The sequence below is a fragment of the Myxococcales bacterium genome, from assembly GCA_016720545.1.
Taxonomy (GTDB): domain Bacteria; phylum Myxococcota_A; class Polyangia; order Polyangiales; family Polyangiaceae; genus JAAFHV01.
Map to the genome: position 1 here is coordinate 1 of JADKKK010000010.1, position 113,676 is coordinate 113,676.

The 113,676-nt window shown below is 71.4% G+C and carries 96 protein-coding genes, 2 tRNA genes and 3 pseudogenes (1 of these 101 only partly in view); 65 read left to right on the plus strand and 36 right to left on the minus strand.

Features of this window, described 5'->3' with window-relative positions; all coding sequences use genetic code 11:
- Window positions 1–500: 500 nt before the first annotated feature.
- A complete protein-coding gene (locus IPQ09_18715; protein ID MBL0196216.1) occupies window positions 501–770 on the plus strand; it encodes a hypothetical protein in 270 nt (89 codons plus the stop codon).
- Between the two features lie 605 nt (window positions 771–1,375).
- Here the strand turns inward: IPQ09_18715 and IPQ09_18720 are convergent.
- The gene (locus IPQ09_18720) at window positions 1,376–1,633 is read right to left on the minus strand and encodes a hypothetical protein (GenBank protein ID MBL0196217.1); all 258 of its coding nucleotides are present in this window, start codon (window positions 1,631–1,633) and stop codon (window positions 1,376–1,378) included.
- A gap of 1,974 nt (window positions 1,634–3,607) precedes the next feature.
- Window positions 3,608–3,997: a hypothetical protein gene (locus IPQ09_18725; protein MBL0196218.1), complete on the minus strand. Its 390-nt coding sequence runs from the start codon at window positions 3,995–3,997 to the stop codon at window positions 3,608–3,610.
- 535 nt (window positions 3,998–4,532) lie between these two features.
- Here IPQ09_18725 and IPQ09_18730 point away from each other — a divergent pair.
- From IPQ09_18730 to IPQ09_18740, 3 genes are all read left to right on the plus strand, one after another.
- A complete protein-coding gene (locus tag IPQ09_18730) occupies window positions 4,533–4,724 on the plus strand; it encodes a hypothetical protein (protein ID MBL0196219.1) in 192 nt (63 codons plus the stop codon).
- Window positions 4,725–4,991: 267 nt separating this feature from the next.
- Complete coding sequence (locus IPQ09_18735) at window positions 4,992–5,267, plus strand: hypothetical protein (GenBank protein MBL0196220.1); 276 nt, start codon at window positions 4,992–4,994, stop codon at window positions 5,265–5,267.
- A 1,550-nt stretch (window positions 5,268–6,817) separates the two neighbouring features.
- A complete protein-coding gene (locus tag IPQ09_18740) occupies window positions 6,818–7,675 on the plus strand; it encodes a hypothetical protein (protein ID MBL0196221.1) in 858 nt (285 codons plus the stop codon).
- Between the two features lie 42 nt (window positions 7,676–7,717).
- On the opposite strand, the pseudogene IPQ09_18745 reads toward IPQ09_18740, so the two are convergent.
- The 5 genes and pseudogenes from IPQ09_18745 to IPQ09_18765 form a co-directional block, all read right to left on the minus strand.
- Window positions 7,718–8,390 (minus strand): annotated as a pseudogene (locus tag IPQ09_18745) (carbonic anhydrase).
- Between the two features lie 76 nt (window positions 8,391–8,466).
- Window positions 8,467–8,847, minus strand: coding sequence for a hypothetical protein (locus tag IPQ09_18750; GenBank protein MBL0196222.1), 381 nt, complete (start codon window positions 8,845–8,847; stop codon window positions 8,467–8,469).
- 177 nt (window positions 8,848–9,024) lie between these two features.
- Window positions 9,025–9,168, minus strand: a complete 144-nt coding sequence (locus tag IPQ09_18755; protein MBL0196223.1) for a hypothetical protein — start codon at window positions 9,166–9,168, stop codon at window positions 9,025–9,027.
- Between the two features lie 18 nt (window positions 9,169–9,186).
- A pseudogene (locus IPQ09_18760) lies at window positions 9,187–11,202 on the minus strand (FAD-dependent oxidoreductase).
- Window positions 11,203–11,439: 237 nt separating this feature from the next.
- Window positions 11,440–11,513, minus strand: a tRNA-Arg gene (locus IPQ09_18765).
- A 446-nt stretch (window positions 11,514–11,959) separates the two neighbouring features.
- Between IPQ09_18765 and IPQ09_18770 the strand changes: the two genes are divergently transcribed.
- From IPQ09_18770 to IPQ09_18805, 8 genes are all read left to right on the plus strand, one after another.
- A complete protein-coding gene (locus tag IPQ09_18770) occupies window positions 11,960–12,397 on the plus strand; it encodes a hypothetical protein (protein ID MBL0196224.1) in 438 nt (145 codons plus the stop codon).
- Window positions 12,394–13,188 carry a UTP--glucose-1-phosphate uridylyltransferase gene (locus tag IPQ09_18775; protein MBL0196225.1) on the plus strand — a complete coding sequence of 265 codons (795 nt, stop codon included), beginning with the start codon at window positions 12,394–12,396 and terminating at the stop codon, window positions 13,186–13,188. Before IPQ09_18770 ends, IPQ09_18775 begins: the two co-directional genes overlap by 4 nt.
- 142 nt (window positions 13,189–13,330) lie before the next feature.
- Complete coding sequence (locus IPQ09_18780; GenBank protein MBL0196226.1) at window positions 13,331–13,681, plus strand: hypothetical protein; 351 nt, start codon at window positions 13,331–13,333, stop codon at window positions 13,679–13,681.
- Window positions 13,682–13,715: 34 nt separating this feature from the next.
- Window positions 13,716–16,310 (plus strand): S49 family peptidase, encoded by a 2,595-nt coding sequence (locus IPQ09_18785; GenBank protein MBL0196227.1) that lies wholly within the window; start codon window positions 13,716–13,718, stop codon window positions 16,308–16,310.
- 198 nt (window positions 16,311–16,508) lie between these two features.
- Complete coding sequence (locus tag IPQ09_18790) at window positions 16,509–16,730, plus strand: helix-turn-helix transcriptional regulator (protein MBL0196228.1); 222 nt, start codon at window positions 16,509–16,511, stop codon at window positions 16,728–16,730.
- Between the two features lie 228 nt (window positions 16,731–16,958).
- Window positions 16,959–17,195, plus strand: a complete 237-nt coding sequence (locus IPQ09_18795) for a hypothetical protein (protein ID MBL0196229.1) — start codon at window positions 16,959–16,961, stop codon at window positions 17,193–17,195.
- Window positions 17,192–17,767, plus strand: coding sequence for a sterol desaturase family protein (locus tag IPQ09_18800; protein MBL0196230.1), 576 nt, complete (start codon window positions 17,192–17,194; stop codon window positions 17,765–17,767). The genes IPQ09_18795 and IPQ09_18800 overlap by 4 nt, the downstream gene beginning before the upstream one ends.
- An 88-nt stretch (window positions 17,768–17,855) precedes the next feature.
- Complete coding sequence (locus tag IPQ09_18805) at window positions 17,856–19,748, plus strand: CRTAC1 family protein (protein ID MBL0196231.1); 1,893 nt, start codon at window positions 17,856–17,858, stop codon at window positions 19,746–19,748.
- On the opposite strand, the gene IPQ09_18810 is transcribed toward IPQ09_18805, so the two are convergent.
- Both IPQ09_18810 and IPQ09_18815 read right to left on the minus strand, forming a co-directional pair.
- The gene (locus tag IPQ09_18810) at window positions 19,741–20,274 is read right to left on the minus strand and encodes a hypothetical protein (GenBank protein MBL0196232.1); all 534 of its coding nucleotides are present in this window, start codon (window positions 20,272–20,274) and stop codon (window positions 19,741–19,743) included. The genes IPQ09_18805 and IPQ09_18810 overlap by 8 nt on opposite strands.
- A gap of 91 nt (window positions 20,275–20,365) precedes the next feature.
- Complete coding sequence (locus IPQ09_18815) at window positions 20,366–22,156, minus strand: sulfatase-like hydrolase/transferase (protein ID MBL0196233.1); 1,791 nt, start codon at window positions 22,154–22,156, stop codon at window positions 20,366–20,368.
- Window positions 22,157–22,213: 57 nt separating this feature from the next.
- Here IPQ09_18815 and IPQ09_18820 point away from each other — a divergent pair, with 57 nt between their 5' ends.
- From IPQ09_18820 to IPQ09_18895, 16 genes are all read left to right on the plus strand, one after another.
- A complete protein-coding gene (locus tag IPQ09_18820) occupies window positions 22,214–22,666 on the plus strand; it encodes an acyl-CoA thioesterase (protein ID MBL0196234.1) in 453 nt (150 codons plus the stop codon).
- 150 nt (window positions 22,667–22,816) lie between these two features.
- On the plus strand, window positions 22,817–24,388 hold the full coding sequence (locus IPQ09_18825) for a helix-turn-helix domain-containing protein (protein ID MBL0196235.1): 1,572 nt from the start codon (window positions 22,817–22,819) through the stop codon (window positions 24,386–24,388).
- Window positions 24,389–24,458: 70 nt separating this feature from the next.
- The gene (locus IPQ09_18830) at window positions 24,459–25,976 is read left to right on the plus strand and encodes a hypothetical protein (GenBank protein ID MBL0196236.1); all 1,518 of its coding nucleotides are present in this window, start codon (window positions 24,459–24,461) and stop codon (window positions 25,974–25,976) included.
- Window positions 25,977–26,445: 469 nt separating this feature from the next.
- On the plus strand, window positions 26,446–27,582 hold the full coding sequence (locus tag IPQ09_18835) for an SGNH/GDSL hydrolase family protein (protein ID MBL0196237.1): 1,137 nt from the start codon (window positions 26,446–26,448) through the stop codon (window positions 27,580–27,582).
- A complete protein-coding gene (locus IPQ09_18840) occupies window positions 27,566–29,443 on the plus strand; it encodes an HAD family hydrolase (GenBank protein MBL0196238.1) in 1,878 nt (625 codons plus the stop codon). Before IPQ09_18835 ends, IPQ09_18840 begins: the two co-directional genes overlap by 17 nt.
- On the plus strand, window positions 29,440–29,688 hold the full coding sequence (locus tag IPQ09_18845) for an acyl carrier protein (protein MBL0196239.1): 249 nt from the start codon (window positions 29,440–29,442) through the stop codon (window positions 29,686–29,688). Before IPQ09_18840 ends, IPQ09_18845 begins: the two co-directional genes overlap by 4 nt.
- Before the next feature lie 14 nt (window positions 29,689–29,702).
- Complete coding sequence (locus IPQ09_18850; GenBank protein ID MBL0196240.1) at window positions 29,703–30,131, plus strand: MaoC family dehydratase N-terminal domain-containing protein; 429 nt, start codon at window positions 29,703–29,705, stop codon at window positions 30,129–30,131.
- Between the two features lie 127 nt (window positions 30,132–30,258).
- Window positions 30,259–30,990, plus strand: coding sequence for an SDR family oxidoreductase (locus IPQ09_18855; GenBank protein ID MBL0196241.1), 732 nt, complete (start codon window positions 30,259–30,261; stop codon window positions 30,988–30,990).
- A complete protein-coding gene (locus IPQ09_18860; protein ID MBL0196242.1) occupies window positions 30,980–32,452 on the plus strand; it encodes an MBOAT family protein in 1,473 nt (490 codons plus the stop codon). Before IPQ09_18855 ends, IPQ09_18860 begins: the two co-directional genes overlap by 11 nt.
- A gap of 7 nt (window positions 32,453–32,459) precedes the next feature.
- Window positions 32,460–33,368: a class I SAM-dependent methyltransferase gene (locus tag IPQ09_18865; protein ID MBL0196243.1), complete on the plus strand. Its 909-nt coding sequence runs from the start codon at window positions 32,460–32,462 to the stop codon at window positions 33,366–33,368.
- A 586-nt stretch (window positions 33,369–33,954) separates the two neighbouring features.
- Complete coding sequence (locus IPQ09_18870; protein ID MBL0196244.1) at window positions 33,955–35,013, plus strand: c-type cytochrome; 1,059 nt, start codon at window positions 33,955–33,957, stop codon at window positions 35,011–35,013.
- Window positions 35,014–35,071: 58 nt separating this feature from the next.
- Window positions 35,072–36,451 (plus strand): tryptophanase, encoded by a 1,380-nt coding sequence (locus IPQ09_18875; protein ID MBL0196245.1) that lies wholly within the window; start codon window positions 35,072–35,074, stop codon window positions 36,449–36,451.
- 339 nt (window positions 36,452–36,790) lie between these two features.
- On the plus strand, window positions 36,791–37,831 hold the full coding sequence (locus IPQ09_18880) for a hypothetical protein (protein ID MBL0196246.1): 1,041 nt from the start codon (window positions 36,791–36,793) through the stop codon (window positions 37,829–37,831).
- A gap of 1 nt (window position 37,832) precedes the next feature.
- A complete protein-coding gene (locus IPQ09_18885; protein MBL0196247.1) occupies window positions 37,833–38,654 on the plus strand; it encodes a DUF1566 domain-containing protein in 822 nt (273 codons plus the stop codon).
- A complete protein-coding gene (locus tag IPQ09_18890; GenBank protein MBL0196248.1) occupies window positions 38,651–39,163 on the plus strand; it encodes a DUF1566 domain-containing protein in 513 nt (170 codons plus the stop codon). The genes IPQ09_18885 and IPQ09_18890 overlap by 4 nt, the downstream gene beginning before the upstream one ends.
- A 28-nt stretch (window positions 39,164–39,191) precedes the next feature.
- Window positions 39,192–40,457: a protein kinase gene (locus IPQ09_18895; protein ID MBL0196249.1), complete on the plus strand. Its 1,266-nt coding sequence runs from the start codon at window positions 39,192–39,194 to the stop codon at window positions 40,455–40,457.
- A 126-nt stretch (window positions 40,458–40,583) separates the two neighbouring features.
- Here IPQ09_18895 and IPQ09_18900 read toward each other — a convergent pair whose 3' ends face one another.
- Both IPQ09_18900 and IPQ09_18905 read right to left on the minus strand, forming a co-directional pair.
- Window positions 40,584–41,258 (minus strand): TlpA family protein disulfide reductase, encoded by a 675-nt coding sequence (locus IPQ09_18900; protein MBL0196250.1) that lies wholly within the window; start codon window positions 41,256–41,258, stop codon window positions 40,584–40,586.
- Between the two features lie 114 nt (window positions 41,259–41,372).
- Complete coding sequence (locus IPQ09_18905) at window positions 41,373–42,950, minus strand: radical SAM protein (GenBank protein ID MBL0196251.1); 1,578 nt, start codon at window positions 42,948–42,950, stop codon at window positions 41,373–41,375.
- Between the two features lie 1,328 nt (window positions 42,951–44,278).
- Between IPQ09_18905 and IPQ09_18910 the strand changes: the two genes are divergently transcribed.
- The gene (locus IPQ09_18910) at window positions 44,279–45,565 is read left to right on the plus strand and encodes a thrombospondin type 3 repeat-containing protein (GenBank protein MBL0196252.1); all 1,287 of its coding nucleotides are present in this window, start codon (window positions 44,279–44,281) and stop codon (window positions 45,563–45,565) included.
- Window positions 45,566–45,705: 140 nt separating this feature from the next.
- Complete coding sequence (locus IPQ09_18915; GenBank protein ID MBL0196253.1) at window positions 45,706–46,437, plus strand: FHA domain-containing protein; 732 nt, start codon at window positions 45,706–45,708, stop codon at window positions 46,435–46,437.
- A gap of 58 nt (window positions 46,438–46,495) precedes the next feature.
- Here the strand turns inward: IPQ09_18915 and IPQ09_18920 are convergent, their stop codons facing one another.
- Entirely contained in the window at window positions 46,496–47,227 is a 732-nt protein-coding gene (locus IPQ09_18920; GenBank protein MBL0196254.1) for a response regulator transcription factor, read from the minus strand.
- Window positions 47,228–47,444: 217 nt separating this feature from the next.
- On the opposite strand from IPQ09_18920, the gene IPQ09_18925 reads away from it, so the two are divergent.
- Window positions 47,445–48,434: a thioredoxin domain-containing protein gene (locus IPQ09_18925; protein ID MBL0196255.1), complete on the plus strand. Its 990-nt coding sequence runs from the start codon at window positions 47,445–47,447 to the stop codon at window positions 48,432–48,434.
- A 45-nt stretch (window positions 48,435–48,479) separates the two neighbouring features.
- Window positions 48,480–49,226, plus strand: a complete 747-nt coding sequence (locus IPQ09_18930; GenBank protein ID MBL0196256.1) for a 3'-5' exonuclease — start codon at window positions 48,480–48,482, stop codon at window positions 49,224–49,226.
- A 33-nt stretch (window positions 49,227–49,259) separates the two neighbouring features.
- On the opposite strand, the gene IPQ09_18935 is transcribed toward IPQ09_18930, so the two are convergent.
- From IPQ09_18935 to IPQ09_18950, 4 genes are all read right to left on the minus strand, one after another.
- Complete coding sequence (locus tag IPQ09_18935; protein MBL0196257.1) at window positions 49,260–50,018, minus strand: hypothetical protein; 759 nt, start codon at window positions 50,016–50,018, stop codon at window positions 49,260–49,262.
- An 89-nt stretch (window positions 50,019–50,107) separates the two neighbouring features.
- Window positions 50,108–51,328: a mannose-6-phosphate isomerase, class I gene (gene manA, locus IPQ09_18940; GenBank protein ID MBL0196258.1), complete on the minus strand. Its 1,221-nt coding sequence runs from the start codon at window positions 51,326–51,328 to the stop codon at window positions 50,108–50,110.
- 8 nt (window positions 51,329–51,336) lie between these two features.
- Window positions 51,337–52,263, minus strand: a complete 927-nt coding sequence (locus tag IPQ09_18945) for a DUF481 domain-containing protein (protein ID MBL0196259.1) — start codon at window positions 52,261–52,263, stop codon at window positions 51,337–51,339.
- A 53-nt stretch (window positions 52,264–52,316) separates the two neighbouring features.
- A complete protein-coding gene (locus tag IPQ09_18950) occupies window positions 52,317–54,218 on the minus strand; it encodes an OmpA family protein (protein MBL0196260.1) in 1,902 nt (633 codons plus the stop codon).
- 156 nt (window positions 54,219–54,374) lie between these two features.
- Between IPQ09_18950 and IPQ09_18955 the strand changes: the two genes are divergently transcribed.
- Complete coding sequence (locus IPQ09_18955) at window positions 54,375–56,360, plus strand: ABC-F family ATP-binding cassette domain-containing protein (protein MBL0196261.1); 1,986 nt, start codon at window positions 54,375–54,377, stop codon at window positions 56,358–56,360.
- A 10-nt stretch (window positions 56,361–56,370) separates the two neighbouring features.
- Here IPQ09_18955 and IPQ09_18960 read toward each other — a convergent pair whose 3' ends face one another.
- Together IPQ09_18960 and IPQ09_18965 are read right to left on the minus strand one after the other, a co-directional pair.
- The gene (locus IPQ09_18960) at window positions 56,371–59,853 is read right to left on the minus strand and encodes an AgmX/PglI C-terminal domain-containing protein (GenBank protein MBL0196262.1); all 3,483 of its coding nucleotides are present in this window, start codon (window positions 59,851–59,853) and stop codon (window positions 56,371–56,373) included.
- Window positions 59,854–59,988: 135 nt separating this feature from the next.
- Window positions 59,989–60,534: a hypothetical protein gene (locus IPQ09_18965; GenBank protein ID MBL0196263.1), complete on the minus strand. Its 546-nt coding sequence runs from the start codon at window positions 60,532–60,534 to the stop codon at window positions 59,989–59,991.
- A gap of 268 nt (window positions 60,535–60,802) precedes the next feature.
- On the opposite strand from IPQ09_18965, the gene IPQ09_18970 reads away from it, so the two are divergent.
- The gene (locus IPQ09_18970) at window positions 60,803–61,945 is read left to right on the plus strand and encodes a hypothetical protein (GenBank protein ID MBL0196264.1); all 1,143 of its coding nucleotides are present in this window, start codon (window positions 60,803–60,805) and stop codon (window positions 61,943–61,945) included.
- Window positions 61,942–63,093, plus strand: coding sequence for a hypothetical protein (locus IPQ09_18975; protein MBL0196265.1), 1,152 nt, complete (start codon window positions 61,942–61,944; stop codon window positions 63,091–63,093). Before IPQ09_18970 ends, IPQ09_18975 begins: the two co-directional genes overlap by 4 nt.
- A 7-nt stretch (window positions 63,094–63,100) precedes the next feature.
- Here the strand turns inward: IPQ09_18975 and IPQ09_18980 are convergent, their stop codons facing one another.
- The gene (locus tag IPQ09_18980) at window positions 63,101–64,252 is read right to left on the minus strand and encodes a hypothetical protein (GenBank protein ID MBL0196266.1); all 1,152 of its coding nucleotides are present in this window, start codon (window positions 64,250–64,252) and stop codon (window positions 63,101–63,103) included.
- A 192-nt stretch (window positions 64,253–64,444) separates the two neighbouring features.
- Between IPQ09_18980 and IPQ09_18985 the strand changes: the two genes are divergently transcribed.
- Window positions 64,445–65,137: a hypothetical protein gene (locus tag IPQ09_18985; protein ID MBL0196267.1), complete on the plus strand. Its 693-nt coding sequence runs from the start codon at window positions 64,445–64,447 to the stop codon at window positions 65,135–65,137.
- Window positions 65,138–65,227: 90 nt separating this feature from the next.
- Here IPQ09_18985 and IPQ09_18990 read toward each other — a convergent pair whose 3' ends face one another.
- The gene (locus tag IPQ09_18990) at window positions 65,228–65,506 is read right to left on the minus strand and encodes a hypothetical protein (GenBank protein ID MBL0196268.1); all 279 of its coding nucleotides are present in this window, start codon (window positions 65,504–65,506) and stop codon (window positions 65,228–65,230) included.
- A 36-nt stretch (window positions 65,507–65,542) separates the two neighbouring features.
- The gene (locus IPQ09_18995; protein ID MBL0196269.1) at window positions 65,543–66,037 is read right to left on the minus strand and encodes a hypothetical protein; all 495 of its coding nucleotides are present in this window, start codon (window positions 66,035–66,037) and stop codon (window positions 65,543–65,545) included.
- A 204-nt stretch (window positions 66,038–66,241) separates the two neighbouring features.
- Here IPQ09_18995 and IPQ09_19000 point away from each other — a divergent pair, with 204 nt between their 5' ends.
- The 4 genes from IPQ09_19000 (at window position 66,242) to IPQ09_19015 (ending at window position 69,992) form a co-directional block, all read left to right on the plus strand.
- On the plus strand, window positions 66,242–67,063 hold the full coding sequence (locus IPQ09_19000; GenBank protein MBL0196270.1) for a Spy/CpxP family protein refolding chaperone: 822 nt from the start codon (window positions 66,242–66,244) through the stop codon (window positions 67,061–67,063).
- Window positions 67,023–68,507: a cytochrome P450 gene (locus IPQ09_19005; protein MBL0196271.1), complete on the plus strand. Its 1,485-nt coding sequence runs from the start codon at window positions 67,023–67,025 to the stop codon at window positions 68,505–68,507. The genes IPQ09_19000 and IPQ09_19005 overlap by 41 nt, the downstream gene beginning before the upstream one ends.
- Before the next feature lie 244 nt (window positions 68,508–68,751).
- On the plus strand, window positions 68,752–69,441 hold the full coding sequence (locus IPQ09_19010) for a hypothetical protein (GenBank protein ID MBL0196272.1): 690 nt from the start codon (window positions 68,752–68,754) through the stop codon (window positions 69,439–69,441).
- Window positions 69,442–69,446: 5 nt separating this feature from the next.
- Entirely contained in the window at window positions 69,447–69,992 is a 546-nt protein-coding gene (locus tag IPQ09_19015; protein ID MBL0196273.1) for an SRPBCC family protein, read from the plus strand.
- Between the two features lie 66 nt (window positions 69,993–70,058).
- Here the strand turns inward: IPQ09_19015 and IPQ09_19020 are convergent, their stop codons facing one another.
- A complete protein-coding gene (locus IPQ09_19020; protein ID MBL0196274.1) occupies window positions 70,059–70,886 on the minus strand; it encodes a cyanophycinase in 828 nt (275 codons plus the stop codon).
- Window positions 70,887–70,890: 4 nt separating this feature from the next.
- On the minus strand, window positions 70,891–72,078 hold the full coding sequence (locus IPQ09_19025; protein MBL0196275.1) for a beta-aspartyl-peptidase: 1,188 nt from the start codon (window positions 72,076–72,078) through the stop codon (window positions 70,891–70,893).
- A gap of 114 nt (window positions 72,079–72,192) precedes the next feature.
- Here IPQ09_19025 and IPQ09_19030 point away from each other — a divergent pair, with 114 nt between their 5' ends.
- The 6 genes from IPQ09_19030 to IPQ09_19055 all read left to right on the plus strand — a co-directional run bounded on the left by IPQ09_19030 (window position 72,193) and on the right by IPQ09_19055 (window position 81,201).
- Window positions 72,193–74,016 carry an acyl-CoA dehydrogenase gene (locus IPQ09_19030; protein MBL0196276.1) on the plus strand — a complete coding sequence of 608 codons (1,824 nt, stop codon included), beginning with the start codon at window positions 72,193–72,195 and terminating at the stop codon, window positions 74,014–74,016.
- 56 nt (window positions 74,017–74,072) lie between these two features.
- Entirely contained in the window at window positions 74,073–76,511 is a 2,439-nt protein-coding gene (locus IPQ09_19035; GenBank protein ID MBL0196277.1) for a U32 family peptidase, read from the plus strand.
- A 65-nt stretch (window positions 76,512–76,576) separates the two neighbouring features.
- Window positions 76,577–77,320, plus strand: coding sequence for a hypothetical protein (locus tag IPQ09_19040; protein ID MBL0196278.1), 744 nt, complete (start codon window positions 76,577–76,579; stop codon window positions 77,318–77,320).
- Between the two features lie 58 nt (window positions 77,321–77,378).
- Entirely contained in the window at window positions 77,379–79,025 is a 1,647-nt protein-coding gene (locus IPQ09_19045) for a benzoate-CoA ligase family protein (protein ID MBL0196279.1), read from the plus strand.
- A complete protein-coding gene (locus tag IPQ09_19050; GenBank protein ID MBL0196280.1) occupies window positions 79,022–79,795 on the plus strand; it encodes a creatininase family protein in 774 nt (257 codons plus the stop codon). Before IPQ09_19045 ends, IPQ09_19050 begins: the two co-directional genes overlap by 4 nt.
- 59 nt (window positions 79,796–79,854) lie before the next feature.
- Complete coding sequence (locus tag IPQ09_19055) at window positions 79,855–81,201, plus strand: TolC family protein (GenBank protein MBL0196281.1); 1,347 nt, start codon at window positions 79,855–79,857, stop codon at window positions 81,199–81,201.
- A 57-nt stretch (window positions 81,202–81,258) separates the two neighbouring features.
- Here IPQ09_19055 and IPQ09_19060 read toward each other — a convergent pair whose 3' ends face one another.
- Together IPQ09_19060 and IPQ09_19065 are read right to left on the minus strand one after the other, a co-directional pair.
- On the minus strand, window positions 81,259–82,293 hold the full coding sequence (locus tag IPQ09_19060) for a hypothetical protein (protein MBL0196282.1): 1,035 nt from the start codon (window positions 82,291–82,293) through the stop codon (window positions 81,259–81,261).
- A 222-nt stretch (window positions 82,294–82,515) separates the two neighbouring features.
- Window positions 82,516–83,865, minus strand: coding sequence for a thioredoxin family protein (locus IPQ09_19065; GenBank protein ID MBL0196283.1), 1,350 nt, complete (start codon window positions 83,863–83,865; stop codon window positions 82,516–82,518).
- 116 nt (window positions 83,866–83,981) lie between these two features.
- On the opposite strand from IPQ09_19065, the gene IPQ09_19070 reads away from it, so the two are divergent.
- Window positions 83,982–85,226, plus strand: coding sequence for a tetratricopeptide repeat protein (locus tag IPQ09_19070; protein MBL0196284.1), 1,245 nt, complete (start codon window positions 83,982–83,984; stop codon window positions 85,224–85,226).
- Window positions 85,223–86,425 carry a HupE/UreJ family protein gene (locus tag IPQ09_19075; GenBank protein MBL0196285.1) on the plus strand — a complete coding sequence of 401 codons (1,203 nt, stop codon included), beginning with the start codon at window positions 85,223–85,225 and terminating at the stop codon, window positions 86,423–86,425. Before IPQ09_19070 ends, IPQ09_19075 begins: the two co-directional genes overlap by 4 nt.
- Before the next feature lie 34 nt (window positions 86,426–86,459).
- Here the strand turns inward: IPQ09_19075 and IPQ09_19080 are convergent, their stop codons facing one another.
- A complete protein-coding gene (locus IPQ09_19080; protein ID MBL0196286.1) occupies window positions 86,460–87,164 on the minus strand; it encodes a hypothetical protein in 705 nt (234 codons plus the stop codon).
- A 204-nt stretch (window positions 87,165–87,368) separates the two neighbouring features.
- Between IPQ09_19080 and IPQ09_19085 the strand changes: the two genes are divergently transcribed.
- From IPQ09_19085 to IPQ09_19095, 3 genes are read left to right on the plus strand one after another with little or no spacing between them, the layout of a single operon-like run.
- Window positions 87,369–88,985 carry a DUF4331 domain-containing protein gene (locus IPQ09_19085; protein MBL0196287.1) on the plus strand — a complete coding sequence of 539 codons (1,617 nt, stop codon included), beginning with the start codon at window positions 87,369–87,371 and terminating at the stop codon, window positions 88,983–88,985.
- 1 nt (window position 88,986) lies between these two features.
- Window positions 88,987–89,313, plus strand: a complete 327-nt coding sequence (locus IPQ09_19090; protein MBL0196288.1) for a hypothetical protein — start codon at window positions 88,987–88,989, stop codon at window positions 89,311–89,313.
- A gap of 38 nt (window positions 89,314–89,351) precedes the next feature.
- Window positions 89,352–90,893, plus strand: coding sequence for a glycoside hydrolase family 88 protein (locus IPQ09_19095; protein ID MBL0196289.1), 1,542 nt, complete (start codon window positions 89,352–89,354; stop codon window positions 90,891–90,893).
- A 69-nt stretch (window positions 90,894–90,962) separates the two neighbouring features.
- On the opposite strand, the gene IPQ09_19100 is transcribed toward IPQ09_19095, so the two are convergent.
- Window positions 90,963–91,310, minus strand: a complete 348-nt coding sequence (locus tag IPQ09_19100) for a hypothetical protein (GenBank protein MBL0196290.1) — start codon at window positions 91,308–91,310, stop codon at window positions 90,963–90,965.
- 174 nt (window positions 91,311–91,484) lie between these two features.
- Between IPQ09_19100 and IPQ09_19105 the strand changes: the two genes are divergently transcribed.
- Complete coding sequence (locus IPQ09_19105; GenBank protein ID MBL0196291.1) at window positions 91,485–92,168, plus strand: tetratricopeptide repeat protein; 684 nt, start codon at window positions 91,485–91,487, stop codon at window positions 92,166–92,168.
- 18 nt (window positions 92,169–92,186) lie between these two features.
- Here IPQ09_19105 and IPQ09_19110 read toward each other — a convergent pair whose 3' ends face one another.
- Window positions 92,187–92,531: a hypothetical protein gene (locus IPQ09_19110; protein ID MBL0196292.1), complete on the minus strand. Its 345-nt coding sequence runs from the start codon at window positions 92,529–92,531 to the stop codon at window positions 92,187–92,189.
- Window positions 92,532–92,650: 119 nt separating this feature from the next.
- On the opposite strand from IPQ09_19110, the gene IPQ09_19115 reads away from it, so the two are divergent.
- The 4 genes from IPQ09_19115 (at window position 92,651) to IPQ09_19130 (ending at window position 96,927) form a co-directional block, all read left to right on the plus strand.
- Entirely contained in the window at window positions 92,651–94,600 is a 1,950-nt protein-coding gene (locus IPQ09_19115) for a CRTAC1 family protein (GenBank protein MBL0196293.1), read from the plus strand.
- 115 nt (window positions 94,601–94,715) lie between these two features.
- Window positions 94,716–95,969 (plus strand): aspartate kinase, encoded by a 1,254-nt coding sequence (locus IPQ09_19120; protein MBL0196294.1) that lies wholly within the window; start codon window positions 94,716–94,718, stop codon window positions 95,967–95,969.
- A gap of 95 nt (window positions 95,970–96,064) precedes the next feature.
- Complete coding sequence (locus IPQ09_19125) at window positions 96,065–96,409, plus strand: hypothetical protein (GenBank protein ID MBL0196295.1); 345 nt, start codon at window positions 96,065–96,067, stop codon at window positions 96,407–96,409.
- Window positions 96,410–96,480: 71 nt separating this feature from the next.
- Window positions 96,481–96,927, plus strand: coding sequence for a hypothetical protein (locus IPQ09_19130; protein ID MBL0196296.1), 447 nt, complete (start codon window positions 96,481–96,483; stop codon window positions 96,925–96,927).
- 299 nt (window positions 96,928–97,226) lie between these two features.
- On the opposite strand, the gene IPQ09_19135 is transcribed toward IPQ09_19130, so the two are convergent.
- The 7 genes and pseudogenes from IPQ09_19135 to IPQ09_19165 form a co-directional block, all read right to left on the minus strand.
- The gene (locus IPQ09_19135; GenBank protein ID MBL0196297.1) at window positions 97,227–97,874 is read right to left on the minus strand and encodes an outer membrane beta-barrel protein; all 648 of its coding nucleotides are present in this window, start codon (window positions 97,872–97,874) and stop codon (window positions 97,227–97,229) included.
- Window positions 97,871–99,859, minus strand: a complete 1,989-nt coding sequence (locus IPQ09_19140) for a thioredoxin domain-containing protein (protein MBL0196298.1) — start codon at window positions 99,857–99,859, stop codon at window positions 97,871–97,873. Before IPQ09_19140 ends, IPQ09_19135 begins: the two co-directional genes overlap by 4 nt.
- Before the next feature lie 71 nt (window positions 99,860–99,930).
- Window positions 99,931–101,760, minus strand: a pseudogene (locus IPQ09_19145) (thioredoxin domain-containing protein).
- Window positions 101,761–102,047: 287 nt separating this feature from the next.
- Window positions 102,048–102,563, minus strand: coding sequence for a hypothetical protein (locus IPQ09_19150; protein ID MBL0196299.1), 516 nt, complete (start codon window positions 102,561–102,563; stop codon window positions 102,048–102,050).
- A 62-nt stretch (window positions 102,564–102,625) separates the two neighbouring features.
- Entirely contained in the window at window positions 102,626–102,916 is a 291-nt protein-coding gene (locus IPQ09_19155; protein ID MBL0196300.1) for a hypothetical protein, read from the minus strand.
- Between the two features lie 90 nt (window positions 102,917–103,006).
- A complete protein-coding gene (locus IPQ09_19160; protein MBL0196301.1) occupies window positions 103,007–104,161 on the minus strand; it encodes a hypothetical protein in 1,155 nt (384 codons plus the stop codon).
- A gap of 107 nt (window positions 104,162–104,268) precedes the next feature.
- Window positions 104,269–104,790: a phosphatase PAP2 family protein gene (locus tag IPQ09_19165; GenBank protein MBL0196302.1), complete on the minus strand. Its 522-nt coding sequence runs from the start codon at window positions 104,788–104,790 to the stop codon at window positions 104,269–104,271.
- Window positions 104,791–104,946: 156 nt separating this feature from the next.
- Here IPQ09_19165 and IPQ09_19170 point away from each other — a divergent pair, with 156 nt between their 5' ends.
- The 8 genes from IPQ09_19170 (at window position 104,947) to IPQ09_19205 (ending at window position 112,713) form a co-directional block, all read left to right on the plus strand.
- Complete coding sequence (locus tag IPQ09_19170) at window positions 104,947–106,032, plus strand: prephenate dehydrogenase/arogenate dehydrogenase family protein (GenBank protein MBL0196303.1); 1,086 nt, start codon at window positions 104,947–104,949, stop codon at window positions 106,030–106,032.
- Window positions 106,033–106,097: 65 nt separating this feature from the next.
- Entirely contained in the window at window positions 106,098–106,562 is a 465-nt protein-coding gene (locus tag IPQ09_19175) for a flagellar biosynthetic protein FliO (GenBank protein MBL0196304.1), read from the plus strand.
- Window positions 106,559–107,350, plus strand: coding sequence for an EscR/YscR/HrcR family type III secretion system export apparatus protein (locus IPQ09_19180; protein MBL0196305.1), 792 nt, complete (start codon window positions 106,559–106,561; stop codon window positions 107,348–107,350). The genes IPQ09_19175 and IPQ09_19180 overlap by 4 nt, the downstream gene beginning before the upstream one ends.
- A gap of 102 nt (window positions 107,351–107,452) precedes the next feature.
- Window positions 107,453–107,525, plus strand: a tRNA-Ala gene (locus IPQ09_19185).
- 81 nt (window positions 107,526–107,606) lie between these two features.
- Window positions 107,607–109,199, plus strand: a complete 1,593-nt coding sequence (locus IPQ09_19190; GenBank protein MBL0196306.1) for a hypothetical protein — start codon at window positions 107,607–107,609, stop codon at window positions 109,197–109,199.
- Between the two features lie 153 nt (window positions 109,200–109,352).
- Complete coding sequence (locus tag IPQ09_19195) at window positions 109,353–109,748, plus strand: MAPEG family protein (protein MBL0196307.1); 396 nt, start codon at window positions 109,353–109,355, stop codon at window positions 109,746–109,748.
- Window positions 109,745–111,511, plus strand: coding sequence for an alkaline phosphatase family protein (locus tag IPQ09_19200; GenBank protein MBL0196308.1), 1,767 nt, complete (start codon window positions 109,745–109,747; stop codon window positions 111,509–111,511). The genes IPQ09_19195 and IPQ09_19200 overlap by 4 nt, the downstream gene beginning before the upstream one ends.
- A gap of 47 nt (window positions 111,512–111,558) precedes the next feature.
- Complete coding sequence (locus IPQ09_19205) at window positions 111,559–112,713, plus strand: serine/threonine protein kinase (GenBank protein ID MBL0196309.1); 1,155 nt, start codon at window positions 111,559–111,561, stop codon at window positions 112,711–112,713.
- Window positions 112,714–112,814: 101 nt separating this feature from the next.
- Here IPQ09_19205 and IPQ09_19210 read toward each other — a convergent pair whose 3' ends face one another.
- Window positions 112,815–113,069 (minus strand): hypothetical protein, encoded by a 255-nt coding sequence (locus IPQ09_19210; GenBank protein ID MBL0196310.1) that lies wholly within the window; start codon window positions 113,067–113,069, stop codon window positions 112,815–112,817.
- Window positions 113,070–113,300: 231 nt separating this feature from the next.
- Between IPQ09_19210 and IPQ09_19215 the strand changes: the two genes are divergently transcribed.
- Window positions 113,301–113,676, plus strand: the 5' portion of a protein-coding gene (locus IPQ09_19215) for a hypothetical protein (GenBank protein ID MBL0196311.1). 317 nt of this gene lie beyond the right edge of the window; the window shows 376 of its 693 coding nt (coding positions 1–376); the start codon lies at window positions 113,301–113,303; its stop codon lies beyond the right edge, outside the window.

Genomic DNA, 113,676 nt, shown 5'->3' on the forward strand with positions numbered 1-113,676 from the left:
GAGGAGCACGGCCGGTCGGTCCCAAGTTCCGTGGTGCGAAGCGGGGGGCTCCAGCGGTATCATGTGAGCGTGTTCGTCGTCTGGCTTTCGGTGGCCGGTAGTCGCGACCAACGTTAAGATCTGCCCAGATCTCCTGCGAACTGCATAATTCGCCAGCGGCATGTCTGAGGCTGTCGGCGGCGACCCCGTTCCCTGCGGTCTGCATGGGGTTTAACCCTCGCCACGGGGCCTCGCTTCCCTTCGCGGGCCGCCCGCGGTATCGCCTCTCTCCGCCATGACCGACCGCGTCCCCACTCGATCACTTTGAGCACCTTCGGCCCCGACCAGCCCTGCTTCGGCTGCGGCCCGCGACACCCGATGGGGTTTCACCTCGAGCCCTACCGGGAGGGCGACGTCGTCTGCGTCGACTGCCCGCCGCCGGAGCGGCGGTTCCAAGGGCCGCCCGGGCTCATGCATGGTGGCCTGGTAGTGGCCGTACGCTCGCCGACGAAACCCGGCGCGTGGGTCGTCCTCGGCCTCGGGAGCGCTTCGGCTTCACGGCCGCCATCGAGGCTCGCCTGCTGCGACCCGTTCGTATCGGCGCGCCCGTCCATGGCCGCGGGCAAATCCTGTCGGACACCCACCGCGTCGTGAAGATGAGCATCACCCTCGCGCAGGAGGGCGCGGAGGTGTTCCGCGGGACCCTCACCTTCGCGCTCCTCGATCGGGCGTCCGCGGAGAAGCTCCTCGGGGGGCCGCTCCCCGACACCTGGGTGCGATTCGCGCGCTGAGCGTGCGGCTCACCGGCCCGCCGAGTACGCCTCGAACACCTTTCCCAGGCCACGACGAACGCGCTTCGACCACCACGACACGTCATTTTCGAGAGCAGCACCGCGACGGCGATCTCCGGCCTCTCGGCGGGCGCGAAGCCCGCGAACCGGGGAGATTATGCGCGTCGGGTGCCCGCCCCACCGAGGGTGCCGGTCTTTGCCCGCGACGTTGACGTTCAGCAGCACGGAGCGCGCTCCCCCCGAGCCTCGCGGAACGCCTTCGCGGCCGTCCCCGCCGCGTGGTCACCACCAACATCTGGGTCATCGCCCCCGCGGTCTCGGGGCTGCCATCGCGCGGCCGACGGACTTACGCGCGATTGGCGCGCCGCTGTCGTGCACGAAGAGCTTCACCTTCTCGCCGCTGATTCGCCCTCGTCACGTAGCGCCCAGAGCGCGCCGGAGAGGAAGGCATCGCGCTCAGAAGCCGGCCGACGCCCTCGCGAAACCGAACCGATCGTCCAGGATCGTCGCCTCGCCGAACGCCGCATCGACGTCCTTGAGCACCTTCCGCGCCGAAGCCGAGCGCGCCCGCCGTCTTGCGGAGGGCTCGAGGGGCGACAGTTGCTTCAGCGTGAGGCGCGCTGAGGCGCGATGCGGGGCCCGAGGGCCTCCGAGAAGGGGACACACCCGAGGTCGCGGGGGCTGTCGTCGAGGTCCGCCTCGGTGATGCCGTGCTCGGCGTCCGTGTAGCACTGCCGGGTGGTGAGCGAGACGCGGTGCCGGTCAAGGATTTTTCCGGTCGTGACGACAAAGAATACACTCGCGCTGGATGTGTGCGCCTCGCGGACCCAGTCGCCGGGCCCGCGGGACGCCCACGCGAGCACGGCCGGTGCGAACGTCGGAGATGGCGATCGCGCCGCCGGGCGCACGCGACTCGTCCAGCTTTAAGCGCAGCGTCTTCGCCTGAAGCGTCGGGTCGACCGTGGTCTTGCCGGTCAGGCTGCCGAGCCCCGCGTGCACCATGGCAGAGCAGGCGCCCTCGGAGCCGTGGGCGCGGCGAGCCGCGCTGATCTTGCCGTGTGCGTCCGCAGCAGGTGGGTGAGAGGCCGGGGTGGCGGCGTGCGCGACCAGGGCGACCGCGTGCGGGGCCGGGCCAGCCGCCTGGTACGTGGCTGCCAACGGCACCAGTGACGCGAGCGCGAGGACGCGAGCAAGGCTTTAACATGAAGTCCGCTAGCCCACAAGGTCGGGCCCGGGCCAACCTCGGCCCGTCGCGCCGGCGACCGCAGGCGCCCCGCGTCCCAGCCGCGCGTCGCCGCGCGAGCTTGGCCATATCCCACTTTGAGGTCAGCACCGCCTGGCCTTCGCGAGCGCGCGCGCGCCTCGGAAGCGTGCCGCAAAGGCTCGCGGGCGCGTACGTGGTCGCCTGCGCAGTCTCGGCCTGCGCGTCGCGGTTCGAGGTGGAGACCACGCGCTGTACGTCGCAGCCTCGGCCTCGGCTTCGGCCTCCACCGCCCCTACCGCCCCGCCGCCGCCGCCCGGCGACACGGGCGTAGACGAGCGCCCCGAACGACGCGGGCAAAGGGAGCAGCGACGCCGCAGGCGACGCCCCGATTATCGCCGCGGCCGACGCAGCCTCCACGCGCAAGCGCGTCTTCGTAGCTGGACCACCTGCAAGGGCAACGATCATCGACCTGGGCGGCGTGACCGGGGCGCGGGCGCCGACGTCCTCTGTGGCAAGGTGGCCGTCGCGACGAAACCTCATCGGCCGGTTCGACGCTGAATCTCCGACATGGACGAAAACGCGGCCGCGCGCCTCGCCGACCCTGGCCCGTTCTACGACGTGACGCGCCGGACGCTCGTCTTCGACAAGAACCCGGCGCTCGGTCCGCAACCTGTCGCCATCCCCGGCGGACCGTGGCGCTGGGGGTCTTGTGCACCGTGTGGACGGGGAACCGGCGGCCGGGGTGAAGCTCGGCGACTGCGAGTGGTGGATGGGCGGCGGCTCGATGTTTTAATGAAACGCCCCCTTACGAACACCCCCCACAAGCTTCGCCAGCGCGGAGACCGTCTCGTGCGACTCCTCGCGCCGCCTGTACCCCTTCGAGCGGTAGCTAACGTTGAAGCGGCGCGTCAGGCAAGCCCGCGTGTTCGGAGAAACCGCGCCATGCGCTGCCAGCCTCGTCCTTCGTGACCTTCGCGTCCGAGCAGTACAAGCTCTCGAGCGGGAGCCGATCTTCAGCCAGTCGCCGAGCGGAAAAGCGCCGGGAGACCCAGGCAGGATCAAGGTGCCGCGGCTTCTTCAGGCGCTTGATCGACGAGGGCAGCGGACCGAGCGCCGGGTTGTCCGATAGGGCCGGGAAATCGAAGCGCGCCGAGCTCGCCGATCGACAGCGGCCGCGAAACCGAGAAGCTGGGCGAGGCTCTGGACGTACATCGTGTCCAGCGACCGCGGGCGACGCATCGACTCCGGGAGGCTCGGTAGGCCGGTGCGCGCGTCGCGGAGACGTGCTTCCAGCGCAGCCCGAGGTCTCCGATGCCCAGGTCGGCAGCTTCTTCAACTGCGGGCGATTACGCAGAGGAGAGCACCTCGAGGCTCTTCGGGAGCGCGCCCTCGAGATCGACGCGAGGAGCTCTTTTCCCGTGAATCCGAAACCGGCTTCAGCGCGCCGAGACGCCGAGCCCCTCCGGCAGCGCGGTGAACGCGCCGGTCAGCGTGAGCTTGTGAAACCGCGGGCCGCGCGACCGAGGGGAGCGTGGTGCCCGTCTCGACGCTGAGCGTGAAATGGGTGAGGCCCAGCGGCAGCGCGTCGTCCGCGATCTTGGTGAGCGCCTCGGACTGAATCAGGAGAGGACCCTCAGCTTCGCCAGGAGGCCCGCGAGGAACGGGACCTTCCGGGCTTGTCCAGCCACAACGTGAGGCTCGAAGGCTCGGTCAAGCCCGCGATCGACGCCGACCGGTGCGTCATGGTTCCGTCGGAGGATCTCGAGGCTCCCCGGGCTTCTTCGCGCGCCAGACGCTCTTCGGCCCGTGGGCGAGGCTCGAGCCACTCGAGCCGGAGCTTCCGGAGGTTGGGAAACAAGTCGAAGCGCAGGTCCTCGAGCGCCCGCAGCTTCCGCAAAGATTGGGTGGGGCGGATGCCCTCGATCCGCGGCATCTTGGCGAGATCCGACGCCTCCTCGAACGGGCTCTGCGAGAGCGCGAAACCGCGGAGACAGGGCATGCGGAACAGGACCTCGGGGATCATGCGTCATCCGCGTGCCGCCCGTCACGTGGAGCGATCGCAGCGCGGTGAGCCGCGCGATGCCGTCGGGGATGGTGGTGATGGGAGCGCCGATGCCAGGCGACTCGAGCAGAGGCGGCCCGAAAGACCGCGTCGGGGAGCGCGGTCGCCTTGCCGTCGGAGACGTTGCGGCTCTTGCCGTCGTTGGCAAACGAGGTCTCGATCCCGGGCTTCGGAGGCTTCTTCGCCTTCGCCGGTCTCTTGGGCAGGGCCGGAGATCGACCTCCTTCCGAAGCGCGCGAAAGCGCGCGACGCAGTCGCAGCGCTGCTTCAGGCTCGCCGCGCGGACCTTCGCGCTCCGCTTCGCGGAGGTTTTCCTCCATCTCCACGTGACGCTTCCTCCAGAGAGTCGCTCACCGGGTGGGGATCACTCCTTCGGTCACGCTCACTCCGAAGACGTGTCCGCGGGCACGACGAGCGGCTCCGCGCAGCTGTCGAAACAGGGCCTGCAGCGGAGCTGATCTAATCCACAGAAACGCGACCGCGCCGCGCCGCGAGTATGTCGAGCGCAGAGGGGCGCGCCGCCGCTCTTCGCGACGCGAGGAGCGGCCAGGTAGGCTGGAACCAGTGCTCGCGGGCGTGCGACTGGGCCTGGCAGAGGCCAAGCGCCATCACGGAAGACGAAGGACACGAGGTCGCCGCGGCCTTCGCCATCTTCGTGGGCGATGTCGAGAAGTCCTCGGTGACCTGACGGTACGCCTTCCCCCCTTCGCCGCGGCGGATGTTGTCTCAATGATGGCGTAGAACATTCGTGAAAGCGCGCTCTGCCGCTATCTGCTCGCGGGGATCGAAAGTGTGAACGTCGTCGAGAAGCCAGTGCCGCCCATCTCCGCGAGGATATCGGACGGCAAGCGCTCCACAAAGCTCGCGCGCCGCGGCTCGGGGAGAGTTCGGCCTCCCCGCCGCGCCTAGCGCGACGACGTGGCCAGGAGAGCGCCGTGTGGTCTATGAGCCATGCGTGCACTCCGCCCCTGGCCCTTCCGCCGCGCCCTCAGGAGAACGGCGGGAGCCCATCACCCGCGACGGCCTGACGTGCGCGTGGTCTGCTCAGCGCAAGCGCGGCCACCGGCACTCGACCGACGACGTGCTCACCGCGGCGTACGCGCTCGAGCCGGCGGCGCGCCCGACGACGCGACCACGCTCGACCTCGAGAGCCGGCATCGGGACCGTCGGCCTGCTCGTGCTCTGGGGCCCCGGCGACGCGCGCCTCGTCGGCGTGGAAGCCAGGAGGTGAGCTTCCGCTCTTTCGCCCGAGAACCTGCGCCTGGGCCGCGAGGCGCACGTGAGCCCAGTCCACGGCGATCTCCGGACCACGACGCTCGGGCAGCTTCCCCTCGTGACGGGGAGCCCGCCGTACTTCGACGTCAAGCCGGCGTGGTGCCGAGCGACTCGCAGAAGCCCACGCGCGCTTCGAGCTCCCGCGGCGCCGTGGCCGACTACGCGCTCGCGGCGCGGCGCGCGTCACACCGACGGGCGCTTCGTCTTCTGCTTCCCCCACCCGTGCGGAGGCTCGGGCGCTGGGGGCGTGCGCGCCGCTGGGCTCGCGATCGTCACACGCGACGTGGTCCCGCGCGCCAGCCTGTCGCCCCTGTTCTCTCTTCGCGTGCAGGATCGCGAGCCCAGCCGGCGCCGACGAGTCGACCCAGTGGAAGAGCCGCCGTTCCTGGTGCGGGGATGCGGGCGGCGGTCTCAGCGAGGCGATGCGCAGGGTCCGTGCCCGCTTTCGGTGGCCGGATCGTCGCGATAGGAGAACGAACCGTTCTCCGTTGAGCATCAATATCAACAGGCCCGCCCCTCGCATCACTGCGCCATGCCCACCCTTCGAAAGTGGCTCCCGTCTTCGCCATCGCGGCGAGCGCCGCAGGCGCGTTCGTCACCGCCGCCGGTCCCGTGGAGGCCGCGCCCAACAAGGACCTCAAGCAGCTCATGAAGCAGCTCGGTCAGCGACCGCCGCGGGCGACACGGCGCTCGACGCGCTGTCTCGCGAGACCCAGGACGCCTGGGTGGGGGTCGTGCTCCGCTACGAGGACGGCCTCGGCCGGTTTGGCCACACATCTTCCTACGTGACCTGCCTCGCGTCGGCCGCGGCGGACGACGAGCGCTTCGGGCTCGCGGAGGGCGCGCTGGGCGCCCCTCGAGCGACGCTCGAGAAGTGCGCCGGCGAGCTGCGGCGTGCTCTCGGCGCAGCTTCGGCTGAAGTCTCGCGGGGCTGCTCGGCGATTCCGCGGCTCGCCGGCGCGGAGCACTTTCTCTCGCAGCTCCGGGTCGACGCCCAGCGGCGTATGCCCGCCGCGCTCGAGGCCCTCGCGTCCGACCTCGCGACGGACGGCATCTTCGGCTGGGGTCGCCTCTACGACACGGTCGCCGGGAAGCTCTCGTTCCAGCCCGACCCTCCCCGACGGCACCCACGAGGTCGTCCCCATGGCCGCGCGCCGCTCGCGCATGCCGGTGCCGGATCGCGCCGTGCGCAGGCCGCGTTCACCGCGGGGAACCGCGCGTGGGAGAGGCGGTCTCCGACGTCACGGCAGCGGCGCTCAACCGCATCAGCGGCACGCGCCTCGCGCTCTACCGACGCCGCGGCGTCGAGCACTTCCACGACGCCGCGCTCCACGACGCGGGCATCTCTCGCCGCACGCTCGACGCGATGAACGAGGCGGTGGTGGGCGGGCGCCCGCTCGCGCGCGCCCGGGGTCTGCTCCTCAAGGCCCGCGCCATGGGCCTCCCCGCGATCGCCTGGTACGACCTCGAGGCGCCGCTGCCGTTGCCAGAGACCGAGCGCATCCCTTGGGAGCGCGGCAGAGACCTCGTGCGCCGCGCCTTCGCGGGCTCGTACCCCGCCCTCGCCGCCCACGTCGACGAGGCCCTCGCCAGCGCTGGATCGAGGCCGAGCCGCGCGCCGGCAAGCGCCCCGGCGCCTACTGCACCGGCAGCGATCTCACGGGCGAGTCGCGGGTGTTCATGACCTACCAGGGCGCGCTCGGCGACGTCTCCACGCTGGCGCACGAGCTTGGCCACTCGTTCCACCATCACGTGCTCGCGGGCACGCTCGCGATGCTCGCGCGGCAGTACCCGATGACCCTCGCCGAGACCGCCTCCACCTTCGCCGAGAGCGTCCTCTCCGCCGGCCTGCTGGCCGAGCCAGGCATCTCCGCGGCTGCGCGTGCGCAGCTGCTCGGGGAGGTCGCGGGCGACGCCGCGGCGTTCCTGCTCGACGTGCCCGCCCGCTTTCTCTTCGAGAGCCGCTTCTACGAGCTGCGCTCGCAGGGGGAGGTGCCCGCGAGCCGCCTGTCGTCGCTCATGGTCGAGGCGCAGCGCGAGGTGTTCGACGAGGCGCTCCAGGTGGGCGCCGAGGATCCCCTCTTCTGGGCCTCGAAGCTGCACTTCTTCATCCCGGACTTGTCGTTTTATAACTTCCCGTATACATTCGGCTATTTGCTGTCGCGCGGGCTCTACGCGCGCTTCCTCGAGGAGGGCCTGACTTCCTCCTCGCTACGAGGCGTTCCTCCGCGCCACCGGCGGCGCGCTCGCGCACGAGGTGGCCCGCGCGCGTCGATCGGCGAGGACCTCGAGTCGCCCGAGTTCTGGGCGCGCGATCGCCACGCTGGAGGCTCCGATCGCGGAGCTCGAGGCCGCGCTCCGTGAGGGTGATGGGCGCGCCGCCACCTGACCGGGCCGCCGCGACGGTCAAATCCGAGTGGATGGGCGCGATTGAGCGGCCGCCGTGCTGGCCGGGCCGACCAGCTCCTCCGTGAGCGCGAAGAACTGCTCGGCGTCGGTGTCGTAGGCGAACACGTCGCCGGTCTCGATCTTGTAGACCCAGCCGTGCAGGCCGAGATCCCCTTTGGCGAGGCGCGCGGCGACCGCAGGCATCGTGCGAAGGTTCTCGATTTGCACGAGCACGTTCTCCTCGATCGCCGCAGTGAGGAGGGGCTCGCCCTCGAGGTCGGCGTAGCACTTGGTGACGATCTGGCGGGTCTCCTCGGCGTAGTCGAGCCACGCGCGCATGGCGGGCAGCTCGGCGGTGCTCGAGGGGTCGAGGAGCGCGCCGATCGCCCCGCAGTGGGAGTGCCCGCACACGATGATGTCCTCGACCTCCAGGACCGCGACGGCGTACTCGACCGTCGCGGCCTCGCCGTTCAGCGGGGCGCCGCTCGGGGGAACGATGTTGCCCGCGTTGCGCAAGATGAAGAGCTCGCCGGGGTGCGTCCCGGTCAGCAGGTTCGGGTTCACTCGGGAGTCCGAGCACGTGATGAACAGCGTGTCCGGTGCTGCCCCTCGCGAGCCGCTCGAACATCGCTCGCTCGGAGCGGAACACGTTCTTCTGGAAGTGGTGGATGCCTCGGACGAGCTTCTGCATGATCCTCCTGCTGCGCGGCCGCCAGGCTACCACCCCCCGATCCGCGAGCTTGGCCCTTCGTCGCCGCCTCGTCGGGCTACTCGCTCGAGCTCACGGCGTCGCGGAGCAGCGCGTCCTTTTTCCGCTCGAGGTCGGCCACCATGCGCTCGTAGGCCTCTTGCGAGAGCACTGTCTCGCGCGCGGCCATCTCGTCGAGGAATTTGTCGGAGATCCGGTCGATGCGCGCGCGGGTCTCCTGCATGCGGTGGGCCCACTCCTCCTCCATCACCTCGAGCGGCACGGCGTCGGGCAGGGCGAGCTCGGCGCGAATGCGCATGAGGAGCGAGTGCTCCTGGGAGCGAGCAGCGGCCGTCCACGTTGGCCATCGCCACGGCGGCGCGGAACGTCGGCTCCCGGCCTCGTCGGAGCGCAGAGCGGCGAGCGAGGCCGGCAGATCGACGCGCTCGTCCGGGCGCACGCGGACGTTAGGCTGGCTCCCGATGCCGGAGGCAGGTGCCGTTCGTCGTGGTCGACGTCTCCGTCGACTTGTGCGACGGCCAGAGAACGCGGAGGCTGGCGCGAAGTTCTACGGGGTCCATGGCCGGAGTCTAGCCACGGCAGAGCTTGAGCGCCCGCGCGGAAAACGCGCTTCCGATCAGCGACCGCCGGCCACGTAGCGTGGGCTCCCGGCGACGAACGTGCGGAGGGTCCCGCGGTGGAGCCCCGGCGCGAGCCCCATGGCGTTCGCGCTGGCGGGCGTGCCGTACAGGGTCGCTCTCCGGAGCTCGGCGTCGTACACCGGCGGCTCGGCCGCGTCTCAGAGCGCCGCGCCGACCCGCGCGCCCTCCAGGATGGCGCGCCGCGCGTCGAGCTCCCCCGCGAGCTTCGCGCCGCCGATGACGTGCACGTTCGCCCGCCCGATGCGCTCGCCCTCGGAGGCAGAGCCCGCGAGCTCGCGCGCGGACTCTTGGCCCGCGCAGAGCACCACGTGATCCACGTCGAGCACCTGCGGCACGCCGCCGACCTTCACGTGGAGGCCGCGATCGTCGATCGCGACGTACTCGACGTCGGCCAGCATGTGCACGCCGTAGGCCTTCAGGAGCAGGCGGTGGGCCCAGCCGGTGGTCTTGCCAGGGCCAGCCCCCATCTTCTTGTCGCCGGCCCGCCGCTGGAGCAGCCACACCTCGCGCGGCGCCTCGTGCGGCGCGGCCTTCGCGAGGCCGCCGACCGCCTCTCCGCTGAGGTCGATCCCCACTGCGTGGCGTAGTGCGTGACCGAGGCGCGCCCTCCTCGAGGAGGGTAGGCGCACACGTCGACGCCCACGCCGCCGGCGCCGATCACGGCCACGCGCCGCCCCGCCTCGACCTTGCCCGAGAGAGATCGGGGTAGCTCACGACCCAGGGTGCTTCACGCCGTCGAGCCGCGGAACGCGCGGCACGACGCCCGTGGCCACGACGACCTCGTCGTAGCCCCCGAGCTCGGCGCGCGTCGCGCGCGTGCCGGTGCGCACCTCCACGCCGGTCTTCCTGAGCTCGGTCTCGAAGTAGCGAATCGTCTCGGAGAACTCCTCCTTGCCAGGCACGCGCGCGGCGAGCCGGAACTGGCCGCCGATGGAGCCCTCCGCCTCGAAGAGCGTGACCGCGTGGCCTCGCTTCCCGGCTCCGTGGCGACCGAGCCCGGCCATGCCCGCGCCCACGACCGCGATTTTCTTCGGGTTCTTGGCGCGCAGGTGAACGAAGCTCCGTCTCGTAGCCGCCGCGCCGTTCACGAGGCAGGTGGCGCGCTTGCCTTGGAAGGTGAGGTCGAGGCAGCCCCTGGTTGCGCGATGCGTGTTGATGGCCTCGGGCTCGCCCGCCGCCGCCTTGTTCACGAAGTCAGCGTCGGCGAGCAGCGGCCGAGCCATCGAGACGAGATCGGCGTCGCCCGCCGCCAGGAGGTCCTCGGCGTCCTCCGGGGTGTTGATGCGGTTCGACGCGATGACCGGGATGTCGAGCTCGGCGCGCATCTTCGCGGTGAGCGCGCGGAACGCCGCGCGAGGCACCTGCGTGGCGATGGTGGGGATCCGCGCCTCGTGCCAGCCGATACCCGTGTTGCAGGACGTCGGCGCCCGCCGCCAGAGACCGCCTTGGCGATGGTGACGATGTCGGGCCACGCGTTGCCGCCCGGCACCAGATCGAGGAGCGACATGCGGTACACGATGAGAAAGTCGGGGCCCGTGGCCTCGCGCACGGCCCGCACGACCTCGACCGGGGAGGCGCATGCGGTTCTCCACCGGGCCGCCGTACTCGTCGGTGCGCTCGTTGACGCGCGGGCAGGAGAACTGGCTCAGCAGATGCCCCTCGGAGCCCATGATCTCGACGCCGTCGTACCCCGCGAGCTTGGCGAGGCGCGCGCACCGCGCGTAGTCACGCACGGTGGCTTTGATCTCGAAGCGCATCATCGCCCGCGGCTTGAACGGCGAGATGGGCGACTTCTTCGCCGACGACGACACGACGAACGGGTGGTAGCCGTACCGCCCCGCGTGAGGATCTGCACAGCGATCTTGCCGCCGTGCGCGTGCGCGGCGCTCGTCTGCGGTGGAAGTACACGTCGGCGCGGCGGTTCAGCGTGCCGCCGAACGGCAAGAGCCACCCCCTGGCGGTTCGGGGGAGATACCGCCGGTGATGATGAGCCCGACGCCGCCGCGCGCCCGCTCTTCAAAGTAAGCGGCGAGCTTCCCGTAGTTGAAGAACCGGTCCTCGAGGCCGGTGTGCATCGAGCCCATCACGACGCGGTTCTTGAGCGTCAGAGGGCCAAGATCGATGGGCGAGAGCAGGGTGGGGTACGCGGTCATGGCGCGCGCACCCTAGCAGGTCCTGCAGGTCGCTCGCCCCCCGGCCGGCGAGGCAAGGCGAGCGAGCAGACCCCTGGGAACTGCGGCAACGGGCTGTTCATCACCAGGGCGTGTGCGGGTGCGGAGTCGGGCCGGACGCAGTGTTGCGACGGGACGACGAGCCCCACGTGTCAGTGCCGCGCGGGCGGCCTGTAGGTGGTCGCGAAGGGCCTCGCGCGGAATCCCATGAAGAAGCGGCACGCCCGGTAAGATTCGAACTTACGACATTCGGCTTCGAAGGCCGACGCTCTATCCAGCTGAGCTACGGGCGCAAGCGGTTACGTTCCGACGGGTTACAGCGGCGCGCGCGCGGCGTCAATCGTGCGCTGCGAGCCCAGCCGAAGCGGGTCCACGCGAGCGACCCCGTTTGGTCAAGGTGGATGACTACTTGCCCCGCCCGATCTGTCGGACGGCGCGGTCGCCACACACGCGGGCATCGCCACAAGGGCAAACGCGCCCGCGACCGTGAAGCGGAGCCACGACGCCGCGCGATGCGGGGCGATCGCGTTGTGGTGCGTGCGGTGCGTGCGGTGCGTGCGGTGCGTGATGCCCATCTCCCTGCTCCGTCCCTGATTCTACGCCCCTACGAGTGAACACCTTCCCGGGCCGTCGCGCCAACCCTGAGTCACATTTGTCGCCTCTTCTCGCACCTCTTCTCGCACCTCTTCTCGCACCTCTTTTCTCACCTCCGCCGCGAAAATGGCGCGACACTGCGCCCATGACCGCAGCCGCTCTCGTGTCCGATCTCGCGTCTGACCTCGCGGGGCTCGACCCGCAGCTCAGGGCCCGCCTCGACGCGGCGGGCTTCCGCGACGCCCGCCTCGTCGAGCTCGCCGCCGGCCTCGCCGACAAGGCCGCGCTCTTCGCGAAGAACCGCCTGACCGGCGACGTGACCCCGCCGCGCGACACGGAGCTCCTCTCGCTCCCCGAGCCCGGCAGCGCCGAAGCGGAGCGGCTGGGCGCCCTCGGGCGAGCGGCGATCGACCGAGGCGAGCTCGCGTTCTGCGTCCTCGCCGGCGGCATGGCGACCCGCATGGGCGGCGTCGTGAAGGCGCTCGTCGAGGCCTTCGACGGCCGCACGTTCCTCGACCTGCGGCTCGCGGAGAACGCGAGCGCCGGCGCGAAGGCCAAGGCGCCGATCCCCTTTGGCTCATGACGAGCGAGGCCACCGACGGCGGCATTCGCGAGGCGCTCCGCGCGCGCAGCGCCCCCGACCACGTCCACCAGTTCACCCAGGACCTAGGCCTGCGCCTCGCGCCCGAGGGTGGCCTGTTTCGCGAGGACGACGGCGATCCCAGCGCGTACGCGACCGGCCACGGCGATCTCGTCGACGCGCTCCGGCGCACGCCGCTGCTGGGCCAGTTCCTCGCGCGCGGCGGCGAGGGCCCGAAGACCGTGTGGATCGCGAACCTCGACAACCTCGGCGCGTCGATCGATCCGGTCGTGCTCGGGCGCTTCCTCGAGTCGAAGAAGCAGGTGATGGTGGAGGTCTGCAAGAAGGCCCCCGGCGATCGCGGCGGCGTCCCCGTGCACGCGCACGGAAAACTGCAGGTGGTCGAGGAGTTCCGCCTGCCGGCGGGCTTCGACGGCGCGTCGGTGCCCGTCTTCAACACGAACACGTTCCTCGTGTCGGCCGAGGCCCTCGCGACCGCGAACATCCCTTGGACGTACTTCGCGGTCGAGAAGAAGGTGCAGGGGCGCGTCGCCATTCAGTTCGAGAGGCTCCTGCAGGAGCTCACCTCCGCCCTCGACGCGGGCTACGTGGTCGTGCCGCGCGACGGGGCTGCCTCGCGCTTTCTGCCCGTGAAGGATCACGACGAGCTCGCGCGCCGCCGCCCGAAATCCAGGAAGTCGCGCGCGCTCGGGGTATGTTGTAACCACGGTGGCAGGTGCACGCCGCTGCGACCCGCCACGAAAGCGCAAGGAATGACGTGCAGTTCGAGATAACCCACGAGTTCGACATCCTCTCGATGCGCTCGAGCTCGCGTTCCTCTCGCCCGACCTCGGGGCGAAGCTCTCGGCCCGCCTGCCGCACATCGAGGCCCTCACGCAGCTCACGCACAAGGTCGACGTCGATCGCCTCGAGCGCGTGTGGTCGTTCCGCGCCAACGTGAAGATCCCCGCGTTCGCCCAGAAGTACGTCACCCCCGAGATGTGCGCGTGGGAAGAGACCACCGTGTACGACATTCGCCGGCACGCCGCCTCGTGGCGCGTGAAGGCGAACGTGAAGCCCGAGTGGCAGAAGTACTTCGCGTCGAGCGGCAGCTACCTCCTCGAGCCGCTGGAGACCGGGCGCACGCGCCGCACCGTGCGAGGCACGCTCGACCTCAACGTGTCGCTCGCCCGGGGCGTCGCCGAGAAGCTCGTCTACTCCGAGCTCGTGAAGAAGACCTTCGAGGCCGAGGCGGCGGCGCTGCGCGAGCTGGCCACGCTCGGCTGAATCGCCCGCACGCCGCACGCCGGCAAGGAGTCTCGTGAAGCGCCCAACCCCGCAGTCTCGCACCGCACGCACGTCTGGCAGGTCTGGCAGGTCTGGCAGGTCACGCCTCGTGGCCTCGGGCGCGGGGGCGCTGCTCGCGCTCGTCGCGTCGGCCGGCCTCGCGCGGGCCGAGCCGTTCCCCGCGAGAGGCGAGCGCGTGTTCTCCCCGGGCCGCAGCGCCGCGAGCGAGGACTCCGGCGAGGCCCTGGTGCTGAACCCCGCGAACCTGGGGTTCCTCACCGGGAAAGAGCTCCGCTGGACCGGCGTGCGCTGCACCGACACGCAGCGCGTCGCGTGTGGCCACTCGTTCGATCTCTCCACGCCCGTCATGTGGGGCCTCGGGGCGGGTTTCCGTGTAGACTACATCTCTCCGCCGAGCACCGCGGGTGGGCCCTATTTCGGCCAAGACTACGTGTGGCTCACGTGGGGCCTCGGCTACAGCGTGTCGCGCTCGCTCTCGTTCGGCGCCACCCTCCAGACCTCGTTCTCGCCCAACCGCAGCGTGGGTGGCATCGTCGCGCTGAGCGCCGGAGTCTCGTACCGACCCAGCCCTCGCCTCGCCTTCGGCCTCGTCGCGCACGACTTCAACGGGCCGGCGAGCTTCCCCCTGCAGACCGGCGCGTCGCGCGCGCTGTTGCCGGTGCTCGATCGCCAGTACGTGGCCGCCGCTTCCTTCCGCCCCACGGGCACGCGCGCGTTCGAGGTCGGCGCCGAGGTGCGCTACTACGACGGCGCCGATCAGGCGCGACCCCGCGCGGTGCTCGGGATCGACATCCCCGGCGTCGGCCGCGCCCGCGGCGACGTGGAGGTGGGCAACCTGAGCCAGAGCGATCCGGCCTACCTCGCGACGCTCGGCCTCGAGCTCAACCTGCGCGGCGCGTCGCTCGGCGGCGGCGCGATCGTGGGCAACGCCCTCGGCAGGACCACCGACACTGGCCAGTACCTCACCGCCGGGCTCGCCGATTTTGGCAGCCCCGCGAGCATCCCGCGGAGCGGCCACGCCGTGACGCTGCGCCTCGAGGCGACCCCCGGCACCCGCAGCCACGTGCGCCTGCTCCGGCGCCTGTGGCGGCTCTCCGAGCGGTCGGACATCGAGGCCGTCACGCTGCTCCTCCGGGACGAGCCCGCGACGTCGTTCGCCCACGCCGAAGAGCTCGCCGACGCGTTCCGCCTCCTCCGCGCGCGCGGCAAGAAGGTCGTGTGCAGCTTCGAGACGGCGGGGCCGAAGGGCCTCTTCGCGTGCGCGAGCGCCGACCGCGTCGTGCTGAACCCGGCGGGCGGCGTGCGCTACTCCGGGCTCAAGAGCACGCACATCTACCTCGCGGGGCTCCTCGACAAGATCGGCGTGAAGGCCGAGTTCGTCCGCATCGGCGCGCACAAGTCCGCCCCCGAGCAGCTCATGAACCGCTCGGCGAGCGACGTGGCGCGCGCCGACCAGGGAGGACCTGCTCCGCAACAACGAGGCCGTGTTCGTCCGCAACATGTCGCTCTACAGGCACATGCCGGAGGCGCAGATCCGCGAGGTCACGCGCAAGGGGCCGTTCGTCGCCGTCGAGGCGCGCGACGCGAAGCTCGTCGACACGCTCGCCTTCGACGACGAGCTCGACCGGGTCACGCAGGACGTCGTCGGCCGCAAGGTCAACGTCGAGAAATACGTCGAAGAGGCGGTCGCGCCGCTCCGCTTCGGCCAGCGAAACAAGGTCGGCCTGCTGTACGTCGACGGCGACATGATCGACGGCCGCTCGAGCACGGTGCCGCTGCTCGGCATGAAGCTCTGCGGCAGCTACACCATCGCCGAGAGCGCCAAGCGCCTCCGCGAGGACTCGAGCGTGCGCGCCGTGGTGCTGCGCGTCGAGACGCCCGGCGGCTCTTCGCTCGCGGCCGACGTCATGTGGCGAGAGCTGCGGCTCCTCGCGCAGAAGAAGCCGCTCATCGTGTCGATGGGTTCCATCGCGGCGAGCGGTGGGTACTACGTCGCGGCGGCCGGCACGAAGATCTACGCGTTGCCGCTCACGGTGACCGGGAGCATCGGCATCTTCTACGGCAAGGCCGACGTGAGCGGCCTGCTCGCCAAGCTCGGCGTGAACGTCGAGGTGCGAAAGACCACGCCGCGCGCCGACGCCGAGTCGTTCTTCCGCGGCTTCACCCCGACGAGCGCACCGAGCTCGAGCGCAAAGTGGGGCAGTTCTACGACGTGTTCGTCGACCGCGTCTCGCAGGGTCGCAAGCTCACGCGCGAGCAGGTGGACGCCGTCGGGCAAGGGCGCGTGTGGGCGGGGCAGCAGGCGCTCGACAAGAAGCTCGTCGACGAGATGGGGGGCCTCCGCCACGCGCTCGAGCACGCGCGCAAGGCCGCGAACCTCCCGGAGGACGCGCCGATCCAAGAGGAGCCGCCCGTCACCAAGTCGCTCCTCGAGACGGCGCTCGAGCTCGCCGGCTACGCCCGAGGCCCGATGGTGATCGACGGCCTCCCGGTGCAGGTCAAAGACGTGGTGCGGGCCGTGGCGCCCATGGCCGTGTACGCCGACAGCGTGCCGCTCGCGCGCATGGAGTGGGAGACCCTCGGCGAGAACGGCGTCGACGACGACTGAGCGCGGCCTCGCGCCGACCCTCCCGCGCCCTCCAGCCCCGCCCAGGACGCCCAATTTGGGAGCCCGACGAGGACCGTGCACGAGCGCCCTTGACGAAAGCGTGAACGTCATTTACTAAATGACCATGGTTTACGAAATGCCGAGCACCCGCGAGCGCGTCGCCACGGCGACAACCAGCGGCGCATCCTCGACGCGGCCATGGGCATGGTCGAGCGCGAGGGCTTCGCGGGGCTCTCTATCCACAAGCTCGCGGCCGCGGTCGACTACACGCCGGGCGCGCTGTACCGCTACTTCGGCTCGAAGGACGCGCTCTACGCGCAGCTCGTGCTGCAGGCCCTGGCGGACGCCCGCGCTCACCTCGAGCGCGGCCGGGGCGCCTCTCCCCGGGACGCGTCGCCGCTCGCCGTGGTCTTCGCTTAGCGCGCTCCTACCGTGAGTTCGCGCGGGCCACCCCCGAGCGCTTTGGCCTGCTCGCCACCACCCTCGCCGATCCGCGGGTCCTCGTGGAGGACGACGGCGCCGCCGAGCCGATCATGGCGAGCATGATGGCGACGTTCCAGGGCGTGAGCGTCGCGCTCGCGGCGGCGAGCGAGGCGGGCGAAGCTCGCCGCGGGCGATCACGTCGAGCGCACGCTCTGCCTGTTCGGCTTGGCGCAGGGCGTCCTGCAGATGGAGAAGCAGGCGAGCCGGGCGGCCGGCGCGATCGACACCGAGCGGCTCTTGCTCTCGGGCGTGCGCGCGCTGCTCGTGGGGTGGGGCGCTTCGCCCGACGCGGCCGACGCGGCCAGCTCCCTCGACGTGCTCGACCTGAAAGAGCATCTTCCGCCGGACGCGCGGCCCTCGAAGGCACGAAGAACAGCGAACACTGGGGAGTCACGACGATGAGCGAGCTTGGCAAGTCGGTGGTGTGGGCCTTCGTCGCGGCGCTCTCGGGGGCGCTCACGTGGACCTTCCTCGAGTACGTCATCCACCGCTGGCTCGGGCACGACAAGCGGTTCCGCAAGAACCCGTTCGCGGTCGAGCACATCCGCCACCACAGCCAGGGCGACTACTTCGCCCCCACGTGGAAGAAGCTGTGCGCTGGCGCCGCGGCGGGCTCGGTGGTCGCCGTCCCCGCGGTGGCGATCGCGGGCTCCGCGATTGGCCTCGCGTACACAGTGGGGCTGCTCGCCTTCTACGGGGCGTACGAGGTGCTCCATAGGCTCGAGCACGTGACCGGCGGCGTGGGGCCCTACGCGCGCTGGGCGCGTCGGCACCACTTCACGCACCACTTCGTCGACGCGCGCTTCAACCACGGCGTCACCACCTCGCTCTGGGATCACGTGTTCGGCACCTACAAGGCTCCGTCGACCATTCGCGTCCCTCAACGCCTGTGCATGCGGTGGCTGAAGGACGCGAGCGGCCAGGTGCGAGCCGACTGGGCCGACACGTTCACCCTCGACGCGCCCCGGGCCTGACCGCCCCGGGCGTGACCGCCCCCCGCGAGCGGCTGTGAGCGCAATTGAGACGTGCATGTCGCGCGGATCCCGGTCACACCTGGCGTCGATGTCTCTCCTTCGCCACACGTCAGGTCCCCGCTTCCTCGTCGCGGCGGCGCTCCCGCTGCTGCCGCTCGTCCTCGCCCTGCCGGCGGCGTGCAGCGCCACGGCGACGCCCGGGGGCGGCGGCGGCACAGCGGACGACGGCGGATCCGCGGTCGTGGCGCCCGGGACCGAGTGCACGGCGCGTGAGCTCGTCGCGCCCGCGCAGAACTACCTGAAGGACATCTCGGAGAAGAGCGGCATCCAGAAGGGCAACTTCGTGCCCAGCCCGGCGACGCCCATCCCCATCAACGACCACAGCCGCCTCGCTTTGGTCGACGTCGACGGAGACGGCTGGGACGACGCGGTCATGCACTCGCTCTTCCCGAACCCCCAGAAGGGCATCCCGTTCGAACACCTGGTCTTTCGCAACAAGCACGACGGCACCTTCGAGGACATCTCCGAGGCGTCGGGTCTACGCGGAGTGCAGGCGGGCTTCCTCGTGTTCGCTGACGTCGACAACGACGGAGACCAAGACTGCTTCGCGGGCCTCGACATCGACCTCCCCGGGCAGACGAGCGTGGTGCTGTTGAACGACGGAAGAGGGCACTTCACGCCCAAAGCCGGGAGCGGCGTCGAGCGCGTCAAGTACGTCGCGAACGCGGTGTTCGCCGACTTCGACAACGACGGGAAGGTCGACCTCTTCCTGGGCAATGGCCACACGAGCTACGCGGCGAAGAACGCGTTCCTGCTCGGGAAGGGCGACGGGACCTTCACCGACGTGACCGGCGAGCGCCTGCCCGGCGTGCCGGCACAACCGACGGACGGGCTCGTGGCCTGCGACTACGACGACGACGGCGATCTCGACGTCTTCGTGTCGACCTACGGGGTGAGCGTCCGGAACGGGTGGAATCAGCTCTGGGAGAACGACGGCAAGGGCGCGTTCACCGACGTCGCGTCGGAGCGCGGGTTCGCCGCGCTGGCGACTGGCAACTACTTCAATCCGCGCACTGGCAACGGGAAGGACGCGCAGCCCGTCACGCCCGACAAGATCGTGGGGAGCAACGGGTTCGGTGTCGACTGCGCCGACATCACGGGCGATGGGCTGCCGGACGTGTGGCTCACGACCATCAGCCACGCCGACGGGGCCGACGAGAGCCGGCTCTGGAGTGATCCGAGCCAGCTCCTCGTCAACAAAGGGAGAGACGCCGGCTTCGCCTTGGCCAACGAGTTTCTCTCCCGTGGGCTCCCCTACAACGAGGGCGACATCGACGCAGCGATCGTCGACTTCGACAACGACGGTCGGCTCGATCTCTCGGTCACCCGCACCGACAAGTACGAGGCGAGCTTCTTCGATCCGCAGCAAAAGGGCTATTTGGGGCTCTTTCATCAGGGCGCGGACGGCGCGTTCACGAGCCTCGGCCTCACGTCGGGAGTGAACGACACGGCCCCCGGCGGCAAGCGCGGCAAGGCCGGCCAGAACCTCGCCTGGGCCGACATCGACCACGACGGCGATGCCGATCTGCTCTTCGGCGCGCGCGATCAGGGCGGCGGGCGGGCGAACCTCCTCTTCGAGAACACCCTCGGCCAGGACAACACGTGGCTCGCGCTCCAGGTGCGTGGTGACGGCGCAAAGGTGCACGGCGACGCGTTCGGCACGAAGGTCACGGTCCGGGTGGGAGATCGCGTGATCGTGCGCGAGAAGAAGTCGAGCCGCGGCACGTACGACAGCATCGACGGGAGCACGCTGCTCTTCGGCCTCGGCGGGCTTCCCGCGTGCGCGGCCGGGCGCAACGCTGCCACCCTCGAGATCCGCTGGCCGGACGGCACGGTCGACAAATACGGCCGCGAGGCGTTCTCCCTGCGCAGCTACCTGCGGGCCACCTACGGCCAGAAGAAGCTCGAGCCGATCAAGTAGGCGCCGACGTGGCGGCGCGGCGCGCCCTCCGCCGCCCTAGCGCGCCGCCCGCGGCGGCGAACGGAGTGGCCAGGGCGAGCGGCGCCAAGAAGCCCGACACGCCCACGACGCCGAACGTGAGCCCGCCGATGACGATCCCCAATGCGACGCCGGCGATCGCGGCCTCGCGAGGGCCGAGGCCCTTGCCGAAACGGCCCACGAGGAAGCCTCCGGCCACGGCGGCGATGGCGAGCGCGAGCCCGTGCGGGATGGCGAGCATCAGCCCGACGCGCAGGCGATCCTGGGCAGACGCGTTCGCCAGGGAGCGCGCCGCCTCTTCGGCGCTGCCGACGTGGCCCACCGCGCGGAGGATGAGCGCGTCGGAGAGCTTCTGGGCGACCGCCATGAGCGGGAGCCACGCGCCGAAGATGCCGACCGTGCCGAAGCCGACCCAGTGCCACGGCGGGCGATCCTCCTCGTCGGCGTCCGACGGCTCGGGCGCGGACTTCAGCACGGGGAGGCGGCGCTTGTTGTCTGTGCTCGGCACGCTCCATGTGTATAGCAGGCGTGCAGCAGGCGCGCGCGCTGGGAGGAGACGAGCGCGCGCTCCAGCTTCGAGCGCCGCGCCGTGCGACAGCTCAGCGGTTCGGCGCGCCGTTCGGCTGCCGTTCGAAGTAGCGCTTGGAGGCCTCGCGGAGACGTGTGCATTCTGCATTCACTACGGGCGCGCTCGCGTTCTCGTTCGCGAGGAGGGGCATGCACGCGTAGTCGCCGTCCCACGCTTGCGCGATGAGCGCGTGCGAGTCGCCGAGCATGCCCCAGGTGTTGAGCGGGCACCGGTAACCCGCCGAGCAGTTCGAGATGGGGAGCGCGCGCGGCGCCGTGGGGGCTGGCCGGAGCAGGCTCGAGCCGAGGAGCTCCTTGCGGTGCCCCTCCAGCACGACGCTGTCGTACACGCCGTAGAGATCGAGCAGCGTGGGCAGCAGATCGAGGTGCGACGTGGGCGCGGCCGCGTGCGCGCGTAGATCGCGCGCCTGCACCTCGGAGAGCGCGCCGTTGCCCCACGCGACGAACCCGGGCACGTGGATCTGCTCGTCGAACAGGTTCTGTCCGTGGTGGATGGCGCGGTGCTCGCCGAACGCCTCGCCGTGGTCGCTCGTGAAGAGCACGACCCATGGGCGCGCGCCCTGGGCCGCGATGAACGCGTGGATCGCGCGCGCTACCTCGCGGTCCTGCGCCCGAATGGCGTTCTGGTAGGTGCGGTGGAGCTCGGGCAGCTGGCTCCACGACACCACCGCGCTGTAGGGGTGGAAGGGCGCGTCGGCTGGATCCATGTAGTAGGGCACGTGCGTGCCGCCGAGGTGCAGCGTGAGGAGCTGCGGCGTAGGGAACGTGGAAAGATCCGCGATCATGCGGTCGACGAGGCGGCGGTCGACCCCCTCCGCGTAGATGTCGGTGCTGTCCTCGATTTTTCGGCCGAAGAGGTCCTCGACGTCAAGGTGGCGATCGGTCGCCTCCAGCGCGTTGGCCCGCTCGAAGATCGTGGACCACTGCGCCGAGTAGTAGACGACGTGGGGGCGCTCGTTGCCCGCGCGGACTTGCCGCGCGAAGTCGAACAGCGTGGGCGCCGCCGCGAGCTCTTGCGCCGTGCCGAGCTGGGTGCGTCCGGTGAACACGGCGCCCACGCTGATGGCGGTGTAGCTCGCGAGCGACCGCAGCGTGCCGAGCGCGACGCGGTCGGGGAGGAGCGCGTTCACCTGGGGTGCCACCGGGCAGTCGTCGACGTGGGCGGAGCAGAAGTCGGTGGCGCGCACGCTCTCGCCGAAGACGAAGAGCACGCTGGGCAGCGCGCGCGCCTTCGTGGGCAGGAGCGGCAGCGTGATCGACGCGTGGCCCGACGCGCGCGCGGTGGGGACGAGCCCGCGGAGAGCGTCCACCATTCGCAGCTCCGGCGTGGCCGCGCGGAGGCCCACGAAGGGCAGCGCGAGCAGCGGCACGAGCGCGAGGCCGGCGCGCCGGAGCGACGTGGTGCGCGGCGACGCGAGCGCGAGCAGCGCGTATTCGACGAGCGCGCCGAACGTGACGAGCGCCGCGAACATCGGCGCGAGCTGCCAGAGCACGGGGCGCACGTCGGAGGCGGCGGCCACCGCGCTCTCGACGAGCTGGCGGTCGAGCGGCGCATTGTAGAAGCGCACCGCGGTCGCCTGGACCGCGTAGACGAGCGCGTACGCGATCGCCGCCGCCCACCTTCGGGCGCGCGAGGTGGCGAGCTCCAGCACGGCGAGGCCGAGGGCGACCGACGCGAGCACACAGAGCGTGTGCACCACCGGGGAGCGCGCCGACGGGGCGAGCCTGTCGAGCACGGCGAACTGCGCGCACCACGCCGCGGCCGAGAGGGCTCGAACGGTCCTGCGAGGTGGCCAGCGCATGCGGCCTTCATCGCAGATTTTCCGGCAATGGCAACGCCGTGTGGTACTCCGCCGAACATGGCAAGCCTGCAAGCGAGCCGCCACGGCATCGATCCGGCGCGCGCGGCCTCGGTCCACACGTTCCGCGTGCGTTTCTGCGAGACCGACCTCATGGGCATCGTCCACCACGCGAGCTACCTCGCCTATCTGGAGGAGGGGCGGGTCGAGTGGCTGCGCAAGCGGGGCGTCACGTACGCCGACTGGGCCGCGAGGGGCGTGCACCTGCCGGTGGTCGAGGTGCGGACGCGCTACCGGTCGCCCGCGCGCTTCGACGATCGGCTCGCCGTCGAGACGCGCGTCGAGACGATCGAGCCCTATTCGGTGACCTTCGGCTACAAGGTTCGTCGGGATGACACGGTGCTCGTCACCGCGACGACCAAGCTCGCGTGCGTCGACGGGCGCCACCGCCTCGCGCGGCTCAGCCCCGCGATGCGGGACGTGCTGCTGTCCGGCGAGCTGCCCCCGCCCTGAGCCGTCGACCGAGGAGCGCTGCGGCCCGCGCCGCGCCGGGAGCCGTCGTCCAGGTCGGCGCAAGCTCTTGATATTTCGTGATCCGCCGCCCCAGCGACGGCGGCGGCAAGGGGGCGCCGCCGCTCCCAACCCGTGCTAGTGCAGGGCCGCATGGAGCCCGACGAGTCCATCACCGTGGAGTTCGCCGAGGAGGAGGAGGCCCCGGCCAACCTCCGCGGCGCGCGCCGACTCTTCGTCGTCGGCGGCGGGCGCGGGGGAGTGGGCAAGAGCCTGGTCGCCGAGAACCTCGGCGTGTACTTTGCCCAGCTCGGCAAGTCGGTCGTCTTGGTCGACGCCGATCCCACGGGCCCGAACCTCCACGCCCACTTCGGTATCCCCGCCGCGCGCCACCCCCACGACCTCGAGGAAGACGGCAACGCCGCCCTCAAGAAGGCGCTCGTCAGCACGGTCGTGCCCGGCCTCCAGCTGCTCCCGGCGCCGGTTGACGCGCTGGCGCCGCCGCCCCCTCTCCGCGGCGGTCGGAAGGTGCGTTGGCTGTCGCGCCTCCGCGCGATCCCGGCGGACGTCCTGGTCGTCGACGTCGGCCCCGGCGCGAGCCCGTTCGCGATCGACATGATGCTCTCGGCCGACGTGCCCATCTGCGTCACCGTGCCCGAGCCCCCGGCGATCGAGACGACCTACCGCTTCCTCCGAGCGGCCTACCGCCGGGCCCTCCGCCGCGCGCTGTCGCGCGATCGCTTCCGCATGAACATGCTCGAGCGCGCCCTCGCGGACTTCGGGTTCCTCCCCAGGCCTCTCGAGCTCGTGCGCGCCCTCGAGAAGATGGACCGTGGCCTGGCGCAGCTCGCGTGGGTCGAGGCGAACCGCCTGCGCTTTCAGCTCGTCGTGAACCAGACCCGCGTCCGCACCGATCTCGAGCTCGGCCCGTGGATGAGCGAGCTCGCGCGCCAGCACCTCGGGGTGTGGCTCGACGAGCTCGGCAGCATCGAGCACGACGACACGGTGTGGGTGGCGGTGCGCCGTCGGAGGCCGCTGCTCACCGACGTGCCCACCTCCAAGGCCGCGCGCAACATCGAGCGCATCGCGCGCCGCGTGGTCGCGCTCACCGCCCGCACCGAGGTCTTCACCGCGCCGCCGCCCATCCCCGACGCGAGCCCCACGCTCTACGCCGCGCTCGGCACCTCGCGCTCCGCCAGCGACGAGGAGATTCGCCGTGCCTGCAAGCGCAAGCGCGAGATGTACGCGACCGACGGCCTCTGCACCTCGTCGCTGCTCGGCGAGGCCGAGCTCTTGCGCGAGCAGGCCCGCCTCGAGGAGGCGTACGACACCCTCCTCGATCCCGTGCGCCGCCGCGCGTACGATCTCTCGGCGTACCCCGAGCGCGCCGACGCGACGCCCGAGGTGCTCCCGCGCCCCGCGCTGGACGCCGAGCAGCTCCAACTCAAGGACGAGCTGCTCCGCGAAATAGGCCCCGAGAGCGAGTTCTCCGGCGCGCTCCTCCGCAAGGTGCGCGAGTCGCAGGGCGTAGAGCTCGTAGACATCGCCGCGCATACCAAGATCACGAGAGGCCACCTCGAGGCGATTGAGGAGGAGCGCTTCGGCGATCTCCCCGCCATCGTCTACGTGCGGGGCTTCGTCACCGAGCTCGCGAAGTTCCTGCGGCTCGACGCCGTGCAGGTGCAGAAGACCTACCTGCGCCGCATGCGCGAGAACGCCCCGTGAGCCTGCCAGTGAGCCCCGGAGGGGCGAACGGAGGTCGATGGCGTGCGCGAGCCGAAGGCGAGGTGTCGCCATGAACGCCCGTCGGAGCGGCGAGGTCGACGCGCCCCCCACGCCCGCGCCTACCTCGCGACCGCGCGGCGCGCCGTTCCCCCATCCCGAGCTCGTCTTCGGCCTCGCGCTCTTCGTCCTCGCCCTCGCGCCGCGGGCCCTCGCCACCCACGCGTACGCGGGCGAGCCGGTGTGGGACGGCCACTACTACGAGTTTGGCGCGCGCCGCATCGCCGCGGGCCTCGGGTACTCCGACGACCTCACGATCGGCGGCCAGAGCGTGTGGCATCCATGGTGCCACTACCCGGTGGGCTACAGCGCGTTTCTCGGCCTGGCGTACTGGCTCTTCGGCGCGAAGCTCGCCGTCGCCAATGCCACCAACGTGGTGGTCGGAGCCCTCGTGCCGGTGGCCACCTGGCGCCTCGCAGTCACGTGCCTCTCCCGCGGCCGCGCGCGCGCTGCGGGGATCGTCACGGCGCTCCACCCGGGCCTGATTCTGTACTCCGCGCTCACGATGAGCGAGCCGCTCGCCTCGGTCCTCACGCTCGCCGCGTTCACCTTCGCGGCAGCAGACGGCCAAGGATCGCTCGCTGTCCGGCGTGGCCCGCGCGCACCCACTCGAGGGCTCGCGATCGCCGGCGTGCTCCTGGGCCTCTCCACGCTCGTGCGCCCCACCGCGCTTTTATGCGCGCCGTTCCTCTTGCTCGTCGCGTGGCCGAGGGCGGCGCGAGGTGAAGGTGGGGCGCGTGGCGGCTCGCTCCTCGCCCGAGCGCGGACGCACGGCGCGAAGCTCACGGGCGCCGCGGCGCTCGTCGCTATCACCACGCTCCTGCCCGTGCTCCCGTGGACGGCGCGCAACTGCCGCGTGATGGACGGCTGCGCGCTCGTCAGCACCAACGCCGGCTGGAACATGGCCATCGGCGCTTTCCCGCGCGCGACCGGCCGCTTCGAGACCCTCCGCTCCGCCGACGGCTGCCGCGAGGTCACAGGCCAGGTCCAGCAGGACCGCTGCTGGCTCGCCTACGGCCTCGGGTGGGTGCGCCGCGAGCCCGGGCGATGGCTCGCGCTCGTGCCGAGGAAGCTCGGGTACACGTTCGACCACGAGTCGTTCCAGGTCGAGTATCTGCACGAGGCCCGCCCCAGCGCCTGGCCCGATCAGAAGCGCTCGGACGCTCGAAACTTGTTGTCGAACTTCCACCGCGTGCTCCTCGTGTGTGCGGCGTTCGCGGCCGTCGCCTTCGCGCCGCGGCGGCGTGGACAGGTGGCGCTGCTGGCGGGGTTGTGCCTGCTCGGCTACGCCGCATCGCAGGCCGCCACGCCAACGCTCTGGCCATTCGCGGTCGCCGCGAGTCTTCTCCCGTTCGTACCCGTGCCAGGGCGCCCTGAGGCGCGCCCTGGGCTCCTCCTCGCCGCCTCGTTGCTCCTCACCACGGCGCTCGCGCACGCCGCCTTCTTCGGTGAGGACCGCTACCACGTGGTGGCCTCGCCGGCCCTCGTGCTGCTCGCGTGCGCGGCCTTCCGCAGGCCGGCCCGCGCCTGAGCTCGCGGCGGGGTGAGTGCGGGGGGGGAGGCCACCTGGGGGGCCACCTGGGTGTCACCTCGCCCCGGCCGGCTCCACTCCGGAGCGTCTGAGACGGCGCCCTTCCCGCGCTAACACTCCTGCGAGACTTCATTCTCGCAGTGGTGGTAGTTGGCCGCGGGAGCGGACGAGCCGGAGTATGTGCCGTATGTGCCGTGGGAATACGCCATTGGCAAGAACGAACTCTACAACGAGTGGCTCGGTCGGGGCATGTGCCGCTGGCTGTCCGTGAAGTGTCTCGAGCTCGAGCGCGACGGGCGCAACTTCGTTGGCGCCATCCACGTGGCCGGGGGCCGGCGCCCCAGCGGCCACCCGCAACCGCGGTCGCCGCGAGGGCCCCGCGAAGCGGTCCTGTTGGCACCCCGTGCCCCACCTTCCCGCCGGAAAAGTTTCCTTGAATTGCTGCGGCGCTCGGCTAGGTTCGCGCCGGATGCAGAAGTCGCTGGACGAAATACCGTCGCCCGACGCCTCCCAGAGTCCCGCATCGGCGGACGCCAGCGCGCCCGCGGCGGAGACCTCAGGCCTCGCGCCGGCCGTCACGGCGCGCACGATCATGGCGGAAACCGTGCGGTTCGGGGCCTGTTTTGGCATCGTGTTCCTGGTCATGACCGTGATCCTCGAGGTCTGTCTGCGGGTCTTCGTTGTACATCCGTTCAGCCTCGGCTACGTCGCGACGCACCCCACCCGGAACTACCAGCTCGTCCCCGGCTACCGCGGCACGACCTACGACAAGGTCCTCGAGATCAACTCGTACGGCATGCGCGACGAGGAGCGCGCTCCGAACCCGAGCGCGTTCCGCGTCGCCGTTTTCGGTGACTCGCTCACCTTCGGCCAGGGGGTCGAGGAGCCGAAGCTCTATTCGAAGCAGCTGCAAGGCCTCCTCGCGAGCGACAGCGCGACGCCCGTGCAAGTCTTCAATTTCGCCGTGCCCGGCTACGCCACGGCGCTCGGGGTCGACCGCTGGCGAGAGATTCAGCCGCAGTTCCGGCCCGACCTCGTCATCTTTCAGTTTTCCATCGCCAACGAGTGTCTCCCGACTTCGAAAGACTCTGCGAAGGCGGCGGCGAACGCGCGACCGATCGTGAGGAAGACCAAGGACACCCTGCGTCTTCTCTACACGTACGACTACCTGGCGGCCCGCTTCTACGGCGCCCTCCAGCCCGCTCCCGTCATGGACCCGCGAGCGGTGGAGAAGCGCTACGCGGACGACAGCCCCGGCTGGCTCCAATGTCGCGAGCTCTTTACCGAAATCGCCTCGTTTGCGCGCTCGAGCCGCACCCGCGTCGTGCTGGCGCTCGTTTCGCAGACGGCGCTCGGCCCCTTGGTCGATGAGCCCCCTGTCACCCCGAAACTGACGGCCGCCTTGGACGAGGCGGGGCTGAAGTTCCACGTGATGACGGACGACGTCCTCCGCCCCTATGCCGGCAACGAAGGAGCGCTCAACGTGCGTTTCGACGACCCTCACTTCAGCGAACTTCGACACACCCTAGTCGCGAAACGCCTCCACGATTATCTCAAGGCGACCGGCTCGGTATCACGTGAGGCGATCCATGGCAGCGCCCCTTGACGTACTTCGTGCCCAGCTCGCCGAGAAGGACCCCGCGTTCTGGGAAGGGCTCGCTCGGTGTACGCGGGACACCCACGCCTACACGGAGCTCCTGACGCTCTCGACCATGCGCAAGCGCGGCGTCCGCGCGTTCGGCGCGGCGTCTGGCGCGCCACTTCGCGTCGCGCTGATTGGGGCCAACGCGCTCCAGGCGTTGGGCGACCTCGTCGAGCAAATGCTGCTGGCTGCCGGCTTCGCGGCGAGCGTATTTCTCGGGGAGTACGACAGCTACGAGTTCGAGATCCGCGACGCCGACAGCGCCCTCAACCAGTTCCAGCCGCAGGTCGTGCTCATCCTCCCCTCGGAGCGCCGCTGCCGGTACTCCGGCCCAGTCACCGACCCCCTGGGCGTCGTTCAGCCCTTCGCGGCGGCGTGGGCCGACGATCTCCTCGGCCTCTGTCGTACTCTCCACGACCGCACCGGCGCCGAGATCTTGCTCGCGAACCTCGCCCTGCCCGGGGGCTTCTCCCTCGGCGCCTACCGGGCGAAGGCGCCGGGCTCCGACTGGAGCTTTCGGAAGCTCACGAACCTCGCGCTCGGCTTCGCAGCGCCCGCCTACGTCCACATCTGCGACGTCGAGTTCTTGTGCGCTCGGCGCGGCCTCCTCGCGTCGCGTGACGACCGGGCGTGGTTTCAGAGCAAGCAGCCCGGCTCTCCGGAGCTGCTGGTCGACCTCGCCAAAGAGGTGGCGCACCTCGTCACCTCGCTCCGCCGCGCGCCCGCGAAGGTCCTCGTCCTCGACCTCGACAACACCCTCTGGGGAGGGATCATCGGCGACGACGGGATCGAGGGCATCGAGATCGGCACGACCTCGCCCCGGGGCGAGGCCTTCCGCGCCTTCCAGGAGTACATCCTCTCCCTGAAAGACCGCGGTGTACTCCTCGCGGTGTGCAGCAAGAACGAAGACGCCGCGGCCCGGGGCCCGTTCGAGAAGCACCCCGAGATGCTCCTGCGTCTCAAGGACATCGTCGCCTTCTACGCGAACTGGCAGCCCAAGTCCGAGAACATCAAGGCGATCGCGACCGAGCTCGGGCTGGGCCTCGACAGCTTCGTGTTCGTGGACGACAACCCCGCGGAGGTCGAGATCGTTCGACAGTTCGTCCCCGCGGTCACCACCATTCTCCTCGGCGCCGACCCGGCGGACTACAGGCGACAGCTGGAGGACTCGCGCCTCTTCGAGCCCCTGCAGCTCACGGGCGAAGACGCCCGCCGCACGGACCAGTACCGCGTGGAGTCGGAACGACGAGCGCTTCAGTCGGACGCGACCGACATGCCGACGTATCTCGCCTCGCTCGAAATGAACGCGGTCATCTCACCGTTCACTGCGGTCGACATCCCTCGAGTCTCGCAGCTCACCAACAAGAGCAATCAGTTCAATCTCACCACGGTGAGGCGCACCGAGTCCGAGATACGGGCGCTCATGGAGAGCCCCGCCCACCGCTGCTTCACTGTGCGGCTGTCCGACCGCTTCGGAGACCACGGGCTCGTGGTCGTCGCGATCGGTCGTGTCGACCTGACCACGACGCCGACCTCGTTTCACATCGATACGTGGCTCATGAGCTGCAGAGTGCTGAAGCGGCAAGTCGAGGAGGTGACGCTCAACGAGCTCTTCCGCCTCGCGACGGAGGCGGGGTGCGAAGAGGTCGTTGGCGTCTATCGTCCGACGGCGAAGAACGCCATGGTCGCCGAGCTCCTACCCAACTTCCAATTCGCGGAGACCTCTGCGTCCGCCGACGAGCGCCGGTACCGCCGCTCCGCCACCTCGTACGTTCCCACGGAAACGAAGATTCACGCCACGCGCCCAAGCAGGGAGAACTCATGACCACGAAGAACGACATCATCGCCGGAATGCAGGAAATCATCAACGACCTGTTCCTCGATCCGGTCACGATCACCGCCGCGACCAGCGCGCGCGACGTCGCTGAATGGGACTCGGTCATGCACATCTCGATCGTCGCGGCTGCAGAGATGAAGTTCTCCGTTCGCTTTCAGATGGGCGACGTCGAGGCCACGAACAACGTCGGCGAGTTCGCGGATCTCATTCTCAAGCGAATGAGCGGCAAGTGACGCGAGCGACGTCGATGGCGTCGGCTCGTGAGTGGACCTTCGACGAGCTCACCGTCGGCCAGGTGGTCGACGCCTCCTATGAGATTACCCCCGACGTCTACTCCCGGTTTCTGGAAGCCTTCGGCGACTACAGCCCCATTCACACCGACGGGGAGGTCGCGCGCAGCCGGGGCTTCCTCGATCGCGTGATGCACGGCGCGATCCTGAACGGATTCGTCTCTCACTTCGTCGGCATGGTCATGCCGGGCGCCCGGTCCCTGTTGCTCTCGACGGACCTCCGGTACGCGGCGCCGTGCTACCTCGGCGACCGACTTCGGCTCCGCGCGACGCTCGAACAGAAGGTCGACACCATGGACGTCGTCGCCGTGCGCGTCGTCTTCGACAACGAAACTCAGAACACCGTCGCCGCACGCGGGCGGGTGCAAGTGAAGGTCGCGCGATGAACCGCCACCTGAGCCCCGAAGGGGCGAACGAGCGGCCCCGAGCCGAAGCCGAGGCGGCGCATGTACCGGCAGTGAGCCCCGCAGCGGCGAACGAAGGTCTACGCCGCCCGACCGAAGCGAGGAAGGCATGAAGACGGCCGTCGTCACGGGAGGGACGCGCGGGCTCGGCCGCGCGCTGTGCCTTTCGCTCGGTCGACGCGGCTATCACTTCGTGGCGGTCTACCATCGTGACGAGGCGGCGGCCGCCTCTCTGCGCGAAGAGGCCGGCTCTCTAGGGCTCGCGGGCAGTGTGATCCGCGGCGACCTCGCCTCGGCGCAGCTCGGCGCCGAGATCGCGGCCCTCCCCGAGGTGATCGACACGAAGAAGCTCGTGCTCGTCAACAACGCCTGCGCGCCGTTCGCTCCGCAGCCGTTCCACCTCATCACCGACGCGACGCTCGACAACCTCGTGGACACGGCCGTTCGCGGCCCCTTCCGCCTGACCCGTGGCCTCCTGCGGCCGCTCGTCCGCACGGGCGGGGTGGTCGTCAACGTGCTCTCCAGCGTCGTCGGCGCCGAGCCCGGGAACGGATTCTCCGCGTACGCGACGGCGAAATTTGGTCTCTTGGGCTTCACCCGCGCTCTGGCGGCAGAGCAGGGGCGGCGCGGACTCAAGGTGTTCTCCGTCTCGCCCGACTTCATGGATACCTCACTCACTGCGGGGTGGGATCGGGGGCTCGCCGAGAAGCTCCGCGGCGCGGCCGGCGACGACGCGCTCCCCGAGGCCGTCGCCCGTCGAATGGCGGACTTGATCGAAGACCCCGCGGTGAAGGGCTGCGGCGAAGACTACGCGATGCACGGAACGCGCCATGCTGTTTAACTCGTTTCACTTCGTCTTCAAGTTCTTCCCCTTAGTCACGCTCGCGTTCTTTCTGACACCGCATCGGTTCCGCTGGGCGCTGCTGCTCGCGGCGAGCACCTATTTCTACGTGGTGTTTGTCCCGAAATACCTCCTGATCCTCGGCGCGCTGATCCTGGTCGACTACATCTCCGCGATCCTCATCGCGCGGCAGGAGGGCCCGTGGCGCCGGAGATGGCTCATCCTGAGCCTCCTCTCCAATATCGGGATCCTCGGGCTCTTCAAGTACTTCAACTTCTTTAACGAGAACGTGGCTGCGGTCGCGCACCTCCTTGGGTGGAATTACGGCATCAAGAACCTCACGTGGTTCTTGCCGCTGGGGCTCTCGTTCCACACCTTCCAGTCGATGGCGTACACGATCGAGGTCTATCGGCGCCGCCAGGAGCCGGAGAAACACCTCGGTATCTACGCCCTCTACGTGATGTTTTATCCGCAGGTCGTCGCGGGGCCGATCGAGCGGCCGCAGCACATGCTCCCGCAGTTCCACGAGGAGAAGAAGTTCGACTTCGAGCGGGTCACGAGCGGTCTCCAGCTCATGGTCTGGGGAATGTTCAAGAAGGCCTTCGTGGCCGACACGCTCGCCATCATCGTCGACCAGGTGTACCTGAAGCCGCACGCCCACGAGGGCTGGTCGTTGCCGTACATGGTCTCGACCTACGCCTTCTGCTTCCAGGTCTATTGCGACTTCTCAGGCTACAGTGACGTGGCGCGGGGCGCGGGGCGAGTGATGGGTTACGAGATGGTTGAGAATTTCCGCTATCCCTTCATCGCGCAGTCCGTGGCGGAGTTCTGGCAGCGCTGGCACGTGTCGCTGTCGACCTGGTTCCGCGACTACATGTACCTCCCGCTCGTGTATTCGACGCGCGACGGCAAGGGCGCGATCCGCGTCAACATGACGTACTTCTATATTCTGCTCGTCTTCATGACGAGCGGGTTCTGGCACGGCGCGGCGTGGCATTACGGGCTCTGGGGCCTCTCCCACGGCGCCATCATCGCGACGGGCTCTCTCCTGAAGCCGATTCGGGCCAGGACCCATAAGCGACTCAATCTCGACCGATATCGTACGCTTCACGGTCTCTACAAGGTCTTCGTGACCTTCCACATCATCTGGTTCACGTTCGTCTTGGTGCGCGCGGACTCCGTGCCCGACGCCGTGATCATCATGCGCAACATCATCGTCTCTCCGCTCAACCTCCGCCGTGGGTGGTCGGAGTACTGCCTGGAGAATACCTTCCAGCTCGGCGCGCTGGGGGTTCTGATCGTGGTCGTCGTCGAGAAGCTCCAGCGCACCGACGCCTGGGCGAAGCTCGAGCGAATGAAGCTCGGCTTCTCGTTCAAGCAGGTCTTCTACGCCGCGCTCGTGGTCCTGATCATCATCGCGGCGCCCATGCTGGATCGCGCCTTCATCTACTTTCAGTTTTGAGGACACCATGGTCGAAGAGTTTCTCGCGCAGATTTTCCGACGCCGGCCCACTCAGGAGAAGAAGCTGAAGGCGTTCTTCGAGCGCGAGCCCGAAGCGCTCCGCGAGCTCGACGCTTTCCTCGTGGCCTACCGCCCGATCTGGGAGGGGCCGAAAGTGGGTGGGCTCGACGGCCTCGCCGACGCCTACTCGCAGGTCGTCGGGGAAATCATGATGTGCCGCGTCGAGTTCCTTCGTACGGGGCGTTATCCGCTCGCGAGCCAGACGGAGGCGTTCGAGAGCGTGTACGCGGACGACGGCAGAATGTTGTCCTACATGCTCGGGCTCGGGGTCTCGCAGTACCTCTGGCAGGCGCACTATCGGCTCCTGTCGTTCTTCAAGGAGTGCGTCGCGGCGCAGTCTCCGAGCGCGCGCACCCTGGAGGTGGGGTCGGGGCACGGCATCCTGATTAACCACGTCGCGAGCCGCGCCTCAGCCGACGCGGTCATCGACGTGGTGGACATCAGCGCCTCGTCGATCGCGCTGTCGAAGGCGCTCCTCACGGCGACGAACCCGGAGGTCGCCCGCCGCATTCGCTTCGTCGAGAGCGACATCGCTCGGTACGAGGCCCCGAACCCGTACGACTTCATCGTGCTCGGCGAGGTCCTCGAGCACGTGGAGGCGCCGTCCGGAATCCTCCAGGCGCTGCACCGGGTCCTCGCGGACGACGGCTCGCTCTACATCACCACCTGCGCGAACTGCCCCGCGGTGGATCACGTCTATCTGTTTCGAAACGTCGAAGAGATTCGCGAGCTCATCCGAGGCTCTGGCTTCACCATCGCGCAAGAGGTGGTGGCTCCGACGGAGGACAAGCCGCTCGAGTACCATGAGCGGCTCAAGCTCGACATCCTCTACGGGGCGCTCCTGCGGAAGGCCTAGTCCCCTGGAGTCGTGGTTCGTATCAGAAGTCCGGTCTTCGGTGTCATTCCGAGGAGCGAGGGGGGGAGCGAGGGGGTGCCCCGTTTTCGGCGGCGGCGGGCCCGTCCTCAACTCGGACGTCGTTCCGCGCGGTGCAGGCGGCGCTTGCGCTCAGGGGACAGTGGTTTCGGGTGTGACCGCGCGAGAACGCCGACCTCGAACATGAGTATCCTCCCACCGCCGCCGAAAACGGGACACCCCCTCGCTCCCTTGTGGCGAAAGGCCGAGCCGCGCGACTTCTGGAAGGGATCACGCTTCCAGGGGACTAGCAGCCCGTTGATTTACTCCCGTCGGCCCGTCGCCGCCGCATCCCGACCGCCGTCGTTGCGATCCTGCGGTGCGTGCTCACCTAGAAACGCCCACCTGGAACACGCTCCGCGCGCTCCTCAAATCGCGCCTTGGCGGGCCGGGCGCGGACGACGCCGGGCCTCGGTCCGTAAATCAACAGGCTGCTTGACCGTCGGCAAATGTCTTTGGCCCGCGGTCGCCTCGAGGTTGACATTTGTCATGTGACGGAGGGGCCCGAAGCCCCATACACGGCGGGTCCATGCCACGACGCTCCTCACTCGGCGCCTCGATTGTCGCGTCGCTCGCCCTCGCCGCCCTCGCGCTGCTGACGAGCGACTGCGCCCAAGAGGCGCCGACGGCCGAGAAGGGCAACGAGCACTACACGAAGTACTGTGCGCTGTGCCACGGCGCCGTCGGCGAAGGGTATCGTGCCGACGACGCGCCTGCCCTCCGCAACACGACGTTCCTCACGCTGAGCACGGACGCGTTCCTCGAGCACGCCGTGCTGCGAGGCAGGCCAGGCACCACGATGAGCCCGTGGGCCAAAGACCGCGGTGGACCGCTCGACGAGACGGCCGCGCGCTCGATCGTGCTCTACTTGCGCGGGCTCGCGCCCCACGCCCCGGTCGACACCTCGGGGCTCGTCGTGCGCGGCGATCCCGCGGCGGGCGCGCCCATATACGCGGCCCGGTGCGCCGACTGCCACGGGGCGCGGGGTGAGCTCGGTCGCTACGTGAACCTGGCCAATCCCGAGCTGTTGGCGAGCGCCAGCGACGGGTTCCTGCTCCGGTCCATCGAAGAGGGGCGGCCCGGCACACCCATGCCCGCCTTCGCTGGCACGCTGTCGCCCAAGGAGATCGCCGACGTCGTCGCGCTCGTGCGGTCGTGGCAGCGCCCGCCGGACGGCCCGCTGCCTTCCCCTCCACGCCCAGGGCAGCTCGCCGATGTGGTTTTGAATGCCACCGGTGAGAACGCAAGCTTTCCCGGGGTCGCGCGCTTCGTGCCGGCCGACACCGTGAAGGCCGCGCTCGACCAGCGCCGGCGCCTCGTGCTCCTCGACGCGCGCCCCCCCTACGACTACGCCCGCGCACACGTCAGCGGGGCCGTGAGCACTCCCTTCTACGAGGCGGCCGACTACGCGTCTCAGCTCCCTCGAAATGCCCCGATCGTGGCTTATTGCGGGTGCCCGCACGCCGAGTCGGGACAGGCCGTCGACACGCTGAAGGGCCTCGGCTACTCGACGGTGTACGTGCTCGACGAGGGCTTCACCGTGTGGCGCGAACGAGGGTATCCGGTGCGCGGCGGGGCCAAGCCTTGAACGACCACGACACCGCCGTCGAGCGACGAGGGCACGTCGCCCGCGTGGAGGATTGCCTGTGAAGACCATCATCGAACCCTTTCGCATCAAGTCGGTCGAGCCCATTCGCATGAGCACGCGGGAGGAGCGAGAGGCCGCCCTTCAGGAGGCGGGGTACAACCTCTTCGCGCTGCGCTCGCGAGACGTGATGATCGATCTCCTCACCGACTCGGGCACGGGGGCGATGAGCGCCGAGCAGTGGGCGGCGCTCCAGCGTGGCGACGAGAGCTACGCTGGCTCGCCTTCGTTCACCAGGTTCGAGTCGGCGGTGAAGACGCTCTTCCCCTTCAAGCACGTGATCCCTACGCACCAGGGCCGCGCCGCCGAGAAGATCCTCTTCTCGGTGATAGGCGGGCCGGGGAAAGTGTTCCCGAACAATACCCACTTCGACACCACGCGCGCGAACATCGAGCACACGGGTGCGCGCGCGCTCGACCTCGTCATCGCCGAGGGGCGCGTCCCGTCGCTCGAGCACCCCTTCAAAGGGAACATGGATCTCGGCGCGCTCGACGCGGCGATCCGCGTGCACGGCGCAGAGAACATCCCCGCGGTGCTGGTCACCATCACCAACAACTCGGGGGGCGGGCAGCCGGTGAGCCTCGAGAACCTGCGCGGTGTGCGCGCCGTGTGCGATCGCTACCGGCTTCCGCTCGTTCTCGACGGGTGCCGCTTCGCGGAGAATGCCTGGTTCATCCGCGAGCGCGAGCCCGCGTGCGCGCACATGAGCGTGCCCGACATCGTGCGCGAGGTGGCGGCGCTCGCGGACGGCATGACGATGTCGGCGAAGAAGGACGGCCTCGCGAACATCGGCGGGTGGCTCGCGATGAACGACGACGAGCTCGCGCGTAAGTGCCGCAACGTGCTAATCCTCACCGAGGGATTCCCCACCTACGGGGGGCTCGCGGGCCGCGATCTCGAGGCGATCGCGCAGGGGCTCGCCGAGGTCGTCGACCACGACTACCTGCGCTACAGAGCCCGCTCCACGGCCTACCTCGGCGACGCGCTCCGCGCGGCCGGCGTGCCCATCGTCGTGCCGACCGGCGGCCACGCGGTGTACATCGACGCGCGCGGCATGCTGCCGCACATCCCGCCGTTGGCCTACCCGGGGCAGGCGCTGGCGGTCGCGCTCTACCGAGAGGGTGGCGTACGCGGCTGCGAGATCGGCACGGTGATGTTCGGGCGTCAGGCTGACGGCAGCGAGCGGGCCGCTGCGATGGACCTCGTCCGCCTCGCGATCCCCCGCCGCACGTACACGCAGAGCCACATCGACTACGTGGCCGAGGTGGCGCGCGAGGTGGCCACGCGGCGCGAGTCGTTGACGGGCTACCGCATCGTCGAGGAGCCGCCGCAGCTCCGGCACTTCACCTCCCGCTTCGCGCCCGTCGCCTCCTCTCACTAGAGCGCCGAACCGCTCGATTCGGGCGGCTTCTTCGCTCGGCGTTTCGACGAGTTACGTCGCCGTGCTTCGTGGCTTCTCCTCGGCTGACAGCAGCAGGACTCGTCGTCGCGCTCGCGGGGCTCGCAGCTCGGCGAAAATCCTCGCTCATCGAGCGGTTCGGCGCTCTAGCGGCCCAGCCAGCGAGCCAGGTCTCGGTTCAGTGGGTGTCGCGGCCCAGCACCCGTCTGCGAGGCCCCTCGGGAGAGCCCGCAAACTTGACACAGGCGCCCACGTGGGACGATCCTGCGGAGGGCGGCTCGCTCAGCGGCGGTGTCGGCCCCTTAGGAAGAGAGAGACTCCGTGCGGTCCCGTGGAAAGTTTGGGTCCTGCCTGCTCGCGGCGGCCATGATGGCCTCGTCGGGGGGCGCGCTCGCGCAGACCGCGCCGTCGGCGGCCGATCTGCAGTCGGCGCGCGCCGCGTTTCGGCAGGGCATGGAGCTGCGCGCGGCGGGGAAGACGGCGGAGGCGCTGCGGCCGCTGCGCACGGCCCACGACCTCGCGCACACCCCGATCACCGCGCTCGAGCTCGGTCGCACGCTCGTCACGCTCGGCCGTGTGGTCGAGGGTACCGAGGTCCTGCTCGAGGTGCAGCGCCTGCCGAAGGCCTACGACGAGTCGGCGAGAGCCGCGGCCGCGCGGGTCGAGGCGGAGAAGCTCGCCACCGAGAGCGCCGCCCGCGTCGCGACGTTGCGGGTCGTGCTCGAGGGGGCGTCCGCCGACGCTCAGGTCCAGATCGACGGAGAGGCCGTGAAGCTGGTCGCGCTCTCGGTTGGGAGAAAGCTCGATCCTGGGCCCCACACCGTGGTGGCCGCGAACCCGCGGGCTCCGGGGGCGACCGCGAAGGTCGATCTGAAGCCAGGCGAGACGCAAGACACCACCCTCCGCCTCGAGCCCACACCCAAGGCGCCGCCCGTCGTCGTCGTTCCGCCGCCGCCCGCCGTGGTCGTTCCGCCGCCGCCCGCCGTGGTCGTTCCGCCGCCACCACCCCCCAGCACCACTTGGCGGACCGTGGCGATCGCGGGGTTTGGGGTGGCGGGGGTCGGGGCGCTCGTCGGCGCCATCACCGGAGGCGTCGCGATGGGCGCCGCGAGCGCCGCCAAGACCGCCTGCGCGGGCACCCAGTGCCCAAGCGACACCTTCAGCCGCATCGAGTCCGGTCGCGGCGCCGCGACCGTCTCGACCGTCGCCTTTGCGGTCGGCGGCGCGGGGCTCGGCGTCGGGGTGCTCGGCTTGCTCATGAAGCCCGCGGGGCACGAAGCGCACCACGCGGCGGGCGCGGGGGCCGTGCGCGTCGAACCCTGGCTCTCCGTGGCCTCCGCTGGCGTTCGAGGGACCTTCTGACATGCGTCATCCTGCCCAGTATCGCTCGTGGTTGCGCTCGTGGCTGCGGCGGCCACGCGTCGCTCCGGGCGGCCGCAACGCCCTCGCGCTGGGCTTCGGCGCGGTGGTCGCGTGCTCGGCCTGCGCGGCGCTCGTCGGCTTGGACAAGGACTACACCGACTGCGGCTCGTCGCCGTGCGCGGACGCGGCGCCCTCTACGCCGCCTCCCGACGTCGCGCCGCCTGTCGACGCGGGCGACGCGGGCGACGCCGGGAGCGACGGGCCGGACGCCGCGCTCGACGCAGGGGAGACGGGCCCGGCCTGCCCGGGGTTCGCGGACGCCGCGTCCACCATGGTCGATAACTCCATGATCCAGTTCACTATTCCTGGGCCAAGCACCTTCCCTCTGGGCGCCGACCGGTACGACGCGAGCGCCGGCGCCGACGGCGGCATGGCGTACGACTCGGTGTCGGGGCTCACGTGGGAGCGGTTCCCCGAGGCCACGCCGGGGACGGGCCAATTCACGTTCGACGAGGCGCGGGCCTACTGCACGACGCTCCGCCTCGGCGGCCACTCCGACTGGCGACTCCCCACGCGCGGTGAGCTGATGAGCCTGACCGACTACCGTTACGTCCAGCCAGCGCTGGACCGGGCCACGTTCCCGCAGGTCTTCGATGAGTTCGGGGGATCGATCCAGCGGGGGTATTTCTGGACGGGCACGCTGGTGGCCGACACCCCGACTCACGCGTGGGCCGTCGGCGCCGATGATGGCTACTTCAACATCGCCGACCGCAACTGCCCCAAGGAGGCGTTCAGTTGCCCGCACGTCCGGTGCGTCCGATGACCTGCGCGCGCACGCTCACCTCTCGGGCCAGGCGTCTCGCGTTCGGGCTGTTCGCGTTGGGGCTGTGTCTCGGCTCGATCACACTCTCCGCCCCTCTGCGCGCGGACGCGCCGCCGGGCCGCTACCAGCTCCGCGCCTGCGGGACGGTCGTGTTCGACACGAAGACCAAGCTTGAGTGGCAGCGCGGAGAGAATGCGCCAGCGGACGTGGCGAACGCGTTTGGCGTCTGCGGCACCCTGCCGCTCGACCGTGGCGGCTGGCGCGTGCCGACCATGCTCGAGCTGTCGTCGATCCAAGACCTCGCGACCTCCTCGCCCGCGATCGATCGGCGCGCCTTCCCCGACACGTCGAGCGCGAACTTCGCGACGGCGTCGCAGCCCGTCCCGGGAACGAACCCGCCCTCATACTGGGTCCTGAGCTTCAAGACCGGAGTGCCCGACGTAGCCATATCCACCACGCCCGGCGCGAGCGTGAGCTCCCGCTGCGTGCGGAGCCTGCGGACGCCGTGACTCGGCACTTCCGCTGGGAGGGCCGCCCGTGGCGCTCGAGGTAGGTCAGCTCGTGACCCCGTCGCTGCGCATCGTGCAGCGCCTTGGGGCCGGCGGAATGGGCAGCGTCTGGATCGCCGACCACCTGACGCTCCACACCCAGGTGGTCGTGAAGATCATGTCGGTCGAGCTCGCGAACAAGCCCGAGGCGGTCGCACGATTCAAGGCCGAGGCGAGCGCGGCGGCCAAGGTGAAGAGCCCCCACGTGGTCCAGATGCTCGACCACGGCATCGCCGAGGACGGCTCGCCGTACATCGTGATGGAGCTGCTCGAGGGCGCCGACCTTCGCTCGTTCTTCCGCGCGGGGAGCCTGAACCGCAAGCAGATCGTGAGCGTGGTGATCCAGGTGGCCAAGGCTCTCGGGAAGGCCCACGAGAGCGGCGTCATTCACCGCGACATCAAGCCCGGCAACATCTTCCTCTGCACCGGCGACGGCGACCATTTTGTCAAGATTCTTGACTTTGGCATCGCGAAGTTGAACTTCCCCGGCGACGACGGCGGGCACACCCAGACCGGCATGATGATCGGCTCACCGCCCTTCATGAGCCCCGAGCAGCTGCGCGGCGACAAGGCGCTCGACCACCGCGCAGATCTCTGGTCGCTCGCGGTGGTGCTGTTCCAAGGGCTCACCAAGAAGCGACCCTTTGAGGGCGACAGCGTGGCGGAGCTCGCGGTGGCCATCCACACCCCACCTCCGCCGCGAGCGTCCGCCCTCGACCCGACGCTGCCTCCCGCGCTCGACGAGTGGTTCGCGAAGGCGTTCGCGCAGCAGCCCAAGGACCGCTTCCAGTCGGCGCGCGAGCTCGCCGAGGCCCTCGAAGAGGCGATGTCCGGCGTGCCCACGGGCTCCGCGATGGGGCCGGTCGCGTCGGTCGATGGAGTGCGCGTCGTCACGAGCGCCGCCCCTGGGCGACGCTGGCCCGCGCTGCTCGCCGGCAGCGTGGTGCTGGCCGCGCTCGGCGCCTTCGGCGTGGTGAAGCTGGGGCCCCGCGGGGGCGCCACGGCTTCGTCGAGCGCTCCCCGCCCGGCCACGGCGCCGCTGGCCCTGCCGAGCGCGGTGACTCCGGCCGCATCAACGGTCGTCGCGGCGCCGACGACGAGCCCCGTGCCGAGCGGGAGCGCGGCGCCGTCCGGCAGCGCCAAGGCGGCGCCCAAGGTCGTGCCCAGCGCCACTCCCGCCCCCACGGGCGTTTCGAAGGGCCGCGACGCGGGCAAGGCCGTCGCGCCGCCGCCGGGCGACTTCGACATCAAGTGAGGGGCGTCCTCCGCGCGCTCTCAGGCCCCGCTCAGCCCCGCTCAGCTCAGCCCCGCTCAGCCCCGCTCAGCCCCGCTCAGCCCCGCTCAGCCCCGCTCAGCCCCGCTCAGCCCCGCTCAGCCCCGCTCAGCCCCCCGTGAGCGACTCGCAGGTGCGCGCGCCCTCGCCGCGGGGCTTGCCGTCCTCGATCTCGATCGGGCAGTAGCCGCCCACTCGGATCTGGTCGATGAGCTGCACGATCGCCGAGGAGCTCCAGTCGCGCGCCCCGTCGAAGCGGGCGCGGACCACGCCGCGCTTGTCGATGATCCACGTCTCGGGGAAGAGGTGCGTGCCGTACTTCTTGCCGACCACGGCCGCCTCCGGGTCGAACAGGACCGGGAAGGGAGGCTCCTCGCGCAGCACCGCCTTCAGCGTGTCGCGCACCGCCTCCGGCCCCTCGTCGGTCGACACGGTGACCACGACGACGTCGCCCTTCTGTCGCACGATCCGCGCGAGATCGGCGATCTCCGGCATTTCCTGGAGGCAAGGTCCGCAGGTCTTTGTCCAGAAGTTGAGGACGACCACTTTCCCCCGAAAGCTCTCGAGCGAGACCGAATTGCCCGCCATGTCTTTCAACACGAAGTTCGGGGCGAGGCGGTTCGCGTTCGCGTAGGTGGGCGCGAGCATGCAGGTGGGCGTGCAGCGCCGGCGCGTCTCGCCCTCGCGCGCGACCGAGACGAAGCTGTAGACGCCGACGGCGGCCAGCGCGACGAACGCGAGCTGCGCGATGGGAGCGAGTGGCGAGGTTGCGGGGGCCGCCATGGAGGACTCGCTAAGTAGCAGGGCGACGGCGAAGTTCAAACCATCGCGGCGCGCACGCCGAGGTCGCGACGCGTCCGTGCAAGGCCGCCGTGCGGTCGCCCCCGTGGCGACGGCTCACACCGCCGCGACCGCGAGGCTCCGCCGGCGCTTCCCGCCAGGGCCGAGGCGGGTCTCGAGCTCGGCGAACGCGCGCTTGTAAGCGTGAAAAGCCCCACCCGCGCGCACGGCCTCGAGCATCGCGAGCCCCTCGGCCTCCCCGCCCTGCGCGAGCACGTACTCCACCCAGGCCCACTTGGCGCTTGTCGAGCGCACGTCGGCGCGACCGCGGAGGCCCCGCGTGAGCCGGTCGAGCCGCTGCTTCACGACGCCGATACCCGCGAACGGCTCGCCGTCCAGGGGCGTGTTTCGCTTGGCGCAGAACGGCGCAATGCCTAGGGATATTGGGACGATACGCGAGAGCTCGGTCGTGAACGCCACGCACTCGTCGATGTCCTCGTCGGTCTCGCTGGGCAGGCCGATCATGAGGTAGAGCTTCAGGCGATCCATCCCGTGCTTGCGCGCCCTCTCCGCGGCGGCCACGAGGTGCTTCACCTTGGCCTTGCGCTCCAGCGTCGCGCGGAGCCGCTCGCTCGGGCCGTCCATGGCGGTGGTCAGGGTCTTGTATCCTGCACGCTTCAACGCGCCGACGAAGTCGTCGGAGAGGCGATCGGGGCGGAGCGACGAGAGCCCCACCTCGCGGCCCTGGTCGGCCAGCGTGTTCACGATCTGGACGATGCGCGGGTGGTCGCTGACCGCCGCGCCGACGAGCCCGACGCGCTTGGCGTCTTCGGGGATGAGCTCGAGGATGCGTTCCATCGACGCCATGCGCATGCCGCCGTTCGTGGAGCGCCGCATCACGCAGTACTTGCACATGCGGGAGCAGCCCCGCTCGGTCTCGAGCAGAAACATGTCGGCGAGCACGGTGTGCGGTGTGCGAATGGCCGCCCACGCGGGGATGAGGGCGTCGTCGACCTTGGCCACCGTTGGCAGGATCGCCCCGTGGTGATCGGGCACGTACACATGCGGGATCTTCGCGAGGGCAGCGAGCCGCGCGGAGCGCCCGGGCGTGCTCTCGAGCACCCGCAGCACCTCCACCACGAGCTCCTCCGCTTCGCCCACGATGACGGCGTCGGCGAAGGCCGCGAGCGGCAGCGGGTTCGAGAACGTGAGCGGGCCGCCCATGAGCACGAACGGGTGCGCGTCGTCGCGGTCGCGGCGCAGCGCGGGGAGCCCCGCGGCGTCGAGCAGGCTTATCACGCCGGCGATCTCGAGCTCGTACGCGACGCTGAAGGCGACGACGGGGAAGTCGGCGAGGAAGCGCCGGCTCTCGTAGCTGACCGGGCGACCCTGCTCGGCGGGCGCGCTCTCGGCCTCGTCGTCCAGGAAGACGCGCTCGCACCCGAGGCCCGGCGCCTCCATGATGGCGCGGTAGATGCGCTGATAGCCGAGCGAGCTCATTCCCGCCGCGTAGGGCGACGGGTAGGCCAGGCCGACGGTGAACGGGGCCTGCTTGTCCAGGCGCCCGATCTCGTCGGCGAGCCGTCGCCGGATGCGCTCGCGGAGGACTTCAGGGGAAGGCACGTGGCGCTCTTCTGACGGATTTCGCGGCGAACGGCAAGGCGGGCGCCCGGGTCCCTCCGTCGGTGCGCTCATCGCCAGGCATCGCCCGCACGCTAGCCCTTACTCATTGGCACCCCTCGATCGAATGGCGGCGTGCGCGGAGGCCGAGTCGGCGCTATCATCGCGGCGCTCTTTCTGGGCGCCTCCGCGCCGCGCTAGAGCGGTCCCCGAGCCAACGAGAGCGAGAAACAATAATGAAGCGCTGGTCCTACCTTCTCCTACCCCTCCTCACCGGCGCCACCTACGTCGCCGCTTGCTCCGACGGCGGGACGCCTGGGACCACGGAAGACGGCGGGACCACGCCCGTGGTCGATGGCTCCACGCCCCCCCCCACCGACGGCGCGAAGCCCGATCCCGACGGCGGGAAACCCGACGGTTCGCCCCCCGGCTCGGGCGCCTCGTGTCTGCAGACGAAGACGGGCACGAAGGGCGTGGTCCTGAAGGGCACCGTGCTCCTCCCGGAGACCATCGCCGAGGCGGGTGAGGTGTTCTACGACGCCGACAAGATCCTCTGCGCGGGGCCGGACTGCTCGACCACGGCGGGCTACGCGGCGGCGTCGGTCATCACCTGCACGAACGCGGTCATCTCCCCCGGCCTCATCAACGCGCACGACCACATCTCGTTCGCGAACAACCCGCCGAAGGGCCACGGCACCGAGCGCTTCGAGCACCGCCACGACTGGCGAAAGGGCATCCGCGGCCACAAGAAGATCTCGGTGGCTGGGAGCGCCTCCACGGACATCGTCCGCTTCGCGGAGCTCCGCTTCATCATGAGCGGCGCCACGTCGACCGCGGGCGCGGGCGGCGCGGCGAACCTCATGCGCAACCTCGACAGCAGCGCCGCGCAGCTCGAGGGGCTCGGCACCAAGCTCGTCGACTCCGACACGTTCCCCCTGAAAGACAGCGATCCGCCGAGCACGCTCGTCACCGCGTGCGCCTCGTACCCCACGACGCGCCGCACGACCGCGAGCATCGACGCGCTCGACGGCTACCTTCCGCACATCTCCGAGGGCATCGACGACGCGGCGCACGCCGAGATGACCTGCCAGAGCGACGCGACCACGCCCCACAACCTGCTCCAGAAGCAGACCGGCGTGGTGCACGGCATCGCCGTGACCCCCGCTCAGGTCGCGAAGCACCGCGACGCGCAGACCGCGCTCGTGTGGTCGCCGCGCTCGAACGTGGACCTCTACGGCGACACCGCCGCCGTCGCGATGTACGACAACCTCGGTGTGCAGATCGCGCTCGGCACCGACTGGGTCGCCTCGGGCTCGATGAACATGTCGCGCGAGCTGCGCTGCGCCGACGAGCTCAACCAAAAGTACTTCAACAAGCACTTCACCGACAAAGCGCTCTGGAAGATGGTCACCCAGAACGCGGCGTTCGCGACGGGTATCTACAAGGTCGCGGGCATGCTGAAGGCGGGCTACGTGTCCGACATCAGCATCTTCGACGCGTCGAAGAGCAAGGGCTACCGCGCGGTCATCGACGCGGGCGTCGAGGACACCCTGCTGGTCATTCGTGGCGGCAAGCCCCTCTACGGCAACGCCGCGGTGCTCGATCTCGCCGCGGTGGGCGGCGGCACGTGCGAGGCCCTCGACGTGTGCGGCGTCCCGAAGAAGGCCTGCGTCGAGCTCGACACCAACAAGGGCACCACCCTGGCGAAGATCCGCACCGCCGGCGAGGCGATCTACCCGCTGTTCTTCTGCAAAGACAAGGTCCCCACCAACGAGCCCTCCTGCGTGCCGTACCGCGCCTCCTACACCGCGGGCATCACCGCCACCGACAAGGACGGCGACGGCGTGCCGGACGCGACCGACAACTGCCCGAGCGTCTTCAACCCGCCGCGGCCCATGTCGGGCGCGACCCAGGCCGACGCCGACAACGACAACATCGGCGACGCCTGCGACAAGTGCCCGCTCACGACCGGCGAGAGCTGCACGCCCCCGTCCGCGGACGACATCGACGGCGACGGCACCCCGAACGGCGTCGACCCGTGCCCGGAGCTCGCCAACGCGACCGACTGCAGGCCGCCGCCGCCCCCCTCCACGCTGGTGACCGCCACGGAGCTGCGCGATCCCGCGGCGGCCGGGCACCCCGCGATCGGAACGCAGGTCCGCGTCGAGAGCTTGTACGTCACGGCGCTCCGCACGGCCGACAACGACAAGGGCTTCTACGTCCAAATCAACTCCACCGCGCCCATGAGCGGCTTCTTCGTCAGCACGGGCACGGTCCTGCCGACCGTGGCGATTGGCAATCAGGTCACGATTGAGGGCAAGTACGCCGAGACCTTCGGCGTCACCACGGTCACGAACCCCATCATCACGGTGGTCACGCCGTCGACCACGCTCCCGTTCTCGCCCGTGGTGGTGACCTCGGCCGACTACGCGGTCGACGCGACCGCGGAGCCCTACGAGGGCATGCTCTGCCAAATCAACGCCGCGCAGGTCTCCATCACCAACCCCGACGCGCCGAACGACTACGGCGAGACCCAGCTCGACGGCGTGCTCCGCATGGATGACGCGTGCTACCCGGCGCTCGACAACGTCTTCGCGGTGGGCACGGCCTTCCCGAAGGTCGTGGGCATCTGCGGGTATTCGTTCTCGCAGCGCAAGATCTGGCCGCGCTCGGGAGCCGACCTGCTCTGAGCGTGCGCTCCTGATCGGGTGAAGGAGGCCGGTGGTCCCGCGAGGGCTCACCGGCCTCTCGCTTTCGATGTTCGCGACGGCAGCCGGGCGCCATCGAGCGGCTTCCTTTGGGGGGGCGGTCTCTCTATGCTGCACCCAGAATGCGACAACGGCCCGTGTACCTCCTGGCGCCTCCGGGAGACGACCTCATCGCCATGCAGCGCTCGATCGCGAGCCTCAACCTCGCGTGCGTCCCCATCCGAGAGGGTCAGCCCGTCCCCCCGAACCAGGCGGCGGCGATCGTCGTGCACGTGCTCGTGTACGATCCGCTGGACGGCATCCGGAAGGCCTGGGCCGCCGGTGTGCCCGCCGTGCTCGCCTCCAGCGTCATGAACCTCGGCGGCTCGATCGGCGCGACGTGGGACGAGTCCACCCAGCAGCGCGCGCTCTTCTGCCGCGCCGACGCCTACGTGTGGCGTGACGAGAAGCTGAACGAGGCGCTCTACCAGGTCATCAACGAGGCGCGCGCCGCTCGCGCGCAGGGCCCGCTGCGCCTCACGTACCTCGGTCGCTCCGGGGCCGACAGCTCCGTGGGCGACGGCCCGCGCATCGGCTCGGTGATCCAGCTCCCCACCGAGGGCGGCATCCTCATCGGCCGCGGGCCGCAGGCGAACGTCGATCTCGTCGCGCGCGCGATCGCCCGCCAGCACGTCCGCATCGAGCGCCCCGATCGTCGCGCGTTCGTCATCGATCTCCACTCGGCGAACGGCACGTGGATCCACCGCGCGGGTCAGGTTCAGCAGGTCAACCCCGGCTCGCCCACGCCGCTCATCCGCGGCGACGAGCTCATCCTCGCGGGCTTCTTCCGCTTCCGGCTCGACGGCGCGCCCTGAGGTCGTCTGCGTCGCGGTCTCGCCGAGGTCGTCGCGCCGCTCGTGACTCGGCCGCCGCTCAGCGATATGCGTCGAGCGAGCGGCGCAGCATCCCCAGCACCCGCGCACCCAGCTCGGCGCCGCGGAAGGGGCGCGCGAGGTAGTCGTCACACCCACACGCGTACGCCTGGACGATCTCGCGCGGGCACCGCTTGGACGACACGAAGAGCACCGGCAGGCGGCCAGGTCGATCGGCGCGGAGCTTCTGCGCGAGAGCGCGCGCGCCCTCGCCCGGCAGCGCGAAGTTCACCACCGCCGCGTGGAGCGGGCCGCGCTCGGCGAGGGCCTCTGAGCCGCTGGCGAAGGGCACCACGTCGAGGCCTTGCGAACGGAGGGTGTCGTTCAGCTCCGCGAGCGTGCTCGCGTCGTGATCGACGAGGGCGATGCGGAGGCCCGGGGTGCGCAGGCTGCGCGGCGGTGCCTCATCGGTCTCAGGTGGGGTCGAGGGGGCGCTCGGGCGGGTCGACGGGTGGGTAGAGCCCCGGCTGCTTGGGGGCGCAGTGAGGTGCTCCACGTGCTCCCACTCGCGCTCGCCGAAGCAGAGCACCGTCCGGTCGCCCCGGCGACAGCCGAGCGCGGCGGTGGCGGTGAGCGCGCGCCGATCGCTCGCGAGCTCGAGCTCCACGAGGACCCACTCGCCGTCGGCCACTTCGGCCGCGGCCGGGGCCGGTAGCTGACAGGCGCCGTCTTGGTCCGCGAGGATCGCGGCCAGACCGGCAGGGCTCTCGAACCGCAAGTGAATGCTGCGCATGAGCAGCCCTTTGATAGCGCATCGGCCCTCCCACGCAACCTCTCCGCGCAGTCTCAGGAGTTGCCACCGAGCCGCCTCCGAGCCCGCGTCCCCGACGGCGCGTCCATCGCCCAGGCTGGCGCACGTGGGAGCCCGGGCCGCGCCCCACGGCGAGCGGCGCCGTACGTGGCCGTTTGTCCGTCAATTCTCCCGTGGTAAGGGACCAGAGGTGATGGGCATGAACGTCAAGAGTGTGGGCCTGGTCGTCACCCTGCTGGCCTCTCTGTCGGAGGCGCTCGGCACCTGTCAGAAGTCGAACCCGCAGGGCGAGGTCGTCAAGGACAAGCCGGAGATCGCCGACGTGAAGGTCGAGGGCGTCGACACGAGCTCCCTCACCGCGCGCGAGAAGAAGGAGTTCTCGACCTACGTGTCCGAGCTCCTGTCGCCCTGCTCGAGCGTGCCCGTCCCGATCGCCCAGTGCGTGAACGAGAAGCGCGCCTGCGCCAAGTGCCTCCCCGCCGCCAAATACGTCCTGAAGGGCGTTCGCGACGGGATGACCCGCGAGCAAGTCGAGAAGGCCTACAAGAACCGCTTCGACGCGGAGCGCGTGAAGAACGTGGCCCTCGACGGCTCGCCCTCCAAGGGGCCCGACGCGGCGCCGATCGTGATGGTCGAGTTCGCCGACTTCGAGTGCCCGCACTGCGGGCTCATGGCGCCGCTCCTCGACAAGGCGTGGGACGAGCACAAGTCGAACGTCAAGTTCGTTTACAAGTTCCTGCCGCTCTCGGGGCACGTCCACGCGGAGCCCGCGGCGAGGGCCGCGATCGCGGCCATGAACCAGGGCAAATTCTGGGAGATGCACCAGAAGATCTACGCGAACCAACAGCACCTGGAGCAGGGCGATCTCGACCTCTACGCGAAGGACCTCGGCCTCGACATAGGCAAGTTCAAGGCCGACATGATCGCGCCGGCCACGAAGGAGCGCCTCGATCGCGACCGCAAGCAGGCCGACGCGCTCGAGGTGAAGGGCACGCCGACCATCTACATCAACGGCCGCGAGTACGACATGAAGACCGAGCTCGGCGAGTGGTTCTCGCAGGAGCTCGCGTCCATGGGCGGGGCCCTGGCTCCGGTGGCGGCGCCGACGGACGCGGGCGCGCTCCTCCTCCTCAAGGGCGACGGGGGCCGCGCGCAAGGCAACGGCAAGGTCCCGGGCCCGCACAAGTGATCCGCGCGGCGAGCGACGCGTGAAGGTCATCAACGCGTGAAGGTCATCTCCGACGGCTGCGGCTGCTTCCCCTCGGGCAGGCACTATCCCGGCATCGCGCACCTGCTGCGGGTCACCGTGCGTGGCCTCGTCGAGGAGCTCGCCGCGGAGACTCCGTGGCACGACGTCCCCATCGCCATGCTCGACGTGGAGACCACCGGTCGCGACTCGGGGCAGGACCGGGTGATCGAGCTCGGCATCGTGGTCGGTCGCGCGGGCGAGGTCGTCGTAAAATACAACTGGATGATCAACCCGGGGCGCCCCATCGCCCCGGACGCGCAGGAGGTCCACGGCATCTCCGACGCCGACGTGGCCAACGCGCCCCCGTTCGAGGCCATCGCCCACGAGGTGCAGCGGGCGCTCGAGGGGTGCGTGCCCGCCGCGTACAACGCCGCGTTCGATCGCGCGTTCCTGCACGCGGAGTTCGCGCGCGTCGGCGCGAGCGCGCCCGCGGTCCCCGGCCCGCTCGCCCCCGCGCTCCGGCGCGAGGTCGAGTGGCTCGATCCGCTCGTGTGGGCGAGGGAGCTCCAGAGCGACCAGCGCTCGCGCACCCTCGTCGATGTGGCCGCCCGCCTCGGCGTGAAGCTCGAGAACGCCCACCGCGCGAGCGACGACGCCGAGGCCGCGCTGCACGTCCTCTACCGGCTCGGCCGCGACGCGCGCGTGCCGCACGTGTACGGCGCCTTCCTGCAGGAGCAGCGCAGGCTCTCGCTCCTCCAGGCCGACGAGCGACGCATGTGGCGCAGCCCCTGAGCGCGCGCGCGTACCCCGCGAGGCGCGCCTCGCCTAAAAATACGTGTAGCCTACATTGCCACCCACGACGACGCGGTCCTGGCCCGCGAAGTACACGTCGGTGCGGAAGGCGAGGGTGAAGAACCCGCGATCGCAGCAGTGGCCGAAATGGACGACCACCTCCGGGCTGAGCGAGGCGCGAGGCGATGGCTCGTTCTTGAAGCCGAACAGATCGATTGTGGTGCCGACTCCGCCGCCGAAGCCCACCGCCCAGCTGCTCGGGTGGACGAGGAGCCGGTAGCCGGTCCGGACCCACATGGCCACGCTCGATCCGCCCACGGGCACGATCGCGGGCTCCAGCATGAGGCGGTTCGGGATGTGCTTGCGCACCACGAAGCCGCCCTTGTCGCGCGAGCACGACAGCGCAGGCCCGAGCTGGAAGGTCCAGGGAAACGAGAGCGTGGCGGCCGGCGTGCTGTCGCGGGTCTGCGCGCCGAGCGAGGGCAGGAGCGTCGCCGCGATGACGCCGCTGGAGCGCGCGATCGCGCGGGTGAGATCGACCCAGGGGCCGCCGAGGAGGGTCTCCTCGCGCTCGGGTTTGAAGGGCACCTTCGGCTGCTCGCGCGCCCACGCGTCGAGCTCCTTGTTGACGCGCGTGTCGAGCGCGTCGCACGCACCGAAGCCGTCGGCGAGCTCGGGCGGCGCCGGCTCGTCGGCCGAGGCCGCGCGCGGCGCGAAGGTGGCCACCGAGAGGAGCGGGCGCGTGAGGTGCGTGAGCGTGAGCCGCGTGAGCAGCGCTTTGCGGCGAGCCATGGCGCGGGCCTTCTATCGCGGACGCGGGGGCGTCGCCACTGTTGCCGGCGCGCCTCGGGAGCGGCGGTCAGCGCGACCGAGCCTGACCGTCAGGCCGGGGAGAGCGCCGTCGTCGCGCGGAACACGGTCGCCCGCGTCGCCTCCGCCGTGACCTCCACGGGCAACGCGCCGGCGGGGAGCAGCGCCGACTCGCCGCGACCGAGCGTGAGCGACGTGTCGCCTCTCGACACGCGGACGGCGCCGCGCGTGACGAGCCAAATCTCGGGCCCGGTCGAGGCCTGCAGCGCGCGCGCCTCGGTCGCGCCGAGCTCGAGCCTCGAGAGCCGAAACTCTCGCGCCGAGGTGAGGTACTCCACGGCCCCCTCGGGCGTCGCGCGTCGCGTGGCGCGTGGCACGCCGCCCGCGCGAAACGAGAGCACCTCGGCGAGGCCGGTGACGTCCACGTGCTTCTTCGTGAGGCCGCCGCGGAGCACGTTGTCCGAGCTCGCCATGAGCTCGATCCCCGTACCCTCCAGGTAAGCGTGTAGATTCCCCGCATCGAGGAAGAGCGCCTGCCCGGGCTCGAGGCGCACCAGGTTGAGCAGCAGCGCCACGACCACGCCCACGTCGCCCGGGTACGCCTCGGCGAGCCGGGCCGTCCACCGCGCCTCGTCGGCGTAGCCCGCGGCCTCGAGCGCGGGCACGCCGCGCGCCACGGCCGCGGCGAGCCCGGCCTTGTCGTCGTGCGCGAAGAGGGCCAGGAACACCGCCCGGAGCCGCTCGCCCTCTGGCTCCTGGCTTGACTCGCGGCCCCGGAGCCGCGCCACGAACGGCGCCGCCTCGGGCGCGCCGGTCGCCGCGAGCAGCCTCGCCGCCGCGTCGGCCGAGCGAAACCCCGACAGCGCCCAGAACGGCGTGAGCGCGCAGAGCACCTCGGGCTTGTGGTTCGCGTCTTTGTAGCTGCGCTCGGGGGCGCTGATCGAGAGGCCCAGGGCCTCCTCCCGCGCGAACCCCGCGATCGCCTGCGCCAGCGACGGGTGCGCCTGGAGCGACAGCGGCGACGCGGCGGCCAGCACCTTGAGCAGGAAGGGCAGCTGGGGCCCGAACGCGCGCTCGGACTCCGCGCCGAGGACCGCGCCCGGGGCCGCGGCGATCGCCGCGTCGAGCGCGGCGTCCGCGCCGTCCACCGTGAGGGTCGACGGCGCGCTCGGGTGCGCGCCCATCCAGAGCTCGGCCTCGGGCTCGTCGCTCGGGGGCCTCCCTTGCAGCGCGGCGATCGCCTCGCGCGAACCCCACGCGTACGCCTTCACGGGATTGCGCAGTCGAAACATGAGCGCCCTTAGAAGAGATTGTAAACTAGGTTGACCGATGCGATCGAGTCGGCCTTCTCCACGGTGGGGAGCGGCTGGTTCTCGTAGCGCATGCTGTAGGCGGTCGCGACCGCCAGCTTGTCCGAGACCTTGGCCTTGAGGCCCACGTCGACGTTGAGCCGGTAGCGGCTCACGGTGTCGTGGAGGTTCTGGATGTACTCGACGCCGCTCACGAAGCTCACCCCCTCGTAGAGCTGGTTCTCGTAGCCGGCGTAGAGGCGCGCGTTGAAGAAGGCCTGCCGCTGCTTCAGCGTGGCGCCCGAGGTCGCGAGCGCCTCGGGGCTGCGGAGATCGAGCTGCACCTGGAGACCGCCTTCGACCCACGCCCGCTGCTTCTTCGTGTCGATGAGGTACGCGGCCACTCCGGGGTCGATCGTGAGGCGGAAGTCGAGGCCTTGGAACTTGTCGTGCCGGCCGGTCGACTGGAAGAACGCCGCGAAACGGTCAGCGAAGAAGTAGTCGTACCGCAGGAGCCCCTGGAGGTTCGCGACCGTGTCGGTGACGGTCTCGCCCTTCTTGCCCGCGCGCGCGTAGTTGCCGAAGAAGCTCGCGCCGAGCTGGTGCTCCTTGCGGCGCAACCGGAGCTTCCCGCCCGCCGTGAGCGCGATGGTGCGCGCGTTGCCGCTCGTGAAGAGGCCGCCGGCGCTGATGGAGGCCTCGGTCGCGTCTTTCGCGGTCTTGTCGGCGGCCTTGGTCGCCGCCGCGAAGGTGTCCGCGGCGGCGACGTCCGTCGCGCCCTTCGTGGCCGGGGCGACGGCCGGCGCCGTCCCCTTCGGGACCGCGACCGGGGGTGGCGGGTCTGCGGCGAGCGCGAGGGTGGGGAGGCTCCCCACGACCAGCGCGCCGCCGGCGAGCAGCGCGACGAGTGAGGGAGCGGTGCGGGGCGAGCGAGGCATGAGCGGGCTCCTTCTGGCCTTCGGGTCGAGCGAGATTCGAGGAGTAGTGCGGCTCATTTCGAGCCCCCCGCGCTGTCGACCTGGAACTCGACGCGGCGGTTCTTGGCGCGGTTCGCGGCGGAGTCGTTCGGCGCGAGCGGCTTGTCCTGACCGAAGCCGGCGGTCGTGAGGCGACCGGCGGCGATGCCCTTGCCCACGAGCCAGCGCTTGACCGAGTCGGCGCGGCCCTGCGAGAGCCGCTTGTTCGCGGCCGCGACGCCCTGATCGTCGGTGTGGCCTTCGATGCGCACGTTCGTGATCTCCGCGTGGGTCTGGAGGATGCCCAGCACCGCGCCGAGGGTCGCGTCGTTGTCGGCGCTCTTCACGATCTCGGCCGTGCCCGTGCGAAACTGCACCTGGTCGCGGATCTGGATGGCCCCGCCCAGGATGACCGCGCTCGGGCAGCCGTGGAGCTTGGGATCGGCAGGGTTGGGCTTCCCGGGCTCGTTCGGGCACGCGTCGAGCTCGTCGTTGATGCCGTCGCGGTCGGTGTCTTCTTCGGGGCAGCCGGAGCGCTTCGACGCCGGATCGGCGCGCCGCGGGCCGGGCTTGTCCGGGCACGCGTCGTCTGCGTCGAGCACGCCGTCGCGGTCGTGATCGGGCGGGCAGCCGTTCCAGAGCGGATCCTCGGAGGCCACGCCCTTCACCTCACCGCACGCGTCCTTCGTGTCGGGGATCCCGTCGCCGTCGCGATCGGGGAGGCAGCCGCTCTTGCTCGCGTCGGCCGAGCGCATGCCGAGCACGTCGGGGCAGGCGTCGACGCCGTCGGGCACTCCGTCGCCGTCGCGATCGCTGGGCGGGGGCGGGCAGCCGTTCTTCGACCTCTCGGGCGACGCGACGCCGGATTCCTTCGGGCACGCGTCGACTTCGTCGGGCACGCCGTCCTTGTCCTCGTCGGGCTCCTTCGGCTCGGGCGGGCTCGCGGGCACCCACTCGAACCCGAAGATGCCGCGCACGACCGGCGCTCCGTACGACTTGGTCAGGCCCGCGCCCACGCCCGCGCTGAGGCGGAGCGAGTCGGTGAGCCCGAAGTGGCCGCCGAGCAGCGCCTCGACCGGTGAGCTGATGCCGTCGGTGTCGCCGAACGATTTTCTCCCGTAGAGTTCAGGGCCTACGACCACGCGGCCGTTCGCCATGCGCAGGCCTGTGGCCAGCTGCGCCGTGAGCTCGTGGCCCACGCGGCCGCCGATGCCGTAGTCACGTCCGTACGCCACGTCGTCGCGCGTGCGGAGGTGGAGGCCCACCTGCGCCGCGTACTGGAACAGGCCCATCTGTCCGGCCGCTGAGAGGCGGGGTGCGACGCGCGGGTTGCCGTCGCCCGTGTACGAGTCGGGCTTGCCGGTGGGCACGAACGCCTGGGCGCCGAGCGCCAAGGTGAGGCGATCGCCATACGCGCCGTAGAGGCGCACGTCGGCGCCGAGGCGCACGTCGCCGAGCACGACCTGCTCCGTCGGCGCGCGGTAGACGCCGAGCTGGGGCGCCTGTCCGCCCGAAGACGTGGGCATCACGGCCTGGTTTCCGTCGCTGAAGAACGCGAGCGGCACCTGGAAGGCCACGCGGACGCGCTCGAACAGCGTGAACGTCGCGCCCGGGTAGAGGAAGGCCTGGTTGCGCACGATCGACGCGTTCACCCCGCCGTCTTCGCGGCGGTCGGCCACCGTGCGGTACGCGTTGCCCATCAGCACACCGAACGCGAAGCGCCCGTGGCCCCGGAGGTCGAGCGACTCCGCGGTGAAGAAGTCGCTCCCGCGCTCGGCTGGGTTCAGGTTGTCGGCGGCGTAGCCCTGGCCCTGCGGCACGAGCTGGGCGTGCGCGCTCGTCGCCAGGGTGGTGGACACGAGGGTGGCGGACACCAGGGTCAGCGTCGCGAGCGCCCGCGGGGGCGACGCACACGCGCGTCGTGATCGTAGGAGCATGGGGAAACCTCGGGGAAGCGCGGCGGTAAGCGCCAAGGCGGCCGCGGCGCGGAGTCTTCGCCGGGTAGGCGCCGGGGGCAAGCGCAATTCGGCGCGAAGCGGCCTTCGCGGCGCAGCGCGCCAGCTCCGCTCGGAGAAGTGCTGTAGAAGGCGCGAATGAGCCTCCTCGGCGCCCGCTCCATTTCCAAGGCCTACGGGGCCCGCTCGCTCTTCGACGGCGTCACGCTCACGCTGCGCGAGGGCGAGCGCGTGGGTCTCCTCGGCGTGAACGGGACAGGCAAGTCGACGCTGCTCCGCGTGCTCGCGGGGCAGGAGCCCGCCGACACCGGCACGCTGGAGCTCCGGCGCAACGCCAAGGTGCTCTACCTCTCGCAGGAGCCCGAGCTGCCCGAAGGTGAGACGGCGAGGTCCGTGGTGGCCTCGGGCCTCACCGAGTGGGAGCGAGCGACCCGCGCGTACGAAGCGCTGAACGAGCGCCTCGCCCGTGGCGACGGCGGCGCAGGCGAGCTCGCGCAGCAGGCCGAGCTCGCGGACGCCGTGGAGCGCCTCGGCGGCTGGGAGAGAGGCCACGTCGTCGAGGAGATGTGCGCGGCCCTGGGGATCACCGCCCTCGACCGCGCGGTGGGCACCATGAGCGGCGGTGAGCGACGCCGCGTCGCGCTCGCGCGGCTGCTCGTCGCCTCGCCGGACCTCGCCATCCTCGACGAGCCAACGAACCACCTCGACGCCGACACCATCGACTGGCTCGAGACCTACCTCACCGAGACCTTCCGAGGCACAGTGCTCATGGTCACCCACGATCGTTGGGTGCTCGACGCGGTGTGCACGCGCGTGTTCGAGCTCGATCGCGGCACGCTCACCGAGTTTGATGGAAACTACACGGATTACGTCGAGAAGAAGGCGGAGCTGCTCGCCCACGAAGAGCGCGCGGAGAAGAACCGCCAGAATTTCCTTCGGCGCGAGACCGCTTGGCTGCGCCGCGGCGCCAAGGCCCGCAGCACGAAGCAGAAGGCGCGCATCCAGCGCGCCGAGGCCGCGATCGCCGACCGCCCGCGCGAGGAGGTCGCCCGCGTGAGCCTCGAGGGGGTCGACGGCAACGTGGCGCGCCTCGGCAAGAGCATCCTCGACCTCGAGGGCGTGAACGTGCGCCTCGGCGAGCGCGAGCTCATCTCCGACCTCACGCTCCGCCTCGTGGCCGGCGATCGCGTCGGCGTGATCGGCAAGAACGGCACGGGAAAGACCACGCTGCTGCGCCTGCTCACGGGCGAGCTCGGACCCACCGGGGGCGCCGTGAAGGTGGGCCTCAACACGAAGGTCGCCATCTTCGATCAGGCGCGGGCCCAGCTCGAGGACGACTGGACCGTGTACGACAACGTGGCGGGCCAGGAGGGCGCGCTCCAGAGCGGCGGCGGTCAGGTCGACCTCGGCGATCGAAAGGTCGACCTCCGCGTGTACCTGGAGGGCTTCCTCTTCGACTCCCACAAGCAGCGCCAGAAGGTCTCGTCGCTCTCCGGCGGGGAGCGGGCGCGGGTGGCGCTGGCGAAGGTGCTCCGCGAGGGCAAGAACCTGCTCCTCCTCGACGAGCCGACGAACGACCTCGACATCGCCACCCTGAGCGCGCTCGAGGAGCTGCTCGAGGGCTGGCCGGGGTGCGCCGTCGTCGTCTCCCACGACCGCGCGTTCCTCGACAACGTGGCGACGGGCATCCTGGCGTTCGAGGGCGACGGCCGCGTGACGCACTACCAAGGCAACTACTCCACGTACCAGTCCCTCAAGGCCGAGGCCGCGGCGCGCGATCTCGCCGCCAAGGCCGCGCTCGAGGCGAGCTCGCAGCGGCGCTCGGCCGCACCCGCGCCGACGCCTACGCGAACGCCTACGCGGAGCGACGGGCCCGGAAAGGACGGACCGAGGGCGCTCACGTACGCGGAGCGGCTCGAGCTCGAGGGGCTCCTCGACAAGGTGGGGCTCGCCGAGGAGGTCCTCGCGAAGGCCGAGGCCTCGCTCGCCGACCCCGAGCTCTACGCGAAGCGCGCGAGCGAGGCGCCCCGGCTCCGCGAGGAAGAGGCCGCCGCGCGTCGCGAGGTCGATCGACTCACCGCCCGCTGGGAGGACCTCGAGGCGCGCCGCGAAGTGAAGAAGTAAGCGCTCGTAACTACTTGGTGATTCGGCCGAGATCGACGTACGCTCGGTCGACCATCACCACGTACGGGCGCTCCTCGAACGTGAGGCCGCCGTCGCCATCGTGATCGATGATCTGCAGCTTTCCCATGCCGTAGCCCATCGGACCGCGCGCGAAATAGTGGGCCTCCAGGCGGTACGGGTAGGCGCGCGCCTCGCGCTTGGCGCGGATCGTGAAGCACTCCGGGCCGTATCCGGTGGTGACGTCGGCGTAGAGGCTCCCGCCGGAGGGGAGGGTGCGGCTGCCGTAGTAGGCGTGGCCGCCCTGGCTGTCGCGAATGTGAAAATCGACGTCGTTCGCGTCGGTCTCCCAGTTCAGCACGAAGCGCAGGCTCGGCGCGTTCTCGACCGTGCCGTGCGCCGCGACCAGGCGCTTGCCGATCTCCTCGCGGCGGCTGGGCTCTGCCTTCTGCCACGCGGCCGCGATGAGGCCGAGGTCCTCGGCGAGGATTTGCTGGACCCCCGCGAAGCGACCGGGCGGGTAGTCCCTCGCGAGGCCCTTCGCGCAGGCCTCGAAGGCGGCCTCGAACCGCCGCTGCTTCAGCAGCGCGAACGCGAGCAGGCGGTGCCCGGCGGGGTGATCGGGGCGCTGCTCCACGGCCTTGGCGTACGTGTCCGCGGCGAGGGCGAGGCTCGGCGCGTCGCCGAGGCGCTCGAGCCTCGCGCCGGCGAACCTGCGCGAGTCGGCGCGGAACCCGAAGAGGTCGATCACGCTGCCGTACGAGCGGGCGGCCAGCGAGCGGTCGCCCGCCTTCTCCGCGGTCTCTCCGAGGGCGACGAGCGCGAGCACGTCGGTGGGCGCGCTCGCCTGCCAGGTGAGCGCGCGATCATGTGCATCTTGCACCTTTCCATCCGCGAGCGCGGCCATCACGTCCTTGAACTTGCCTTCGTAGGGCGGCGTCCCGCCGACGGAGGACTCCGAGCGGTCGACGACGGGGAGGCCAGGCGGGGCGTGCCCCGGGGCCCGCGTCCAGCGGACCGCCGGCACCGGCGGCAGCGGGCGACCGCCCTCCACCTCGAGGTTCACCGCGTACGTGACCGTGACGATGCCCCCCTCCGGCTGAGGAAACGAGAGGTTCTGCACCGCCCGCTGGAGGCACGTCCTCACCTCGGCGTTCGGGAAGCGCGCCGCGGCGGCCGACACCGCGCCGCTGCGATCGACGACGAAGCGCAGCTCGGCTGCGCCGGAGAGCCCGGGATCGCCGCGCAGGCCGAGCTCGTAACAGAGGCGGAAGCGCCCGAAATTCTGCCGGACGATGCGGTGGATGACCTCGGGGGGGAGGCTCCCTCGGACCTCCGTCGGGCCCCCGCGGAGGGTGGGGCGCCCCCGCGCGGCGTGCTCCCCGCCGAGGTGCCCGTGGCCCGCGCCGAAGCCTTGTCCGGTCGTCGCCGCCGCCGTCGCCGCCGGCGCTGCTCCCGCGCCCGTGCCCCCGCCTATGCCGCCCCCCAGACCCCCTCCGTGACCCCGTCCCAGTGTCCCGACGCTGCCGAGGCCGAGCCCCTCTCCGCGCCCGCCGCCTCCCTCGCCGACGCCGCTGAGTCCGAGCCCGCCACCGCCAAACGCGTCGCCAATCGCGTCGCCCCACATGTTGCCGCGCGCGCTCAGGGGATCGCCGCCGCCCGGCTCGGGGGCCTCGCGCTGCGGGGCCTGTCTCGCGATGTGCGGCTCGCCGCCCCGCGTCGCGCCCGCCACCTTCGCTTCCGTCCCCGCTCCGTCGTCTTCGTCTCGGCCGCGTGAGCGGTGGACCACCTGCACGCGGCCGTCGGCGACCGTGAGGATGTCGAGCTTCGCGCGGCGGTCGATGTTGAAGCGCGCGTAGTCCTGGTCGGTCTCGAGCACGAGAAAGGAGGTGTGCGGGCTGACGACGCGGTGCTTGGTCGAGAGGTCGACGATGGCCTTGTGCGTCGCCGCCTCCCCCTGCGACAGCGGCATCGCCACGAGGCTGTCGATCTTCGCCTTGGCCCACGACCGCTCGAGCAGCGGGCGCTCCACCTTGTGAGCGACGGGCCGGAAGGTGTGCCCCGCCGCGGTCACGACGAGGGGGCGCGGCTCCGACAGCTCGGCGTACACGAGCACCTCGTCGCCCGACTGCACGCCGTCGAGCACCCGCGGATACGACCACCGCGCGCCGTCGATCGCGATCGGCACGCCGCGGCTGCACGCCTCGCCGAGCCGCCGCGCGATGACCTCAGCGCCCCGATCAGCCGAGAGGACGACTCCCGAACTCTTGAGTGTATTCGAGGTGATGCGCCGAAGGAATCCCTCGTCGCGGACGCCGCCGACGGCGATCGCGTCGAGCCGCTCGACGCCCGCGCCCGCGAGGGACTCGACCGCGCTCGCGAGCTTCGCCGGATCGGTCTCGCCCGCGGAGGCGACCCCGTCGGTGACGAGGATGACGCGCTTGGTCCCAGGCGCCTTCTGCGCCGCGAGCTTCGCGTGCTGCAGCGCGAGCTCGAGGTTCGACGCGCCGAGCGCCCGCCGCGCGCGCAGCGCCGCCAGCGGGGCCTCGCCGAGGCCGCTCGCGGGGCCTTCGTAGAGCGGCGCGACCTCCTCGTCGAAGGCGTGGACCGAGAGGATCGTCTCCGCCGGCAGGCGCGCGGCGAGCTTCCCGATCAGGGCCGCCTGCTCGGCGAGGTCGAGGGCGCGCGACGCGGAGGTGTCGACGAGCACGACCGCGCGGCCCACCGGCTCGGGCCGCGACTCGGCGAACGGCACCACCCGGGCGATCGCGAGGTCGTCGCTCGCGATGGCGGCGTTGCGGGCGAGCCCGCGCCCTTCGAGCAGGAAGTCGCGTGCCGGGGCGAAATCACGCCGGCGGAAGGTCTTGGGGCCGCCCGTGCCCGCGCCCCCGCGGACCTCGAGCGAGAGGTCCTGCAGCTTGGGCAGCCCGCGGAGCGGGAGCCTGTACGGCGCGTCGCCCTTCAGGACCTCGGAGTACGAGAGGACGATCTCCTTGCGCCCACGCGCCGGGATGGGGAACACGCGCGCCGCGAACTCGTTGCCGCCGCCCTGCTCGAGCAGCGCCGGGTCTTGCTTGCGGTGGAGGAAGTCTTCGTAGGCGCGTCGCGCGGCCTGCTTCTCCACGACCTCGCCCTCCTGCCAGGCGTCGTCGACCTTCATCGCGAAGCGGCTCAGCGAGGCCTCTTGGGGGAGCGTGATCCGAAACTGGCCCTCCAGCTGCCGGTCGAGCGGGTTCTCGAAGACCAACGTGAGCTCGGTGAACGCCAGCGGATCCTCGACCACCGCCGACGCCGCGAGCGACACCAGGGTGAGGCCCGTGCCGTCGCTCGCCGTCAGGGTCATGGGGCTCGCGACACCCGCGAGGCCTTCGTCCGCGGAGGGGATGTCGAGCCCCTCTTGCTGGGCGAGGCGAAGAGCGCGCTCTTCAGTCACCACGGTCGCGCAGGCGAGGGCGGTGACACAGAGGGCGCTGAGGAGGAGCGTGGAGCGGCGCATGGACGTCCTTTTCGCAATCGTTCGCGATCGTTCGCGGTCGTTCGCGCGCGCCCTTCAGCGCACGCGGGGCGCGCGGGGCCGCGCACGAGGGCCTGTGACAGCCCCGAGGCGCGAAAGTTCCCGGTCGCCGCGGGGCTACTCGTCCCAGCCGCCTCCGCTGTCGTCGCCGCCGCCCCAGTCGGTGTCTTCGCTCGTGTTGTCGACGAAGGTGTCTTCGCTCGTGTTGTCGACGAAGGTGTCGACGCTCCCCTCGTCGTAGGACGAATCGCCATACGAAAACGACGAGTGGTTGGTCCAGCTGTGGGTGACGGCCACGCCCGCCGCCGCGCCGAGGAACGACGCGGCGATGTTCCCCACGGTGCCGAGGGTCTGCATCGACTGCGCGTGCGACTGGTGCTGCTGCCGCTGCATCTTGCGCTCGGCGGCGCCCGCGAACGGCTCGCGGCAGGCCAAGCACGCCTGCTGGTTGTGAGGCGAGAGCGCTCCGCAGAAGACGCAGGCGACGACGATCCACGCCTGGCACGCCGGGCACTTCTGTTTCCCCCACCGCGCCGGTGTGCGGCACTGCGGGCAGGGCACCGCGTGAGCCTGCGCCTCTGCGCTGACCGCGCGCTGGCAATACTTGCAGAGCACCGCCTCGCCGTCGTCGGGCGCCCCGCACGAGGCGCAATGGGCGGTCATGCCGTACTCCCTTCGGTCGCGTGGCATAGGCACGCCGCTCGCCCGCGGCTCGCTTGCATGTTCATATCGACACCGCGCCTGCGGCTCGGAGTCGCCATCGACCTGCGTTCGCCCTATCGGGGCTCACTTCGAGGTTCGCCATCGGCCAAGCCTACCACGCGAGACCCTCGACGGAAGGTGGGTCGACGCCCGCGGGCGCCGCCAGCCGGAGGGCGGCTCTTGACGGATCCGCGCGACGTCGCGACCGGCGCGTGCTCCACTTCCCACGATGCGCCTCGGCCTCCCCGCCCTCGTCTCGCTCGCGCTCGGGTTGACCGTCGCGGCCGGCGTGGGCGTCGCCGTCACCGCGGGCGCTGGCCCCGCGCCACCCCACGCGCAGGCCGCCGCGCGGGCGACGAGGCCGCCGCTGGTCGTCGTGGCGACGCCTCACGACGAGCGCGCGCGGCGCAGCGAGGTGCGCCTCGTCGGGCCGGACGGCGCGGCGACCCCAATCGGCGCTGTGCTGCACGCCCCCGGCGCGGTCGTCCGCGGGGATCTCCTCGGCGTCCTCCCGGTGGTCGTCGCCGATGAAGAGGGCGCCGCCGATCGCGACTTCGGCGCTGCACTCTTCGCGGTCGAACGACAGGGCGCTCGCCGCCTCGTCGCGGGGGTTGGCCACGCGCGTCGCCCACTCGCGAGCGACGGCGGCCTCGTCTACGTCGAGCGCGGCGCGAGCGGATCCGCGTCTGGCCCGGGGGGCCGGATCGACTCGCTCGAGCTCGTCGCGGTCGACGTCGCCACCGGTGTGACTCGTGTGCTCTACACGTATTCGGGGCTCGCGCTCCACCTCGCGGGCGAGCTCGGCTCCGACCTCGTGGTCTACCGGGTGGCGGCCGCGGGCAACGCCGACGTGCTCCTCGTGGAGCGCGCGTCGGGGCGCTCGCGCCTGGTCGCCTCGATCGTGCCCATGGCGCGCGACTTCACGGTGGACCGGCAGCGTGGCGCGCTCCTCTACGTGAACCGGGACGCGAAGGACGCGGACCTCTGGGCGGTGGAGCGCCTCGACCTCGCCTCGGGCCTCGTCACTCGCCTCGCCACCGCGCGCGACGACGCGCCCGCGCCCTACGCGCTGCCGTCGTCCGACCCGGTGTGGACGGCTCCGGGTCGACGCGGCCTCGCGTCCGCGCGCGGCGAGTGGCTTTCGCCGCTCGGTCCGGGCTTCGACGCCGTCCGCGCGACGAGCGCCGACGGCGCGTGGCTCGCGGTGCTCCACGTGGCTTCTTTCGAGAGCGAGGGCATGGACGACCTCGCCATCCTCCACGCGCCGGCCGGGCCCCGCGGCCCGCTCGGGCCGGGCGGCGTCGCGCGTCTCGGTGGCGCCGAGCGCGTGGAGGCCCTTGGTTTCGTGGGCGGTGGGGGGGGCGCGCGATGAGGGCGCCGCTCGCGTCAGCTCTCGTGGGGTTGTTCCTGGCGGGAGCGCTCCGCGACGCGCGCGCGTACTGCCCCAGCTACACGCCTGCCCAGACGACCGGGGGCTCCCGGTGCGGCGTCCAGCCGGCCCCGGGCAGGAACCCCACGGTCGCCGCGTGGAAGGGCATCTTCGCGACCGTCGCGCCCGGGCAGGCGTCGTGGAAGACGGCGGGGCCCGCCATCGGGGTCATCGGCTCGGGCTGCGGCAAGCCCAAGCCGCGCGTCACCGTTCCTGCGCATTTCCCTTGCCATGTGCTCCAGGCGCTCGCCTACCAGGAGTCGGGCTGGCAGCAATTCTGCGTCCCCGACGCGCCCGCCGGCTCCGTTGGCGCGCCCGAGCGCACCATCGTCTCGTTCGACTGCGGGTACGGGATCGGCCAGGTCACGAGCGGCATGCACGCGGGGGAGACGCCGGCGTTCGATCGCGCCCGCGTGGCGGGCGACGCCACGTACAACCTCGCGACGGGCACGCTCATTCTCGCCGCGAAGTGGGCCGCTACGGCGTGCGTCGGGGACAACGATCCGGACGTTGTCGAGGATTGGTACACCGCGCTCTGGGCCTACAACGGGCTCGCGTACTCGAACAACCCGAACAACCCCAACCTCACCCCCGGGCGTGGGCCGTACAAGCCGGGGAACGGCGGCAGCTACACCTACCAAGAGCGGGTGCTCGGGCACATGGAGTTCCCCACGGGAGGACGCTGGTCGTCGCTCGCGCCTGCCTACCCGAACCGCGGCGAGGTGGGCAGCACGGGGCAGCCGCCCGCGCTCCCGGAGCCGCGCTGCGCCTCCCCGACGAGCTGCGCGACGACCCGGGCGACCCACGCCTCGCGCTGCGACGAGCCCGCCGGCGATGCGGGGGCCCCACCGCGCGATTCGGGGCCCGCCCCTCCCGACGCGTCGACGCCCGCGCCCGACGGGGGCGCGCCCGGCCCGGCACCCGGCGAGCCCGCCCCGTCGCCGGTGTCCGGCGCCGCGCCCGAGCCAGGGGCGGGGTGCTCGTGCGATGCCGCGGGCGGCGTCGCGAGCGGGGGCGCGCCTGTCGCGCTGGCCGGGCTCGTCGTCGCCGGGCTCTCGCGTCGTCGACGAGGGCGCGCACACGGTCGCTGAGCGATCGTTACTGCCTCGCGGGCCTTCGCTGGCTGCACGTGCTCAGCCACTCCGTGGGCAGGTGCATCGTCGCGCCCGCGATCGCCATGGTCTGCGGCGCGGTGTCGATCGTCGCTTGCGAGAATTCGGGCGGCGCGAACGTGACCTCGGCCAGCTCGCCGTGCGTGCCCACGAGCTGCAAGTCGGCCGGGCGCAACGTGACGAGCGCCACGGTGCGTCCGTCCTTGGCGAAGAGGAGCGGCGTCTCGCGCTCGCACCGGTACACCCACGCTTCTGGTGGGGGCGGGCCCGGCGCAGGTGGCGGAGCGGGCGTCGGGCCTGCGGGCGCGGCCAGGAGCTGGTTGACGAGCTCGGCGTCGGAGCCCCGCCGCGGCGCGAGGCCGGCCGCGCGGGTCCACGCGTGGAGCTCTCCGCCGGGCACGTACCAACGCACCCGCCAGTAGGCCCCCTGCGCTGCGGTGACAGCGGCGAGCTCGAGATCGTGCGCCTCAGCCACGATCGGGCCGCCGGGCGTCGCGGCGAGCTCCAGACGCTTGCCACGGAGGTTCACGTAGAAGCGCGGCGACGAAGGGGGGCCACGCTCGGCCGCGCTGGTCGTGAGCTCGCCGCATGGCACCTCGGGCACCGGAAGCGGCGCGCGCGGCGTCACGCCGCGCAGCTCGGGCAGGCCGACCCTCACCGTGTGCGTCTCCGCGTCGCCGCCGGCGGGTGCGAGCGCGGCCTCCTTCCAGAGCGTGAGGACGCCCCCGACCGCGAGATCTTGGCGCGCGAACACCGAGGCCCGCGCGAAGCCTCGGGCGCGGAGGCCTGCGCCGCGGAGCTCCACGAACGCACCGCCCGCGCCCAACACGAGGAAGCGCCCCGAGCTCGCGCCTGTGACCGTCGTCAGAGGCCCCTCGCGATCCCCGAGCTCGAGCGGGGCCGTGACGGGCCCCTCGACGGCGCACACGACGCCCGAGGGCTCGTCGAGCAGCTTGGTCGGCGGCGCCGGAGGTCGCGCCGGCGTCGCCGCCGGGACCGCGCGCGCTGCGGGGCCTCGAGCGACCCGTGGGCTCGCCCGCGGCGGGGGCGCCTCGTGGCACGCCGACGCGAGCCCCGCGCCGACGAGCAGCAGGGGGCCGACCGCGAGGCGGAGGCGGTGGGGCGAGGACCTTCGCACGACGCTCCCAGGTTACCATCACTGGAGAGGCACGGACGCGCGGGCCACGCGCGTCGGCCGCGTGGGCGCGGATGCAGAGGGAAGCTTTGACCTGCGGGCCCGTACATGGCAAGTGCCGGGCGCCGCGCGCGGTCGAGATCGTTGCGGCGCCCGTTGCATCGGCCCTTCTCAAATTTGCCAAGGAATATTGACATGTTGCGACGTCGTTCGGTCCCGCTCCTCGCCCTCGCGTCCACCCTCCTCGCGCTCGTCCTCGGTGGCGTCACGGGGTGCGGCGGCGGCGGTGAGGCCAAGTCCCCGAGTGGAGAAAAGGCGGAGGTGTCCGCCCTCGAAGAGCTCCAGGCGATGCCGAAGGAGATCAACGCGGAGCTCACCGCCCTCACGAAGCCGATCGACGACGCCGCGGAGGTGATCGAGCAGCTCACGAGCATCCCCAAGCGCCACGGCATCAACGCCGGCGAGCTCGCCTCGATGGCGAAGGGCACGTTCGACAACGGCACGGTGAAGGTCGAGCTCAAGGGCGACGTCAAGGCCGAAGCGAAGGCGGAGGTCGAGGCCGCGCTGAACAAGCTGAAGACCGTGGTCGCGGGGCTCAAGGCGATCCCGGAGAAGGCGGCCGCCATGACCCCGAAGCTCGTGGCGGCGACGGCGAAGATCCCGGTGCTCGCGACGAAGGTGTCCACGGGCGCGACGCTCGCGGTCTCGAGCCCCTTCGCCAGCGGCGAGACTAAGGCGAAGGCGAACGGCGATCTCGCGGCCGTGAAGACCGCGCAGGCGGACGCGTCGAAGGCCGTGAGCGACGCGCAGGCGAAGATCACCAACATCCCGGCCCTCGCGACCGGGGCTCTCGGGAAGCTCGGCGCGTCCTTCGCGTCGATGAACTGACAGCACGTCCCAGGCGTCGATACGCGTCGACCCGGCCCCGCGTCTGCTCGGGGTCGGGTCGAGTCGTGTCGGGACTCGGCAGTCGCCGCGTCAGGCCTTCGTGTGACGCCGGTCGACGTCGTCGGCCAGCGTGGAGAGCATCGCGGAGGTGCGCTGGAGCGCGTGGCCCAGCTCGCGCTGCACGAACGCGGTGCGGTCGAGCGCCGCGCCGCCGACGCGGAGCGCGAACGCGGCCCAGGTCGCGACGGCGTCCGGGAGGGAGCCTTGCCCTTCGGCCGAGGAGGCCTCGCCGGGCTCGGCGGGCGGCAGGACCTCGGGCGTGGGATCGACGGGGGCAGAGCTGGACGGATTTGCGGTGGTCGTGTTCATGGATGCGCTCCTGGTTGGAGGGAAAGGTTGCGAGGCTCAGGCGAGCGGGACACACGCGGCGCACACGAAGGCGCGCTCTCGGGAGTCGGGCTCGCCGACGATGAGGTGGGCTTGTTCGCCCGCGGCGCAGTCGCGACCGCACTGGGCGCAGGCGGCGGGCTTCGCGAGGCGCACGGGCTGAAACGCGACGGCGCCGGCGAGGAGCTCCTTGTTGCGCGCGTCGGCCAGCCGGTCGTGGAGGCGCTTGCGCTCCTCTTCGAGGTGCGATGCCATACGCTTGAGCTGGCCTTCGACGCCCTCGCCCGCCTTGTCGGCTGCGGCGACGGCGTCTTCGAGGATGGTGCGGACGAGGTTCGAGACCGGCATACGGAGGTTCTCCGCGAAGCGCTTGAGCTCGCGTTCGAGGACGACCGGGACGCGCGTGTGGAGGACCCGCTCCTTCTTTTCCGTCGGCGGCTCTCCTGCCGCGCCGGGCTCGGAGGCCTCGAGGGTGTCGTCGGGAGCCGAGGGGTCGTGTGGTTCGTGTGTCACGAACCAAATGTATCACGCGCGTGATACATTTCAACGGGAGGCGGTGAAGTTCACATAAACGACACAATTGTATCACGCGACGAGCGCGTGATTCGCGCGACGACCCTCACGGGCGGCGTGGCGGTGCGCCCGCCTCGCGCCCGGGAAGCCGAGTGGTACGCTCATCAGGCGCGCCCGCCTCGGGCGGTCTGCTGGGAGATTGCCATGTCGAAGGTCACCGCCGCTCTGCTTGGACTTGGGCTCGTCATCGCAGGGTGTCAGGCCCCCGCGCGGCCTGCCGAAACGCCGCCGCCGCCGCAAGCCGCGCCGCCGCCGCCCGCGCCGCCACCCCCGCCTGCGGCCGAGCTCGCGGGCGGGCCCGTTCGCCCAGGGATGCCGCCTGGGCACCCCGGTCCGCACGGTCCCGGTGGTCCCGGTGGTCCCGGTGGTCCGCCCCCCGGCGCTCCCCCCGGCGCGATGGGCCACCGCGGCCCCGGCGCGGGCGGGATGCACGGCGGAATGCGCGGGATGCCGCGGGGCCAGAGGCCCCCGGGCCACGGCGCCGAGATGATGCACGAGCTGGCGGCCCTCGGCGTCCGGTTCTACCCACCGCGCACGCTGCTCAGCCGGGCCCGGCAGCTCGACCTCACGCCGGACCAGGTCGCGAAGCTTCGGCAAGAGGTGCTCACCACGAAGAGCCGCTCGGTCGAGCTCCGCGCGAAGGTCGAGCGCGCGAAGATTGAGGCGACCCGGCTCCTCGCCGCCGACAAGGTCGACGAGCGCGCGCTGAACGCGCAGATCGACGAGGGGGCCAAGGCGCAGGCCGAGATGCACAAAGCTCACGTCGCTTCCATGCTGCGCGTGCGGGCGCTGCTCACGGCCGAGCAGCGGCAGAAGCTCGACGCGCCGCGCTCGCGGCGGGGCGGCCCCGGCGTAGGCCCCAAGGGACCCCGGGCGGAGGCAGCGGCGCCGGGCCCGATCGGACAGCGCGCGGAGGACGACGACGATGACGAGGACGACGACGACGACGACGACGCGGACGCCTGAGATCTCCAGCCCGGCGGCGGCTCCTCCGCGGCGTTCGCCGACGTCTCTCCCCTCGCGCGCTCCGGGCCCGACCGATCGCTACGGTCTGCGCAACGTGGCGAGCATGACGTCCGAGGGCACGCTCGGGTTTCTGCGCCGCCTCACCGACGAGTACGGGGACGTCGTCCAGCTCAAGATCTTCGGGCGGGACTACTTCTTGGTGAACCACCCGGAAGACATCGAGGACGTCCTCGTGAAGCAGTCCGCCGTGATGGGTCGCGACGAGTACGTCGTGGTGCTCGAGCGGGCGCTCGGCCAAGGGCTGCTCACGAGCAGCGGAGAGCTCTGGCGACGCCAGCGAAAGCTGATGGCGCAGGCGTTCACGCCGCGGCGTATCCGGGACTACGGCGAGTCCATGGCCCGCGTGACGGCCTCCGCGCTTGGGTACGAAGACGGAGAAATCATCAACATTCACGTGGAGATGGCGCGCATCACGATGGAGGTGGTGGCGGCCGTCCTCTTCGGCGCCACGCTGCGGCCGAGCGATCTCGAGATGGTCGGCGAGTCGCTCGAGGTGCTGAACACGTTCTTCGCCAACAGCCCGGAGGCGATGCTGAAGGTGCCTGGGTGGGTGCCGACCCCGCTGAACCGCAAGGTCGCCGCGGCGGTCAAGCGGCTCGACGGGCTCATCTACTCGATCCTCGCCGCGCGTCGGGCCGAGCGCGCCCAGCGCGCCGCGCAGGGGCTCGAGCCGTCGGCACCCGAAGGTCAGCGAGACGGGCAGAAGGAAGACCTCCTCGGCGTGCTGCTCACCGCGCAAGACGAGGGCGGGGGCACGATGAGCGATCAGCAGCTCCGCGACGAAGCCATGACGCTCTTCCTCGCCGGCCACGAGACCACGGCGCTCGCGCTCGCCTATACGTTCTACCTCCTCAGCACCCACCCAAGCGTGGAGCAGCGTGTGCGCGAGGAGCTCGACCGTGTGCTCGGCGACCGCCTCCCCACGGCCGACGACGCAAAGCAGCTCGTGTTCACGGAGCGCGTGCTGAAGGAGTCGATGCGCCTCTATCCGCCGGCGTGGACGACCGGGCGCCAGGCCGAGGCCGACGTGGTGGTCGGCGGCTATCGAGTTCCGAAGGGCTCGCAGCTCCTCCTCTGCCAATGGATCGTCCACCGCGACCGGCGCTTTTTCCCGGATCCCGAGGCGTTCGATCCCGATCGATGGCTGCCGGAGCGGGCGAAGAACCTGCCGAAGTTCGCGTACTTCCCGTTCGGTGGCGGCCCTCGCGTGTGCATCGGCAGCCACTTCGCGATGATGGAGGCGACGCTCATCCTCGCCGTAGTGCTGCAGCGCTATCACCTCGAGCTCTTGCCGGGGCAGCTGCTTGGGCTCAAGCCGTCGGTCACGCTCCGGCAACAGGGCCCGGGGCTCCGCATGCGCGCCCGGGCGATCTCGCACGCGTAGCGTTGGCCAGCGGCCGCGGCGTCACGTTTTTTTCCAGCCGAACCCTCGATCGTCGGTCGGAAGGCCGCCTTCGCCCCGCCGCCGGCCGCCTCGCCGTGGGCCGGCGGGAGGCTCGAGGTCGAGGTCGAGGTCGAGGTCGAGACCGCGCGAAGCTCGGTCCCGGCGGGCTTCGTGGTCTTCGCCCAGCCCGGCCAGTCACCTCTGTGGCGGTGTGTGGGTCAATCGCTCGTGGCACACTTGGCCGATGGACGAACGTCGCGCGTCGAGGGTGGGGGGCTATTGCGGGCTCGGGTTCTCGGCCCTGTCGCTCGTGGTCATTCCGCTCGTCGCGCTTCCCGCCGCGCCGCCCGCCGCGCTCGGCATGAGCGGCGAGGCGTTCGCGGCGTGGTACGCGGCCCACCGCACGGGCTTCCTCGTCGGCAACTACCTCGGGATCGCCGCGTTCGTCCCGGGCTTCGTCCAGCTCGCGGTCCTCGCCGGAAGAACGCGGCTGCGGGAGGGCGCCCGCGAGGGCGCGCTTCGGTGGCTATCCGGGTTCGTGCTCGCGAGCGGCACGTTCACCTACGGCGTGTTCGCGTGCTCGCTCGTCGCCTTTCAGGCGATGCCCTTTCTCATCGATCCAAAGACCCCGCAGGCCGCTCTCACCATGGGCACCTTGACTTCGGTGTGGTTCGCGCTCGACGGGCTCGCCGCGCTTCCGGTGCTTCTCGCGGTGGCCTGGGCGGTCGCCGCCACGGGCGTCCTCCCTCGATGGGTCGTGTGGTTCACCGGCGTGGTCGCGGCCCTGGCGCTGGTCATGAGCGTCGGCGCGCTGCTTGACGCGCCGCCGTGGCTCGCCGCGGGCGGGCCTGCGACGTTCCTCGGATTCGTCGCGTTTTTCGGGTGGACTGGGGTGCTCGGCGGCGCGATGCTGCGCCCGGTTCCGGAGGCTTAGGCCACATGGGTTCTCCGACTCGCTTCGCGTTCGCACCCGAGGCCGTCGAGCGAGCCGACGGCCACCTCCTCATCCTGCGGAGCAGCGGAGCCGGGGCGCTCGATCTCGCCGTGGCCGCCACGCGCGTGGAGGCGTCGCGCGCGCGCGTGTGGGACATGATCCGCGACGTGTCGCACTTCCCCTCGCGGCTGCCGATGGTCCACCAGGTCCACGTGGACGGCGATCGCGTCGCGATGCAGCTCCGCTTCAAGATCGCGTTCTTCTCCACCAAGTTCGGCTTCGAGCTCCGGCATCGTGAGGAAGACCGCGAGTGGGTCGAGCTATCGTATCTCTCGGGAGAGCCTCGCGACATCCACTTCCGCTTCGACCTGGCCGACGGATCCATCCCCGACACGACGATCCTGCAGGTGACCATCGGCTTCGACGCCCGCTCGCTCGGTTGGCTCGTCACGGTGTTCCTGCGCAATCACCCCGAGATCCAGCTCGGCGTCTATCCGGGCGCGGCGTTCGCCGTGCTCGACGCCGTCAAGCGAGCCTCCGAAGGAAGCTGAGCGCGCCGCCGCCGCCCCGCGCTCGACGCGGATGCGCGACATCATCGCCCGAGCGAACGGCGAGGCTCAGTGAGGCTTCGGCGAGGCCTTGTGCGTGTTGAGGTCGAATGAGCAGCCGGCCACGAGGATGTGGAGGCGCACGTTCGTCATCGTCACGGGCTTGCCCTCCTTCACCTCGGCGATCGAGGAGTGCTCGAGCTCCGAGGCGTCGACGATCGTGATCGCGCCGGCGCCGACGACCGTGAGGAGCTTGTTGTGGTCGATGAACGCCGCCGTGTCTTCGTCGAGCCCCACGCCCACGGCGAATGGATTGTAGGCGAGCGCCGTCAGGAGGCGGCCGAGCCGGTCGCGCTGGCGGAAATGTTGGTCGATCATGATGCGGTTCGTGAGGCCGAACCCGGGAACGAGCGTGACGGCGCCGGCGTGCGGGGTGTTGCCCTCCGCGCCGTAGGCGATCATGTGCTCGCTGAGGATGGCCGCGCCCGCGCTCGTGCCGCCCACCGTGACCCCGTGCGCGTTCGCCTTGCGGATCGCGCGCGCGACGGGCGTACCACCGAGGATGGTCGTGAGCCGGAGCTGGTTGCCGCCCGTGACGAAGATGCCCGTGCCCTTCTCGAGGTAGTCGAGCCACTCGCGCTTGCTCGCGTCGTCGCGTGTGGCGATGGGCAAGGACTTGGCCTCGTCGGCGCCGAGCTTGCGGAAGAGCTTCTCGTACCGCCGCCCGGTCTCCTCCAGGCTCGACGCGGTGGGGATGATCACGATGCGCGCCCGCGAACCGCCGGACACCTCGAGGAAGTGGCGGAGGATGTCGGTCGTGCCCTCCTTGTCCTCCGCGCCGCCGATCGGCACGATCATGCCGCGTTTCCTGTCGCCTTCGATCTTCGCTGGGCTCATGGCTTCATTTCGCTGTCTGGGGCTCGAACGTCCCGGTTCCGTGGGTCGTGAGTGTGCCGTCGCGGAGCACGAAGGTCCCGCGCGCCATCACGTCGCGTATGCGGTGCGTGTCGTCAAGCACCAGGAGGTCGGCGTCGGCGCCGGGGCGGAGGTGGCCCTTTCGCGACAACCTGAGCAAAGTCGATATGTTGGACGTGAATGGCGGGAGCGCCTCGTCGAGCGGGAGGCCGCTCGCGAGCAACTCCGCGAGCGTCTCGCCGAGCGCGGCGGACCGGCCCACGTCCATCGCGAGGAGGGTGCCCTGCGCGTCGTAGGTGGGGAGGCAGCCGCCGCCGTCGGAGCTCACCGTGAGCTTGTCGCGAGGGGCGCCGCTCGCGAAGTACCGCGCGACCGCGTCGGCGGCGGAGTACGCGTCTTCGCCGTCTTCGACCGGGAAGGCGGTCACGTCGACCGTGCACCCGCGCCTCGCGAGCGCGACGGCCTCGTCGAAGAGCCGGCGCTTGCGGTTCACGTGGGTCGGGTAGAACACGCGCGGCGGCAGCTCGGTCGTGTCGAGCAGCTCGCGCACGGGGGCGAGTCCGCGGGCGCCGTCGCCCAGATGCAGGTGAAGCACTCCGGCCTTGCCGCTCATGAGGCCTGCGACGTGGCAGTCGGCCGCGAGCCTCGCGAGCTCCTCGAGCGTCGGCTGTGACGAGCGGTGATCGCTGATGGCGATCTCGCCGGCGCCGAGCACGGGATCGACGAACACCACGTCGCGGCGCAGCGAGCCCGTGAGCGTGACGACGGGCACCTCGTAGCTGCCGGTCCAGCAGTACGCGGAGAGCCCCTCTTCACGCAGCGCGAGCGTGGTCGCGACGAGCTCCGCCACCGTGCGGGTGGTCCCGTCGGTGCCGAGCACGCCGACGCAGGTGGTGACGCCCGCGCGGACGAGCGCGCTCTTCTCCACCCGAGGGACGCGCGACGAGGGGCCCGACTCGCCGCCGCCGCCCGTGAGGTGCACGTGGGGATCGAGCAGGCCCGGCACCACGCGCGCGCCCGCGAGATCGACCGTGGCGCACAGCGCGGCGGGGAGGGCGTCCAGCGAGGCGCCCACGGCGAGCACCGAGCCCGCGCCGACGAGCAGGTCGACGACGCCGCGCGCCTCGGGATCGTAGAGCGTGGCGTTGCGGAGCAGCGTGAGCGGCCGAGGCACGCCCTCCCCCCTAGCGCCTCGAATCAGCCAAGTCGACGGGTATTCGAGCCCGCGGTCTCGGCGGCTCGGCCGCTCTGCCACCGAAGCGCGGGGCGCTCGGACTATAGTGCTCCCATGTCGGTACCGTCGCAGAAGCTCGTGTCGGACGAGCTCGTCAACCTTCTTCTCTATCGTGTGCTCGACGTCGAGGCGCTCACCGCGCTGCCCGCGTTCGCCGACCACGGGCGAGACACGTTCGACCCGTGGCTCGCGACCTGCCGCCGGCTCGGGGGCGAGGTGCTCGCACCCACCTACGCGGCGATGGACGCGAGCCCGCCGACCCTCGAGAGTCGCCGCACCCCATGGGAAGAGCGGGACGAGCGCGACGAGGCCAGCGTGCGCGTCCACCCCGAGATGGCGACGGTGTGGGAAGCGCTCGCCAAAGCCGGGGTCGTGGCGGCGTCTCGCCCCTTCGCGGTGGGCGGGCAGCAGCTCCCGCTCACCGTGGCCACGTTCGCGACCGCGTACCTCATGGCGGGGAACCTCTCCGCCTACGGCTTCGCTGGGCTCACGGCGGGCGCCGCGCACCTCATCGAGGCCTTCGGCGACGAGCACCTGAAGGAGACCTACATGCGCCCCATGTACGAGGGGCGCATGACCGGCACGATGGCGCTGACCGAACCGCAGGCGGGCTCGAGCCTCGCGGACATCGTCACCTCGGCGCGCCCGACCCCCGAGGGGCACTACCTCCTCCGCGGGGCGAAGATCTTCATCTCCGGCGGCGATCACGGGTTCGCCGAGAACATCGTGCACCTCGTGCTCGCGCGCATCGAGGGCGCGCCGCCGGGCACCAAGGGCCTCTCCCTCTTCGTCGTCCCCAAGCTCCGCGCCGACGGCGACAAGGTGATCGCGAACGACGTGACCGTCACGGGCCTCATCCACAAGATCGGCTGGCGCGGCATCCCTAGCCTCGCGCTCTCGTTCGGCGACGCCGACGACTGTCGAGGGTGGCGTGTGGGGCCGCCGAACGCGGGCCTGCGCTGCATGTTCCAGATGATGAACGAGGCGCGGATCATGGTCGGCGTGAACGCCGCGGCCACCGCGTCCGTCGCGTACCACGCCGCGGTCGACTACGCGCGCGCCCGCGTGCAGGGCAGGCCGCTCGGGGCGCCGCCGACGGCCCCGCCGGTCCCGCTCATCGAGCACCCCGACGTGCGCCGCATGCTGCTCCGTCAGAAGGCGATCGTCGACGCCTCGTTCTGTCTGCTCGGCGTCACGGCCCGCTACGCGGATCTCGCCGAGCACTCGCCCGACGCGCTCGTGCGCGCCCGATCTCAGCAGCTCCTCGACCTCCTCACCCCCATCGCCAAGACGTTCCCCGCGGAGCGCGGCTTCGAGGCCAACGCCCTCGCGCTGCAGGTGCACGGCGGCTACGGCTATTCGAGCGAGTACCTCCCGGAGGCGTGGCTGCGCGACCAGAAGCTCAACTCCATCCACGAGGGCACCACCGGCATTCAGAGTCTCGACCTGCTCGGCCGCAAGGCGATGGCAGGCGCAGGCGCGGCGATGCTCGCGCTCGCGGAGGACGTCGGACACGACTGCGCGAGCGCCGAGGCGGCGGGCGTCGCCAAGGAGCGCGTCCTCGCGGTGCGGGCGGGCCTCGCTCAGGTGTTGGACCTCACCCGCGTGCTCGGCGAGCGCGGCGCCGGGGGCGATCTGGAGGGCATGCTCGCGCACGCGACCGACTACCTCGACGCGCTCGGCGTCGTCGTCACGTCGTGGATGTGGCTCAAGATGGAGGCCGCCGTGGTCGGCCGGGAAGACCCGTTCGCGCGCGGCATGGTGCAGGCGTCGGCGTACTGGCTCGCGACCGAGCTGCCTCGCGTCGAGCCCCTCGCGAGGCTCTGCGCGAGCGGCGAGCGGAGCTTCGTCGACTGCCGCGGCGAGTGGTTCCTTTGAGCGGCGTGGCCCGCGGGCGTCCCGAGGTGCTCGCGCCCGCGGGCGATCGCCCGTCGCTGGAGGCGGCGGTCCTCTCCGGCGCCGACGCCGTTTACGTCGGCCTCGGCGCGTTCAACGCCCGGGCGCGCGCGAAGAACTTCCAGCCCGAAGAGCTCGCCGACGCCATCGAGTTCGCCCACGCCCGCGGCGCTCGCGTGTATGTTGCACTCAATACGCTCGCGTTCGACGAGGAGCTCGGCGCCGTCGCGGAGGCGATCGCGCTCGCGGCGCGCGCCGGGGCCGACGCGCTCATCGTCCAAGACTTCGCCGTCGCGCTGCTCGCCCGGGAGATCGCGCCCACGCTGGCGGTGCACGCCTCCACCCAGATGACCTGCACCGACGCGCCGAGCGTCGAGCTCGCGGCCAGCCTCGGGGCCACGCGGGTGGTGCTGGCGCGCGAGCTCTCGATCGCGGAGATCGAGCAGATCCACGCCGCGACCGAGGTCGAGCTCGAGGTCTTCGTGCACGGCGCGCTGTGCGTGGCGTACTCCGGCCAGTGCCTCACGAGCGAGGCGATCGGCGGCCGGAGCGCCAACCGCGGCGCGTGCGCCCAGGCGTGCCGACTTCCCTACGATCTCGTGGTCGACGGCCAAGTCCGGCCGCTCGGCGACGCGGCCTACCTGCTCTCGCCCGAGGACCTCGAGGCGAGCGAGCTCGTCCCCGACCTCGCGCGAGCGGGCGTGGTGTCGCTGAAGATCGAGGGGCGCCTGAAGGGGCCCGACTACGTGGCCGCCACGACCCGCCTCTACCGCCGCGCGACGGAGGCCGCCGTGGGGCAGGGGGCGCGGCCCGAACCCGAGATGCGCGCGCGCGCGCTCCAGACCTTCACGCGAGGCTCGGGCCCCGGCTTCCTGGCCGGGATCGACCACCAGCGCCTCGTCGACGGCCGCACGTGCGATCACCGCGGGCTCGCGCTCGGCGTGGTCTGCGGCGCGGGGGGCGACCGTCGCCGCGCGACCGTGGAGGTGGAGCTCGCGGCTCCCCTGCGGCGCGGGGACGGGGTGCTCTTCGAAGGAGGCCGCGCGGGCGAGGGAGAGCTCGGCGGGCGAGTCTGGTCGCTCACCGCCGCGGGTCGGGACGTGGAAGAGGCCGGCGTGGGGGCGCGGGTCTGTGTGTGGCTCGGGCCCGACACGCCGGTCGGGTCGCGCGCCTTCGCGCCGGGCGGCCGCGTGTGGAAGACGAGCGATCCGCGGGTCTCCGCGGAGGTACGGGCCGAGCTCACGGCGAGCCCCGCGAGGCTCGGCGTTCATGTGCATGTTGCAGGTAAATGGGGCGCTCCTCCGCGCCTCACGGCGACCACCGCGCGCGGCGTCACCGTCAGCGTCGAGGGCGACGCGGACCTCGCCGAGGCGGACAAGCCCACGCCTCCTGAGCTTCTCCGCGCGAAGCTCGGGAAGCTCGCAGGCACGCCGTTCGTGCTCGACGGACTCACGGTCGATCTCCCGGAGCGCACGATCGTGCCGCTCTCGTCGCTGAACCGCGCCCGCCGCGCGCTCGTCGCGGAGCTCGTCCGGGCCGGGCACCGCGCGCACGGCATCTCCACGCCCCCCGCGCAGGCTCCCGCGCGCGCGAGCGCGGCCGCACCTGCGCTTCCGCCGCCGGTAGCGCCAGGGCTCTTCGTGCTCGCGCGCACGCTCGAGCAGGCGCGCGCAGCCCTCGAGGCGGGGGCCGACGGCGTTTACCTCGATTTCCTCGAGCTCACGGGCACCGGGCACGCGCTCCGCGCCCTCCGCGCGGAGGGACACCGGTTCGTGGGGGTCGCGCCGCCGCGCGTACGCAAGCCGGGCGAGGAGAAGATCGATCGCTACCTCGCGGCGCTCCAGCCCGACGCCGTGCTCGTGCGAGGCCTCGGCGCGCTGCAAGAGGGTCGCGCCGCGTACGGCGACGCGCTCCGCGTGGGGGATTTCTCCCTGAACGTCACCAATCGGCTCGCGGCCGGACAAGCGCTCTCGCGCGGGCTCGACGCGTTCACTCCGTCGTTCGACCTCGACGCCGCGCAGATGCTCGCGCTCCTTCGCGGCCCGCTCGGGCCTCGCGCGGAGGTGGTCGTGCACCACCCGATGCCGCTCTTCTACACGGAGCACTGCGTGTTCGCAGCGCTGCTCTCCGAGGGGCGCGATCACCGCACCTGCGGGCGCCCTTGTGAGCGCCACGAGGTCGCCCTCCGCGATCGCGCGGGCATGACCCACCCGGTGATCGCGGACGTGGGCTGCCGCAACACCGTGTTTCACGAGCGCCCGCAGAGCGCCGCGGATCTGGTGCCCGCCCTGCTCGAGCGTGGCGCCGCGCGGCTGCGCGTCGAGCTCGTGCGTGAGACCCCCGCGCAGGTCGCGGGCCTCGTGCGCGGCTATCGAGCGCTCCTCGCGGGCGAGCTCGAGCCCGCGGCGCTCGTGCGCGACCTCCGCACCGCGGCGGGCTACGGCGTCGTGCGGGGTTCTCTGCGCGTCTTGCCCTGAGCCGGCCGGCTGCGGCGTCCCTGAGCCGGTCGCGCGCGTTCCCTCGCGTGCTAGGCTGACCCCCGATGATGGCGCTGCGCTCGGGTCTCCCTCTCCTCGTCGCGGTCGGCGTCGCGATCGGCCTCGCCGCCGGCTGCTCGTCCACCACCTCCACCTCAGACGGCGGGGCCGCGTCCGACGCGGGTCCTCTGTCGGACGCGAGCACGATCAACGAGACCGGCACGAGCCCGGTCCCCGACGCGACCCCCGACCTGCAGATACGACCATCGCAGAGCTACACCGGCGCCGACGGCACGCACACCTTCCGCGTGGCCGTGGCGGTGTACGGCGCGGGCGCCGATCTGCGCCTCGTGCCCTCCGACGCGTCCCTGGTCACCGTCGAGCCCGCGGCCCTCGAGAACCCTCTCGGCGACGACGGGCGCTACTTCCTCGTGTCCGCGAAGAAGTCCGGGGCGGTCACGCTCACGGCCGAGTCCGGTGGCAAGAAGGTCACCACCGAGATCGCGATCGCCGCGTACGCGCCGAACCGCTACGCCGCCGGCGAGAGCCGCTACAAGGCAGGCTTTGCGCCCAAACAAGAGCCCGCGTGCACCCTCTGCCACGCCGGCGCGCAGGGCATCGATCACTCGCCGGCGTCGCTCGCCTCCGTGGCCGACGAGGACGTCTCCGTCATCATCTCCACGGGCATCTTGAACGGCGTGCCCATCACGCTGAACGGCGGCGGCAAGCACCAGTGGACCACCACGGCCGCCGAGATGGACGGGCTCATCACGTACCTCCGCGCGCTGCCCCCAAAGGGCTTCAAGTAGCGGCGCGCCACCTCGCCCCGCCGCGCGCACGCGCGCCGAAATGCCGTATCGTGCTCTCATGGTGCGCTTCGACGAAGACCTGAACCTCGCCAGCTATTTCTTGTTCGACCGCATCGCCGAGGGGCTCGGGGCGAAGACCGCGATTCGGTTTGGGGAGCGCGCTTACACCTACGAGTACGTGGCCGCGCGGGCGCGCCACGTGGCCGAGCTGCTCGCGCGGAGCGGGGTGCGCCGCGGCGAGCGCGTCCTCCTCGTCCTCCCCGACTGTCCCCCCTTCGCGTGGGCGATCTTCGGGACCCTTCTCCGCGGCGCAGTGGTCGCCATGGGAAATCCCCACGCGCCCATCGAGTCGCTCGACTACCTCGTCGGATACACGCGCGCCACGTGCGTCGTGACCGTGCCCACCGTGGCCAAGTACCTCGCCGAGCACTGGGGCCGCCTCGGGCGCGAGCTCCAGGCCGTGTTCGTCGTGCCCGACGTGGCGACGGGCGACGACGCCGAAGCCCCGTGTGAGGTCCCGGAGCACCCGAGCTTCCACGACTTCGCGCGCGCCATCTCCGAGGTGCGCCCCGCGCTCGACCCGGTGCCGACCCACCGCGACGAGCCCGCGATGTGGCTCTTCACGAGCGGTTCGACCGGCGAACCCAAGGCGAACATCCACTCCCACCGCGATTTCGCCTTCAACACCGAGGTGTACGCGAAGGGCACCGTGGGCTACCAGCGGTCCGACGTGACCGTGAGCGTGCCGCGCCTCTTCTTCGGCTACGCCACGGGCACGAACCTCTTCTTTCCCTTCGCCGTCGGCGCGACGGTGGGCCTGTTCTCCGAGCGGCCTACCCCCGAGAGCCTCATCGACGCGATCGAGCGCTACTCGCCCACGGTCATCACGAACGTGCCGACCATGCTCGGTAAGCTGCTCGAGCACGACGAGGTCGAGCGCGGGGCCGGGCGCGCGGGGCTGCCCCTCGAGGGCGTGCGCTTCTCGCTCTCTGCGGGCGAGGCCCTGCCCGAGGCGCTCCTGCGTCGCTGGACAGCGCGGTTCGGGAGCGACGTCTACGACGGGATCGGCTCCGCAGAGATGTTCCACATCTACGCCTCGAACCGCCCGGGCGACATCAAGCCGGGCTCGCTCGGTCGCGCCGTTGATGGCTACGAGCTGCGCGTGCTGCCCGAGGAGGCCGACGGACCGGGCGCGCCGCCGTGTGCGCCTGGAGAGATCGGCGTGCTCTGGGTGAAAGGCGACAGCGTGAGCCACGGCTACTGGCTCGACCGCGACAAGAGCTTCCGAACGTTCTTCGGCCACTGGTGCCGTACGGGAGACCTCTTCTCGCTGGACGCTGACGGATACCTGTATTTTGCAGGTAGAGCGGACGACCTGCTCAAGGTCGGCGGCCAGTGGGTCGCTCCGCTCGAGGTCGAGGAGTGCCTGATGGGCCACGACTCGGTGCAGCTCGCGGCGGTGGTGGGGGCGCTCGACGAGGGGCTCGTGAAGCCGAAGGCCTACGTGGTGCTCCGCGCCAGCGAGACGCGGCCCCACGAGGTGCTCGCCGACGAGCTGAAGGCCCACGTCCGTGCCCGCCTGACGAAGCACAAGTATCCGCGCTTCATCGAGTTTCTCGACGACCTGCCGAAGAACGATCGCGGCAAGGTGGACAAGAAGGCGCTCCGCGCGCTCGTCCCCGGGCGCTCGGGAGGCGGCGCGTGAGGCTCGCCGAGCTCACCACGAAGGAGCTCGCGGCGCTCTTCGCAGCGGGGCCGGTCGTCGCGCTCTTGCCGGTGGGGAGCACGGAGCCCCACGGGCCTCACCTGCCGCTCGCGACCGACACGTACATCTCCGAGGAGGCCGCGCAGCGGGCGGTCCCGAGGCTCGCGGCGCAGGGGATCTCGGCGGTCGTCGCGCCGTCGCTGCCTTACGGCGTCACCGACTACGCAGGCGGGTTCGCGGGCGCGGTGGGGGTGTCGGCGGCGGTCCTCACGGCGATGCTCACCGACCTTGGCTCGCGCCTCCTGCGCGAAGGCTTCGCCCACGTGTGCCTCGTGAACAACCACCTCGAGCCCGCTCACGACGCGGCCGTGCGCGCGGCGGCGAGCGCGTGCCCGCCCGGCACCGTGTCGGTCGCGTGTCCGCTCACGCGGCGCTGGGGGCGCACGCTCTCCGAGGAGTTTCGTCGCGGCAACTGCCACGCGGGGCGCTACGAGACCTCGCTCGTGCTCGCGCGCGCGGCCGCGTCCGCGTCCGCGGGCGATGTGCGTGCAGAATACATGGATATGCGGCCCCTCGACGTGAGCCTCGCGGACGGCATCCGCGCGGGGAAGCGCACGTTCCTGGAGCTCGGCATGGACGAGGCCTACACCGGCGCACCGGCGCTCGCGACCCGCGCCGAGGGCGACGAGCTCTACGCGCTCCTCGCCGAGATGATCGTCGTCGAGGTCACCGAGGCGCTCGCGGGCGGCGCCGCGTCCGCGTCCGCGTAGGCGTACGTCCGGTCCGAACAACGACAGGCTGCTAGAACGGGAGGCGGAGGCCTCCGCGCATGTCCCGTCTCGCTCGCACCGCCCTCGCCCTCGCTCTCGCCCTCGCTCCCGCGCTCTCCTCGCGGCCGGCGCTCGCCGAGCCCGAGGCTCCCGCCCCGGCTCTCGCGCCCTCTGCCCCCGCCGCCGGTCACACGGTCCGCATGTCGCTCACGGACGCGCTCGAGCGCTTTCGGCACCAGAACCTGGAGCTCGCGGCCTCTCGCTTCGACGTCTCGGCCGCGCGCGCGGACGTGCTCGGCGCGGGGCTCTACGCGAACCCCACGATCTCGGCGGCGGGCGCGTTCCTGGTGCACGGCCTCCCGTCGGGGGGCCAGCAGGAGCTCTACCTCACGGTCACGCAGCCTGCGCCCATCGCGGGCCAGGTGGGGCTCCGGCGCGACGCAGCGCAGGGGTTCGCGACCGCCGCGGAGCGTGAGTTCGCGGCCACCGCGTGGCAGCTCGCCTCCGACGTGCGCCTCGCGTACCTCGACCTCCAGATCGCGCAGGCGAAGCTCGCGCTCGCCGCGGCGGCGACCCGCGATCTCGATCGCGTGCAGGCCATCATCGCGGAGCGCGTCAGCGCGGGCGCGAACCCCGCCTACGACCGCCTGCGCGTAGGCGTCGAGCAGAGCGGCGCGAGGGCCCGCCAGACCGACGCCGAGGCCGAGCTGTTCGCGGCGCGGGTCGCGCTCGCGCAGACCATCGGCCGCGACGTCGACTCCGCCACCCTCGTCGCCGACGACCTCACGAGCGAGCCTTCGGAGCTGCCCAGCGACGCGCGCGCGCTCGTCGCGGCGTCGCTCGGGCGTCGATCCGAGGTGGCCGCCGCCAAGTCGCGGGCGACGGCGGGCGACCTCCGCACCGAAGCGGTCAAGCGCGCCGTCGTGCCCACGCCGGACGTGAGCCTCGGGTACTCGCACTTCTTCCGCATCCCCAACGATCCGAGCCCGAAGGACGGCGGCGTCGTGACCGTGGGCCTCAGCGTGCCGCTCCCGCTCTTCGATCGGGGGCAGGGCACGATCGGGCGCAGCACGGCGGAGGCCGAGGCGCAGCGCCTGCGCTCGCGACAGGTCGAGGTGACCGTCGCCCGCGACGTCGAGCTCGCGTACGCCACGGCGTCCGCGCGGGTCGCCGCGTGGAAACGCTTTCGCGACACCGTGGCCGGCGACCTCGAGCGCATGCGGCAGATGGCCGAGGTCGGCTATCGGGAGGGCCGCGGCAGCGTGCTCGAGCTGCTCGACGCCTACGGCAGCTACGTGGTCGCGCGAACCCGCGCGGTCGAGCTCCGCGGCGCCGCGCTGCGCGCGACCCAGCAGCTCGCGCGCGCCGTGGGGCCCGCCTCCGCGAGCGACGTCCCGCGCCTGTGACCCACCCGCGCCTCGTCGTGCCCGTTGCGGTGGGCGAGAGTCATAAATTGTGTGTGATTACGGAGTGTTGCACTTCTCCGTGCCGTCCGGACACAGCAGCTTGTCGGCGATGTTCACGCGCTGCGTGGCCGTCGCCGTGCGGCCTGCCACGTCGGTCACCTCCACCGTCACGTCGAGCGGCTTGCCGAGGAACGCCTTGTAGGCGGTGCCCAGGTCGCCGCCCGCGTCGAGCTGGAACCGCAGCCCGTAGAGCTTGCAGTACCCGCCCTCGTCGGTGTCGAGCGTGAAGACGAAGGCCGTGGGCGTGGCCTTCAGGCCCGTGGTGGGCTGGACCGCGGAGAGCGCGGTCCGCGAGCCCGCCTGCTTCAGGTTGCGGAGGCGGACGGCGATCCAAATGTGGTGTCCGCCTTGCGGGCCGAGCTCCATCTTCAGGGTCTCGTTGGGCGCGAGCGACGAGTAGTCGGTCTGACCCTTGCCGATCGCGATCTCCGGCGGGCCGGCGTTGGCGGGGCGGCAAGGATCGGGCGCGTTCGTGGGCCAATCGGGCGCGTACGGCTCGAGCGACGACGCGGACACGGCCGCGTCCACGCAGCGCCCTCCCTGGCACGTGGTGCCGCCGGGGCACTGGATGGGGTCGGTGCCTATCGGCAGGCAGCGCGAGTCGAGCTGCACGCGGACCAGGCTCTTCTCTTTCGGCATCGTCGTGGTGACGAGCCTGTTCAGCAGCGCCACGCTGGCGGCCGGGGGATCGGACGGGCCGCGTGTCGCCACGGGCGGCGCGCCGTAGCCGACGAGGGTCACCTCGACCGGCGCGCCGGGAGCGCCCTCCAGGGTGACCTCGGCGGGGAACCGGAGCACCCCATCGCCGTCGCGCACCACCGTCGCCTCTTTCGCGACCTCGCCGTTGACCTTGGCGGTCACTTTCACGCTCTCGAGCAGCGTGCGCAGGTCTTCGCCGGTGACCCCCACGACCAGCGACGAGCCGCCGCTAGGCCCGGAGCTCGGCGAGCAGGCCACGGGGCTGAGCGCGGCGAGCAGGCACACGAGCGCAGCCCTGAACGCGAACGCAGACGCGGCGCGCCCGGCGGACACGCCACGCGAGAGAGAGCGCCACCCTCGTGAGGGCTGGCGCACGGCCTGATCGGGAGGGGGAGGGGAGTCCACGGGAGGAGAGCTAGCACCCTCCGTGCCGAGTGAGAATGCGGGGGCACCGCGCTATTTTGCCTCGCGCAGCGGCGCGCGAGCGCGACGCCTCCGACGCGTCGGGCGCGAGGTGGCACACCCCGCCCCAGCGCCGCCCCACGCCGCCGCGCCTCACTTCACCTTCCTCAACGCCTCCACGAACTTGCCGGGCTCGACGAACTCGGTGAAGCGGGTCTGCTCGGCGCCGGCGCTGTCGAGGAGGATGACGGTCGGGAGCCCACGGACCTTGTACTTGCCCTGAAGCTTCTTCACGTTCTCGTCGTCGTCGTCGGTCGCGTCGACGTGGATCGCCAAGTAGCGCGAGGCCTCGGTGCGGACCCGCGCGTCCGGGAAGGTCTGCTCTTCGAGCTCCATGCAGGCTTTGCACCAGCTCGCGCCGAAATCGATCATGACGGGCTTCTTGTCGGTGCCCGCCTTGGCCAGGACGGTCTCGGCGGCCTCCTTCTGGGCCCACTCGATCTTCGGCGCGTTGGGGTCGACCTCGAGCGGCTTCGAGGTGTTGAGCCACGAGAGGAAGAGGAACGCGCCCGCCACGGCCGGCACGATCGAGGCGAGCTTCATGGGGCGGGAGAGGTGCGCGATAGGCGACTTCCGCCGCTCGGCGAGGACGTGCACGATGCCGAGGCCGAGGCCCACGAGGAAGAGCGCGCCGACCCCCACGCCGAACACCGCGCTCGGGAGAATGACCTTCTTCGCGAGGGCGGGCTGGCTGTCGCGGATGTAGGCGAACGCCATGTAGGCGAGACCGACGCCGCTCGCCCACTTGATGCCCATCATCCAGGCGCCGCCCTTCGGCAGGTTCACGGCGAACGTGCCCGCGATGAAGAACAGGACCCCGAGCCCGAGCGAGAACGAGAACATGCACACGGCGCCGAGCGGCACGTTCCCCTTGGTGGCGATCCACGTGATCATTCCCGTCATGAAGGGGCCCGTGCAGGGCGCGGCGACGAGGCCCATCACCAGCCCGAGCACGAACGCGCCCTTGAAGCCGACGCCGCCCACGCTGGCGAGGCGGTTGTTCATGCTCGAGGGGAGGGCCATCTCGAAGGCGCCGAACATCGATGAAGAGAGCGCGAAAAAGACGATCGCGAGCACCGCCACGACCCACGGGTTCGCGAGCGCGCTGCCCATCAGCTGGCCGGAGAGCGCCGCGCCCACGCCGAGCGGCGTGAAGAGGCACGCGATGCCCAGCACGAACGTCGCGGAGAGCGCGGCCCCCCGCAGGCGAGACGGCGACTCGGTCGCGCCGAAGATCGCGACCGTGATGGGCACCATCGGGAACACACACGGCGTCAGCGCGCTGATGAAGCCGAACACGAACGACATGCCTGCGGCGACGAGCGGGCTCTGCGCGGCGTAGCGCTCGAACGCGGCGGTGTCGGAGCCGTCGGCCCACGCCGCGAGGGGGAGGAGCATCAGCACGGCGAGGACGGCGAGCGTCACGGGCAAGCGGCGTTTCACGGGGGCTCCTTGAGGGGATGTCGGCCCCACGGCGCGTCGGCGACCCGCGGGCTTCCGAAAGGATAGCAAAAGCCAGGCGACATCCCGCAAACTCTGACGCAAAGTTTGCGACTCGCATGGGACCCCTCCGCAGACGCGCCCGACGGCTCGTGAAGCTGGCGCTCGGGCTCGCCGGGCTCGCGGGGGTCGGAGCGGTGGCGGTGCTCGCGTTCCCGGCGACCGCGCGCCGCGCCGAGGGCGCGGGGCGCGTCTTCGTGCCGACGCTCGACGACGAAGTGCTCGAGCGACTCCCCGCGCGGACCGAGGGGCGCCGCACGCGGGAGCTCCGCCAGCTCCGCGCCGCCCTCGCCGAGCGTCCCCGCGACGCCGCGCTCGCCGTGCGGGTCGCCAGGCTCGCGATCGAGCTGTCCCGCGCCCGCGCCGATCCACGGTACCAGGGCTACGCCGAGGCCGCGCTGGCGCCGCTCTTTGGCGGTCCCGTGGAGCCACCCACCGCGGCGCTCACGCTGCGGGCCACGCTCCGCCAGAGCCAGCATGACTTCCCGGGGGCGCTCGCCGATCTCGACCGAGTCGTCGCCCGCGCCCCCGACGACGCCCAGGCCTGGCTCACGCGGGCGGTCGTGCTGACGGTGCTCGCGCGGTACCCCGAGGCCCGCGCGGCGTGCGCGCGGCTCGAGCGCCTCGCCCCGCCGGTCGTCGTGGCGGTGTGTCGTGAGACCCTCGCGAGCCTCACGGGGCAGGCCGCGGGCGCGTACGCGCGGCTCTCGCGGGCAGCGGAGGACGCGCGGCTCGCCACGCCGGAGGAGGGCGCCTGGGTGGCCTCGACCCTGGGCGAGCTCGCCGCGCGTGCCGGCGACGTGCACGCGGGCCGGAGTCACTTGGAGCGGGCGCTCGAGCTCGAGCCGGGCGATCCGTACGTGCTCGCCGCGCTCGCGGATCTCGAGCTCGACGCGGCGCGTCCGGCGGAGGTGGTGCGCCGACTCTCCGGCAAAGAAGACAACGATCTCCTGCTATTACGACTTGCGATCGCCGAGGCGATCGAGCACGCCCCGGGGGCCGAGGCGCACGCGGCGCTCCTTGGGGAGCGGTTTCGCGCGAGCCGGCTCCGCGGGGACGTCGTGCACCGCCGGGAGGAGGCGCGTTATCTCGTCGCGCTCGGGGACCCGCCCGAGCGCGCGCGCGCCCTCGAGCTCGCCCAGGCGAACTGGGAGGTGCAGCGCGAGGTGCCCGACGCGCGGGTGCTCATGGAGGCCGCGCTCGCCGCCAAAGCGCCCGCCGCCGCGCGCCCGGCCCTCACGTGGCTCGTCGCGAGCGGCTGCGAGGACCCCGCGCTCCAACGCCTGCGACGGGAGCTCGAGTGACGCGCGCGCGGCTCGTCGCGCTCGTCGGCTGGTTCGGGGCGCTCCTCGCGTTCTCGCTCGCGTTCGCGTTCGCGTTCCCGAGCCCGGCGTGGGCGCACAAGCCCAGCGACGCCTACCTCGTGGTCGCAGCGCGCGGCGCCGAGGTGAGCGTCCGCCTCGACCTCGCGTTGCGCGATCTCGACGACGAGCTCGGCCTCGATCGCGACGGCGACGGCGAGCTCACCTGGGCGGAGGCGCGGGCCGCGGCTCCGGCGGCGGCGTCGGCGGCGTGGACGGCGATCGAGCTCCGCGCGGGCGCTTCGGGCGCGGCCACAGGTGAGTTGAGTGTAGAGTGCACGCCCGTCGCCGACGAACCCCCCGCGATCGCGAGGCACTCCGACGGCGCCTACCTCGTGCTCCAGCGGCGCCTCACGTGCGGGGCGACGCCGCGCGCGCTCGTCCTCCGCTACGGGCTCTTCTTCGCCCGCGATCCTCAGCACCGCGCCGTCGTGCGCGTCGACGCCGGGGGCGCCTCGCGCTCGCTGGTCCTCCGCACCGACGCCCGGGAGGCGACCGTGGATCTCACGGACCCGGCGCCTGCGAGGCGCGCGTTCCTCGCGATGGTGCGCGAGGGCGCGGCGCACATCGCCCAGGGCTACGATCATGTGTTGTTCCTCCTCGCGCTGCTCTTGCCCGCGGTGCTCGTGCGTCGACGCGGCCGCCGGAGGTTCGCGCCGCGCGCCCGCTTTCGCCCCGCCGCCCTCGACGTGCTCCGCGTCGTGACGGCGTTCACCGTCGCCCACAGCGTGACGCTCAGCCTCGCCGCGCTCGACCTGGTGGTGCTGCCCTCGCGGCTCGTCGAGTCCGTCATCGCCGCGAGCGTCGTGGCCGCGGCGATGAACAACCTGTTCCCGCTCCTGCGCGAGGGCCGCTGGCTCGCGACGTTCGCGCTCGGCCTCATGCACGGCTTCGGGTTCGCCGCCACGCTCCACGACCTCGACCTCGGGCGCGGCGCGCTCGTCGTCTCGCTCCTCGGGTTCAACTTGGGGGTCGAGCTCGGGCAGCTCGGGCTCGTCGCCGCGTTCCTCCCGCTCGCGTTCGTCGCGCGGCGCACGTGGTTCTACCGATGGCTTGTGCTGAAGGGCGGTTCGGTGCTCATCGCGGCGCTCGCCCTCGTATGGCTCGCCGAGCGCGCGCTCGCGGTTCGCCTCCTGCCCTGACGCGGGCGCGTGGCGCACGCGCAGCCCTCCCCGCTCAGTGCTTCGCGGAGGCGGCCGGTGCGGGCGCGGCCGCGGGCGGCGGTGCGGGCTTCAGCTTCGCGAATACGCCCGCCAGCTTCTTCGCGAGCGCGAGGTTCTCCGGCGTCTCTTTGCCGAGACGGAGGGTGAGCATCGTGCCGCCGTTCACGTAGAGCTGCCGCCCGGTGATCGCGGCGAGGCTCTTCTGCGACATCGCCTTGCCCTCCTTCGCGGCCTTCGCGTCGGGGTACTCGCAGAGGTCGATCACGAACGCGGTGTCCGGGTTCTTCGTTCCCACGCAATAGCTGGCTTTGAAGAACGAGCCGAGGTGTTGCTTCGGCGTCTCGAACGTCGCGCCCGCGGCCTTGAACGCCTCGAACACGTCCTCGGCGCGGACGATCCCCTTCGGGCGTGACTGGGCCTCACGCGCGAAGCGCTCGCTCAGGTTGAGGGCGCCGACCGGCGTCGAGGGATCGACGGGCTCGTCCCCGGCGTCGCCCCCGGGCGACGCGACGGTCGCCGACGGCGCGGCCGACGGCGTCGGCGTGGGGGCCGCTGCTTCGGCGCCCGGCGCCGCCGGCTCTGGGTCCTTCTTCGAGCACCCGAGCGCGAGGACGAGGCACCACGCGATCCACGTGGCCGCGGCCCGGTCCCTCCGCGCGGCGCGCGCGCCGTCCACATTCGCCCACGCCGCCGCGCCCGCTCGCTTTCCTGTCCCCATCGTGCCCGTCTAGCACACGGCGCCGGCGGCCGGCGGGCGCGTGCGTAGGGCGCTTTGCGTGACACTGCGAGAAGCCCTCATTGGTGCGTAACAATTTGAAATGATGAAGTAATTTTGCGCGACACCGTCGCTCGGGGCGCGATGTTTGAGCGAGCCCGGATCCTCGCGTACGCTCCCTCTCGACCGACTTCGGTCTCCCGGGAGATGCCAATGCGAAAGAGTCTGCTTGCGTGCGCCTGCACCGCGCTGGGTGTTGCGACGGTTCTGGGAACGGCGGAGGAGGCGCGCGCGTCCAGCCACCGCGAGGCGCCCTTCATCACCAAGAACCCGAAGGTCGACAACACCGACTTCTACATGTTCCGGAGCTACGAAGCGGGGCGCGACGGCTACGTCACGCTCATCGCCAACTACCTCCCGCTCCAGCACCCGTACGGCGGGCCGAACTACTTCACGATGGATCCGGAGGCCCTCTACGAGATCCACATCGACAACACCGGCGACGCGCAGGAAGACCTCACCTTCCAGTTTCGCTTCAGCAACCTGCTGAACGACGCCACCGGCGAGACCGGCTTCGCGATCCCCATCGGCCCCGCGGGCGCCACCAAGACCGTCTCGATCCCCCTCGTCAACGCGGGCGGCATCGACGCGACGAACCAGTTCGAGGCGCCCCGCCGCAACGTCAAGGAGACCTTCGTCCCCAAGATCGTGCGGGGCAACCGCCGCACGGGCGCCGCGGCCGACATCACGAAGACCACCGGCCCCGGCGGCGCCACGTTCATCAAGCCGGTTGACTACATCGGTACGAAGTCGCTCGGCCTGCCCGCGGCCTACAAGACCTACGCCGACGCGCACATCTATGACGTCGCCATCCCGGGCTGCACCGCGCCCGCCGGCACGAGCGCCCGCATCTTCGTCGGCCAGCGCCAGGAGGGCTTCGCCGTCCTCCTCGGGAACATCTTCGACCTGGTGAACGCCTCGGCTGCGCAGCTGACCGACGTCACCTCGCCGAACCCGAACCCGATCGCCAACATGAACGTCACCACGATCGCCGTCGAGGTGCCCATCGCGTGCCTGAAGGGCGCGGCGGGCGACGTCATCGGCGGCTGGTCCACGGCGAGCGTGCGCCAGGCGCGGGTCATCAACCCGCAGCCGAGCTACGGCAAGCCGACGAAAGAGGGCGGCGCGTGGGCGCAGGTCTCGCGCCTCGGCAGCCCGCTCGTCAACGAGGTGGTCATCGGCATCAAGGACAAGGACCGCTTCAACTCCGCCGAACCGAAGGACGACGCGCAGTTCGCCGACTACGTGACGCACCCCACGCTCCCCGCGCTCGTCGAGGTCTTGTTCGGACCCACGGTGCAGGCGCCCACGGCGTTCCCGCGGGCCGATCTCGTGGCGGCGTTCCTCACCGGCGTGCCGAACGTCAACAAGTTCCCCGGCACCTCGGCCGTCGCCGAGATGCTCCGCCTCAACACGGCGCTGCCGCACGCGGGGCTCACCACGCAGTTCCGCGCGAGCGCTTCGCCCACGGCGGCAGGCCTCGGCGCCGCCGGCTGCTTCAAGCCCGCACCGAACCCCGCGACCGAGGGCAAGGTGCTCGACACCGCGCTCCCGTCGTGCGATCCGGCAGGCTTCCCCAACGGCCGCCGCCCGGGCGACGACGTGGTCGACATCGCGCTCCGCGTGGTGATGGGCTACCTGCTCCCCGACGGCGCGGCTCCCGCCGGTAACTTCCCGTTCGGCGACACGGTCGGCCAGCACGACGGGCAGTTCCAGCGCACCTTCCCCTACCTCAACACGCCCAACCCGGGCGCGGGAGGCTGAGATGCGCGCTCTCCCTTGGCCTCGCGCCTTGCTCGCGCTCACGCTCGTCGCCTCGACCTCGCTCGTGGCCTGCGGTGACGACGATCAGGGGGTCCTGCCGGACTCGGGCATCGCGCGGCCCGACGCCCCCGCGCCCACCGACGCGCCTCCGCCTCCGCCTCCGACCGACGCGGGCGACGGCGGGGGCGGCGATCCGCTCTTCACCGACTTCGTGAAGGGGCTCATCGCCAACGACACGAAGGCGACGACCCTGCCCACCACGGTGAACGACAAGAAGTTCGCCGCCGATCCGCAAGATCCGAAGGCGTTCCCCGCGAGCTTCTTCTGAGCAGACGCGGGGGTCGGTGAGGCCTACACTCGTCCGAAATGACCCGTCGACTCCTCGTGGTGACGGCGTGCTTGTTCGTGGGCTGCGAGGCGACCCCTTCGGGGGTCGCGCCCACGGATCCCAGCCCGCCCAGCCCGCCTAGCCCGTCCACCTCGTCCAGCTCGCCGCCCGTCGGGACGGACGGCGCCGTGCCCGGAGGTGCCGCCTGCCTCGACGTCGCCGACACCCTCGCCTTCGCGACCACGCGGATGCTCGCGACCGTCGCGTACGTGAAGCGCGCGCACCCCACCGACTACGCCACGTACTACCCGTCGTTCACCTACTCGAGCGGCCCCAACCTGGGTCAGTGGGACCTCTCGCCCCGCTCGTCTCCCCTCGTGAACAGCCGCGCGACCGACTGGCGCAGCGGCTACTTCGCGGGGACCTTCTGGCAGCTCTACGCCGCGACGGGCAGCCAGGAGATGTTGGGCTACGCCAAGGAGTGGACGGCCGGCATCGAGTCGCTGAAGTCGAACCCCCTCGACTACGATATCGGAGGCCGATTCCTCCGCAGCTTCGGCGACGGACTCCATCTCTTGGCCCAGGCAGACGACGCCGACTCGTCGTACCGGCGGCGCGCCCGCGAGGTGCTCGTGCAGGCGGCGACCACGCTCGACAGGCGCTTCGATCAGGGCGGCATTCCTGTCGGCGCGCTGCGCTCGCTCGACGACTACCCTCCGGGGCCGTATCCCGTTTACATCGACGGTATGGTGAACGTGCCGCTCCTCTTCGAGGCGTGGGACATCAGCGGGCGGCCGACCACGGGCCCGGTGAAGACGCTCTTCGATCACGGCGTGGCCCACTCGCTCACGGTGCTCGCCGGGAACGTCCGCGCGGACGGCAGCATCTACCATATCGTCCAGTACAACGACGGCACCTCCGGCACACCGCGCGACGGGAAGGTGTATTCCAAGATCACCGACCAGGGGTACGCGAGCGAGAGCACCTGGTCGCGAGGACAGGCGTGGGGCCTCTACGGGTTCACCGAGGTCTATCGGTATACGAAGGACGATCCTTCGGTGTCGCCGCAGCGCTTCCTCGCGGTCGCGGAGAAGATCGCGGACTACTTCCTCGCCCACCTCCCCAACGACTACGCGGCGGACCCCTACAACCAGCGCGCAGGCGATTTCGTGCCGCCCACCGACTTCGACGCCGCCACGGGCGAGCCCGCCGGCCCGTTCGCCGACGCGAACAAGGACCGTGTCTTCGGCGACCGGAAGCCCGCGCTCCGAACATTCACCGAGCGGGACTCGTCGGCCGCGGCCGTGGCCGCCTCGGGGCTCCTGGAGCTCTCCACGTTGGCGTCGACGCCGGCCCATCGAGCGAGATACCTCGCAGGCGCCGAGAACATCTTGCGTTCGCTCCTCACGTTCCGTGACTCCAACGGGAAGCTCGCCTATCTCGCGAAGGACTCGCCGCATCGCGGTGTCCTCGCGGCCGCGACGGTGTCGTGGAACCTCCCGCAGCTCTCGCTCATGTTCGGGGACTACTACTTCCTCGAAGCGCTCAGACGCTATCGGCGCGCCTATCCCGGCTGCTGACCGCGCTGCTGACCGCGCGAGCTCGCCGCTGCCCTCGGGCCGAAGCAGCCCGCGGCGCGAGTCGCCCGCTCAGCGCGTGCACTGATCGATCTCCTTCACGCTCTTCGCGCCCTGCACGCACCTCAGCATGCGGTCGGTGATGCGACGGCCCACGCAGCCTTTCAGCACGCCATCCATCTCGGCCCGCACCCGCTGCTTCTCTTTCTCGAGGTCCGGGGGCGGGGTCAGCATGCCGGCGACCTGCAGCTCGACGTTCCGGTCGACCATGAGCCGACACTCCGCCTCCGTGGCGGGGTGGCCGCACGCCGCCAGGAGCGCGGCGAAGACCGGGGCGGCGAGCCTCGCGCCGGGGGCGCGGGGGATCGAGGGCCGGAGCGGCGTCTGCCAGGGGCGCGTCGGGCCGGGGCGGGCGAGCATGCCCTACTGATATCCCCTCGGCGCCGAAGAGGGGAGCCGGTGCCGGTCGCTCCCGCGGGCCAATGTGCGAAGCTCGAGAAAATAGCTTGAAATCGTGGCACTAATTTAGGTGAATGCTACACTCGTTCCTGGATGTTGCCTCGCGCCACTCCGGAAGACTGTCTGAGGCTCGCCATGGCGGCGCGCACCCCGCGCTCGCGAGGCTTGTACGCTCGGCGGGGCCTCGCCGCCCGCAGCCGCCTCGACCGCACCACCCACGCGATGCTGCTGCGGCAGCTGTATTTGGCTCATTTCGAGGTCGAGCGGTTCGAGCTCGCGCTCGAGGTCGCGAAGCAGGCGCTCGAGCTCGAGGTGCTCCCCGACGTGCTCGCCCAAGACGCGGCGCGGGCGGCCCTCGCGGCCGGCCTCCTCGACGAGGGGCTCGTGCACCTGCGGCGCGCCGCCCGGAGCGGGCCCGCCGCCCGCCGGCCCTTTCACCAGTGGACCCTCGGCAGCGCGCTGTTTCTCGCGGGTCGATACCGCGAGGCCACCGCGGCCTTCGAGCGCGCAGCGCGCTGGGGCACGACCGACAAGCCGCTCTTCCGCGCGCACCTCGCGCTGGCGAGGCTCTCGGCGGGCGAGCCTCAGCCCAACCTCACGCAGACCTTCAGCGAGCTCGTCGCCGCGCCGTGTGGCCAGGGTTATGGCCGCTTCGTGCTCGGGCAGCTCGCGTACGCGATGGGCGACTGGACCGAGGCCCGCCGCTACCTCGAGGCCTTCCTCAAGCGCAGCGAGGGGGGGCGGCCGAGCCTCGCCATCGCGCTCCGTGGGGAGCTCGAGGTCGCCCGGAGCACGCTCGCGAAGATGCGCGCGAACTGAGCGCGAACGGACGCGCGGCTACTTCTTCTTCGCGGTCGTCGTGCGCGCCGCCCGGCCCGAGAGTCGCTGCTTGCCGTCCGCGATGGTGGGCTTGTCGACTCCCCACACCCGATCGCCCCCCGCCTTGCACACCTCGTCCTTGAGGGTGCGGAGGCAGTCTTCCGCCGAGACCTCGAGATCGCACCGCGCGCTCACCGTGCCGATGTTCTCGCTCTGCACGCGCGGCGCGTCGCTGGAGACCTGCACGGCGCAGCCCTCTTCGCGCGGATTAAACCCGGGCGCCTTTCCGCCGCCGCCGCCGCAGGCGGTCGTGCCGGCAACGAGCCAGGCGAAGAGGCGCGCGGGGCGAGGGGAGAGAGCCATCCGGCGAAACCTACACCACCCCGCCGCGCCGCGCCGCGCCGCGAAACGCGAAACGCGAAACGCGCCCGTTCGGGGCTGCAGAGTGGCCATCGCCCGGCGACGCGCTACGCTCGCCGGTCATGCGTCTCCCCCGCCAGTCCTCGCCGCGCGCCTGGCGCGCCGCCCTCGTCGCGTCGCTCGCGTCGCTCGCGCCCGCGCTCGCGGCATGCGCCGCCACCCCCACGACCGAGCCCGCGCCGAGCCCGCCGCCGGAGGCGCCCGCGATCTGCAAGCCGCCCGCCGCGCTCCCCGAGGGTGGGCACTTCGTCGACGTCACGGCCGAGGTGGGCCTCACCGGCGTGACCGGCGGCCGGGTGACCACGGCCGATCTCGACGGCGACGGTCTGCCCGACCTCGTGGTGCACAACTTCGGCGGCAAGCGCGAGGGCATCGTCAAGGTGCTCATGAACCGCGGCGGGAAGTTCGTCGACGAGACCGCGAAGAGCGGTTTTCTCGACTCGCGCGAGGCCTCCGGCTCGGGCCGCCTTGGCCACCTCACGGTGTTCGGCGACGTCGACAACGACGGCGATCTCGACGCCTTCGAGGGCGTGTACCTCGACGGCAAGGAAGACGCCGCGGCCAAGGGCGACCGCAACGAGGTGCGGCTGAACGACGGCAAGGGGCACTTCACCTTCGCCGAAGCCGGGCCCATGCAGGACGCTCGACTCCCCACGACATCGGCCGCCTTCCTCGACGCCGACCGCGACGGGAAGCTCGACGTGTTCCTGGGCACCTTCTACGCGAGCGGCATCCAGGGTGCGGGCAACTTTCTCTACAAGGGCGCCGGCGACGGCTCGTTCACCGACGAGGCCGAGTCGTCTGGCGTGCTGCGGCCGAAGCCCGCGGCCGGCGGCGATCAGGACGCCTTCCTCGCCGGCAAGACACGGCGCGCCACGTACGGCGTCACCGCGTGCGACGTCGACGGCGACGGCGACACCGACCTCATGGTGAGCGCGTACGGGCGCCAGTGGAATGAGCTCTGGAAGAACGATGGGAATGGCAAGTTCGTCGAGGTCGGCGAGGGCACGCCGTTCGCGGCGGACGACACCGTGACGTTCAACGACAACGAGTTCTATCGTTGCTACTGCTCGACGAACTCGGGGAAGTGCCCGAGCGACGTGCCCTCCCCCAGGGTGGGCTGCACCAACGGCGCGTGGAGCCCCGGGTTCGACGACCAGCCCGCGCGCAACGGCGGCAACACCTTCAGCACCGTCTGCGCCGATCTGGACGGCGACGGCGCCCTCGACGCCTTCCACGCCGAGATCAAGCACTGGCATATTGGGCAGTCCTCGGATTCGTCGCAGATGCTCCGCAACGACGGGACTGGAAAGTTCGTCCGCGTCCCGAACGAGGTCTCGGGCCTGGGGCGCAAGCACACCATCTCCGACTGGAACGAGGGCGACATCGTCGCCGCCGCGTTCGACTACGACGCCGACGGGCGGAACGACGTGTTCGTCGGCTCCTCCGACTACCCCGAGACCTACGGGCTCCTCTTCCACCAGGAGCCGGACAAGAAATTCCGCGAGCTGGCGCGCGACGTGGGGATCGACCACTACCACGCGGTCGGCGTCTCGGCGGCCGACATCGACGGCGACGGGGACCTCGATCTCATCGTCGCGACCAGCGTCGCGCGGTGCAGCGGCGACCTCAAGTGCCCGAGCACCCCGGCGATCAAAATCTATCGCAACCAGGTTGGCCACAAGCGAAACCTGGTGCGCGTGAAGCTCGTCGGCGGCGGCGCCGGCAAGAGCAACCGCGCAGGCATCGGCGCGCGGGTCACCGTGAAGACCGCCGCAGGCAGCCAGGTGCAGGAGGTCTCCGGTGGGTATGGCCACTTCGGCCTCCAGCACGACAGCGTGCTCACCTTCGGCCTCGGCGACGCGTGCGCCATCACGGAGATCACGGTCCGCTGGCCGAATGGCGAGCGCACCACGCAGACCCTCACGCGTGGCCTCAAGGCCAACACCCTGCTCGAGATCAGCGAGGGGGCCGACGCGGTCGTCTCCAAGCCGCTGGCCGAGGGGCGCTGACTCGGCACCGACTCACCCCCGCAGGTCGATCGACCGCGGGGCCGTAGGGCGGGGCGTCTCGCGCCACGTCTTTCATGCGCTCGCGCTCTGCGGGGCGTCGGTGTAGAAGGCGGCCGTGGCTCTCCTGGTTCAGAAGTTCGGTGGCACGTCGGTCGGCTCGGTCGAGCGAATCCAGAACGTGGCGCGCCGCTGCCTCGCGGCCCAGCGCGCGGGCAACCGCGTCGTGGTCATCGTGAGCGCGATGAGCGGCGAGACCAACCGGCTGCTCGGCCTCGCCCACCAGATAACCCAGGTGCCCGAGGCTCGTGAGATGGACGCGATCGCGGCGACCGGCGAGCAGGTCACCGCGGGGCTCACGGCGCTCGCCATCTGCGCCGAGGGCGGCCGCGCCCGCTCGCTCCTCGGGCATCAGGTGCGCGTGCTCACCGACGCGGCCTTCACCAAGGCGCGCATCAAGTCCATCGATCACTCGAGGATCACGGCGGCGCTCGCGGACGGCGAGATCGCGGTCGTCGCGGGCTTCCAGGGGGTCGACGCCGAGGGCAACATCACGACCCTCGGGCGCGGCGGGTCCGACACCTCGGCGGTGGCGATCGCGGCCGCCATAGGCGCCGACGCCTGCGAGATCTTCACCGACGTCGACGGCGTGTACACGACCGACCCCAACATGTGCCCATCGGCCCGGAAGATCGGCCGAATCTCGTACGAGGAGATGCTCGAGCTCGCGTCGCTCGGCGCCAAGGTGCTCCAGATTCGGAGCGTGGAGATCGCGATGAAGTACGGCGTGCCTGTCCACGTTCGCAGCTCGTTCTCGGAGGCCCCCGGCACCTGGGTGACGCGCGAGGACAAGTCGCTCGAGGAGGTGGTCGTCGCGGGCGTCGCCTACGACAAGAACGACGCCCGAGTGCACCTCGTGGGCGTCGCCGATCGCCCCGGCGTCGTCGCCGAGGTGTTCGCCGCGCTGGCCGAGGCGAACGTTGGCGTCGACATGATCATCCAGAGCGCCCCGAACACCGCGAGCGACGGCGCGCGCGCCGACGTGACCTTCACGGTCTCCAAGACCGAGCTCGCGCGCGCCAAGCCGATCATCGACGCGGTGGCGCAGCACGTGGGGGCCAGCGCGGTCCGCTACGACGAGGACATCGTCAAGGTGAGCATCGTGGGGCTCGGCATGCGCTCGCACGCGGGGGTCGCCGCGAAGATGTTCCAGCTCCTCGCGGGCTGCGGAATCAACATTCAAGCCATCACGACCAGCGAGATCAAGATCTCCTGCATCGTGCATGCAAAGTACACAGAGCTCGCCGTCCGCACACTGCACGACGGCTTCGGCCTCCACGAGGCGCCCGCGCCCGCCTCCCCGCAAGAGTGACATGGGTCAAGTGCGTCTCGGAGAGCGCGCCTCGGACGGTCTTGCGGTGGCGTGCGGACGACGCTAGACTCCGCGCCAGAGGGATGGAGATGACCATGGCAGCAGCACGATTGAGCCTCTTCGCCGCGGGCCTGCTGGGCCTCACGCTCATCGCGTGCACCTCCGAGTTCACCGACTACTGCGACAAGAAGGTCGCGTGTCGCGCAGAGAACGACAAAGATCGCAACGCGTGCGTGGCCGACCGCGAGGGCGACAAGGCGGAGGCCGCCGCCTACGGATGCCAAGACGCCTACAAGGCGTACTCCGAGTGCCTCGACACGAGCACGACCTGCCAGAGCGGCAGCTTCACGTCGGGCAGCGCGTGCAGCGCGGCGTCCAAGGTGTTGAGCCTCTGCGAGTGCCAGGCGGGCTATCGCGGGGCCCAGAACAAGTGCAACTGAAGGCGCGCGCCGTGACGCCGGAAGCGCCCACCACCGCCGAAGCACTGAGATTGCGATTGCGAGGGAAACACATGACGACGGTCCGATCGACGTGGCTCGGTGGGGTGCTGGCGCTGGTCGCGCTGGCCGGGCTCGGTGCGCTCCCGGCGTGCTCCTCTTCTTTCACTGACTTCTGCGACAAGGCGCAGGGCTGTATTGGCGGCAACGACAAGGACCGCGCCGCCTGCGTGGCCCAGGTCGACGAGCAGAAGAACGAGGCCTCGGCCTACGGCTGCAGCACCGAGTTCGACGCCATGGCCGACTGTCAGGTGGCCAACTCTACTTGCCAGTCCGGCAAGTTCTCCAGCGGCACCGCGTGCAAGGCGCAGTCGGAGGCGCTGAGCCTCTGCCAGTGCCAGGCGAGCTCCCGAGGGGCCAAAGGGCAGTGCGGCTCCACGACCACGACCGTCCCCACCACGACCACCACGACTTCGGCGACGGGCACGCCCCCGCCGGTCCCGACCGGAACGTCGAAGTAGTCGCTCCGCCCGCATACCGGGCGCGCCGGTCGCCTCGGGTGAGTAGCGCCTCGGGCTAGTCCCCTGGCAGCGTGATCTCCCTTCCAGAAGTCGCGCGGCTCGGCCTTTCGCCACAAGGGAGCGAGGGGGTGTCCCGTATTCGGCGGCGGTGGCAGGATACCCATGTTCGAGGGTCGGCGTTCTCGCGCGGTCACCCCCGAAACCACTGTCCCCTGAGCGCAAAGCGCCGCCTCCACCGCGCGGAACGACGTCCGAGGACGGGCCCGCCCGGACTTCTGATACGAACCACGACTCGGGGACTAGTAGCCCCACACGTACTCGGCGCGCAGCTGCGCGACCGTGTACGTGGGGTAGGTAGAGAGCTCCGTCGCGATGAAGTGCTGTCGGAAGGCGAGGCCCACGGCGAAGCGTCGGCCTAGCTGGTAGTCGAGGCCGGCCGCGATGGCCACACCGGCCGCGCCCACGTTGCCCTCGAGCGTACCGCCGCTCAGCAGATAGCCCTGCCCGAGCACTCCGAAATAGGGCACCCAGCGGAGCACGTCGAGCACGTAGCCGACGCCCACGCCCAGGTGGTCGACCCGGGCCGGGAACGTGCTCGGCGTGTCGGGCGTGTCGCGCTCCTGGTTGGCGGCGACCACGTGGCTGCCGCCCTCGGCGAGGAAATTGAACTGGTCGGTGAGCCCGTACGCGTAGTGGATGGACAGGCCCGCGCCCACGCTCGCGGTCGACTTGTTGTCCACCTTGAGCACGGCGAGCCCGGGCGAGAGGCCGAGGTGATGCTGCTTCTCGAACGCCCGCGCGTCGCCGGAGGCGAGGGTGATTGTGCAGGCCGCCGCGAGGGTCAGCGCGACGCGCGCGGCGACTCCCCGCACGCGCGGGGCGCGCGGGGCGCGCGGGGCGAGGAGACCTGGGCCGGGCTTCACGTTCGCTCGAATAGCACGGCTCACGGCTTCCCGGAGAGCGCGGCCTGCACGACCCGCCGAAAGCGCCTGTAGGGCTGCGCGCCGGAGAGGTACACCCCGTTCACCAAGAAGGCCGGCGTGCCGGAGATGCCCGCCGCGCTCGCCGCGGCCTTGTCGCGCTGGATAGCTGCGAGATGCACGTGACCGTCGAGGGCCGCCGCGAACTTGGTCGGATCGAGCCCCACGGTGCGGGCGTACCCGTCGAGCGCGTCGCGCTTCAGGCCGTCGGGCTGACCCTGGCCGTCGAAGATGAGCTTCTGCATCTTGAAGAACCCCGCGTTGCCCTTCTGCTTCTTCGCCTCGAGGGCGGCCTCCGCGGCGAGCTCGGCGTCGGCGTGCATCGCGAGCGGCAGATTGCGCCACTCGACGCGCACCTTCCCTGGGAACGCCTTCAGCACCTCGTCGAGCGTCGGCTCCACCCGCCGGCAGAAGGGGCACTGGAGGTCCGAGAACTCGAGGATGGTGACCTTCGCTCCGGCCGCGCCGCGGAACGGCGCCTGCGGATCGCTAGCCACGGTCTTCTTCACGACCGGAGGAGTGGTGAGCTGCGCGCTCTTCTGCAGCTCTGCGTACACACCCGAGGCGGGGGTGCCCGCGCGGACCTGGGCCTCGGCGCGGGCGAGCTCGACGTCGATGATCTCCTTGAACTTCTCGAGGGGCTGCGCGCCCACGAGCCGTCGCCCGTTGATGAAGAAGTGCGGCGTGCCCGACGCGTTCACGTCGTCGCCGGCGTCCATGTCGGCCTCGATCGCCGCCAGGTGGCTCTTCTGCGCGAGCGCCCTCGAGACGCGCCCCGTGTCGAGCTTCGCCTGCCGCGCGAGCGCCAGGAGCCCCGCCTCTTCGAGGTTCGTCTGGTCGGCGTAGAGCCGCCCGTGCATGTCCCAGAACGCCGCGTCACCCCGCTGGGCGCGCGCCTCGCGCGCGAGGATCGCGGCGGGCACCGCGCGCGAGTGGAAGGGCAGCGGCATGTCTTTCCACACCAACCGCACCTTGTCGCCGTAGTGCCGGCGCACCTCCGTGAGGGTGGGCTCGACGCGCTTGCAGTAGGGGCACTGGAAGTCGGAGAACTCCACGATCGTGACGAGCGCCGTCTGCGGACCCAGCGATGGGCTGTTGCCGACGGGCACCTTGTAAACCGTGAGGTCGGGCGGCGGTTCGGCCTCCGGCTCTTCCCTCTTCGGCGGCGTGAAGCCCGTCTTGGTCGCTGCAACATACACGGAACGGCGGGGAGTCCCCTCGGCGACGAGCGCCTTCGCGCGCGCGAGCTCCGTGTCGATGACCTCCTTGAACTTCTCGAGCGGCTGGGCTCCGCCGAGGGCGACGCCGTTGATGAAGAACGCCGGAGTGCCGTTCACCCCGAGCCGCTGGCCGACGTCCAGGTCGCGGTCGACCGTGGCCGCCCAGCGGTGGTCGCGCAGCCCGTCGTCGATCGCGTCGCCGCTCACGCCCGCGCCCTCTGCGAAGTGGCGAGGCGACGCGGCGGTCAGGCCGCCCGCGCGTCCGAGGGCAGCGAACGCCTCGCGCTGGTAGCGGAAGAACGCCGGAGAGCCGCCAAGCTCGAGCACGCCCACGCCCGCCTCGGCCAGCGGCCGCGCGAACGGGTGGAACGGCAGGGGGTAGTGCCGCCAGACGATGCGGAGTTGGTCGGGCGTGTAGGCCTCGCGGAGCGCGTCGACCGTGCTGGCCGCGCGTCCGCAGAACGGGCACTGGAGGTCGGAGAACTCCACGAGCGTCACGAGGGCGTCGCGGTTGCCGTCGGTGGGATCGGTCGCGAAGACCGGCACCGCCGCGTCGCGCTCGGAGTCGTCGGCGGGCGCCCGAGGCTCGGTCCCGGTCGCGACGGCGACCTCCGCGACGGGCTTCGTCTGGAGGGTCACGTCGGCCACGGGCACCGCGCGCCGTCCGCACGCCCCCGTCGCCGATACGAGCAGCAGTCCTAGCGCGATCGCGCGAGTCGTTCGTGAAATCATGCTTCTACAAAAAGCAAAACGCCCCCGGGGTGCGGGGGCGTTCTGGCGTGTCCGCGTGGCGGACGTGGCGTTTACTTCGCTTCGGCGAGCGCCCGGTCGATGAGCTTCTTGAACTTCGGGTACGGCTGCGCGCCGTTGATGAAGTACCCGTTGATCACGAACGCCGGAGTGCCGTTGATGCCGGCGTCGCTGCCGGCCTTGTTGTCGGCGTCGACGAACGCCTTATGCGGTTGTTGTCGAGAGCCGCCTTGAACTTGGCCATGTCGCAGCCGAGCTCCTGCGCGTACTTCTCGAGCGACTCACGCTTCAGGCCGTCCTTCTCGCCTTGGTTGGCGAAGAGCTTCGCGTGCATCTTCCAGAAGCCGTCGTTGCCCTTCTGCTTGAGGACCTCTTCGGCTGCCTCGGAGGCCAGCGGCGCCTCGGGGTGCATGGGGAGCGGCTTGTGGCGCCAGACGACCTTGATCTTGTCGCCGTAGTTCTTCATGACCTCCGCCATCTGCGGCTCGACGCGCGAGCAGAACGGGCACTGGAAGTCGGAGAACTCCTGGATGACGACCTTCGCGTCGGCCTTGCCCTTGAAGGCCGAGCCGGCCGGGGCGGCGGCGACGGTCTTCTTCTCCGGCTCGGGCGCGCCCTTGCCGTCCTTGATGATCGTGTCGTAGACGTCCTTCGCGGCGACGCCCTTCTTCATCATCGCGTCCGTCTTGGTGATCTCCTCGTCGATGACCTTCTTGAAGGCGTCGAAGGGCTGCGCGCCGACGATGCGGCGGCCGTTGATGAACATGTGGGCGTGCCGCTCGCCTGCAGGTCGTCCGCGAGGTCCTGGTCGGCCTCCATCTTCGCCTTGTACTTGTGCTCGGTGAGGGCCGTCTTCACCTTGTCGGCGTCGAGGCCGAGCTCCTTCGCGTAGCCGAGCAGGTCGTCGTCCGACAGCTTCTGCTGCGCTCTGAAGAGCTTGTCGTGAGCGGCCCAGAAGCCCGCGTCGCCCTTCTGGGCGCGCGCCTCGAGGGCGAGCTCGGCGGCCGGCTCGGCGCGCGGGTGGAACGGCAGGGGCTCGTGCTTCCACACGACGCGAACCTTGTCGCCGTGACCTTGAACACCGTGCTGGTGTCCTCTTTCTCTTCCTCTTCGTCCTTGGGGGGCGGCGGGGCGTTCTTCTTGTTCTCCTTCGACATCTCGACGTAGACGCGGTCCTTCGCCGTGCCGGAGGCGATCTTCGCCTGCGGCCTTGGCGAGCTCCTTGTCGATGGTCTCCTTGAACTTGTCGAACGGCTGCGCGCCGGACAGGCTCACGCCGTTGATGAAGAACGCGGGCGTGCCGTTGACGCCGACCTTCTTCGCGACCTCGTGGTCCTCGTCGACCTTCTTGGCGACTGCTTCGCGTCGTAGGCAGCCTTGAACTTCGCCTTGTCGACGCCGGCCGTCACGGCCCACGCCTCGAAGTTCTCGGGCGTGAGGGCCTGCTGGTTCTTGAACGCCGTGTCGTGGAACTTCCAGAACGCGTCGTTGCCCTTCAGCGCGAACACGCCGGCGGAGGCCTCGGCCGCGGGCTTCGCCTTGTCGTGGAACGACAGCGGCTCGTTCTTCCAGAGCATGCGGACCTTGTCGGGCCCGTACGTGGTCTTCACCTGGTCGAGCGTGGCTTCGACGCGCGAGCAGTAGGGGCACTGGAAGTCGGAGAAGACGACGATCGTGACCGGAGCCTCGCGCTTGCCCCACATGGGGTCCTTGCTCGAGATGGGCACGGGCGACTCTTCGTCGCTCCAGGTGGCGCCGCTGCCGCCGCGGTCGGCGGTGATGGTCCCGCCCTGCTTCAGCCGGTAGTTGTCGTAGCCCCACATCACGCCGGCGCCGGCGATGAAGCACAGGACGAAGCCGATGATGGCCGCGCCGGTGTTCATGCCGCCCGCGGCGTCGAAGGGCTGCGGCGCGTGGGCCGCCCCCTTCGCGTGGGAGTCGCGTTTCTCTTCTTTAGCCATGATTGCGTATTCCTTCAGTTTTTCGTAACGGAGAGGACGCGCACGCCCGCCCCCGCGGGGGCTTCTCGTGCTCGTCGAAGGCGTCGCGCGGGAGGGCGCGAGGAGGTCCGCGCCGAGAAGGCGAGGCCTGGGTCACACGCGCATCGAGGGCGCGCGTGAGGGCTGCACGGGTCGCGATCCGTCGCGACCCGCCTTGACCAGCGCGCGTTTCAGCGCGGCGGTCGCTCGACGCTGTGCCGCACCCCGAGAGGCCCACGGCCCCCGGCGTCGAACGCGCGCGCGAGCCAGCCCTCGGGCCGAGCGGGGAGGACGCTCGGGGAGGAGGCGAGGCACGCGTCGTCGTGAGCCGCGGCCGCCGCCGGCTCGTCGCCCGCCGGCACCATGCGCGCCGCGTCGAGCAGCGCGGACGTGTCGTCGTCGGCGGCGAGGGAGAGCGACACCTCTTCGTCTTGGAGCTGCGGCGCGGGCGCGAACGTCGTCGCGCAGCGCAGGTCGCAGAGAGGTGCGCGCGCAGAGGCGGCGGCCGCAGGGCCCTCGTCGTGGCGGAGGCTCATGGGTGGCGCGAGGGCGCTCGACGACAGCTCGGTCGAGGGCAGGCTCGCGGGCCGAGAGAGCTGCGCCAATGTGCGCGCGTACGCGGGCCCGGCGACGACCCACGCGACGAGCAGGGTGGCCGTGAAGAGCACTCGCGAGAGCCAGCGAGGCGCCGTTCGGGGGACGCGCACGGACACACTGTGCATCCGGGGTGGGCCCCCTGGCAAGCTGGGCGTGCGCGGCGCGTCGTGCGTCAGTCCGGGCGGACGTCGCCCGCTGCGTCGGCAGGTCCCGCGTCCGCGGGGGGCGGGGGACGAGCGGCGTCGCGGGGGACCTCGCCGCCGGCGTCGCGATCGGGAGTGGCGGCCTCACCGGCCTCGTCGTGCACCGAGTCGACGTCGTCGTTGTCAGACGCATCGACCGGGATGCCGGGCTCGATCGTGTCCTTGCACGCCGCCTGCAGGATGCCGGTGCTCCAGAAAAGCGCGACGACGAACAGCGCCGCGAGCCCCGTCTTTGCGCCTCCGCGCCGAACGAACGTCATGGCCGGGATTATAGGGGCAAGGCGCGGTCCGCGCACGATCCTTGGGCCACCGTGCGCGCGCGCGGCCGGGCTCGGCGAGGGCCCGACGCTTCAATTGCCGCAGCTCAGCCCTACGTCGCGAATGTCGAAGCCCTGGGCGATCATCCCCAGGAACTGGCCCTTGTTCGACATGAGCTTGAGCTCGTGGCCACCTTGCGCGTTGCCTTGGCGACCGAGCCACAGCGACACCACGTTGCCCGAGGGCAGCACGCAAGGCGTGTTGTCGTTGGTGTACGTGGGGGCGAGCGGCGTGGGCGCGGGGGTCTGCGCCGCCACGCGGTGGATGCGCTCGCCCTTGCCCGTGACGCCGTTGATCACCGTCGCGCCCTCGCCCTCGAAGACGATCGAGCCGTCGGCGTCGTAGCTCGGGTTGTGGAGGTTCGTGAGCGGCGCAGCCGGCCGCGCCACCACGCGGAAGCCCGCGCCGTCGACGCCAACCTCGCACACGCTGGTCGCCTCGGTGCCGTCGGCGTCGGCGCCGCAGTCGAAGACGACCTTGGTCTGGTCGGGCGAGAGGCTCGGGCGGTGGTTCCACGCCATGGGGGAGGTGGCCGTGAGGAGCCGCGCCTTGCTCCACCCCAGGGTGGGGTCGGCGGGTCGCGTGATCGAGTAGAGATCGAGGCTGTGCGCGCCCGCCGAGGCGAACACGATGAGCCGCCCGCCCGCCGCGATGACCGGCGGCGTCGCGCCGATCCGGATCGGCTCACCACCCCGGGTCACGCGACCGCCCGAGGCGAGGTCGGCCCCGAAGACCGCGAGGCACGGCGTGGTGCACCCGAAGCGCGTCGTCTCCCCGACGATGAGCGCGCCGTCCTTCGACTGCGTCATGCGCGAGTCGACGCCCGGCGAGAGCCGATTGAGGGCGGCGCCCACGTTCTCGACGACCCCGCCCTGCGCGGCCTCGACCCGTCGGAACTGGCCGTCGGGGTGGAGGAAGAGCACGCGCCCGCGGCCGGTCGTGGCTGGCACGCCCGTCGGCGGCATCTCCCACGCCGGGACCACCACGGGGGGCGCGGCGTCGGCGCCCCCGTCTCCGTTGCGCCCCGCGTCAATCGAGCGCTCCGCGCGGTTCTCTGGAGTGGGTGCACCTGCGTCTTCGTCGTACACGTTGGCCGGGAGGTCGAGCGGGTCCGCGGCCTCCGGGGGCGGGCCCACCACGTAGTCCCCACAGCCGCCGAGGAGGCCGGAAACAAGGGCTGTCGCCACGAAAGCACCGAAGCAGGGAGACCGGGTAGGCATCGCGGACTACGTACGCCTACATCTGCGGAAGTCTCCCCTGCCATGACGCGGTTTGCCGAAACGTCACGGAGCGTTCAGTTCTGTTCAGTTCTTGGCATGGTGCGACGCGCCATGAGCGCCCCGACCGTGGCGCCCAGGGCCGCGCCCGCCACCGTGTCGAGCGGAAAATGGACGCCGAGCACGATCCGCGAGAGCGCGACGAGCCCGGCGGCGAGGGCGAGCAAGGCCGTGCGCGCGGGCCGCGCGCGATCGGCGAAGTAGCCCGCGAGGCAGGCGCTGCCGGCCGCGTGCCCGCTCGGGAAGGAAGGGTCGGTCGGCGGCGCGAAGGCGAGCGCGTGCACGCCGGCGAGGGCCGCGTAGGGCCGCACCCGCCCGAACCCGTGCTTCATGGCGAACACCACGATCGAGGTGAGGACGATGGCCGCGAGCAGCCCCGCCACCTCCCTTCGCACTCGCGCGACGAGCACCCAAGGCGCGATCGCGAACAGCGCGTACCCGCCGCCGACCAGAGACCACGCCGCCATGAAGGTGAGCCACGCCGAGGGAGGGGAGGGCCCGTACAGGAGGAAGAACACGGCCTGGTCGAGCGCGCGCATGCGAGGTGAAGAGTAGAACGCATCCGACGCCCTGGCGCGCAGCGTTGCGTCGCGGGAGGCCTTCGATCTCTCCGACGAGCTCGAGGAGAGCCTCCTTGATCTCGCCGTTCGTGTCCTCCTCTGTCCTCGTTCGCGCCCTTCGAGTAGTCGTAGGCCATGCCGCAACGCCCCACCTCCGAGGAGCTCGCCGCGCTCCGCGAGGAGCTCTCCTCGGTCGACCGCGCGTTGCTCGAGGTCGTGGCCCGGCGGAGCCGCTGCGTCGCGGAGATCGCGGCGTTCAAGGCTCGCGAGGATGTGCCCGCCCTCGACCGTGCGCGGGAGACCGATCACCTCGAGTCGATGCTCGCCCGAGGCGCCGAGCTCGGGCTCGTCGAGGATCTCGTGCGCCCGCTCTTCGAGGCCCTCTTCGCCGCGTCGCGCGCGGAGCAGCGCCACGTGCGCCTCGCGGCGCTCGCGCCCCTGCGCGTCGGGATCGTCGGGGCCACCGCGGGCATCGGCGCCACCCTCGCGCGGGTGTTCACGCGCGCCGGTCTGGTGGTCGAGGGCACGGGGCTCGACGCCGGAGCTCCCGCGGGGGAGATCGCGGCGCGGAGCGAGCTCGTCGTGCTCGCCGCGCCGATCGACGTCACCTGCGCGGTGGCGGCGCAGGTAGGCCCCCACGTCGTGCCTGGCGCGTGCCTGATGGACGTCACGTCGGTGAAGCGCGCGCCGATCGCGGCGATGCTCGCCGCGACCTCGCCCGAGGTCGACGTGGTGGGGGCGCACCCGCTCTTCGGACCGAGCGCGGCCCCCGACCTCGAGGGCCGACGGGTGGTGTTGTGCCGGGGTCGCGGCGACGTGTGGATGCCTCGCGTCGCGCGGCTGTTCGAGCTGCTCGGCGCCGAGGTCGTGGAGGCAGACGCCGAGGAGCACGACCACCACATGGCCTTCGGGCAGGCGCTCACTCAGGCCAAGGCGATCGCGCTCGGCGCGACGCTCGCGCGGAGCGGCGTGTCGCTCGCGCGAGCGCGTGCGCTCTCGACGGAGACCTCGCGCGCCGACCTCTCCACGCTGGAGCGGCTCGCCGCGCAGCGGCCGGGGCTCTTCGCGGATCTGCTCTGCGAGAACCCCGAGGCCCCGAGCGCGTGCGCCGCGCTGGCCCAGGAGCTCGCCGCGCTCGCGCGCGAGGCCGCCGCGCACGACCGCGACGCGCTCATCCGCCAATTCATTGCGGTCGCGCGGGTCGTGCTTGGCGGAGCGTGACGCGAGATCGAGCTGTTGCGGCGCCCCTCGCGCTCTGATAGCGCCGCACCAGGGGAGGCCACGCGTTGGGACCGTACACGTCGTATCTGCTCGAGACGGTGCTCATGCTCGCCGTGGTCTGCGGCCTCGCGCTCGTCGTGATGGTGGCGGCCAAGCGCGTCGGCGTGGGCCGCGCCTCGGGGCCCATCACTCTAGTAGGTCAGCTCCCGCTCGACGCGCGGCGCGGGCTCTACCTGGTGCGTGTGGGGGCGCGCGTGTTCCTCGTGGGTGTGGGTGAAGGTGGGTTCACCAAACTCGGCGAGATCCCCGCGAGCGAGGTCCCGCTCGAACCGGCGGCGGCGGCGGGGGACTCGTTCGCCGAGCTCTTCGCGCGCGCCCTCTCGCGCAAGCGGGAGCCCTCGCCTTCGCCCTCGTCCGAAGCGCCCGTCGTGTCGGCGCCGGCCGCCGGCGCGAAGGCCCTGAAGACCGACGCCACGCACGACCGGGTCGAATCAAGTTTGGCCGTCGCGTCGGCCGAGGAGGACTCATGAGCGCGCGCCGTCGCGTCGGCGCCGCCAGCGTCGCGGTGCTCGCCGCGCTCGTGGCCCTCGCGCCGAGGGCCGTGGCCGCCGCGCCCGTCGCCGCCGCGCCCGCCGCCGCGCAGGCCGCGAGCCCGGGGCTCTCGCTCCTGCTCTCCGTGGCCGTGGTGTCGCTCCTGCCGTTCTTGTTCCTCAGCCTCACGTCGTTCGTGAAGATCTCGACGGTCCTCCAGATCACGAAGAGCGCGATCGGGGCGCAGTCGGTGCCCTCGAACACGGTCATCCTCGCGCTCTCCGGCGCCCTCACGCTGCTCGCGATGGCGCCCACGGCGAGCGCGGTGTTCGCTCGGGCCGCGCCGGTGCTCGCCGAGAACCCGCAGGGCCCGGAGGCGATCGTGAAGGTCGCCGCCGCCGCGCGGGAGCCCATGCGCGCGTTCCTGCGGCAGAACGCGAGCGAGCGTGAGGTCGCGCGGTTCGTCGCGGTGGCGAAGACCTCGGCCGCCGCACCCGCCACGGGTCCTTCGGCCACGGATCCCACGCCCGCCGTCGAGGAGAGCGATCTCGCCGTGCTCGCCCCCGCGTTCGTCGTCACCGAGCTCACCGAGGCGTTCGCCATCGGCTTTCTCATCTTCCTGCCGTTCCTCGTGATCGACCTCGTCGTCGCGAACGTGCTCGCCTCCCTCGGCCTGCAGACCCTCTCGGTCTCGCAGGTGAGCCTGCCGTTCAAGCTGCTGCTCTTCGTCAGCGTGGACGGCTGGGGGCTGCTGGCGCAGGCCCTCGTGCTCGGGTACCGGCACTGACGCGCGCTCGCGATCTGCGCTTCGTCCAGCGCCGCCGCCAGCTCAGGTGCATTGGTTGTTGACATGCTGGTGGCCGTGCGTAGAGTGCGCGGCCGTCACCCCGGGGCAATAGCTCAGCTGGGAGAGCGCCGCGTTCGCAATGCGGAGGTCAGGGGTTCGATCCCCCTTTGCTCCACCCCCCAAGACCCTCGCGCCGAAAGGCCCGAGGGTCTTTTTTTTTTCTCGCTTCGCGGACGGAAGCGACCATGGTTGCGGCATGCGTCTCCGTTCGCTCCGTTCGCTCCGCGCGCGCGCACGCCTTTTGGCCGCTGGCGCGGCGCTCGGTCTCCCGCTGGCCGTCGCCGCGTGCAGCTCGTCCACGACTGTCGAAGACGCTGGCGCTTCGGTCACGCCCGAGGCTGCGCCTCCGCCGCCCCCCGCGGCCGACGCGAGCTCCGCGGTCGACGGCGCGCCCCCTCCAGGCCCCGACGCCTCGCGGGACGCGGGAGACGCGGGAGACGCGGGCGACGCGGGAGACGCCGGCGATGCGGCCGCACCCGACGCACCCGACGCGGCCGACGCCGCGCCTCCCGCCATCGTCCCGCTCCGCCCGACGACGCTCCTCGGCGGCGGGAGGCACGCGTGCGCCCTGCGCACCGGGGGCAAGCTCGTGTGCTGGGGCTCGGGCAGCTTTGGCCAGCTCGGTCAAGAAGAGCAGCAAGATCGAGGCGATGGCCCAGGCGAAATGGGCGCCGCGCTGAAGGAGACCAGGCTCGGCCTCGGCGCGACGGCCGTCTCGGTGGCGACCACCTTCGAGAGCACCTGCGCGCTCCTCCTGGACGGCCGCGTGAAGTGCTTCGGGCGGAACGGCTCGGGCGTGCTCGGCAACGGCGACGGGCTCGTGGCCTCGATCGGCGGCACGGCGGGCAGCATGGGCGACGCCCTGCCCGCGCTCAACTTGGGCATCAACCGCGTGGCCGTCGCGATCGCCGGCGGCGAGTCGCACATGTGCGCCATCTTCGCGGACGGCGGCACGAAGTGCTGGGGCAACAACCAGTACGGCCAGCTCGGCCTGGGCGACAAAACCAACCGCGGCGACGGCGCCGGGCAGATGGGGCAGGCCTTGCCGGCGGTGCAGCTCGGCGCGGGGCGCCGGGCGGTGCAGCTCTCGGGCGGCGGGTTCCACACGTGCGCGGTGCTCGACGACGGCTCGCTCAAGTGCTGGGGTCGCAACCACGTAGGTCAGCTCGGGCAGGAGACTCGCGCCGACCGCGGAGGCGCGCCGGGCGAGATGGGCGACGCCCTCGCGACGGTCAAGCTCGGCGTGGGCCGCACCGCCGTGGAGGTCGCGTGCGGGTACACCTTCACCTGCGCGCGGCTCGACGACGGCGCCGTGAAATGCTGGGGCTCCAACGCCTCGGGCGTGCTCGGGCAGGGCTCGGCCGCCGCCGACATCGGCGCGAACGTCAACGATCTCGCCACACTGCAGCCGATCGCCCTCGGCGCCGGGCGCCGCGCGGTGCAGGTCGTCGCGTCGGAGCTTCACGCTTGCGCGCGGCTCGATGACGGCAGCGTGAAGTGCTGGGGCTCGAACACGAACGGCCGCCTCGGCCAGGGCGACACCGTCGCGCGCGGTGCCTCGGCGGCGCAAATGGGGGACGCGCTCTTGTCCATCCGGCTCGGGTCGGGCCGCACCGCGTCGCTGATCTCGGGGACGCGCTCCGGCTTCACGTGCGCGCGCCTCGACAACGGCGACACCAAGTGCTGGGGCTCGAACACCGCGGGCCGCCTCGGGCAGGGCGATCTCGCCGAGCGCGGCAGCGCCGCCGCTCACATGGGTGACGCGCTGCTCCCCATCGCGCTCCCTTGAGGGGCGCCGCGCCCGCCCCGCCGTCCGTCCCGCCCGCAGTCCCGCATCGTTAGGAGGTCACGTGAACCTGCAAGTGAGGCCCGAAGGGACGAACCCGAAAGTGAGCCCCGGAGCGGCGAGCAAAGGTCGATGGCGGCGCGGATCGGGCGCGCCATGAACGTCCCGCTCCTCTGCCTGCCCATCGCGTACGCGCTCATTCATGCGCCGAAGGTGGTCTTCTCCATGCAGCTCGTGAAGATGCCGGAGGGGTACGACAACGCGAACCCGCGCGACCAGCAGGCGAAGCTCACCGGCGCGGGTCGTCGCGCCGCCGCCGCCCACGCGAACGGCTTCGAGGCGTTCGCCCCCTTCGCCGCCGGCGTGCTCGCGTGCGAGCTGACCCACGCGCGCCCCGGGACCGCCGCCGCGCTCGCCGTCGCGCACGTCATCGCGCGGCTCGTCTACCCCTTCCTCTACATCGGGAACGTCGACAAGGCGCGCTCGCTCGTGTGGACGGTCGGCTTTCTCGCGTCCGTCGGCCTCCTCGTCCTGCCCTTGGTCTCCCCATGAAGGCTCCCGGCGCGCTCGCGACCTTCATCACGCTCGCCTCGTGCGTCGCCCCCGCGCCGCCGTCGCCGCTCGCCGCGCCCGCGCCGCCGCCCACTCACGCCGCGCCGCCCACCGCGAGCGCGCCGCCCGCCCCGTCCGCGGCGGCACCGCTGGTCCACTCGGAGCCCGTGATTGTGTCGATCGTGGTAGACCAGCTCGCGGCGTGGGTGCTCGACGAGCGCCTCGCCGCCCTGCCACCCGACGGGGGCTTCGCCCGCCTCGCGCGCGAGGGCACCCGGGTGCGACGGCTCACGTACGCGCACGCCGTCACCGACACCGCTCCGGGCCACGCCGCGCTCTACACGGGCGCGACGCCCGCCCGGACCGGCATCTTCGGCAATGAGGTGTTCGACGCCGAAGGGAAGCGCACGTCGATCCTGCGCGACGCGGGCGCCCAGCTCGTGGGGCCCCATGGCAAGCTCGGGCGCGCGGGCTCCTCCGCCACGAGGCTGTTGATCCCGACGGTGAGCGAGGCCTTCCTCGCCGCGAGCCCGCGGGGCCGCGTGGTGTCGATCTCGTGGAAAGACCGGGGCGCGATCCTGCCGGCGGGCCACGTCTCGGCCGATCGCGCGACGGTGCTGTGGTTCGACTCGGCGACCGACGGCTTCGTCACGTCCACGGCGTTCGCGCCAGACCTGCCCGCGTTCGCCCGCGCCGAGCTCCTAGCGCACCCCGCGAGCACGTTTCGCCGAGCGCCGTGGACGCCCCTCGACGCGCCATGGCTCGCCGCTCACGTGCAGACCGTCGACGCCGCGCCCGGCGAGGGCGATCTGGAGGGACTCGGCGTCACGTTCCCGCATCCCATCACGAGCGCGAAGGCCATGCGCGCCACGCCCTCCTCCGACGCCATGCTCCTCTCGATGGCGCAGGCGGCGCTCGCCGAGCCGCGCCCCGGCCCCACGCTGCTCCTGCTCTCGCTCTCCGCCAACGACTACGTGGGGCACGTGTTCGGGCCCGACTCGTGGGAGGCGTGGGACGAGCTCCGCCGGCTCGACCGCGCCCTCGCCGGCTTCTTCGCCGCGCTCGACGCGCGCCTCGGCGAGGCGGGGTGGTCCGCGCAGCTGTCGGCCGATCACGGCACCGTGCCGCTCCCCGAGACGCTCGCGGCGCGCCCCGTCCGCGCCCGCGAGCGGCGCGGGTGCGAGGCCGCCGACGCCTTTGGTCGTCCCTGCGCTGGCACGCGGATCCTCCCCGACGAGCTCGGCGCGAGGCTCCGCAAGGCGTCGCCGGCGGTCGTAGGAGTGTGCGATCCGTGGGTCTTCTTTCGCGAGGAGATCCGTGCAGATCCGAACGCCCGTCGCGCCGCGGAGCGCGCGGTGGTGGCGGCCCTCGCGCGGGAGCCCGGGGTCGCTCGCGCGGTCCCCGCGAGCTGGCTCGCGGAGCGCTGCGGGGCGCTCGCCGCGCCCGCCGCGGGCCGCGGAGCGACCGCACCGCCGGACCTCGACGCGCTGGTGTGTGCGTCGTGGAGCCCGGGCGCTGGCGATGTGTACGTGCTCCCCAAGGTCGGCGCGTTCTTCGACCCGCTCCAAGTGGCCGGCAAGGGCATGAGCCACGGCAGCCCCTACGCGTACGACCGCACCGTTCCGCTGCTCGTGCGCGCGCCGGGCCGCGTGGCTCGCGGCGCGCTGGTCGAGGAGGCGCCCTTCGAGGCCTTCCGCGCGTCGCTCGAAGGCCTCCTCGGACTCGGCCCCGCGCCCGCCTGGGCCGCGCCCGCCTCGCGCTGAGCAGCAACTGGTACCCTCGCCGCGAATTCCGATAGTGTGTCGGCCCGATGCCCGCGCCTCCCACCGACGCGCCCTCGTTCGAAGGGCAAATCGTAGGAGAGAAGTACGTCGTCGGACGCCTCCTCGGCCGCGGAGGCATGGGCACGGTCTGGGCAGGCACGCACCTCCAGCTCGAGACGCCCGTCGCCATCAAGTTCGTGCACCCCTCGCTGGCCGCGCGGCCCGACGTGCGCTGTCGCTTCGAGATCGAGGCGCGCGCCGCCGCCAGCGTGGGCAGCGTGCACGCCGTACAGATCTACGACCACGGCACCACCCCGGACGGCCTGCCGTACATCGTGATGGAGTACCTGGAGGGCGAGTCGCTGGCGACCGCGGTGCAGGGCCGTGGCCCGATCGAACCGGCGCTCCTCGCCAAGATCGTCACCCACGCGGCGCGCGCTCTCTCGAAGGCGCACCGTAGCGGCGTCGTCCATCGCGATCTCAAGCCCGACAACGTGTTCCTCGCGACGAACGTCGAGCACGCCGACGACGAGCTCCCGTTTACGGTAAAGCTGGTTGACTTCGGCATCGCCAAGATCCTGGACCAGCCGCGCGTGCCTCGCGGCCTCGCGGGTCCGACCGAGCCTGGCTCGGTGATCGGCACGCCGAACTTCATGGCCCCGGAGCAGCTCACCGAGGCGGGCGATCCCGACGTGCTGACCGACCTCTGGTCGCTCGGCGCTACGGTGTTCACGGCCATGACGGGGCGCATCCCCTTCCCGGGGGAGGTGCTCGGCGACATCGTGCTGAAGGTGTGCACTGGGCCCATGCCGGTGCCCTCGTCGGTGCGGCCGGGCCTGCCCGAGGGCTTCGATCTGTGGTTCGCCACGGCTTGCCATCGCGACCGCGGGCAGCGGTTTCCGTCCGCGGAGGAGCTCGCGGCGAGCCTCACGCGGGTGTGCGCGCCGGCGATCGTCGGAGAGCGCCGGCGAGGCAGCGGCGATCCGCGCGATCGTGGCGTCGACCGCCGCAGGCCCGAGCCCGAGGACCCGATCTCCGCGGAGCTAGAGGCCCTCGCGCGGCAGACCCCCAAGAGCGGCCTCTCGCGCAGCAGCGCGTGGCTCGCCGCCGCGATCGTGCTGCTCCTCATGGCCGGTGTGGGCGTCGCCGCGTGGCGCAGCTCGCGCGCGGAGCCGCCGCCCCCGCGGGCGCTCCCAGGGTAGGCGCGCGCCCAACTCAGCGCCCAACCCACCTGCGCGAAGATCACGACGCCGTGTGGTGGGTTCGGCCCGGACCGTGACGCGGAGGACCGTGAGCTCCGGAGTCACGCCGCGCGTCGACGCAGCTGGCACCGGGTCTGATCGAAGCTGGGCGTGGGGAGGCCTCGCGCCCGGCGCAGGAGGAAGAGCGCGTGGTGGACGTCGGTCGCGTCCGGCTGCGCGTCGCACGCGTCGAGGAGGTTGCGGTCCTCTGCCAGGTCGCTCGCGGCGCCGAGCTCGTCGCCGTCGGCGCGGTCGAGGTAAGCCAGCGCCTCGTCCAACGTGACCGTGTCCAGCGAACCAACGCGTCGGTCTGCCATTTTTTTCCCTCCGGGCGACCGTCGAGCGACGCCCTCTCGAACCCTTTCGTTAGACGTAGCGAAGCGCCGACGAGAGGCAACCTCCCCTGGCGAATCCGCGCGAGTAAGTGGGTTCATGTAGGATGCATGAAAGTGCCATGCTCGCGCGGCCGTCCGCCCCCTCTCCGGCCGCCGCGAGCCCGCGCGCCGGACCGAGGGGAGAATTCGCGACCGCGCGCGTAACACCCCGCGATGATCGTGCGCCCCGCCCCTGCCGCGAGCTCTCTCTCCTTCGCCCTCGCGCTGCCCCTCGCGCTCGCGCTGCTCGGTGGCTGCACCGTCGAGACGCTCGTCCCCGGGAGCGGCGAGCCCCGGCAGGCGCCTGCGAGCGAGACTGGGGCCCCGCCCGAGCCGTCGGAGCCCGGCGCGAGCCCTGCGCCCCCGGTCTCCTCGGGAGACGCGGGCGCTGGCGAGGGTGCGGCGCCTCCGGCCGCCGAGCCCGCCGAGGTCAGCCTGCGCGCGACGGGTGACTGCGCGCCCGACTTCCGCGACCTCGTCGTCGCGACCAACACGAGCAGCTTCGACTCGATCGCCGTGTCCAACGGTGCGTCGCCCACGAGCGGGAGCT

What these genes read in the sequence shown, in the direction of transcription:
- IPQ09_18725 (MBL0196218.1), bottom strand. Translation starts at nt 3,997, where the DNA reads ATGATCCCCGAGGTCCTGTTCCGCATGCCCTGTCTCCGCGGTTTCGCG.
- IPQ09_18730 (MBL0196219.1), top strand. Translation starts at nt 4,533, where the DNA reads ATGTCGAGCGCAGAGGGGCGCGCCGCCGCTCTTCGCGACGCGAGGAGC.
- IPQ09_18770 (MBL0196224.1), top strand. Translation starts at nt 11,960, where the DNA reads ATGACCGCAGCCGCTCTCGTGTCCGATCTCGCGTCTGACCTCGCGGGG.
- IPQ09_18775 (MBL0196225.1), top strand. Translation starts at nt 12,394, where the DNA reads ATGACGAGCGAGGCCACCGACGGCGGCATTCGCGAGGCGCTCCGCGCG.
- IPQ09_18790 (MBL0196228.1), top strand. Translation starts at nt 16,509, where the DNA reads ATGGGCATGGTCGAGCGCGAGGGCTTCGCGGGGCTCTCTATCCACAAG.
- IPQ09_18800 (MBL0196230.1), top strand. Translation starts at nt 17,192, where the DNA reads ATGAGCGAGCTTGGCAAGTCGGTGGTGTGGGCCTTCGTCGCGGCGCTC.
- IPQ09_18805 (MBL0196231.1), top strand. Translation starts at nt 17,856, where the DNA reads ATGTCTCTCCTTCGCCACACGTCAGGTCCCCGCTTCCTCGTCGCGGCG.
- IPQ09_18815 (MBL0196233.1), bottom strand. Translation starts at nt 22,156, where the DNA reads ATGCGCTGGCCACCTCGCAGGACCGTTCGAGCCCTCTCGGCCGCGGCG.
- IPQ09_18820 (MBL0196234.1), top strand. Translation starts at nt 22,214, where the DNA reads ATGGCAAGCCTGCAAGCGAGCCGCCACGGCATCGATCCGGCGCGCGCG.
- IPQ09_18825 (MBL0196235.1), top strand. Translation starts at nt 22,817, where the DNA reads ATGGAGCCCGACGAGTCCATCACCGTGGAGTTCGCCGAGGAGGAGGAG.
- IPQ09_18830 (MBL0196236.1), top strand. Translation starts at nt 24,459, where the DNA reads ATGAACGCCCGTCGGAGCGGCGAGGTCGACGCGCCCCCCACGCCCGCG.
- IPQ09_18835 (MBL0196237.1), top strand. Translation starts at nt 26,446, where the DNA reads ATGCAGAAGTCGCTGGACGAAATACCGTCGCCCGACGCCTCCCAGAGT.
- IPQ09_18840 (MBL0196238.1), top strand. Translation starts at nt 27,566, where the DNA reads ATGGCAGCGCCCCTTGACGTACTTCGTGCCCAGCTCGCCGAGAAGGAC.
- IPQ09_18845 (MBL0196239.1), top strand. Translation starts at nt 29,440, where the DNA reads ATGACCACGAAGAACGACATCATCGCCGGAATGCAGGAAATCATCAAC.
- IPQ09_18850 (MBL0196240.1), top strand. Translation starts at nt 29,703, where the DNA reads ATGGCGTCGGCTCGTGAGTGGACCTTCGACGAGCTCACCGTCGGCCAG.
- IPQ09_18855 (MBL0196241.1), top strand. Translation starts at nt 30,259, where the DNA reads ATGAAGACGGCCGTCGTCACGGGAGGGACGCGCGGGCTCGGCCGCGCG.
- IPQ09_18860 (MBL0196242.1), top strand. Translation starts at nt 30,980, where the DNA reads ATGCTGTTTAACTCGTTTCACTTCGTCTTCAAGTTCTTCCCCTTAGTC.
- IPQ09_18865 (MBL0196243.1), top strand. Translation starts at nt 32,460, where the DNA reads ATGGTCGAAGAGTTTCTCGCGCAGATTTTCCGACGCCGGCCCACTCAG.
- IPQ09_18870 (MBL0196244.1), top strand. Translation starts at nt 33,955, where the DNA reads ATGCCACGACGCTCCTCACTCGGCGCCTCGATTGTCGCGTCGCTCGCC.
- IPQ09_18885 (MBL0196247.1), top strand. Translation starts at nt 37,833, where the DNA reads ATGCGTCATCCTGCCCAGTATCGCTCGTGGTTGCGCTCGTGGCTGCGG.
- IPQ09_18890 (MBL0196248.1), top strand. Translation starts at nt 38,651, where the DNA reads ATGACCTGCGCGCGCACGCTCACCTCTCGGGCCAGGCGTCTCGCGTTC.
- IPQ09_18900 (MBL0196250.1), bottom strand. Translation starts at nt 41,258, where the DNA reads ATGGCGGCCCCCGCAACCTCGCCACTCGCTCCCATCGCGCAGCTCGCG.
- IPQ09_18905 (MBL0196251.1), bottom strand. Translation starts at nt 42,950, where the DNA reads ATGAGCGCACCGACGGAGGGACCCGGGCGCCCGCCTTGCCGTTCGCCG.
- IPQ09_18910 (MBL0196252.1), top strand. Translation starts at nt 44,279, where the DNA reads ATGGTCACCCAGAACGCGGCGTTCGCGACGGGTATCTACAAGGTCGCG.
- IPQ09_18915 (MBL0196253.1), top strand. Translation starts at nt 45,706, where the DNA reads ATGCGACAACGGCCCGTGTACCTCCTGGCGCCTCCGGGAGACGACCTC.
- IPQ09_18920 (MBL0196254.1), bottom strand. Translation starts at nt 47,227, where the DNA reads ATGCGCAGCATTCACTTGCGGTTCGAGAGCCCTGCCGGTCTGGCCGCG.
- IPQ09_18925 (MBL0196255.1), top strand. Translation starts at nt 47,445, where the DNA reads ATGAACGTCAAGAGTGTGGGCCTGGTCGTCACCCTGCTGGCCTCTCTG.
- IPQ09_18935 (MBL0196257.1), bottom strand. Translation starts at nt 50,018, where the DNA reads ATGGCTCGCCGCAAAGCGCTGCTCACGCGGCTCACGCTCACGCACCTC.
- manA (MBL0196258.1), bottom strand. Translation starts at nt 51,328, where the DNA reads ATGTTTCGACTGCGCAATCCCGTGAAGGCGTACGCGTGGGGTTCGCGC.
- IPQ09_18945 (MBL0196259.1), bottom strand. Translation starts at nt 52,263, where the DNA reads ATGCCTCGCTCGCCCCGCACCGCTCCCTCACTCGTCGCGCTGCTCGCC.
- IPQ09_18950 (MBL0196260.1), bottom strand. Translation starts at nt 54,218, where the DNA reads ATGCTCCTACGATCACGACGCGCGTGTGCGTCGCCCCCGCGGGCGCTC.
- IPQ09_18955 (MBL0196261.1), top strand. Translation starts at nt 54,375, where the DNA reads ATGAGCCTCCTCGGCGCCCGCTCCATTTCCAAGGCCTACGGGGCCCGC.
- IPQ09_18960 (MBL0196262.1), bottom strand. Translation starts at nt 59,853, where the DNA reads ATGCGCCGCTCCACGCTCCTCCTCAGCGCCCTCTGTGTCACCGCCCTC.
- IPQ09_18965 (MBL0196263.1), bottom strand. Translation starts at nt 60,534, where the DNA reads ATGACCGCCCATTGCGCCTCGTGCGGGGCGCCCGACGACGGCGAGGCG.
- IPQ09_18970 (MBL0196264.1), top strand. Translation starts at nt 60,803, where the DNA reads ATGCGCCTCGGCCTCCCCGCCCTCGTCTCGCTCGCGCTCGGGTTGACC.
- IPQ09_18975 (MBL0196265.1), top strand. Translation starts at nt 61,942, where the DNA reads ATGAGGGCGCCGCTCGCGTCAGCTCTCGTGGGGTTGTTCCTGGCGGGA.
- IPQ09_18985 (MBL0196267.1), top strand. Translation starts at nt 64,445, where the DNA reads ATGTTGCGACGTCGTTCGGTCCCGCTCCTCGCCCTCGCGTCCACCCTC.
- IPQ09_18990 (MBL0196268.1), bottom strand. Translation starts at nt 65,506, where the DNA reads ATGAACACGACCACCGCAAATCCGTCCAGCTCTGCCCCCGTCGATCCC.
- IPQ09_19000 (MBL0196270.1), top strand. Translation starts at nt 66,242, where the DNA reads ATGTCGAAGGTCACCGCCGCTCTGCTTGGACTTGGGCTCGTCATCGCA.
- IPQ09_19005 (MBL0196271.1), top strand. Translation starts at nt 67,023, where the DNA reads ATGACGAGGACGACGACGACGACGACGACGCGGACGCCTGAGATCTCC.
- IPQ09_19010 (MBL0196272.1), top strand. Translation starts at nt 68,752, where the DNA reads ATGGACGAACGTCGCGCGTCGAGGGTGGGGGGCTATTGCGGGCTCGGG.
- IPQ09_19015 (MBL0196273.1), top strand. Translation starts at nt 69,447, where the DNA reads ATGGGTTCTCCGACTCGCTTCGCGTTCGCACCCGAGGCCGTCGAGCGA.
- IPQ09_19020 (MBL0196274.1), bottom strand. Translation starts at nt 70,886, where the DNA reads ATGAGCCCAGCGAAGATCGAAGGCGACAGGAAACGCGGCATGATCGTG.
- IPQ09_19030 (MBL0196276.1), top strand. Translation starts at nt 72,193, where the DNA reads ATGTCGGTACCGTCGCAGAAGCTCGTGTCGGACGAGCTCGTCAACCTT.
- IPQ09_19040 (MBL0196278.1), top strand. Translation starts at nt 76,577, where the DNA reads ATGATGGCGCTGCGCTCGGGTCTCCCTCTCCTCGTCGCGGTCGGCGTC.
- IPQ09_19045 (MBL0196279.1), top strand. Translation starts at nt 77,379, where the DNA reads ATGGTGCGCTTCGACGAAGACCTGAACCTCGCCAGCTATTTCTTGTTC.
- IPQ09_19055 (MBL0196281.1), top strand. Translation starts at nt 79,855, where the DNA reads ATGTCCCGTCTCGCTCGCACCGCCCTCGCCCTCGCTCTCGCCCTCGCT.
- IPQ09_19070 (MBL0196284.1), top strand. Translation starts at nt 83,982, where the DNA reads ATGGGACCCCTCCGCAGACGCGCCCGACGGCTCGTGAAGCTGGCGCTC.
- IPQ09_19080 (MBL0196286.1), bottom strand. Translation starts at nt 87,164, where the DNA reads ATGGGGACAGGAAAGCGAGCGGGCGCGGCGGCGTGGGCGAATGTGGAC.
- IPQ09_19085 (MBL0196287.1), top strand. Translation starts at nt 87,369, where the DNA reads ATGCCAATGCGAAAGAGTCTGCTTGCGTGCGCCTGCACCGCGCTGGGT.
- IPQ09_19090 (MBL0196288.1), top strand. Translation starts at nt 88,987, where the DNA reads ATGCGCGCTCTCCCTTGGCCTCGCGCCTTGCTCGCGCTCACGCTCGTC.
- IPQ09_19095 (MBL0196289.1), top strand. Translation starts at nt 89,352, where the DNA reads ATGACCCGTCGACTCCTCGTGGTGACGGCGTGCTTGTTCGTGGGCTGC.
- IPQ09_19100 (MBL0196290.1), bottom strand. Translation starts at nt 91,310, where the DNA reads ATGCTCGCCCGCCCCGGCCCGACGCGCCCCTGGCAGACGCCGCTCCGG.
- IPQ09_19105 (MBL0196291.1), top strand. Translation starts at nt 91,485, where the DNA reads ATGGCGGCGCGCACCCCGCGCTCGCGAGGCTTGTACGCTCGGCGGGGC.
- IPQ09_19110 (MBL0196292.1), bottom strand. Translation starts at nt 92,531, where the DNA reads ATGGCTCTCTCCCCTCGCCCCGCGCGCCTCTTCGCCTGGCTCGTTGCC.
- IPQ09_19115 (MBL0196293.1), top strand. Translation starts at nt 92,651, where the DNA reads ATGCGTCTCCCCCGCCAGTCCTCGCCGCGCGCCTGGCGCGCCGCCCTC.
- IPQ09_19125 (MBL0196295.1), top strand. Translation starts at nt 96,065, where the DNA reads ATGGCAGCAGCACGATTGAGCCTCTTCGCCGCGGGCCTGCTGGGCCTC.
- IPQ09_19130 (MBL0196296.1), top strand. Translation starts at nt 96,481, where the DNA reads ATGACGACGGTCCGATCGACGTGGCTCGGTGGGGTGCTGGCGCTGGTC.
- IPQ09_19140 (MBL0196298.1), bottom strand. Translation starts at nt 99,859, where the DNA reads ATGATTTCACGAACGACTCGCGCGATCGCGCTAGGACTGCTGCTCGTA.
- IPQ09_19155 (MBL0196300.1), bottom strand. Translation starts at nt 102,916, where the DNA reads ATGACGTTCGTTCGGCGCGGAGGCGCAAAGACGGGGCTCGCGGCGCTG.
- IPQ09_19165 (MBL0196302.1), bottom strand. Translation starts at nt 104,790, where the DNA reads ATGCGCGCGCTCGACCAGGCCGTGTTCTTCCTCCTGTACGGGCCCTCC.
- IPQ09_19170 (MBL0196303.1), top strand. Translation starts at nt 104,947, where the DNA reads ATGCCGCAACGCCCCACCTCCGAGGAGCTCGCCGCGCTCCGCGAGGAG.
- IPQ09_19180 (MBL0196305.1), top strand. Translation starts at nt 106,559, where the DNA reads ATGAGCGCGCGCCGTCGCGTCGGCGCCGCCAGCGTCGCGGTGCTCGCC.
- IPQ09_19190 (MBL0196306.1), top strand. Translation starts at nt 107,607, where the DNA reads ATGCGTCTCCGTTCGCTCCGTTCGCTCCGCGCGCGCGCACGCCTTTTG.
- IPQ09_19195 (MBL0196307.1), top strand. Translation starts at nt 109,353, where the DNA reads ATGAACGTCCCGCTCCTCTGCCTGCCCATCGCGTACGCGCTCATTCAT.
- IPQ09_19200 (MBL0196308.1), top strand. Translation starts at nt 109,745, where the DNA reads ATGAAGGCTCCCGGCGCGCTCGCGACCTTCATCACGCTCGCCTCGTGC.
- IPQ09_19205 (MBL0196309.1), top strand. Translation starts at nt 111,559, where the DNA reads ATGCCCGCGCCTCCCACCGACGCGCCCTCGTTCGAAGGGCAAATCGTA.
- IPQ09_19210 (MBL0196310.1), bottom strand. Translation starts at nt 113,069, where the DNA reads ATGGCAGACCGACGCGTTGGTTCGCTGGACACGGTCACGTTGGACGAG.